The following is a 115343-nucleotide window of genomic DNA, read 5'->3' as shown; positions in this document are numbered from 1 at the left end:
AAGATATCTTTCTTTATATAATTTACGATGAATGTGATTGATGATTATAAGCAATTTAATTTAAATATAGCTTCAAAAACGCCCTTGAGACCAATTTCGAACCAGCGTTTATATCAATTATTTTTTTATTAAATTAAATAAATTAGATATTACATAATTAATTTATTCAAAGTAATAACTTTGTTAATTATCATTGACATCTTGTTCAGCCATGCTTAATTATCTGCTAAATTACTTAAACTTAATAGCATCAATGGTTACATAAAAAGTCCTTCAGGGAACCAGGGTTCCAACTACGGAGCGAACTATGAAATATTTAACGCAGAGCACGACACTGATGGGAACGGTGACGAGTGTTAACCCGGTAGAAGCGTCTTTCACCCTCCGTTGTCGCAGCGGGGACGGTTACCTGATCTATGTGAGTCCTCAGACTGTGTTCGGGGTTCTTACCAATTTAGACGAACTGAACCGCGACCGCGTGACTGCTCCTCCGAACTATAATCCAGACGCCGGTCCATCCGAGATGGTGCGCAAATACCTTCATGAAGATGCCCTCGTCGTCATCCAGGGAATTTATATGGAGCACGAGGATGAGAGGCGCTTTGACGCTCGCTTCATCACCTTGATGCATTCCGAACCGGGAAAATACCTCTTCGAGGAAACCCACTGGTGGATCAACCAGATCACCCGCCTGGGGGAGGAGTGGCTGGACGACCTGTTCGGCGACCGGCGCACCTATCAACTGGACGATTTCGCGGCACTGTACCGGACCAACCTAAACATCCTGGGCCTGCCCGTGGGCGACAACAATATCCAGGAGTGCGCCACCCTATCCCGCTTGATCTACGGATTGTCTTCCGCTTATCTCTTGACCGGCCAGGAGCGGTTTCGGTTGGCTGCTAAGGCAGGCATCAAGTATCAGCGGGAAACCTTCCGCAGTCTGAGTCATGATGGCCGACGCTGTTTCTGGAACTTCGGCAAGCGCAAGAAAGACATCGGAGCCAAGATCATCATGGCCTCGGAGAATGCTGACGACTACGGCACGATCCCGCTCTATGAACAGATTTACGCCCTGGCCGGTATGGCCCAGTACTATCGGATTACCCAGGATTGGGAAGTGTTGGAGGACATTGAGCGGACCGTGAACGTCTTCCAGACCCATTATCTGGATTCGCCCGAAAACGGTTACGGTGGATTAGGGGGGTATTTCTCTCATATCGACTACGCCACGTTGCGGCCGGATGTGGAGGCGCTGGGCGATAATCGGTTGCGGAAAAACTGGAACTCCATCGGGGACCACATTCCCGCCTATCTGGTCAACCTCGTTCTGGCCCTGGACCCGCCGCCTCACGAAATGGAGCAGCTTCTGCGCACCTGCCGCAAAATCCTGGACACCACTGCCAGGCTGATCCTGGAGAAGTTTCCAGACCCGGATTCGCACTATGTCAACGAGCGGTTCCATGCGGATTGGACCCCGGATCATCACTGGCGCTGGCAGCAGAACCGGGCCGTCGTGGGGCACAACCTGAAGATCGCCTGGAATCTGACCAGGGTCGCCAATTACTACCGCTACCTGGCAGTCGAGAACCGCCGCCAGGGCGAGAATAACAACGCCCAACAGCACGAACAGCTTGCCAACGATTTTCTGAGTCTGGCGAAAAAGCTGGCGGATAAGATGGCAATCTATGGTTTAGACCAGGTGCGGGGAGGCTGCTTCGACGTAGTCGAGCGCCGGACGCCGGATAAATTACCCCTTGAGTTCGTCTGGGGCAACACCAAGGATTTCTGGCAGCAGGAGCAGGGTATCTTGGCGTACCTGATCCTGCACGGGGCCACCAATGATGCCAGATACCTGACGCTGGCCCGGGAGATGGCGGCGTTCTGGAATATATTCTTCCTGGACCATGATAACCGCGGCATCTTCTTCCGGGTGACCGCTGAAGGCCAGCCGGTAGAGAGGGGACCCTATGCCCAAAAAGGCGGACATTCAGTAGCGGGTTATCATAGCTTTGAGTTGAACTATCTGGCACACATCTACATCCGCTCGTTCGTGAAAGGCAAGGATACGACCGACTCCAACTTCTGCCTGTATTTCTGTCCGGATGCGCAATGCGGCTGCACCTCGCTCAATGTGCTCCCCGACTTTTACGCCCCCGGTACTGTGCAAATATCCGGCATTACCGTGAACGGCATCCCGCGGACCAGTTTTTCCCCGGACAATTTCCGGGTGGAGTTGGCTGCCGATGAACTCGGGTCACAGGTCGTGGTGGAATTCCGGCCAATTTGGAGAGAGGCAACATGAACAGCAGGATGCTGGAAGGGAAAAAGATCGCGGTGCTGGTGGAGAGCGAATTCGTCCCGGGGGAGATCGAGGCCTATCGCTATGGCTTTGCCGCCCTGGGAGCGGAAGTCCATTTCATGTCTCGCCTCTGGAACCAGCCCAGTCAAACCTTTGTCAGCGACGTGGAGCACGCCGGCAACACCCCGGTCACATTGGAGGTGGACAAAGATTTTCAAAAAATCAACATGGATGAGTACGCCGCGGTCATCATGGCGGCCAACTACACCAGCGTGCGGTTGCGTTATTTCGAGCGGCCCGCAGGACAACCGTTCTCGGCCGATATGGTCCGGTCCGCCCCGGCGGTGCAGTTTTTTGCCCGGGCCATGGCTAACCCCAGAACTATCAAAGGGGCGCTGTGCCACGGGCTGTGGATTCTGACTCCCAACCCGGAGTTGCTTAAAGGGCGCAAGGTGATCTGCCATGAAGTGATGCTGGCGGATGTGTTGAATTGCGGGGCTCAATATATACCACCTGATGCGGAAAACGCGGGCGTAGTGGTAGACCGCGACCTGGTGACGGGGCACACCTGGCATGAGGTGCTGCCGTTTATCCTGGCGATTGCTCAACAGATTTTAAACTTGTCGGCGAGGGAGGGCTGATTCATATGAGTGGAAAGATCCTGATCGTGCTCTCGGAATGGGGATTTTGGGGCGAAGAACTAATTGGGCCCATGGAAACCTTCGACGCAGCCGGCTATGCGACGGTTTTTGCCACGCCCACCGGGAAGCGGCCCGTGGCCATCAGCGTCAGCAAAGACGCCAGTTACGTCGATCCGCCCTTGGGCCGGTCAGTCACAAGTCCGGAAATGGCGAAGAAGGTGCAAGCTATTGATGACCCGGGCAACCCCCGCCTGGATAACCCGGTTAACCTCTCTACCTGGTTCCCCATGCAGCCTTACTGGAGCGCGTCCGATGTCCTGCGCAAGTGGGAGGCTTACTACCGGGATGTGGCCAAGGCCCAGGAGCAAGTGCAGCAATACGACGCCCTGCTGATCGTGGGCGGGAGCGGACCTCTCGTGGACCTGGCCAACAACCACCGGGTGCATGATCTGATCTTCGGTTTCCTGAGATTCGACAAGCCGGTGGCGGCGGAGTGCTACGGCGTCACCTGTCTCGCCTTTGCCCGCAATCTCGATGACCGCAAGAGCATCATCTGGGGCAAGCACGTTACCGGACATTGTAAAGAGTATGACTACCTGGATGGCACCGGCTTTATGGTGGCCCGGGATAAGTTCTTGGACTTCAATATGGGACCGCCCCCATATCCTCTGGAATATATTTTGCGGGATGCCACCGGTCCGAACGGTGGTTACCATGGCAACGTTGGCCGGGAAACCTCGGTGATCGTTGACTATCCGTTCATTACCGGTCGCTCCACGCCTGACTCTTATCTCACCGGCGAGATGGTGGTGGCAGCCTTGGAACGGGGTCTGAGGCGCTACGGGTGGTGACCCAATTGCTGGATAGCAATGGTCCCAACCACCACCATCCCGGCCGACCAGGGGGAGGGTTGCTACGATGACTCGGAAAACCGGTCACGAAAAGCTTCTGGAGCAGCTGCGGGCTGACGGTATTCGATATATGTTCGGCAACCCCGGAAGCAGCGAAGAAGGTCTGATCGACGCCCTGACCCGCTTCCCCGACGTCCGGTACATTCTGGCGTTGCAGGAAACCATCGCGGTAGCCATGGCCGACGGATATTGCCGGGCCACCCAGCAACCCGCAATAGTCCAACTCCATGACGGCGTTGGCCTGGGTAATGCCATTGGCATGATCTACCAGGCCTTCCGGGGGCACGCGCCCCTGGTGGTGATAGCTGGGGAAGCCGGGATCGCTTATGACGCCATGAATGCCCAGATGTCGGCGAACCTGGTGGATATGGCGCGGCCGGTGACCAAGTATGCGGCCCGGGTTGTCCATGCTGGCAGTTTGCTCCGCCTATTGCGCCGAGCCATCAAAATGGCTGCCACCCCGCCGACGGGGCCGGTATTTTTGGCCGTCCCCCAAGACATTCTTGATGCACCGAATGACGAGCCGGTTATACCCACCGTAGTCCCGACGACCCGGGTGGTGCCCGAGCCCGCGGTCATTGCGGCCGCGGCCGAGATGCTTTGCCGGGCTGAGAACCCTTTAATACTGATGGGCGACGGTGTTTCCCGCTCGGGTGCGCAGGCTGAACTGGCGCAATTGGCCGAAGTCTTGGGCGCAGGGGTTTGGGGGGTGAACTCCTCGGAGGTCAACCTCCCCCAATCCCATCCCCTCTACTGCGGCCTCACCGGTCATATGTTCGGCTACGCCAGCGCGCGCCACGTCGCTGATGCCGACGTGGTTATCATCTGCGGCACTTATGTGTTTCCAGAGGTTTTTCCATCTCTGGCCAGCCCGTTCAAGCCAGGCGCCAAGCTGATCCACATCGACCTCGACGCCTATGAGATTGCCAAGAACCATCCCGTCACCATCGGTTTGGTCAGTGACCCCAAGTTGACCCTGAGGTTACTCGCTGACGCGGTAACCGATCTCACCACACCGGTGCAGCGGAACGCCGCGGCTGTCCGGGGGCGAGCCCTAAGCGATGCCAACCTCCGGGCTGCAGCAGATGCCAGAGCCAGAGACGCCAAGGTGCGGGATGCCGTCCCGCTGCACATGTCGGCCTTCGCCGAGGAACTGGGCCGTCGGCTGCCCAAGGATGCCATTATCTTTGATGAGGTGCTGACCCACTCACCTGAGCTCACCCGCTGGTTGACGCTCGATCTGCCCGGCCAATTCTTTCAGACCCGCGGCGGTTCTCTGGGGGTCGGCATTCCTGGGGCTCTGGGTATCAAACTGGCGCACCCCGAACGCACCGTCATCGGCTTAACCGGTGACGGGGGCTCGATGTACACCATCCAGGCCCTTTGGACTGCCGCCCATCACCGTATCAATGCCAAATTCGTCATTTGCAACAATCACAGCTACCGCTTACTCAAGATTAATCTGCAAGATTACTGGCAGGCGAAGGGGCTCAAACCGCAGGATTTGCCGGTGTCCTTTCCGGATTGTTTTGATTTACGCGACCCGGACCTGGGTTTCGTCGGTCTGGCCAAAGCCATGGGAGTGCCGGGGGTCCGTGTCGCGCAACCGGCTGAAATCGCCCCGGCGATTCAAGCCATGTTGGACCATGATGGACCCTTCCTGATCAACCTTGTGGTCGATGGCAGCGTGCCGCTGCCGGTAACGCAAAGCTAGCCGTAGCCGGCATTAAGAGGGAAACATGGCTAAGAGGCGAACATCAACTGCAATCTCGGGCGAGCCTTTATCCCAGGCGGAAATCGAGGCCTTTGTCGCAGCATGGTACCGCAAACTTGATATTCATGCCCCTTGGGAGGAGTTGCAGTCCATGGTGGCGGAACAGGGCCTGGAAATGCAGTTTCCTGAAGGCAGTATCAGCGGAGTTGCAGCTTTCCGGAACTGGTATGAAGGGGTTATCCGGATCTTCTTTGACGAGGTGCACATTGTCACCAGGGTCAGCACCACCTGGGAGGCAGGTAAGGCCGTGGTCGATGTGGTGGTCAATTGGCAGGCCCGCCGCTGGCGTCCGGCGGCGCCTCGCAGCGAATGGCTCGGCTTTGATGCTTACCAGCTATGGGACATGATCCGTTCGCCATCATCTGGCCAGCCGGTGATCCGGCGCTATGTCGTCCAAGAACTCCGGCCGATGCCGGGGTCGATACCCCTGTAGCGGTCGATGAGATCAATCACCAACCATCTGCGCATGGTTATGCGCCTTGAGAAACCGGAAGGAGGGAAGTATGGCAGACACGGTCAACCCTAATATGGCCCTGGTCCAAAGAATGTACGAGTGCTTCAACAGAAACGATATGGAGACCATCCGCCGGGAAATTTTTGCGCCGGATCTGGTCTGGAACCTGCCTGGCCGCCACCCCCTGTCGGGCACCAAGCACGGTGCTGACGAAGTTTTAGCCTTTTTCTCTCAGTTGGTGAAGGCAGGTATCCAGGTCACATTAGACCCAGCAGCCGACCCGAACACCGGTGTGGATACCTTCGGGGCAAGTACGGTGGTGGAAGTCCATCGCGGGCATGGCACAACGACGGTGCGGGATGCTTCCGGCAACGAAACTCAGGTCGCTCTTAACGCCTATAATTGCACCCATTATCAGATCCAAAACGGACGGATCGCCCGAGTGCAAGTTTACATCAGCGACCAGTACGCGGTTGACAACTTCTTTTGCGCTGTTTACCGCTATAAACCGATCCCAGACCGCCTGGCGGATTAGGAGGTCAGCTATCACCCAATCAGCTTTCAGCTTTCAGCAAAAACAGTATGAAAGCAATGAAAAGAGTAAGCATTGCAAGATTTCTAAATCGCTTACTACACCCGTGCTTTAGCTGACCGCTGATGGCTACTTAAATAAGGAGGACATATGGCACAGGTCACCCCGGAACTGGTTATACAGGCTTATGAGGCCCTGGCGTCTGGCGATAGGGAGAGAATTCGCCAGTACTGGGCAGACGATATGATCTGGCTCGTGCCCGGCCACAATCCCCTCTCGGGCTTAAAGCGCGGCCTGGATGGTTTTTTGGGCTTCATGGGGGAGGTCGGGCGGTTGTCCGGCAACAGCTTCTTTATGGAGCGGGAATCGATCATGACCAGCGAGAATGCCTCCGCCGACGTAACTCACAACGTGGGGAACCGGGCCGGAGACGTTAACCGGAAATTGGACATCAATGTAATTCATTATCTGCGCTGGCGGGACGGCAAAGTCATCGAAGGCCGAGGCGCCATTTTCGGCGACGGCACGGCCCAATACGATGCCTTTTGGTCTTGATAAGTAAGCAGTGAGCAGTAATTCATAATGGCTCACCTGGTGCTTCGGCTGACTTGCTGCTTAAAACTGAAAGTAGTGCAGGGTGCGCACCGCGCACCGTCTTTGGCTGCTTAGTTTATTTATAAGCTGAAAGCTGATCGCTGAAAGCTGATCATCACCAAAACGAGAGGTCGAAGCCATGCCAATCATCAATGTCAAAATTATCGAGAACTTCTTTCCTGAGGAACAGAAGAGGGCGCTGGTTAAAGCGCTGACTGATGCCTTTTGCACCGCGACCCTGGAAGCCGCCCGGCCTTACATCTATGTGGTGATCGAAGAGGTGAAGCAGGGATACTGGGGGCTTGCCGGCCACCCGCTGCCCGACCCCGACTTCCTGATTAACGACTTGGTACCCATCTTCGAAGATGCCGCGGATGCTTTCTCCGCTGCCTATAACGTGCCCCGGCGCAGGCCTCGAGGGCCCGCGGCGTAGTCGCATGGCTGACGGGATTGGCTATGGCCACCGGGACAGTGTGCGGTCATGGTTAGGAGGTTGAACCCCCAAGGAGATAACGATGACCACCAAAGAAGTGATCGAGAAATACTATGACTGCGTCAATCGCAGCGCTTGGAATGACTGGCTGACCCTGTTCACGGACGACGTCTCCGGCGATGAGCAGTTGGCCGGCCACTTCGAAGGGATCGACGTGCTCAAAGGGGCCATCGGCGCCATCAGTTACGGCTACAGCAAGTTTCAGATGATTCCCAAACACATCGTGGTTGAAGGCAATGAGGCGGCAGTCATCTGGCAGTGCCAGGCGGCCAACCGGGCCGGCACGCCCATAGCCTACAAGAATAACCCGGATCGCGAAGTGGTGGGGGCGAATTATTTTCGCGTGGAGGGCGGCAAGATCAAGTATATGCGGACCATCCACGATGAGACTGCTTTCGCTTCCTTCGCTGATCCCACCAACCCCAAGGCTCCGCCTGCGTGAGGGGTGAACCATGAGCACATACGACTTCATTGTGGTGGGGCTTGGTTCTGCCGGTTGCGTGTTGGCCAACCGGCTCAGTGAGAACCCCAAGGTAAAGGTGCTGCTGCTGGAAGCAGGCCCGTCCGAGATTTCCCCCGAGCTCGAAAACCGTATTGAAATCCCGGCCATGTGGCCTACCTTGCTCGGTTCGGAGGTGGATTGGGGCTATAAGAGCGTCGCCCAACCGGGGCTTTCGGGACGGGAAACCAACGAACCCCGCGGTAAGCTGACGGGAGGCTCCAGCAATCTGTATGTCTTGATGCACATCCGCGGCCATCCTTCGGACTATGATGACTGGGCGGCCCAGGGTTGTGCCGGTTGGGATTATCGCAGTGTGCTGCCTTACTTCCAAAAACTGGAAGATCAGGAGGACGACACCGGCCCCTGGGTAGGCAAAGGCGGTCCAATACCGCTGCTCAATGCCGGGTTGCACAATCCCAGCCCCACATCGGCGGCTTTCATCGAAGCCTGCAAAGAATTGGGTCACCCCTATACCGATGACTTCAACGGCCCCCACATGGAGGGGGCAGGCTGGCATCACGTCAATATCCGGGACGGTAAGCGCTGCAGCGCCCGGGAGGCCTACCTGTGGCCCGCGCTGCCAAGGCCCAATGTCACCCTGTCGGCAAACTCCCAGGCTACCCGCTTGATATTCGAGGGACGCCGCTGCGCCGGCGTCGAATACGTTCAGAATGGCATCAAGCAGACCGCCCGGGCCGAACATGAAACCATCGTCTGTGCGGGCGCCATCGAATCTCCCAAACTCCTGCTCCTCTCTGGGATCGGCAATCCGGTCTCGCTGGCCGAGTTTGGTATCCCCTTTCTGGTGGCTTTGCCCGGGGTTGGCGAGAACTTCCATAACCATGTTCTGACCGGAGTGATCCAGGGGACCTCGAAACCGGTACCCCCTGGCAATCTGAACCTGTCGGAGGCCGCACTGTTCTATAAGTCGGACCCGGCCATAAGCGGCCCTGACGTCCAAATCGCCTTTGTCCACGTACCCTTCGACGTCATCATCGGGCAAACCAACCCCAACGCCGTCAGCATTCTGCCCGGGGTGGTCCGTCCCACCTCGCGGGGCTGGGTTCGGCTAGCCGGCAGCGATCCTCTGGCCAAGCCTCTGGTGAATCCGAATTACCTGGCCACCGAGGCTGACCTGCAGCGATTGGTGGACGCGGTGAAGGTGGCCCGGTCAATCTTTGCCACCAAGGCCTTCTCCGCCTGGTCTGCCGCCGAGCTCCTGCCGGGGCCGGGGGTGGCCACCGATGAGCAATTGAACGCATTTGTGCGACAGCGGGCCGACTCTTACCATCATCAAGCCGGCTCCTGCAAAATGGGGGTGGATGATATGGCGGTCGTCGACCCCCACTTGAGGGTGCACAATCTGGATAGGCTGCGGGTGGCGGATGCCAGCGTGATGCCCGTGGTCCCGTCCGGAAATTGTAACGCCGGCATTTTGATGATCGCCGAAAAATGCGCCGACCTGCTCAAAGCCAGCTATGGGCTCTAGAACGATTTCCGCCGTGAGCTAAAGTCGCGCTGTGGACGTGATCTGGGGAGGAGGATAACTCTATGACTTTCCATCATATTTCGCTAAACTGCCGTGACCCTATCGCCCTGGAAAGGTTCTATACCAGGCACTTCGGCTTCAAGCGGGCCCGGGTCGTCCAGTTGCCGGACAACCGGCAGATTGTGTTTCTCAAAGGCCCCAATATCTATTTTGAGCTCTTTCCGGCCCAGGGTGAACGGCCCGCCTCGCCTGACATCGGCGCTGATGGCCCATTATATCCCGGAGTGCGCGGCATTTCGTTCCTGGTGGACAGCATCTCTGCCCAGCTCGCGGCCATGGGCCCGGATGCGCGCATCGCCTTTGGCCCTCTGGATTTCGGTGGTTTTATTCCCGGTTGGAAGAGTGTCTGGCTTGCCGATCCTGAGGGCAACGTTGTCCAGGTGACCCAGGGGTTTGTCGATCAGGAAAACCCCCCGCCGGTTTGAAAAGTTCAAGGTTCAAAGTTCAAGGTTTGGTGGGCGGCTACCTGATGCCGCCGAGGGCGGCGGCGCTACATTTCCAGGTGGGCGGTGTCCCACATTAGAGATTTCGGAGAGGATATCCCCATGGCGTTAATTCCGGTAAATTTCGAGTATTTGACAGGACTGCGTCAACCAATCCTGGTCAACGCCCGTTTGACCGGAAACTGGAACGTGCAGGGCCTCAGGTCCGAGCAGTGGACCGAGACGCCCATGATGGCCTTTACCGCAGAAGACGGTTGTCCGGCTTTCCGGGCCACAGTCAACCTGGACGATAGCCAAATCGGTCAGGAGTTCCGGTGGGGTCTGTCTGTGGATACCGCGTCGCAGCCCAACGTCTGGGGTATCCCAACCGAGGTTAATGACCCCGGAGTTACCGAGCGTTACCGCACCTTCAGCCTGCGCGGCGCAGGCCAGGTTGAGAGATATTTTTTTACTCATTGCCGGAGATTGGGAGCCAACAAGCTGTTGGTGAACCGCAATATAACGCCCGCAATCCAATTCTCGGTATGGGCTCCAAATGCGCGTAACGTTGAACTGGTGCGCGGTGAACCGGTGGGCGGCTATATTTACAACGATGGACGGCGCGTCACCGCCACCCTGCCCATGCAGCGCGGCGAAGCAGGTATCTGGACGACCACTCTAACCGGTTCGCCTGAACTGTCCCGTTTCAGGGATTTCGATCACACGCCTTACATGTTCCGCATTACCAAAGATGACGGCTCCGTCGCTTATCGTACGGATCTCTATTCCCGCTGCCAGATCGGCAGCGGCGGCGTCAACCCGGAAAGAGACCCCGCCTGGAGTGGCCGCCGCCAGGACCTGGACGGCTCCAAGAGCTGCTCGGTGGTGGTCGACCCTGAGCGGGTAACGGCGTTGTTCAACGAGGGTGTCTGGCCCGAGACCCAATGGCTGGCCGCGGATGAGTTCTGGCGGAATGAGTTCACTCCCAACCGCCCAATGCCCGCCCGCTTCGAGGATCTGGTAATTTACGAACTCCACGTCGACGGCCTGGGGTTGGACCGCGGCGCTCCCGACGGCACTCTTGAAGATGCCATGCGGCTGCTGGATTATCTGGTCGATCTGGGAGTCAACGCCATCGGATTGATGCCGATGGCGGAGTTTCAGGACTGGACGGGGTGGGGTTACAGCACCTCCCATTATTTTGCCGTCGAATATTCCGGCGGCGGCCGTGATCAATTCAAGCACTTTGTGCGGGAATGCCACCGCCGCGGTATCGCCGTCATCCTGGACGTGGTCTACAACCACTATACCTTTGATTCCGAACGGGCCGAATGGGCTTACGATTCCAACACCCCTGAGAATAACATTTACTATTGGTATGAGGGTCGGGCCGACGACTATGCCAACCCGGACGGCGGCTACATCGACAATGGCTCAAGCGGGTTTGCGCCCCGCTTCTGGGAGGAAATGGTGCGTAAGATGTTCACCAGCAGCGCCGCCGCCCTGGTCAGCGAATTCCATTTCGACGGCTTCCGGGTTGATCTCACCACAGCAATTCATCGCGATGCAGTAGTGCATGCGGATGGTCGTCCAGTCAACGATGCCTGTATGTTTGGTCAGAAGTTTCTGCGGGAATGGGCCCGCACTCTTAAGCTGATCAAGCCCAATGTCTTTCTAATCGCCGAAGACCATTCCGGCTGGAGCGCGGTAACTGAGCCTACCGATCGAAATGGCCTTGGTTTCGACGCCACCTGGTATGCCGATTTTTACCACCATCTGATCGGCGACGCGCAAAGGGACCCGAGCCGCGCCAGGCTCCTCAAGATGGCCGGGTATGGCGACGACCGGCCTCTTGCCATCACACGGTTTGCCGATACCCTGGAGCACAGCGTCAATGGCAAGGTCATCTACCACGAGTCCCATGACGAGGCCGGAAACTCTAATTATCAAGAAGGAGAGGAACAGGTCCCTTCAGGCCGAACTATAATGGTCGCAGTTAATGGTGCACCCCTGATAGACCAAACCCGGCGCTTCGCGGAGGCGCGGGTGCACTTTGCCGCAGGCATGACCTTGCTGGGACCCGGCATCCCCATGTTCTTCATGGGCGAAGAGGTGGGCGCCTCCCGGCCTTACCGGTATGCCGATTTCATCAATGCCCGGGAGGATTATTACGCCCTGCGCCGGGGGCCCGGCGCCAATCTGTTCCGGTTTTACCAGGACCTCATTCGCCTGCGTCTCGCCCAGCCTCACCTGCGGTCACCTAACCTCGACCTCCTTCACACCCACGATGCCAACCGCCTGCTCGCCTTCCGGCGCGGGGAAGGGAGTGAAGAACTTCTGATTGTGGCCAGCCTGAACAATAACGCCTTTGCCGACGGCTACGTCATTCAAAACGTTCGCATCGCCGATGGGCAGTGGCGGGAAATCTTCAACAGCGATGCTACGGCTTATGGTGGCAGTGGCTTGGCTAATCAGGGATTGATCCCTTCTGCCGGTGGCGTATTCACCGTGCGGGTGCCGGCTAACAGCGTGCTGGTTTTCCAGCGCCCGGGATGAGCCGAGCGTTGGCGCCGCATCCAGCCAGGTTGCAGGTGGGGAGGGTGGAGCTAAGAGGATCGATAGCTAGTCCCCTGACTCAAAAGGAGGAAGGATAATGAATCGAGAGAAAAGTGAAACGAAAGAAGGCGAGGAGTACCGCTTCCAGTACGCAGCGAAATTTCTCTGCACGGCAAATATTCCAGGAACCAGCCAGACTACCACCTCTGTCCTTCCTGGGACTTATCAGACAGCGGTCAACATCCATAACCCCAACGACCAGACGGTCAAGTGGCGAAAGAAGATCACCCAACCCGGACTCGGTATTTCCAAATTCATTGAAGATCGGTTGAAACCTGATGAAGCCGCGAGGGTGGATTGCGACCAAATACAGCGGGACTTCGGACCGTTCATCCACGGAACTGAGGGCTTTCTGGTCATTGAGAGCACCTTCAGTCTCGACGTGACCGCGGTTTACACCGCAGGAAGAAATGGTGGTGGAGTCGAAAGTATTGCGGTGGAGCAGATTCGCGAGCGGAAGATCCGCTAGCCATACCTCCGCTTGGAAAGAAGAGAGTCGTAGCGTATAAACCGACAACGACCTGCCAAGGAGGGTGTCATGGGCGTGAGAAAAAATGCGTCAACTTTAACCGCTGACGAAAAGGCCCGCTTTGTAGCCGCGCTTCTGCAAGTAAAAGCCAACGGCAGATATGACCAATATGTACTTCAACATCGAGACTTATTTCAGTTGGGAATCCATAACAATCCGATTTTTCTACCCTGGCATCGCGAGTTTCTGCTACAGCTTGAACTCGATTTGCAAAGTGTCGACCCAACTGTGAGCATCCCCTACTGGGACTGGACGGTGGATCGCTCCGTCGGGCCGCCCATCTGGAGCAATGACTTCATGGGAGGTGATGGCCAAGGACCGGACAGGCGCGTGACCACGGGCCCCTTTGCCTTTCCCGCCTGGGTCCTGAACGTTACTTCTCCGCCCTTTGACCCTGGTCCGGCGCTCAGGCGCGAGCTGGGAGGCGGCGGATCATTGCCCACCGCTTCCCAGGTTAATTCCGTCCTGGGAAGTAGTCTCACTTATTCAACTTTTAGACCCAGCTCCGAACAGTTTGCCCATAACACCGTACATGTCTTTATCGGAGGGTCGGCAGCCGCCGCTAGTTCACCCAACGACCCCGCCTTTTTCCTGCTGCACTGCAATTTGGATCGCCTGTGGGCGGAGTGGCAGAGATTGCATCCCACCGCCGCGCCCTATTCCGGGCCGGCCGGACCGATGCTGCCGGTGCTGCCGGGATCTGCAGGGGTGATACCGGGCAGCCTCGTCAATCATACGACTTTGGGATACACGTATGACACCGATCCGGCGGCGCCCTCGGGCATTATCGACCTCACAGTGGGCGCGCCGACCATGGCGGCCTCTATCGGTCAACCCAGTGAGATAGATGCGTATAGGTTTGCGGTAGCGACCGCGGGCAGTTTCATCATCGAGACAGAAGGACCCACCGACGTCCTGATGTCTCTCTTCGGCCCTAACAGCGAAACAGCCCTCGTCACCGAGGATGACGACAGCGGCCAGGACAGAAACGCCAGGATCGTGAGCAATCTCTCGGCCGGCACTTACTTTGTGCGCATCCGGCATTATGAGACGTCCGGGACCGGGACCTATGGCATTTCAGTGCGGGCGGATGCAGCCCAACCGGCTATTCCCGAAATCCAGGTCAACGGGCCGCCCGTCCAGGGGGATATCCAGGCGGCGAACGAAAGCGATATTTACCGGTTCGCAGCCACAGTTACGGGGCTTTACACGATAGAGACGGCCGGGAATACGGACACCTTCGTTACCCTGTTCGGTCCCAATAGCGAGACCGCCCTGATCGCGCAGGACGATGACAGTGGCCCGGGAGTTAATTCCCTTATCAACGCCGACCTGGCCGCGGGCATCTATTTCGCGCGGGTTCGGCACTATAGCCCTGCAGGCACGGGTGCTTACAGCATTTCGGTGAGACGCTGAGGCAGCTCAGAAATCGGGTGAGTCAGAAACGGCTCAAACACGGGTTGACGGTAATTAGGCGAGAAAAAACGGGGACAACATGAGAAAAGACCACCCTTGGTATCATCGCTCCTGGTATATGCTGGTAATCTCCCTCATTGCCGTCTTCCTGTTGTTGGCCACCCTACCGGCTCCGGCCCAGGAAGCCAAGCGGGCTGAAGTTACGGCTTCCGAGCCAGAGCGGGAAACCGAAGCCTTCAACCTGGGTACCGAGGCTTACATTTACGGGTACCCGCTGGTCATTATGGAAACAGTCCGGCGGGTGATGATCAACGTGGCCGCACCAGAGGGTTTTCACGCGCCCCTGGGCCAGTTCGCTCACCAGAGACAGTATCCGGACGCCTCATTTAAGGGCGTCCCCAATCCCAATACGGACACGCTCTTTTCGTTCGCCTGGCTGGACCTCTCGAAGGAGCCTTACATCCTGAGCCTCCCGGATGAAAAAGGCCGCTATTACTTGATGGAGATGCTGGACGCCTGGACCAACGTGTTCGCCGCCCCGGGCAAGCGCACGAGCGGGACCAAAGCCCAGAAATACGCCATCACCGGACCAGGCTGGCAGGGTAGGTTGCCCCGAGGCGTCAAGGAACTCAAGTCACCTACCAACATGGTGTGGATTATCGGCCACACGTATTGCACCGGGACCCCGGCGGACTACAAGGCGGTGCACGCCATCCAGGACCACTACAAACTCATACCGCGCAGCGCCTTAGGCAAATCCTACACCCCGCCCAAAGGCACGGTGGACCCGAACGTCGACATGAAGACGTCAGGGTGGGAACAGGTGCGGCGCATGGATGCGGCGAGCTACTTCAAGACCCTGGCTAAGGCTATTCAGGCCAACCCGCCCGCGGCCACGGATGGACCCATGGTCGCCAAGCTGGCGAAGATCGGTCTCATCCCGGAACAGGATTTTGACCTGAACAAACTGGACCCGGCCGTCGCTAAAGGGTTGGAACGAGGTCTTAAAGCCGCGCAAGAGAAAATCACGGCGCACGGGAAGGAAGCGGGCGTCCAGGTTAACGGTTGGACATTCACCTTGAAAACCGGGGTCTATGGCGCCGATTACCTCCAGCGCGCCTACATCACCTCGGTCAACCTCGGCGCCAACTTGCCCCAGGACAAAGTGGATATGATGACGCAGGTCGAAGGCGATGGCAAGCCCCTGAACGGCTCCCAGCGGTACGTGCTCCACTTCCCCCAAGCCCAAACCCCGCCGGCCCATGGTTTCTGGTCATTGACCATGTATAACGCCGAGCACTTCTTGGTGGCGAACCCATTGAACCGCTATAAGCTCAACTCCCGGTCCAAGGTCAGGTACAACCAGGACGGTTCACTTAACCTCTACCTTCAAAAGGACTCGCCGGGCAAGGACAAAGAATCCAACTGGCTGCCTGTTCCTGCCGATAAATTCGAACTGATGCTGCGGTTCTACTGGCCGAAGCAGTCGGTACTCAATGGTAGCTGGAAACCGCCGGCAGTGAAGCGGTTAGATTAGGCTATTGGAGTCCAGGATCTCTGAAAACAGCTTGTGCGGCCGGGGACTCAACTTTAGCCCAGGTCTGTTAAGAAAATTAAGCAAGTAAATCTCAATGGCCGGACTTATAAAATACAAGCCCTATCGGGAATTGCGCTTCCTGATACCACCTTTGCTGGTGTATCTGTTTTCCACCTTTTTATTTGAGATAAGCGTTGATCCCGCCATTTCCATTATTCAAAAGCTCGTGGCAGTGGTAAAGGCTGAAGCTGCCCCTGGTCTTCCACAATTGTTGACCGAACTAAAGGCCAGGTACGTGTGGCTCGCCTCGGCCCTCTTGAACCTTGTCATACCGGTCGTAGCAATATTCGTTGCCATTTCCACCATCAGATCGTATCTCAAAGGGTCGAACCTTGCATGGACGGTTATCATCGGCATGCTGCTCTGTATGGGAAACCTTGGTTACTTGGTTTATAGCGCTATAACACGAAACGCCTTGTACGAATTCATCTTCGGATTCACTTACAAGATGCTGGTGCGATCGGAGATGTTCAGTGACGTCTTCCTTCTACACGTTTATGCAATTATATCAGCCGTAAATATCCTCGCCGCGGTTACGCCAATTTTGTTGCTCCTGGCGATATGTGGAACGCTGCACTTACCGGTGACGACTGGTAATGTTGATCCGATGCAGATGATCTCACGGATGCAGAGGCTGAAAGAGATCATTAATGTCGCATCGGCATTCCTGGTCTTCGGTATCCTGCACATGAGTATGTGGCTCAATTGGACCGCAAGCCTGGTGAATGATCCGGCGCTCAGGTCCAAGATAGCCGGAGTCGCCTGGTCCATTTCCGCTTATTGGGGTGTCGCGTTCACCCTGGTCTTGACCCTGACGTATATACCTTCTTCAGTCCACTTGCAAAACCGGGTTCGTGAGTTGATCACCAAAGGCAAGATGGGCAAGATGGCCCTGGGAACTAAAGAAGCGGAGCAGTGGCTTAACGAAAATGGGTTTTCATTCACCCTCAGTAATCAACTGCTCCAGGTCGTTTCTATTCTGGCGCCCATTCTGGCGGCTCCCATTAGCAGTGCCTTAAAATTGTCGTAATGAATACCCCTTGCAAGTCATACTCTGCCATTGTACTTGTCTTGAGTCTCCTGTTTTCTTGTGTAGCCATTGATAAGAAGACGACCACCTGGCATGACTACATGGGGGGCGCCATTGCCCCGGAACCCTTGGTACTCCATTATGAAACCTACGGGCAAGGAGACCCTGTCATCTTTCTTCATGGCCTTGGAGGCAGCCTCTATACATGGAGGCACCTAATCGGACCGTTGTCGCCCCATTACCGGCTCATATTATTTGACCTTAAGGGCGCTGGAGAATCACCCAAACCTTATGACGATAAATACTCCATGTTTGATCAGGCAGAGCTGATCTACCAGTTTATCCTGCAAAATAATTTGCAGCATGTCACCTTGGTGGGACATTCCTTCGGCGGCGGGGTGGCTTTACTTCTGGCACTGAAATTTACTCAACGAGACCCTTCCAGGTTATCCCGGCTGATTCTTATTGACACCATCGCTTATCCCCAGAAGTTGCCGGGGGTGATACGAATGTTAAGAATGCCGGTGTTGGGATGGCTGGGCCTACATCTTATTCCAGACAAGACCAAAGTCCGCAACCTGATGGAAACGTTATATTATGACCACAGTAAGATTAATTGGGAAGACGTGGAGGCCTATGCCGCACCCTTGGCCTCCCCCGGTGCGAAGCATGCATTTCAGCAGACTGCCAGGCAGATAACTCCGGACCACCTGGATGAAATAATCAGAATGTATCCACAGATCGAAGTGCCCACCCTGATTATTTGGGGCCGGGAGGATAGAATAATTCCTTTGGAAAACGGGGTACGCCTGCATCAAGCCATGAAAAATTCCCAATTGATAGTCATTGAGCGCTGCGGTCACGATCCCCCTGAAGAAAAAGCTGAAAAAGTAATAGAGATAATGCAAAACTTTCTTGGAGATAATGTTCAACCGGAACTCAACGTTACGCATCACATGCCTTATCTCGGCCTAAACAAAAACCGCCGAAGTCCTATCTTTGCGACAGGATTTCGTCTCAGTCCAGGCCAGCCCAAAATGGCTGAAATGATCATCGAGAAATAATCGGTTTGATGATTAACAAGGGACGTGCGCTACGATTAAATAGCTTCAAAGGAGATAAACGCATGAAGCCTCCCTTCAGAGCAAGCCTCGAATCAAACCTGAGCAGGGTGGAGAGGGTTTTTGCAATCAAGAAGGCGGTCCAAGAAGGAAGCTATAAGGTTGATAGCACTGAAGTTGCCAATATATTGATCAATCACATATTAAACCATTCAGCGGGATTCCATCGATCCTCTCTGAAACGTCAATGCTCCTTAAACTAACTGACTAAGATACCCTGAGGGAGACTTGCTTTTTCCGCCGATAACCCCCCATTGTAATGCTCCCCTAAAGTCGAGACATTTTTAAGTCGATCTTTGTGTAGGCTTCAAGCGGCTTTTCCCAGTTTCTCTTCATGGTAAAGCCGTTCATATTCCTGAGGGCTCCGATACCCCAGGGCCGAGTGCAAGTAATGATTGTTGTAAAAGCCGATCCAGGCTGAGAGCCTTTTCTGGGCTTCGTTTAAGCTGCTAACCTCTTCCAGCCAAAGGCATTCTTCCTTCAAAGTCCGTATAAACCGCTCGGTTTCAGCGTTGCCCTTGAGACTATTAAAACTGGTGAAGATCTGCTCAATGTCCATGGTGGCGGTCAATTTTAAAGCTTTCAATAAAAGTTTAAATTGACATTAATAATCTATAATAATATATAAAATACAAGATAATATAATGCTCCCGGGAGAAGGGAGGCGTATGCAGGTAAAGTAACCACCGGATTGCTCTGTAAGGGTATTCCGGTTTTTTTTCCTCAAGTAGGGGTGCGGGGGCGCTATGGCGGATGTCTTCATTTCCTATGCCCGTGAGGATAAGGACTTTGTCATTCGGCTCAATGATGCCCTGAAGGTTCGCCAGCGGGAGGGCTGGGTGGACCTGGAGGATATCCCGCCCATATTCTGAGGATTATTCAGCTTGTGCTCGCCACGACGATTCCCGTGATTGCCCTGTCAGGGGCGGAATGGAGCAAGTGGGTTACCGCCATTTTTGGGGGGTTGATTGCCGTTTTGGAAGGAGTCCAGCAGCTTAACCAATTCTGACCTCAATGAGTTGAGTATCGGTCCACCGCAGAATACCTCAAGCATGAAAAATTTTTCTTCCTGTCCCCAAGCGGTCACTCTCGAGACGTAAATCCTCCCGAAGCCCTGCGACTTTTGGCTGAACGCGTGGAGGAAAATGTCTCCAAATAACATGCCCGCTGGACCGTCGTATCAAAACAAGCTTCGGAAGAGAAACATAATTAAGTCTGTAAAGTTTTTTACAGGGTTTTATTATTCAAGTGAATACAGGAGGCATACAGGTTGGCATTATAAGTTATTGCGGGTCGCGACCGCGCACCATTACCGCAGGACTAAGGCGGGCATCGAGGCCCGCCTCAGCGCAGCAGCTACCCGGCGCGGCCAGTCTGTCCCGGGCGTAACCTTTAGCCAGGCTTTGAGCCCGGTTTCCGGCCGCGCCGCAGAAGATCAATCACAGGGCGGCGCCGGCCATGGCAGATTCCAGGCGACCCAGCCGTTCGTCGATCTTGGTCAGCGAGGCCGCCAACTCATCGGGAGGGGCCTGGGGACTGAAGGCGGGGTTGGCCACCCACCAATCCATACCTAACTCTTTGGCTTTGTCTACCGAACAGATCACCAGGCGAATCTGCAGGGTGAGGAGTTCGACTTCAACCAGCCGAATCTTGATATCGCCAGCGATGACGATGCCCTTGTCCAGGATGCGTTCCAGAAGATCCGCCAGATTGGTGCTATGAATGGAACTCTGGATGCCTTGCGGTGGTCTCATGTGCGGTTCCTCCCTAGAGGAGTTGGCCCAGGGGGCCAAGGTCGATATTCAGGTCAGCTTCTTCCAGCCCAAACTCCCGGCGGAGCCGGTCGATCTCTTGGGACTGTTTCATCAGGGTCAAACCCAGGCGTTCGATCTGGGCGTCGGTGAGGCTCCCGGCTTCGATGCGTCGGATACCCTGGCGCTCCAGGAGTTCGTGGAGCAGTTTCACCAGGGTGAGGACCAGTTGCCCCAGGCTGTTCTTGATATTATCCTGGTCCAGGTTGATGCGGGGGACCTGACCCCCAGGGGCCTGGTCCGGGAACAGGCCGTCGCCCTGCATGATCTTACTGAAATCGCTTAAGGCCGGGGATTCAACCAGGACCGGTGGCGCGGGTTTCATCAGTAAACTCCTTTAGCAAAGATATTCGGTCCCGCCTGAGTTGTCCCCGTGGCGGGTTTTAGGTCCCGGGCGGTTTCCATGGAGGACAGGATGACCTGGAGGCCCAGGTAGACCAAGTCGATATCGGCGACGGAAATCATCACTTCGCCAAAGAGCACCGCGCCTTTATTGAGGACGCGGTCCAAGGCTTCGCATAAGGAGACGTCTTTGCTCTTGAAGCTGGGGGTTTCTGGCAGCATCGCCTTGGAGTGGGGCTCCACCACTTCCGGTTTGATGATTGCCGAAATCTCCGTATGTGTTTCCAGCACTTCCGGCTCCACGGTCTCAAGCGAGGGCTCGAGGATCAGCTCCGGAGCCGAGAGCGGTGTATCCTCAGGCCCGCTGATAAAATAACGGCGCGCTGTCGCGGGTAGGTTCCCCAGGTCGGCGCCGCAGCCGAAACAGGTTCGGCAGGCCAGGGATAGCTTAGTGTGACAATGTGGGCATATCAGTAGCAGCCCCATGGTGATTCTCCATATTCCTGGGCCGGAAAAGGGCCAGCCCCAATTCCCCCAGGCGTTCTAGGCCCCGGGGTTCGCTCTGGCGATAGATAACGGTTTGCCGGCCGGAGAAGGTGCGCCGGAATTTTTCTTGGATGAGCGCCTCCCGGCGATGCAGAGCGGTGCACAAGGGACAATCCCCAGCCGGGGTGGCCAGGTTGAGAAAGAGCACCGGCACGGCCATATCCAGGCGCTGGCATGCTGCCAACAGATCGCCGGTCTCCTGGAAGGCCATTTCCGTGGGGATGGACACGGCGTAGAGCGCAGCCCGAGCCGGGTCGCGCCACAAGCTGCGCAGGAGCTTCAGATCTCGGGAAATTTGCACCAATTGCTGGGAGAGATCGGGAAACCGGGAAGTCAACCTGTACTTCAGGAGCAACCCGAAAAAGGTTTTGAGCCACTGATCAATGAGTTCCGGTAATTCCAGGAGGCGGAGAAGATGGCCGGTGGGGGCAGAATCCAAGATGAAGACATCGTAGCGGCCGTGATCGAGGAATTCAATGACCCGCATCAGGGCCATGATCTCGTCGAGGCCGGGAGGGGAGAGGTCCAGCATCCGCTCCATCACCTGACGGTCAAAGGGAATATCGAAATTCTCGAAAGTGTTCTCCAGAAAACTCTCCAGTTCCCGCTGATACTGCTCCTTTAAGGAGGCAAATTCTCCCGGCGCGTCGATCTCCATGGCCGTAAGATATGGGGCCAGGCGCACCGGGTGGGGTCCGACGGGGACATCCAGACAATCCCCCAAAGAGTGGGCCGGATCGGTGGAAAAGAGCAGGATCTCTTTGCCGGGTAACTCACGGGCCAGGTGGACCGCGGTGGCGCAGGCCAGGGTGGTTTTGCCCACCCCGCCTTTGCCGGCGAAGATTAGGAAACTGAGTTCGGGAGCGGGGCAGGGGGGTGGGGCCGTAACCCGGGGCGACATTTTAAAGGGCGGAGAGGGCAGGGCCGTTGGAGTGGAACTGATGGGGTAGACCCCATCCCACAGGTTCTCAAGGAGCGCACCGCGTATTTCCTCGGCATACAAGGGCAGGCCCCAGAAGGCATAGCCGGTAAAGGCGTCATTGGTCAAGCACTCGGCTAAGAGGTGCTGTTGGCGCTGCCGGGCTTCGGAGCAGAGGGGACAGGAATTCTCCGGGAAAAGGCGGTTGACCACGAACTCGGTGACCGGAATATGGAGCCGCGCCAGTTCGCCCATGAGCTTAAGGGTTTCGCTGATGACCAGATCTTCGGCCAGCATCACCGGCACAAAGCGACAGGTGCGGGGGTCTTGGAGCAGGGCTTCCATTTTTTTTACCGAGGCGGTAAGTTCCAGGAGAAAATCATCCAGTTCATCGTGCTGATACGATCCCTTAAAACAGGCTTGCATGAAACGGTGCTTGGCCAGCAAGGTATCCAGGGCTTTGAGCCAGGTGCGGATCAAATCCGGCGTGCTCAACAGCCGCAACGTATGCCCGGTGGGCGCGGTATCCACGATGATAAGGTCATAGGTCCCAGCCTCGGCCCATCCGGCAATTTCCAGCAACGCCATGAGTTCGTCCAGGCCGGGGAGGGAGAGGTCCAGGACCCGGCGAATATCATCTTCATCCAGGAAGGTGCCCCGGGCCGCAATCTGGGCAAACTTGTCCCGGTGCCGGGTTTTAAAGGTCGCCAGGGAAATTTCGGCGTTGAACTCCAGAATCTGCAAATTTCTGGGGGGCTGGAAATCACCGAGGCTGTCAGCCAGGGAATGGGCCGGATCAGTGGAAACCAGGAGAACGGTGCGGTGAGGGGATCTGAGGGCATAGTAAAGCGCGGCCGCGGCAGCACAGGTGGTTTTGCCCACGCCGCCTTTGCCGCCGAAGAATAACAGTCTGAGATAGGGATGCTCGAAAAGAGGTAGCACGCCATTGGCCCTCGTTGGAGTAGTGGAAATAGGCATCATGTACATCCGGGCCAGCGTCTGCCGCCGGCAGGTAAGGTGTTGACCATATCATCAAACGTGCCCCATCTCCTCGCTGATGCCCTCATACCCCGCTCAGGCGTGCTTTGCGCGATCGTTCCTTTAGGCTTATTGCCAAAAGCTTTTCTTATCCGCTCCACCCCTGCCCCTCTCCCCTCAATGGCCGGAAAGGGGAGAGGGGATGGCCAGGAGGGTGCTTTTGGCAATGGCATGGCTTAAATTGCTGTTAACTGCCAGTCTTTAGGGACCTCAGACGAGCATGGCTGGTTTCGCCCCAGGCTTTTTCCGGGTCCCTTTGGCCTTGGCGCGGGGTTTCGCCGGCTTCTTCTCAGGCTCCGACTCGGCCTCGGCTTCAGCTTGCAGGCGATCCAGGCGGTCCAGGAGCTGCTTTTCCTGGGCGTCAAATTGTTCTTCAGTAATCTGCCCGGTATCCAGCTTCATGTAGAGCTCGCTCAAGGCCGCAGTGATGGCCTCACTCTCGCCGGCCAATTCTTGTTGGGCCGCGTCGTGGATCTCCTTAAAGACCCAGAGAACGCCTTTAATGGGAGACATCAGCAGATCGTCAACGAAAAACATCGCCTCTCCTTTAAGGGGCCCTGGATTAAAGCTCGAGATTCAGTTCCACAAAATTATGGGGCGCCCAGGGTCCGTTGTAGTCGAAGGTAAAGTTGTTGTCGAACAGCTTGGCTGCTTCAAAGACGCCCTCTTCGAACCGCTCCTGGCCGGTGCGCGGCACCAGGCAGGCTAGGTTCATGACCTCATTTTCACCGCGACATTTGTTCCGCTTGACCTCCTGAGCATACGTGGTCAGGATATCTTCTAGCTGCTCGGTATAGGCTTCCCGGTCTTCGTTGAGGTGGCGCTCAAACAGACGTCCCAGCTCGATCTTGTCTTCCTGAGAGGGATTCCGGTAAGGCCCCATAAAGCGGTCCCGGGCGGCCTGCAGATCCTCATGAGTATTGATGAAATACTCAAAAATATTGGGGACGTCCCAGGAGACCCGCAGCCCCATTTCCACCATCCCGGTCACCCGTTGCAGTTGCTTCAGAAAGGCCTCATGGTTGCGCGCCATAATCTTCTGGATGGCTTTGGGACCGTCGGCAATGATGCCGAAAGCCATGGGGAGCATGGCGCCGGTCTGAGACAGGAGGCCCTTGAGAACGGACTGCTGGGCAGCCAGATGGCGACGTTCCGGGCGAATCCTTTGGTTGGGCACGTCACTCACCACTGCGGCCATCCGCCCGTTGGGGATGGTGTATACGGGGGCCCCTTCAATACCGGCAAAGCCATAAGTCCGCGAACCTGCGTCGGGGACTATGGCGTATAAATACTTGCCTTTTGTGGCTTCTGGTTTCGCGGCCATATTCGTCTCTCACCTTCTTCAAGGACTCCGGGAAAATCTCCTCCGGTCTCCAGGTAATGTGGTTACTAAAATTTTTATTATTAGTGCGCCCGCACAAATTCAGTCATCGTGCCAAGGGGTCTCACCCATGCCACGCAGGCTAAAGCCTGCCCCTACCCAAATTCCTCTAGATCTCCCTTTTACGAAAAGGGGACTTTCCCTTAAGCGATACCGGCCGTTATGAAACGGATTTACGCGGTAGCACCTTCCAGACGTTTGGACTTAGTTGCCGGGCGGGGCAAGGATTCAGCCATTTTGATACCTTTGAGCATCCCCTCTTCCGTCCGGATGGTCAGCATGGCGCCGCACAGGCACTTGACCGGGCCCTCAAAGTCATCATAGGCGTCGTCAAGTTCCACTTTATGGCCGCAAGATAGACAGTTGATTCGCATAATAGTTCTCCGTGTCTGAAATCAGACGATCCCTTGCCCTTTACAGGCGTTACAATAAAAAATCCCCTCTTCGCCGCAGCCGCCACAGCGGGGACAAGTGTCGGCCTCTAACCGCACCGGCACCATCCCAACCCCCCGGCAAGTGAGGCAGATCAAATCACCGCTCACCCGGCCGGACCCGGCGCAGAGCCGGCAGGTAACCACCGGTGGGGTCACCTGAACGCGACCGGCGCCGTTACACACCGGGCAACCGGAAGCGCTGCTGTACTTGGGATCGGCCCCACGGCCGCCGCAGTAGGCGCACGTCACTTCATCCACGAAGTGCTTGCGGCGAGAGCTCTGGCCGGAAACCGGGGCGTATCGGTTGAGGACCTTCAGGGCGAATTCCATGATAACCGGTCTCCTCAGTACAAGTTTTAAAAATAGGGTATGAGGTTAAAAGCCCTCTTCACCCTAACCCTCTCCCCCCGAAGCGTGGGGAAAGGAAAAAGCCAATATGAACCTCTATACTTAGCGACAGCCGCAACGGTTGCGCCAGGATGCGGCCAACCAGCGCCGGCGGAACTCCCGGTTACACCGGGCCACTTCTTCCTGATACATCCGCCCCAGCTCTTGGCCCCACATGGGCAGGCCCGTGGACGTGGGGCAGGAGCGGTAACTTTTCACCTGACGCATGGTCCGCACCTGATTGGCATCTCTGATAGTATGCATCGGCATCCTCGGTAATTAAATAAAGCTTATTTTAATATTTAATTTTAAAGCCGCCGGTGCTCCGGGGCGGCCCGGTCCGCGGGAGGGAGCCGCTTCTTTCCCCCATAGACTGCAACAGAGCGGCTTTTTCCGCCTCGATTTCCTCAAGGCGGGCGGCAATATCCGCCATCAACTGCCGGGCCTTTTCGCTCTCCACGGTCTTTCTGGCCTTTTCCATTTCGATGTGGCTGATGCGCAGATAGGCCTCATGCGGGAGCGTAGCCTTTCTCACCCGCCCTGTTATGGTGCGGATATCTTGTACTCCTCTTAAAGGAACAGCCATAACTTTACTCCTTATTCACTGGCACCCTGGCCCAGTCTGAAAGGGGCCGGCTGGCGCGCCTCCAGGACCGTGTCAATCACTTCTTCCACTTTTTCGCCCATGACCGATTGACCGCCCCGGGTCACTTTGGCGGAGTCGGAATTGAGTACGTCCCGACAGGCCCAATGGAAGACCGGATCGCCCTTCTGGGCACGGGCGCCCTGATGGGCCAAAATCTTGGCAATGGCGATGCAGGCCCGGACTGTGGGCCGATGGTTATTGACCCCAACTCCCCGGAGTTCCCGCACCACATCCACCACGCTCTCGGCATCGGTTCGATCCAGACCGGATTTAGTCATGGCAATTTGGATTTCGGTTTCCCGGTCGAAATGGCCCAGGCTGACAGTAATGAGGCGATCCATGAGGGCGTCTTGGGTCTTGTGGACCCCGGCGTATTCCTCAGGATTGGAAGTGAAGATCGCCCGGAATTCGGGGTGCACCTCCAAGTAACCGTCGCCGCCCCGGGATAGCTTGGGAAGATTGAGGATTTTCTCCTCCAGGATGCTGAGCAGGGCGTTATTGGCTTCAGGCCGGGACCGGGTAAATTCGTCGTAAATGAGGGTATAGCCCTCTTTGCAGGCCAGGGTGAGGCGGTTGTCCATCCAGGTAACATTCATGGACTCTTCGGTTTTGAGGACGGAATGAATGTAGTTGTCGACGAGTCTCTGTTTGCGATAACCGGAGTGGCGCCCCACCAGGTCGGAACCGGCGAACTCATCGTCCCCGTGGATCAAGACCACGGGCCGGCCCCGCTGCGCCGCGACATGGAACGCCAGGGTGGTCTTCCCTGTGCCCGCCGGACCGGCGAAGTGGACCGGATAACCCACCCCCAGGTAGGCCAGGGCGCGTTTGGTCAGGTCCTGGACATAAGCCGTTTCCACGAATTCCGGGCTGGCTTCCGGCGCTACCTGGTCGTCCCGGCTTTCCACTTTCACTACGGCCACTGCGGCCCGCTTCCGATGTTCACCACTCATGTGCATGCTCCTCTATCTGGCTTTAGGAACTGCCCCTGGAAGCCAGGGGCAGGATGGATAGACTATTATCTATGACTCTCCCGGGGCACCGAGCCCCGCCCGCGGCAGGTCTGGCAAGCCAGGGTTGGGAAAGAGGCATCATCGCCTGTGCCGCGGCATTCCGGACAGACCTTTTGGGGTCCGGGGAACTCGGGCACATAGCCGGTGCCATGGCATACCGTACAGGTGAAGGTCTTGATGGCCCCGGTGCCCTGGCAGTGGGCACAGCGCCGGCGAGACACCGGCAACAGTACCACTCCCCGGCCACCGCAAACGACACAGTCGGAAAGCCAGGACATGATCCCAAAGGGATCTTTGCCTTTGCCGCCGCAGAAGGAGCAGGTCACTGGCTCGAAGCCTCCTTTGAGGCAGCCCGTCTGCGCTTCCTTGGTATGTGCTTGCTGAACGTGGGTCATTGCCGGTCCTCACCTGGAAGGAATTACCCCTTCTTTTTGCCGGGGCGTACTGCTTCTTCTTTTTGTGCCTGGGAAGCTTGATGCCGGACGGCCTCTTCCTTGGCCATGGCCAAAGCGGACAGGCGATCACGTTCAGCCGCTTCTCTGGCCCGCTGTTCCGACTCTGCCCTGGCCCGGCGCTCGGCCTCGGCCTTGGCCCGCAGTTCGGCGGGGGAAGGGCCACACCAGGCCCGACGCGCGCCAGCCAGATCCAAGGCAAATTCCCGGCGCATGCCGCCCACTGTCTTCTTCAAGCGGTTCACGGCAGCCCGACGCTCCGCCTTGGTCTGACGAGCCATGGCTTTGTGGGCCTGACGGAACCCGGCCCGCATGGTCGTCACCTCAAGGCCCAGATCCTTGACAAAGCCCTGACGTTCCGCCTTGGTCCGCCGCGCCATGTCGGTATGGGCCCGGCGGAATTCGGTCTTCATGGCGGCCACATCTTGGCCCAGGTCCCGGACGAAGGTCAGGCGTGCCCCACGTTGGGCCACGATCTCACCGCATAACCGGGTCATGCTTTCAGTTAATGGACCCATATGAAGTATCTCCTTTCTCTTGGACCTTGCCGGGGAACTTTCTTAAGCGTCTTGGTTGCGGCGGTTGTCCGCAACCGCAACCCTCTTTCGTTGAGGGGCCTTGCGGCCCCTCAGCGCAAGAGGACCCATTCCCCAGAATATTATCCTTATGCAGGAGCGGCCGCGCTGGCGGTGAGGCCGATAGCTTCGGCGTACTTCAAATAGGTTTCCACGGAGGCGATGACCACGCGAGCTTCAATGGACAGCAGTTCGATGCCTACCAACGCCACTTTGACCCAAGCGTCGATGACGATACCTTTATCCAGAATACGATCAACAACTTCCGCCAGGCTCGAGGAATCGGTTGACTTTTGGACTTTAGCCATGGTATTTCTCCTTTAATCGGATTGACTGTTAGCCAGTCGAGGTTAATGGTTGATTAAATGTGGATAAGAGTAAGTCGGCTTATTTGCCGGCCCAGGCGCGTCGGGCGCCGTCCAGATCCGCAGCGAAGGCATGACGCATATCGCCCACCGATTTCTTCAGGTGAGCCATAGCGGCCCGCCTTTCGGCCTTGGTCTTTCTGGCCATCTCGTTGTGGGCTCGGCGAAAGTTTGCCTTCATGGTGGCTACGTTGTGAGTCAGGTCCTTGACGAAGCCTTGGCGGGCCCCGCGTAAAGCCACGATTTCACCACACAGCCGGGTCATTTCTTCGGTTAATCGACCCATCGGTTTCTCCTCATCTCTTTAGCCTTGAGGCCTTGAGGGGTTAGTCGGCACTGCAATGCTCGCCCCAAAAGGTTGTTGAGGGGCCTCTTTCCGGGGGGGATCGTGTCGGATCCCTCCGGAAAGAGGACTGTCCCCCCAAATGGCCTTAGGCCGGAGCCGCCGCGCTGGCCGTCAGGCCGATAGCTTCAGCGTACTTCAGATAGGTCTCCACGGAAGCGATAACCACACGAGCTTCAATGGACAGCAGTTCGATACCCACCAACGCCACCTTAACCCAAGCGTCGATGACGATACCTTTGTCCAGGATGCGGTCGACCACTTCCGCCAAACTGGAGGAATCTGTTGACTTCTGTACTTTGGCCATGGGGAACCTCCTTCATAAAATTGGGGTTTTTTTGTTTCTGAAGGCGTGCCTTCAAAGCCTTATATATCAAGGTTCGTGCCAACTGCGGTAAACGTTTGATTTGTAATAAAATTGATAGGTTATGCCTAATGGAATGTGGGATCGGGGGGGAGGGGGAATCTATTCTATGGAATGAATTCTATACCTATGGCATAGACTCCCTGTTTTTCTGGTTTCCGCAACTCTTCAATGCCTTCAGGATCTCTTCCTGGAGAAAAGGCTTGTTGATGAAAACCTCGATCAAGCCCCGGGAGATGGCCGACTGAATGGAATCGTCATCCTGGTAATAATACCCGGACACCATCACAATGCAGATGTTTGGCGCAATTTCCTTGATACGCCGGGCCAGTTCCAGGCCGTCCATATCCGGCAGCTTGGCGTCCAGGAAGGCGTAGGAGAACCGTTGTTGACCCATCAGATTAAGGCCTTCTTGGGCACTCAAGCCTTTGTAGGTGGGAAATCCCTGTTTATTGAGCAGATGTTCCAGGGCCCAACACATATCCGGCTCATCATCAACGATGAGAATCAGTTTGCATGGATCGGTCATGGCGTCCTTGCCCCCTTACAACATGGGTAATTTTACGGTGAAGGTGGTGCCTTTGCCGGCTTCACTCTCAGCGGTAATATTGCCGACGTGCTGCTTGATGATGGAGTAGCAGATGGAGAGGCCCAATCCCGAGCCCTGGCCCACCGGTGCGGTGGTGTAAAAAGGGTCAAAAATATTTTCCAGGTCCCGGGGGGCAATCCCGTGACCGGTGTCACTGATACGTATCCAGGCTTCACTATTGGTTTTGCCCAGGTCGACCCCCAGCGCCCCCCCATCGGGCATGGCCTTGATGGCGTTGAGCAGCAGGTTCATGAAGGCCTGTTGCAATAGGCCGGCCATGCCGTTGAGCATAATGGGCTCCGTGCCCGCCGGCACCCGCAGCTCAATCTTTTGGATCCGGGCCTGGTTGGTGATCAGATCCAGAGTTTCACCCAGGAGGGTGGTCAGGTCGAATTCTTTAAAGTCGCGCTTGGCTGAAGGGCGCGCAAAACGCAGCAGGTTTTCGATGATCATGGAGGCCCGCTGAATGCCGGTATGGATCTTTTCGGCGCATTCCAGCCGAAACTCCAGGGAAATATCGGGCTCCTTGATGAACTGGGCCGCGGAGGCGCACACGGCCAGCGGGTTGCGGATCTCGTGGGCGATGCCGCCGGCCATTACCCCCAGGGCAGCCAGTTTCTGCGATTGGGAGAGTTGGGCCTCAAACTTGCGGCGTTCGGTTAAATCCCGCCCCACCGCCACGATGCCCGTGGTTTTGGCCAGGTGATCCTTCATGGCGGAAAAAATCCAGGAGACCGGGATTTGGTCGCCATCCTTGGTTTTCAGGTCCTGTTCCACCATTTGGGCATTTTTGCCGGCTTGCAGGTGGGCAAAGACGTTGCCCATTTCATCGTAATCGTCGCTGGCGCAAAAATCGAAAAAGTCGCGTCCCCGCACCTCGTTGAGACTGAAGCCTGAGAGCCGCTCCGCCGCAGTGTTCCAGGTCAGGATACGGCCTTCCATGTCCGTGGATAAGACGATATCCTGGGCGCTTTCCACCACCGAGGCCAGGTGGCGCTCCACCCGGCGGACCTCTTCGCTCAAGCGCACCTGCTCGGTGACATCCTCCATGAGGAGCATGGCCAGTTCAACTGCGCCGTGCCAGGAAAAAGGGAGGATACTGTAATAATAGATGCGGAGGGGAATTCCTGGGGCCCGGTAGGTCATCCGTTCCCCTTTAATGGAAAAGTTCTTCTCAAAGACCTGGCTGATGCGCCCGGGGAAATCCATCTGGTCAATGATAATCGCCGGAAATACTTGATCCAGGCGGTGTCCGATGGTGTCCCGGAGAGAGCGACGGTTTTTCTCCAGAAAATTCCGATTTACCGAGACGATGCGCAGATCCTGGTCAATGAGCAACACCGAGGAGGGAATGGCCTCCAGCAACATTTCGTAGAGGGTCCGGTAGCGCTCAAATTTTGGGCCACCGTTCTCTGATATGGCACTCTCACCCATAACCACTCCACTTTCTTAAAATCAAGGGGTTAAAAGAGACTTAGGGCTACTGGTCACAAAATTGTACGGTGGCCAGGGACCACTCAATAAGAGCCTGGCCGGCTCTGTGGCGCTTAGATCCCGGAAGGCCTGGCGAAAAGATTCCGCCGCTGAACCGGGGACCAGAAAATAGAGTGAAAGCAAGGGGAGGCGGGTGGAGGGAGCTTCGGTTTTACATTTGACAAAGAGTCCCTCGAAATGGGCCCGACAACGCTTTTCGGCCTGCCGATATTCGTTGGTCCAGCGGTCCTGGTTGGCATAATGGGCCTTGCGAGCCGTGAGGTAGGCCAAGCCGAGGCGCTCCGGCATGGCCGAGGGGTCGGGGGGCGGGCCGGCAAGCTCCCGGCAGCTCTCTGGACCGCCCGGGGTCACCGCGGCCCAGGGGCCTGACGGCAACAAGACCCTCAGACCCATCTCGACGCAGCCTTCCAGTTCCGAAAGGAGAGCCTCATAGTGGGGGCCGTGTTCGTCCAAATGCTGGGTGACCTGGGAGTCTTCCTCAACCACGCAGCCATAGCGCATGGGGATAACGGTGCCCTGCCGGTGACAGGAGAGCACCACCTGCTCATAGGTCTGGACTCGGGGGAGGTCGGGAGCCAGATCTCCCTGATTAATCCTGGAAACCGCGGCTCGCAAACTCCGGTGCGTCACCTGATAGACCGGACCACCCCCCACCCCCAGGAGGGGCGGGGCTATCTCCGGGCCGGGATAGCGCTGGATGCAATAAAACAGGCAGCTCATGTTTCAGGCTCCAAGTTCAGGGCCGGTGTGAAGCTGTAGGGCGGCCAGGGGCCGGTGCAGTCTATGGCCAAGCCGCGGTGGGCGTATTGGGCGCCCGCGTCCCGGACCCGCGCTAAAAAAGCCGGTACCGCAGTTTGAGGCACCATAAAGGCCCAATTCCAGACCATATCCTGGTCACTGCCGCTGGCTTCCCGGGAAAGCAACCGGCGTTCCCGGACATCCGCAGCATACTCCCGGAGGCTGACCCACAGTTCCTGGCAGACGTCTTTGAGCCAAAGCTGCAGTTCCTGGTCGCACTCAGCCCTAAGACGTTGCTCCTGAAAGTAGCGCAATCCTGGCGATAAGGCCGCTAGTCGGTCCCCCTCTTTGGCCAGCTTGAGGGAGAACAATTTCGCCTTGGCCCCAGCCTGGTCCAGCATCCCTTTAACCGCCCACTCCTCCTGGTCCGTGATACGGTCCAGGAATCCGGCGACGGTGTCATGGTGCCGCTTAAGTACCTCGTTCAAACTCTGGGGCGTGGAAAAGATGGTGCCGAATCGGGCCGGGAGGACCGGTGAATGCCGCATCACTTCGGCCACCACTTCCTGATGGCGGATAACCCGGGGGCCGATCCAGGTTAGGTCTTGCAACCGGGTTTCTGCGTCCGGTCCGCAGAAATCCTCCAGAGACACTGGACTTAAGACCGCGGCGAGATCTTGATAGCCGGCCACTTCAAGGGGGCTTTGGCCATCCAATCCCTTGGCTTTCAGAATCGATGGCAGCCGGTTGAGCCGGGCCAGGCAGAAAAGGTAGAGTCCTTGGGGCATTATTCTGATTTCCCCCTCACCCTAACCCCTCTCCCCCATTGGGGGAGAGGGGAGAGAGAAGGGATTCCTTTAAATACCGTGATGAATATTTCTGGACTTTAAAATATTGCTTTATGAGAAGGGCGAAAGGATACTTCAAGCCCGGCTGCGCCTCACTCTTATTTTCTTACAAGGTCAAGCAGTATCATCTTTGCCCAGCATTTCCTGGAGCGGTTCCTCCAGGTCGCTTAAGGTGATGAGCACTTTGGCTTCGCCTGCGCCAGACTGGGCGATTTCTGCGGCGACGGCGCGGCGGACCGCAGCGAGAGCGGCTTTGTCACAGACCGCAGCGATTTCGGCACCGCTCAGGCCCTCGGTGCGGGCCGCCAACTTGGCCGCGCTGATGCCCTTGGCCAGGGGTTTGTTCCGGAGATGGACGGCAAAGATCTCCCGGCGGTCGGCTTCGTCAGCGGGAGGGATCTGTACGATTTCATCGAAGCGTCCCGGCCGCAGCACCGCGGGGTCCATCATATCCAGGCGGTTGGTGGCTCCCAACACCAGTACTCCCTTCAATTCCTCTATACCGTCCAACTCGGCCAGGAACTGGCTGAGGACTCGTTCAGACACATGGGAGTCGGAGCTCCCCATGCCCCGGGCCGGAAGCAAGGCCTCGGTCTCATCCAGGAAAATGATGCAGGGCGCGGCCTGGCGGGCGGTCTTAAACATTTCCCGCACGCCCCGTTCGGATTCACCCACGTACTTGGACATCAGGGCCGGCCCTTTCACCGAGAGGAAATTTACTTGGGACTCAGTGGCGATGGCCTTGGCGATCAGGGTCTTGCCGCAGCCCGGCGCTCCAGCCAGGAGGATGCCTTTTGGTGGCTTGATGCCCGCTTTTTTAAAGAGATGGGCATACTTGAGCGGCCACTCCACCGCTTCCTTGAGGCGCTCTTTGACCGCCTTAAGGCCGCCCACGTCCTCCCAGCGCACATCCGGAACTTCGACGAACACCTCCCGGATGGCCGACGCGTCCACTTCCCGGAGTGCGGCCAGGAAGTCGTCCATGTGCACTTCCAATTGCGCCAGTTGTTCATAGGGGATGGTGGCGAGACCGTAATCAATGTCCGGCATCAAGCGGCGCAGGCAGAGCATGGCCGCCTCCCGGCATAGGGCTTCCAGATCGGCCCCCACAAACCCATGGGTGATCTCGGCCAGGTGCGTCATATCCACGTCTTCGGCCAGAGGCATGCCCCGGCTGTGGATCTCCAGGATGGCCTGGCGGCCAAAACGATCGGGGATGGGGATGGCAATCTCCCGGTCGAAGCGCCCCGGCCGCCGGAGCGCCGGGTCCAGGGCGTTGGGGATATTGGTAGCGGCAATGACAATGACGTTTTGGCGCTTATTAAGCCCGTCCATCAAGGCCAGAAGTTGGGCCACCACCCGTTTCTCTACGTCTCCCACTACCTGCTCGCGCCGGGGAGCGATGGCGTCGATTTCGTCCATGAAGATGATGCTGGGGCCTTTCCGGGACGCCTCTTCAAAGATCTTGCGCAGGTGGGCCTCGGATTCGCCATAGAATTTGTGGATCACTTCAGGGCCGCTCACGGTGAAAAAATTGGCCTCAGTTTCGTGGGCAATGGTGCGGGCGATGAGGGTTTTACCACAGCCGGGAGGGCCGTGGAGCAACACGCCCTTGGGCGCGTCGATCCCTAAGCGCTCAAACAGCTCGGGGTAGCGCAGAGGGAGTTCGATCATCTCCCGGATGCGGTGAAGCTGGGGCTTGAGGCCGCCGATGTCTTCATAGGAAACGGCGACCCGGCGAGCCTCTGGCGGGGCGCCGGCCTTGCCGATCACCAGGGACGTGGTGGGATTGATCAGCACCGGTCCTCTGGGAGTCAGGGCTTCCACCTTGAAGTCCGCGGTACGGCTGCCGAACAGAGTGGCCCGGATGCGGTCGCCCTCCATGACCGGCAAGCCGTCCAACAGGCTGCCGATATATTGGAGATCCCGGTCGGCAGGGGTAATGGTGATGGGGGTAAGGATGACATGTTCGGCCGGGCGGCAGGTGAGCTTGCGCACGTGCACGAAATCATCGATACCGGCGCCGGCGTTTTCCCGGCTAATGCCGTCCAACTGGACCCGGGACCGGCCCCGGAGGTCTTTATAGGCCGGCATGGCCTTACAGACCGTTTTGCGCTTGCCCGCGACCTCGATAATGTCACCTATGGCCACCTGGAGTTTCTCCAGGTCTTCCGGTCCCATGCGGGCATAGGCGCGGCCCACATCTTTGCTCAGGGCCTCGGTCACCTTCAGTTTGAGGGTTGAGTCTTCTGATTTGCTCATAATTTCTCTGTCATGTCCCAGCTTATTTTACAATTTTTTGCGGGCAAATTTGCTCCGCGAAGCCTTGGATAAGGCGGACACATGGGTCCGACCCTACAAAAGATACCACATTCTTTTTAAAGGGTTGGCTGTGCCACCCCTTTGGCCAAGACTACATGACGCACTTGATTTCCAAGATGCCGTTGTTACAAGATATTTTCATCTTTTCCTGGGGATAGCTCCGGGGCAGGAGGATCTCCTTGCGATACTTCTTGTCTTTTTTTTCGGCAATAATGGTGAGCAGGTCGTCTTTCACTTCCAGGCGCACGTCCTTGGTGCTGACGCCGGGCATCTCGGCCACCACCAGGGTATGGTCTTTTTCTTCAAAGACGTCCACCACGGGTTCCCGGATTTCCTGGACCACGGTTTCCCCGGTCTTGGTGTCCTTTCGAACGTTGCCGAAGGGCTCGACCTTGACCTCTTTACCCCCTTTATCCCCCAGACCTACTTTCACGGAGAAACCATAGACGCCTTTGACGTCCTGATGATGGATTTCTCCGCTTTCTTTGAGATGTTCGCCCTTTTCCGCCAGATCGCCCAGCTTTTCGATGAGGTCCGCCAGACCCTTGAAGACCCCTCCAAAACCAATGCCTTCACCACCGCCGCGCTTCTTAGTCATGACTGCCTCCAGATCGATTAATGCCAAACAGCTTCATCTTCGTATGTATCGTCTTATAATCTATCTGCAACAGTCGTGCCGCTTTGGCCTTGTTGCCTTTGGTATATTTCAGCACCTGGAGCAGGACTTCCCGCTCCACGGTGACGACGCTGCGGTGGACGATCTCTTTGAGGGAGAGTTCTTGCCAGGGGATGCCTTCAATCCGAGGCGTGAAGGCCAAGCCCGGCACCGGCGTCCGCTTGATGTCCAGATGCCGTTCCGTGATGATATCGTCGGCCAGGAGCACGGCCCGGCGGATGACGGATCTGAGCTGACGCACGTTTCCCGGCCAGTTGTAGGACAACAGGGCTTCGAGGCTGTATTCGGAGAAGCGCTGGACGTTTTTGCGCAGTTCTTTATTGGTGATATCCAGGAAGCGCTTGGCCAGGTAAGGGATGTCGTCTTTGCGGTCCCTTAAAGGAGGAATGGTGATGATAAACTCATTCAATCGAAAGAAGAGGTCCTCCCGCATCTGGCCCGATTCCGCCAGACCCTGGAGCGGCTGGTTGCTGGCGGTGAGCAGGCGTACATCGATTTTCACGGGCTGGGTGGCCCCCAAGCGCAGGACTGCCTTTTCCTGGATGACGCGCAGCAGTTTCGCCTGGGCCCCCAAGGGCAGGTTGGCAATTTCATCCAGGAAGAGGGTGCCGCCATGAGCGGCTTCGAATTTCCCGGCCTTGGGGGTGCTGGCTCCGGTGAAGGCTCCTTTTTGATAGCCGAAGAGCTCGCTTTCAATGAGGGTTTCGGGGATGGCGCCGCAATCTAACGGGATAAAAGGAGCGTTGCTGCGGGGGCTCAACTGGAAGATGGACCGCGCCACCAGTTCCTTGCCCGAGCCGGTTTCGCCCTGGATAATGACACTAAAGTTCGATTGGGCCACCCGGTTTACGTCCCGAATGATGTGGCTGACGGCATCGCTGGGGCCCATCATGACCCGGAGGCAATTATCGGCCGAGATGACCTCGGTGGCGGCCCGGAGCCGACTCTCACGGGCCGCCAAGGCGGTGCGCACCACCCGGATCACCTCGGTGTGGTCAAAAGGTTTGGGCAGGTAATCAAAGGCCCCGGCCCGCATGGCCGCCACCGAGGCGGGGATATCGGCATAGGCGGTGATGAGGACCACCGGCAGATGGGGCTCGATTTCTTTGACCCGCTTCAATACCTCCATACCGTCGATGCCGGGCATCTTGACATCTACCAGCATCATGCCGGGCATTACCGCAGGGACCAGCTTCAGGGCGGCTTCCCCGTCGTGGGCCACCATATGGGTCAAGCCATCTTTTTTCATGAGGGCAGCAAGCATCATGCTGATATCTTGATCATCATCGACGATAAGTACTTGGGTGCCGCGTGAATCCATGATTTCCTCCGGGGTTAACGAGGCCGGTGGAGCGGATAGACCACTTTAATATCCGGTTGCAGGTATCGTTCCAAGGCATGGAGCATTCCCAGAAAAAGAATGCCGGTCTCGCCTGGTTTGAGCGTGTCGTTAATGCGCTGGGCGATGAATTGATCCCGGCGCTTAAGCAGGCTTTCACTGGCCGCCCGTCGCTTTGCCGCCAGGCCGGCGGACCGGGGAGGGGGAACCGTCAGGGATTGTTTGGCCGCCTGATACTCCTGGACCAGCAAGTCAGCGGATTCGGTCCCCATGAGGCTGGCCCCTTGAGCCATCAAGCGCAACAGGAGTTGATGATTACGGCTGTCCGCCTGGGCCAGTTCCGTGACGATTTCGGTCTCCCGCCCACAGACGGGCAAGCCGTCCTGGTAGAGGCGCACCCGGTCAAAGGGCAGATTAAGTGCGGCAATGGCTGCCTCGATCTCCGTCCAGACCCGCTCGATGACGCCGGCTTTGCGGGCTAATCCGGCCCGGCCCAGCTTGGCTATGGTAGCGGCGGCTACGGATTCCTGGAGCGCCCCCATATCTGCCTGGGTATGGATGATGGGGAGGTAAATCAAGGTCCGGAAAAAGACGCCGGGGGATGCCTCCTGAGAGGCGGGACTATGAGGGTGGCGTTGGTCAGCAGACATGAAACCTGTCGTTTCCTCCGGTTTGCGCTCGGTTCCGTAAAATTAAAAGTTCAAGGTTCAAAGTTCAGAGTTAGCCATGATTGGTGCGTGGGACGCACCCTACGGCAGGCCTTGCCAACCGCCCCGTTCTATATTCTCTATCGGTTCTTGCTGCAATATTCTTAACAAGTTTCTCTTAGGGAGATTACTGGGAAGGACCTGCAGGCGCGTTTACCGGTTGCAGGCGAGGCAATCTCACGATAAAGCAGGTGCCTTGCCCCGGGTTGCTTTCCACCTCAATGGAGCCGAGATGTTGTTTGATAATGGACTGGCAGATGGAAAGGCCCAGGCCGGTTCCCTGGCCTACCTGGGAATTGCTGAAAAACGGATCAAAGATATAGGGCAGGTCTGAAGCCGCAATCCCGTGGCCGGTGTCGGTGATGACAACCATGGCCTCATGCTCGGAGGGCTCCAGGCGGACACTCAGGGTGCCTCCATCCGGCATGGCGTTCACGGCATTGAGGAACAGGTTCATGAAGGCCTGAGGCAACAAGCCGGCGAAGCCTTGAAAATAAATGGGCGCCACGGGGATAACTTTCTGCATGAAGACATTTTGTAACCTGGCCTGATTGGTCACCAGCGCCAGGGTATCGTTGACGACCGTGCCCAATTCCATCCTGGTGGCTTCGACTCTTTCGGGGGAACGGGCAAATTTCAAGAGATTTTCAATGATCGTGGAGGCCTTGGTGATACCAGCCAGCATCTTCTCCAGACATTGGCGCTTAAACTCCGGGGTCAGATCGTCGTCCAGGATAAACTGGGCGGCCGAGGAACAGACGGTCAAGGGAGAGCGGATTTCGTGGGCAATGCCCGCGGCCATGGTACCCAGAGCCTGCATTTTTTGAGCATATTGCACCTGTTGCCGGAGGCGCTCCCTTTCCGATATGTCCCGGATGACTACCTGGACCGCGGGGTTTTCTTGATAAGAGATGAGGGAGACGGCTACTTCGGCCAGCAAGGTGGCGCCGTCCCGACCACGCAAGCTGAAGATCTGGGGGAAAGCGGTCTGGTTTTCACCTTCGACATGAGCCTGGACCCAATGGTGAAAGCGGTCCTGCTCCGGCTCAACAATGAGGTCCCGGAAAGAAAGGCGCAGTCCTTCCTTCCGGCTGCACCCGTAAAGTTGGCACATCCGTTGGTTGAGGAAAAGAAATTTTCCGGCCGGGAACTTATAGATGATATAGCCGTCCAGGGTGTTCTCCACCAGGGAGCGGTACTGGATTTCGCTCTGCCGCAGGGCCGCTTCGGCCCGTTTCCTTTTGGAAATATTTATCAAGAACCCGACGATCTCCCTGGGGTTGTCATGGTCATCGCGCCCCAGGATCAGTTCATCCTGTATCCAGATATTGTCCCCGTCTTTGCGCCGGAAGCGGTATTCCATGGATATATGGCCGCATTCAAATAATATGGCGGTGGCGGCAGACACGCCAGGGACATCTTCGGGATGGATACTCTCCTGCCACAAGGCAGGATTATCCATCAACTCGCGCCGGTCATAACCCAAAAGGGAGACGACGTTTTCACTGAAGAAGGTGGCCCGATGCGGGGGAGTGATCTCGCAACTGTAAATCACTGCCGGGCTGGCGGTGAGGAGGTATTCCAGCTTGCCCTTGGCGGCCTTTAGAGCATCCTCCACCCGCTGGCGGTCGGTGATGTCCCGGGCGGCAGCCAGCCGAAGATGGCGTCCGCCAAAGAAAAATTTGGTGGTCCTGACCTCAACCGGATAGGTGGAGCCGTCCTTACGGCGGCGGCGGCCGACAAAGGTGGTTAAGTGCGGAGTGTCGCGCTCCCAAAGTTTGGTCAATTCCTCTGGGCCTAAGCCGACCTCGATGTCGGAAACATTTAATTGAAGCAATTCTGCCCGGGTGTGCCCCAGGTTCTGGCAGGCCTGCTGATTCACTTCGATAATAGTGCCCCGATCGTGTAGCCAGAGGGCGTCAGCCGCACTCTCGAACAATTGCCGGAAGCGAGCCTCGCTTTCTTTCAGGGTTTCTTCGGCCCGCTTGTGGCGCAGGGCGATGGCGGCAAAATCTGCGAACCTTTCGGCCAGGTAGGCGTCATGGCCGGTAAAACCGTCGGGCTTGTTGGCCAGACCCAGGAGCCCCGCGGCGCGGCCTCCTACTATGAGGGGAGCAAACAACACGTTGGCCAGGCGCATATGTCCAAGAGGTAAAAATTGCAGCCGGTCGCCGCGGTCGAAATCGTTGTCAAACATGGGTTGGCCCAGGCGGAAGGCCTCGTTCAAGAAGCCGCGAATGGGCATGGACCGCCCAGGGTCCACCGAACAAGGCACACCGCCGGCGTCCAAAAACAGTAATTCGGTTTCGGTGTTATCCGCACCTAAAAGGGCCACGAATCCGGCCGTGGCGCCAATTACGGTTTTACAGGTCTCAAAAATAGCTTTGGCCGCGTCTTCAAATGAGGGATGGCTCAAGACAGCCTGGGAGCCGGCCAGCAGGGCTTCGACCTCCTGCTGATGTTGGGCGCTATCGCTGGCAGTGTCGGAAAAGGAACGCGTCTTTTGCATAGAGGAACATTGCACCGGCCCGGTAATTCCGGGTTCGATGGCCTTCACCACTAGTTATCGGCAAATTGAGGATAGGACTTGAGTATATCCGGAAGATCTGCCGGTAATAATTTTTGCAGTTTTCAATTTTCGGTTAAAATTACGGAACGAGAAGCAGTTATCCATCCTAATAATTGACTGCGTTCGCAAGTGGACAAGGTGCCATGGGGCCATGTTGGGGGTGACGTCCACGATGCTGGTGGCCTGGCTGATAAAGGAGGTTTATGGGAGGCGCAGCAGCCTCCAAGTTTTTCAAAGGAGGGGTTTTTCTCCTGCCGCGATCAGAGCTGCGGCGGCCTCCTGATCCATCGGCCGGAAGAAATAAAAGCCCTGGCCATAGCCACAGCCCCATTTTTGCAGGAGGTGGAGTTCTCCGGCTGTTTCGATGCCTTCGGCAACCACCCGGAGCCCCAGGTTGCCGGCCAGTCCCAAGATGGCTTTGACAATGGTAGCGCTCTCCGGGCTCACTTTTAGCTTGCTTATGAAGGAATAGTCAATTTTCAGGCTATCCACCGGCAGGCGCTGCAAATAGCGGAGGGAGGCATGGCCGGTGCCAAAATCATCAATACTCAATCGGACCCCTAAATCTTTTAATGCGGTCAACATACGGATGGCGGCTTCGGGGTCGTACATTACCGCGGTCTCGGTGATTTCCAGTCTTAACTGAGTTCCCGGCAAGCCGGTCCCCTGCAGGGTTTGGGCTACCAATTCCACCAGGTCCGGCTGGGTGAACTGCCGTGCCGAGAGATTGACGCTGATGGTCAACGGCGGGTCTGGCTGGAACCGGGTCTGCCAGGCCTGCATCCGGGTGCAGGCCTCACGCAACACCCACTGGCCCAAGGGCAGGATCAGGCCGGTCTCTTCCGCCAGGGGGATGAACTCCCCGGGCATGACGAGACCGCGCTCGGGGTGGTTCCAGCGCACCAGGGCCTCAAAGCCGGTTAAGCGTCCCGAGGCCAATTCCACCAAGGGCTGGTAATGCAATAGCAACTCTTGTCGCTCCAAGGCCCAGCGCAAATCCCGTTCCAGAGAGAAAGCCTCCACTGATGGCCCTCGCATGGCCGGGTCGTACAGGAAAAAGCGATCCTTGCCCAGGTCCTTGGCGCGGTTCATGGCCAGGTCGGCGTCCCGCAAGATTTCATCGGGGGTCTCATAATCACCGGCGCCCATGGCAATGCCAAGGCTCACGGTGACAAATACTTCATGGCCGGCTAAATGGAAACAGGGGTGCAAGCACTGGCGTATCCTTCCTGCCACCACGATGGCCTGCCGGTCTTCCTTGACATTCGCCAGTAAGATGATGAAGTTGTCCGCACTGAACCGGGCCACGGTATCCTCCGGACGTACACATTCCTCCAAGCGGCGGGCAATGTCGATCAGCAATTGATCTCCCACTCCATGTCCCAAGGTGTCGTTGATCTTCTGGAAACGGTCCACGTTTATGAAGAGCACTGCGAAGGTATGGCCCGGGGAGCTTCGGCCCTTATTCAGGGTCATCTGGAGACGATCCCGCAATAAGGCGCTATTGGCCAAGCCCGTTAAGCCGTCATAAAGAGACAGGTGAAGCAGCTTATCTTCGGCGCGCCGGCGCTGGATGAACTGGCCCATCTGGTGGCCCAGGTCGTCCATCTGTTTGTTGAGGTGCTCATCCGGATGCCGCAGTTCTTTGGCGAAGAGGGCTATCACCCCGATCACTTCCCGGCCCAGGAGTATGGGGAAGGCGCAACCGCCGCGCAACCCTGCCTGGGCCATCAGGGATTTCCTAAGGAAACGGGGATCATCGGCCAGATTGTCGATCCAAACGGGCTGAATGCTGGCCCAGACCTCCCCTGGCAGGCCTTCTCCGGATGAAAAAGTCCGGACCTCAACCGGAAAGATAAAGTTAGATGGCAAACTGAATGGCTGGCTCCAGAGGGCCTGACGGCGCAGCAGGTTACTTTCATGGTCCACCAGCCACAATTCTCCCACGTCAAACTTTAGTTCTTCACAAACGGCTCGCAGGAACCGGGGGCCGGCCTCCAGCAGGGTGGACGACTCGGCCAGGGCCTTGCTAATCGCGAATTGGACGGCCTGGCGCTCTTGGGCCCGCTTGCGTTCGGTAATATCTTGACCGATGGCCAGTGCGGCCGCCGGCTGGCCGGCGGCATCCAGGAGGGGGTTGGCATCCCAGGACATGATATGCTCGCGGCCGTCATGCCCTCGGACCAGGTTGACGAATCCCCGGACGGGTTGCCCGGCCAGGACTTTTTTTATTTCCGAGGCAGTAGGCTTCCAAAGTTCCTGGGGCAGAAACAATTCAAAATAATTCTGACCCAAAGCCTCGGAGCTGCTCATACCGTATAATCGTTCAGCCTCCGGATTGAACTCGATAATGCGATGGTCAGGCGTCAGGCCGATAATGACGCTGGGAGCGGTTTCCACCAGGGTGCGGAAACGCTTTTCACTCAGCAGCAACGCATCCTCGGCGCGCCGCTGCTCGATAGCCAAAGCGACGCTATCCGCTACGTTCGCCATGGCCTTAAGGACAAATTCCGTCAGGGGATGCCGGGCAAAAAGGCCCATAACCCCTTTCAGCCGATCTTGAACTATCAGGGGATAGCCGGCAAAAGAGACCATACCTTCCCGCTTGACCCATTCCTGATCGCCAACCTGTGGGTCGCCCAAGACCTGATTAGTGAGGTGGGGTTGGCGGGTGCGGGCAATATTGGGAATCTTGATATCCCGGTTGAGGGGAATGCGGCCGTGGGGCCCATCCAGATGGGTGTACATGCCGGCGCTGGCCTGGAGGTCCAAGAAGTCGCCCGCATCGTTAATAGTCCAGATGCGGGCGAAGGCCGCGTCCAGGCTCTGCACCATGATCTCGGCGCACTTTTGCAACATCTCAGGCACAGGAGCGGCCGTGTTGAGATTCAGAAATATATTTGCGGTCAGGGAGGCCAACTTGAGACGTTCCTCCAGGGCCGACTCCCAGAGTTTGTGGTCGGTGACGTCGGTGACGATTTGGACCCCTCCGATGATCCGCCCGCTCTCCTCCGTCAGCGGGTCCACGATCACATTGAGCCAGCGACCGTTATGCTGTAGCAACAGACTTTCCCTCCGGTTAGTCTGGAGCATGCGCTGCAAGGGGAATCCATCGCTGGTGCAATAGATCGAATTGACCAGTTCCCAACACGGACCGGAAAGGGGCTCACCCACAGGCTTGCCCAACAAATCCTTCATGGCCCGATTGGCGCCCAAAATGTTGCCCTGGAGATCCACCAGCATTACTCCGTCATTAATGGCATCGAAGATTCTGACCCATTGCGAGCTCGGAATGTCCATGGCTGTCCTTTATGTTTAAAAATAAGTGGGCTTTAGTTACCTATATTTCGGCACCTTTCATGGATTTCTTAATCTAAATTCGAGGTTTTTTTAGAATAGTCAAACAGAAAGGGTAGCGTTAAGTTCACATTCAGTCGCAACAAACTCTCTTAGGATGGCGGCTTCGGAGGCCCACCCGCCAATAGGTCCGTTTCATGTGGAAATGAATTTGGACTGGGTTCCCGCCAGTTTCCAATCCTCCATAAAAAAAGCCGGCCCCAAACGGGACCGGCTTTACATTGCTGGTAGGGGCGGGTTTTAAACCCGCCCTTACATCTGAGGTCTTGTTTACTTCAGCAGCAGAGGCACGATGAGCAGGGCGACGATGTTGACGACCTTGATCATCGGGTTGATGGCGGGGCCGGCGGTGTCTTTGTAGGGGTCGCCTACGGTGTCACCGGTGACTGCCGCTTTGTGGGCATCAGAGCCCTTACCGCCGTAGAGGCCGTCTTCGATGGCCTTCTTGGCGTTATCCCAGGCGCCGCCGCCGGAGGTCATGGCAATAGCCAGGAACAGGCCGGTGACGATGGAGCCGATGAGCATGCCGCCCAGGGCAACGGGACCCAAGCCGGGCATGAAGCCGACGATCAGGGGCGCACATACCGGGATCAGAGCGGGGAGCATCATCTGGCGCAGAGCGCTCTTGGTGACGATGTCCACGCAGGTGCCGTATTCGGGTTTGCTGGTGCCTTCCATGATGCCGGGGATTTCCCGGAACTGGCGCCGCACTTCCTCAACCACGCCGCCGGCGGCCTTACCAACGGCCTCCATGCACAGGGCTGCGAAGAAGTAGGGCAGCAGGCCGCCGATGAACAGGCCGGCGATGACCCGAGGATCGGCCAGGTCAAAGGACATGACGCCGGGGAAGGACCGGGAGTACTCGGCGAAGAGCACCAGGGCGGCCAGACCGGCGGAACCGATGGCGTAACCCTTGGTGACGGCCTTGGTGGTGTTGCCCACCGCATCCAGAGGATCGGTAATGTTCCGGATCTCCTCTGGCAGTTCCGACATCTCGGCGATGCCGCCGGCGTTGTCGGTGATGGGACCGTACGAGTCAATGGCTACGACGATACCGGTCATGGAGAGCATGGCCACCGCGGTGAGGGCGATAGCATAAAGACCGGTGCCGGGGTGGGCCAAGCCGCCACCCAGGTGGAAGGCCGCCAGGATGGCCACGACGATGACGATAACCGGCGCCGCGGTGGACTTCATGGACATGGCCAGACCCTGGATGACGTTGGTGCCATGGCCGGTGGTGGAGGCCAGGGCGATGGACTTAACCGGGTTGAAGCTCTTGGAAGTGAAGTATTCGGTAATGCCCACGATCAGCCCGGTGAGCAATACACCGATCACCGCCAGCAGGAAGACGTTCATGGTTGGAATAGCAAAGCCTGCCGCGCTACCCACAGTCTTGGAGGCGACGCCGGCCATGAACTTGTTAACCAGGGGGTAGAAAGCGATGATCGCCAGAATGCCCGCCGCAGCCAGCCCCTTATACAGGGCGCCCATGACGTAGTCGCCTTTCCCCAAACGCACAAAGTAGGTGCCGATGACCGAGGCGATGATGGACACGCCGCCGATGACCATCGGGAAGACGATGGCCGGAGAACCGGCGCCGTAAACGGTGAAGGCCAGCAGCATGGCGGCCACCACGGTCACGACGTAAGTCTCGTAAAGGTCGGCGGCCATACCGGCGCAGTCACCCACGTTGTCGCCCACTTGGTCGGCGATAACCGCGGGGTTCCGGGGGTCGTCCTCGGGGATGCCGGCTTCGACCTTACCAACCAGGTCGGCGCCGACGTCAGCAGCCTTGGTGTAGATGCCTCCGCCCAACCGGGCAAACACGGACACCAAGGAGCAGCCGAAGCCGAGACCGATGAGGGCGTGCATGGCTTCATGGGGAGCAGCCGTCATCAAGAACTTGTAGTATCCGGCCACGCTCAACAGGGCCAGGCCTACTACCAGCATGCCGGTGACGGAGCCGCCCCGGAAGGATACTTTCAGGGCGTGGGCCATGCTGGTAAAGGCTGCCTGGGCGGTGCGCACATTAGCCCGCACCGACACATACATGCCGACGTAGCCGGCCAGGGCCGAACCCACGGCGCCGATGACGAAGCCGATAGCCGTGTATTTGCCCAGTGCGAACAGCAGCACGAAGACCACCGCGCCCACCATGGCTACGGTTTTATACTGACGGTTCAAGAAGGCATTGGCGCCTTCCCGGACCGCCGCAGAGATTTCCTGCATCCGGGGATTGCCAGCGTCCTGTTTCAGGACCCAGGTGGTGGTGAACAGGCCATAGGCCACGCCCACTGCGCCACAAATCAACGCGAAACTCATAATATCCATACTGTCCACTGCCCTCCTATAACGTAATGATTTCCTTAAAGGTTTAAGGTCGATACCCAAAACTGCGAGGTTAAATGCGCTGTACTTCCCCTAGCCGCTTCATAGTTCTGTGAGCAATCTATTAGCTGAATGTCAATTCATACCCTAGAATGGCACCGGCTGTAAAGGAAAAATTTCACAAGTCCGATTTATTAGGCCCGGGTTCTTCAGAAAAATCGGGAGCCGTCAGGAGAGTTATGGTTGGTGCGGCTAAATTTTTTTTCTCTTCAAGCTCCGCCGCCAGTTCCGGATGGAGTTTTGGGTCCACCACCACCACCCCGTGGCGCTCTGCCAGGGTTAGGAGGTATTGATACTCCATGGCTTTTTTCTGGAGGCGGTAGCGCAGCCAGAGACGCAGGGGGAGATAGAGCAGGGCCAAGGCCAAAAGGGCAATGAGGACATAGGAGCCCCCCAGGCCGATAAATTTGATGGCTGAAGCCAGCAGGGGAAAGACGATATTGCCCTTGAGGACGAGCACCAATACGGCCATGAAGGCCAGGAGCCCCAGGAGGTAGCGCAGCCGCCAGAAACGAGCCCCCCATTTTCCCGGCGGGGCACCGGGGGTGGCCGCCGGGGCCTCCCGGCACAGGAGATCGAAGCCCTGGATGACGACCCCGAAGAGAAACAGCAGGGCGATAGGGGCGACAAACGCGGCCAGCAGGTAATCCGTCCAGGGGAAGGGAATGATTTTAGGCTGGCCGGCGAAGATGCCCTCGTCCATCTGCCAGATGAGGGTTAAGACGAGAATAAGGATCTCCACCAGCGCCACTACCACCAGGAAGCTGTTGAAGACGTAGCGTTTTTCCAGCGGGTCGTAAAAATTGAAAAATTTGGCCATATATAAAGACGTTTTTCAGTTTTCGGTTTTCGGTGAAAAGCCCAAGGAGTTGTGTCCCGCGGTCAAACGCTCCCATTGATACAGCCCTGCGGCCCAGGCCAGTAGAAACAGGTCTTCTGCAATGGCCACGAGACCTACCTGCCGTTGGAAAAAAAGGCCGCAGCCGCAGTCGATTTTCAGGCCCCGGGCCAGGGTGACGAGGATGACGACCAGAAAGGCGGCCAACAGCCCGGACAGGATGAGCAGACAACTACGCCGTTTTACCCCCGCGGCCAGGCAGAGCCCCGCGGCGATCTCCACCCAGGGCAGCACGGCCACAACCACGCCCACCAGGGTTTCCGGAACCAACTGGTAGGCCAGGACCGCTTCGGCAAATTCATAGGGGTGTAGGAGTTTTTGCAACCCGGCATAAAAAAACAGGCCGCCTAAGATTATCTCCAGCGCCCGTCGGGCTATCAGATTTTTGGTAATCTGCAAGTCACGCTCCAAAAGAAGTCGGGGTAAAAGGCAAAGCGGTTTTTCCTATTACCGCCATCATTTACTCGTATCCGCGGGATAGCCGGCTTCGTCCCAGGCCCGGAATCCTCCCATGAAGGCCATGACCCGGGAAAACCCCAGAGCCTGCAGTTTCTCCGCCACCTGCAGGGCCAAATCGCAGTTGGCCTGGGAGCAATAAACCACAATCTCCCGGTCCTTGGCGATGGCGGCCACAGTCTCAGCGCCGCGGATCTCCAGCATAAACGGGGTGATATGTAGAGCTTTAGGGATGTGTAACTCGGCGTACTCGCCATCGGGCCGGGAGTCGATGAACAGGGCCTTGCCGTTTTGAAAGAGGGCGTAGGCCTGGGCCAGGTTAACGGTATTTATCCCCTGAAATTCTTTCTGGCGGCGCTGGTTGCGGGCCTTCTCAATACGGGTAGTCAGTTCCCCGCGCCAGGACTGGCGAACCAGGGACCATTCCTGCAAAAGACCCATGACAGCCGCCAGCACCAGAATAAATACGGCCCAGATCAGATTCTGGCGCCACGCGCGGCTCATCGGGGCTGGTTCTCCTCAGGTGCGGGGGCCGCCGGGTTTCCGGGAAGGCCTGCGGGCGGCTCGATCTCGGCAGCGGAGTAATGTTTTTTACCCGCATAATAAAAGGGGATGGGCAGGAAGCCTTCGTCTTCCCGGCTGAAGCCTTCTTCCTTGGTCTGGTGGAAATAACGCCAGACCCGCCCGCTTTTCAGGTCCACAATGAAGACTTGCTTGCCATCGGTCACCATCTGGAAGTGGGAGCCGGTAGCCTGAGAGGCCGATTTTTTCAGATGCAGGGCTCCCCCCTTCACCTCTGCGGTGAGCGACTGGGACTGCTGGGCCACCTGCTCATGGCCATACGGGCTGTATTGCCAGAAGGCCGTGGCAGCCGCGATCCCCACTAACAAACTGATAATGACAGTCCAGGTCCAACTCCTCGGACGAGCCATCCGGCACCTCCTGTGGCGGATTTGGGTAGCGGGGCGGCCGGGGCCAGAGGGCGGTGAAGTTTGCCCTTGGGCAACCCCGGCCACGCCCAGCCGGGATGTTCAGGTCAGCAGTTCAGCCGGCTGATTATGCCAATTAATATTATATTCTACTATAATACGGTTCGGGGGACTTGTCACGGTGGAGCGCGCAGGTAAAATAAACTGCATGGTTGCAGAGAGATTAACCCACGCCGGAGCACCTGTTCTTCGCCCAATCACCGCTATTACCTTCGACCTGGGCAACGTCCTGGTCAAGGTGGACCACCAGCGCTTCTGCCGGCGGGTGGCCGCGCTGGCGGGCTTGAGCCCCCAGGAGGTCTACGCCCAGGTATTTGAATCCAGCCTGGAGCCGGGCTATGATACCGGCCGCATCACTACCCGGGAGTTTTATGAGCGGGTCACGACCCACTTTGGGGTGACCCTGTCCTATGCCCGGTTCCGGGAACTCTGGTGCGACATCTTCGACCCCATGGAGGCCATGGCCGCGGTGGTGGCCCACCTGGCGCCCCGCTTTCCCTTGTTTTTACTGTCCAACACCAACTCCCTGCACTTTGATTATATCCGGGAACGGTTTGACGCCATTTTACAGCAGTTCCAGGCCTTTATCCTATCTTTTGAGGTGGGCAGCCGCAAGCCGGAGGCAGCCATCTATCAGGCCCTCATTCAACGGGTGAGCCGACCGCCGGAAGAAATTCTCTTCCTGGATGATAAGGCGGTATTTGTGGATGGAGCCCTGGCCCAGGGGCTAAAGGCCTGGCAGTTTCGCTCTCCTCAGGAGTTGCGGCAGGATTTGGAACGCCACGGCCTCTGGTAGAGGCAGGTTTCAGGTTTCAGGTGTCAGGTTTCAGGAGAAAAACCAGTGTCAACGGCGCTAAAACTGACCCAGTTTGCCACTAGTTAATCAACGGTCGCATCAAAGCCCCCACTGACACCCGACACCTGAAACCTGCCTAAAACGCCTTGCCGATGGCCTTGTCCAGTTGAGCTTCGTATACCCGGTAGTTATAGAGGGCCTGGACAAAATTCAAGTCGGCCTGGGAAAATTGCACCTGGGCGTCGGTAAATTCGATGATGGTGCCCACCCCTGCCTGATAGCGCCCCCAGGCCAGGCGCAGATTTTCCCGGGCGGCCTCAAGCGCTTTTTTGGTGGCCCGGATGAGTTCCCAGCCGGTCTTGACGTTCAGATAGGTCTGATTGACTTCTTTGGTGACGTTTTGCCGCAGCACTTCGTAATTTTCGACGCTGGCCCGCAATTGGGCCTTGTTTTGGCTGAGGGAATAGGCGGTGGAGAGGCCTTCGAAGATGGGGACCGTCAGCGCCGCACCCACATACCAGTTGTTGGGGAGGTCGGCGAAGGGCTGATCCACACTCTGCCAGCCGTAGGCCGCGGTAGAACTCAACGTGGGAAAATAGCCGGACCGGGCTACGGTGACCGCGGCTCGATTAAATTCCTGGACATGGCGGTTTTTCAAAATTTCCGGACGCCGTTCCAGGGCCTTGGCTTTCAGCTCCTCCAGGGATTGGGGCTGGGTCGTCACTTCCAGCACATCTTCTACCTTGGAAAAAGGCCAGGTCTTCAAACCCAGCGCAGTTGTCAGGGTGACTTGGGCTAATTGCACATTATTTTTGGCCTGAATGAGATTAGCTTCCGCCTGGTAAAGGTTGGCCTCAGCCTTGGTCACATCGATCTTGGCTTTTAAGCCCACTTTGTAGAAACCCTGGGCCTGTTTCAGCAGGTCCTGGTTCTGCTTCACCGTGTCTTCCTGGACCTTCTGAGCCCGCTGGGCCGCCAGATAACCGAAATAGGCGGTACGGACGTCCAGAACCACTTGTTGCCGGGTGCCGGCGTAATCTTGCTGGGTCTGGCCAAAGGAGGCCCGGGATTGGTTGATCAGACCGGGGGTTTTGCCAAAGTCGTAGAGCAATTGGCTCGCCTGAAACTGATAGATATAATAATTGGTCACCTCCACTGCGCCAACACTGCCGGTGGACCCGCTGGTTCCAGAGGTGCCGGGCCGGTTGGATGATGCGGGGAAGGCGTTGCCGTAATAATAATTGGCGATGAAATTGACCTGGGGCAGGTAGGCGGACCGGGCCACTCCGATGTTATACCGGGACGCGGCCACGTTCTCCCGGGACTGCTTGAGGGTGGGCTGTTCTTTCAAGGCGATGTCAATCGCCTGGTTCAGGCTGAGGCTGCCTCCCGGCTCTGCGGCACCCGTTACCCGGGCGCCTCCCAGGCTTACAGTCAGAAGGATAAACAGTAAGCAGAGGGCCTCGGTTATCCTGAATGCATGGGTCATGATGCACTCCGCACTATCTCATCAATCTTTGCCAAAATCATTTTCTCTCAATGCACCCGCACCGGCCCGCTCTCCGCAAAGAAGAGAGGATAACTTCGATAAGCTAGAAAGGGGGCTTGCGGCGGTGAAAATCGGTAGCCTGCTCGAAGGCGTAAGCCACCTGGAACAAATCCGCCTCGCCGAACACGGGTCCCAGGAGTTGCAGGCCGATGGGCAGGCCGCCGCTGGAAAAACCGCAAGGCACCGAAATGCCGGGGATGCCGCCCAGGTTGGCGGAAATGGTGAAGATGTCCGACAAGTACATGGTGAGGGGATCGTCCACCTTTTCCCCCAGGCGGAAGGCCGGGGTGGGAGCCACGGGGGTGGCGATCACCTGGCATTGTTGATACGCGGTCTCGAAGTCCCGGCGGATCAAGGCCCGCACCTGGGAAGCCTTTATATAATAGGCGTCATAATAGCCGGCGGATAAGGTATAGGTCCCCAGCATGATGCGGCGCCGGACCTCGGCTCCGAAGCCCTGGGACCGGGTTTGGGCGTACATGTCCAGAAGACTCTTGCCGTCGGCCCGGAAGCCGTACTTCACCCCGTCGTAGCGGGCCAGGTTGGAGGAGGCTTCGGCCACCGCCAGGACGTAGTAGGTGGCCACCGCGTACTCGGTGTGGGGCAGGCTCACCTCGATGAGGTCCGCGCCCAAGCCCGTGAGGGTCTGTAAGGCGGCTTTGACCGCGGCTTCGACCTCGGGATCGAGACCGGCGCCGAAGAATTCCTTGGGGACCCCGACCTTCAAACCTTTAATCTCCCGGCCCAAGCGTTCCTGATAGTCCGGCACCGGCTCGTTGACCGAAGTGGAGTCCTTGGGGTCGTGGCCGGCAATGGCCTGGAGCAGGATGGCCGCGTCCCGGACTTCTTTGGTGAGGGGGCCGATCTGGTCCAGGGAGGAGGCGTAGGCCACCAGCCCGTAGCGGGAGACCCGGCCATAGGTGGGTTTCAGCCCCACCACCCCGCACAGCGACGCGGGCTGCCTGATGGAGCCGCCGGTGTCGGAGCCCAGCGACGCGATGCACAGGTCCGCGGCCACCGCGGCGGCTGAGCCGCCGGAGGAGCCGCCGGGGATGTAATCCCGGTTCCAGGGGTTGCGGGAGGGGCCGAAGGCCGAGTTTTCCGTGGAGGAGCCCATGGCGAACTCGTCCATGTTGAGCTTGCCCAGGATAACCGCACCGGCCTGGCGCAGCCGGGCGCAGACAAAGGCGTCATAGGGCGGGACGAAGTTCTCCAGGATGCGGGAGCCGCAGGTGGTGCGCAGACCCCGGGTCACCATGACGTCCTTGAGCGCCAGGGGAATGCCGGTGAGGGGGGTGGCATCATTGCGCTTGAAGCGGGCCGCGGCCTCTTCGGCCATGGCCCGGGCGCCCGGCTCATCAACGGTGATAAAGGTGTTGAGCTCGCCGTCGCGCTCTTTGATGCGGGTGAGGCAGGCTTCGGTTACTTCCTGCGGCGAGACTTCGCCTGAAGCCAAAAGGGGCGCAAGCTTGCTTATACTCAGACTATAAATGGGTTCCCCCATGCTTTGACCTCTTATACTGCCGTTTCTCGTTTTTGGTTTCTCGTTAAAATCGGTAGCACAGGCTTTCCAGCCTGTGCAGAAGTTATGGCGGGCAGTGCCCGCTCTACATTTTCTCTTATTTCGGCCCTATTTTTTTAAACCCAGAACCCAGAACCAAAGCCCCGTTTTAGATGATTTTGGGCACCAGAAAAGCGCCATTTTCTTTGGCCGGGGCATTGTTAAGCGCGGCCTCCCGGTCAAGTCCCGGCGTGACGGCATCCGGCCTCAAGACATTAAAGACCGGGATGACGTGGGCCAGGGGCGCCACACCGGTGGTGTCCAATTCCTGCAACTTCTCCACATAGGCCAGGATGTCATTGAGTTGCCGGGTGAAAAGTTCGATCTCGGCAGGCTCCAGACTCAGGCGGGCCAGGGTGGCCACGTGGAGCACTTCGTCTCGGGTTAAGGCCATGGATTACTCCTCGGTATCGTCAAGCGAGGGCTGTCAGGAACTTCTAAGGTTAGAAAGACCTCTGCCGCCGTCGCCGCTCATCAGGTCTGCCAAAATTTTGCCATTTTCATTATACTGAAAGGAGGAGCCGGGAACCAAGAGAAATCAACTTTTCAAGGAACGCCCATTCTGGTTTCGTCGAACCTGGCTTATAAGGATGGCGGGCACAGAAGCCCGCCCCACCGCACGGAGGCCCGCAAGCGTGAGGAGAGGCCTGGGGGCTAGATTCGTAAAAACCTTATCCAGGCCATAACGAATCCCTTGAAAAACAATCTAAGTCAGTGATTACCGAAAGGTTTTTCCGATAGAGCATTTTGCCAAAATCTCCGCACCTGTCATTCTGAGGGAGCGAAGCGACCGAAGAATCTCATAGGTAGGCGTAACTACGAGATCCTTCGCTGCGCTCAGGATGACAAAACGGCCTTTTGCACTTTTTGCAAGGGGCTCGATAGATTATTGTCCCGATCGTTAAAGAACCGCGTGATGTGCCCTCATGACCAGCTCAGGGATACGTTACGCCGTTACCCTTATTTAAGTAAATAGTTTAACCAGTTAAGCGTTTGGCCAGGAAATGTTGGCATTCTAGTGGAAAAACCTTTGGCGTTTGGATATAGTTAATCATAAAATTAATAATTCGGGGGACCTAACCCCAGGCGCCATATTGCCGCACGGAAAAGGAGACGAAGGCCATTTCGGACCACAACCAACTTGAGGAGCTCGCACGCCAGGTCCGCATCGATATTATCGAGATGCTTTATCGGGCCGGTTCCGGTCACCTGGGCGGCTCGCTGTCGGCCACCGATATCCTGGTGGCTCTCTTTTTTGGCGAAATGAGCGCCAAGGCCGATGACCCCTGCTGGATCGACCGGGATCGGTTTATCCTGTCCAAGGGGCACGGGGCCCCGGCGTATTACGCGATTTTGGCCCGGCTGGGGTATTTCTCCCGGGACGAACTCATGACCCTGCGCCAGTTTGGCAGCATTCTGCAAGGCCATCCCGATTCCGGGTGCACGCCGGGGGTGGAGATTCCCACCGGCTCGCTGGGCCAGGGCCTGTCCATCGCCAACGGCCTGGCCATGTCGGCCCGCTTGAACGGCCACGGCAGCCGGGTGTTCGTCCTCATGGGAGACGGCGAAGTCCAGGAGGGGCAGATTTGGGAGGCGGCCATGAGCGCGGCCCACTATGGGCTGGACAACCTGGTGGGCATTTTGGATCGCAACCGCTTGCAGATTGACGGCCATACCGCGGAGGTCATGAGTATCGAGCCCATCGCCGACAAGTGGCGGGCCTTCGGCTGGCACACCCTGGAGGTGGACGGCCACAATATCGCCGAGCTTCAGGCGGCCTTTAAATCCTGCCGGGAGGTCAAGGGCCGGCCCAGCATGATTATCGCCCATACTATTAAAGGCAAAGGGGTGTCCATTTTTGAGGGCCAGAAGAAATATCACGGCACTACCCCCAACCCGGAAGAGTATCAGCAGGCGCTGAAGGAGTTGGGAGGGTAACCGCCCCGGAAGTGCTGAAGTGAACGGCATTGATTTTGCATAATAATTTTTAATGCTTTAAAGAGGGAAGATTTGGCCGCCAAAGAGAGCACCCGAGTAGAATACGGCAAGACCCTGGCGCAGTTGGGGGAGGAGAATCCCCAGATTGTGGTGCTGGACGCGGACCTGTCCGGTTCCACCCAGACGCATCATTTTGCCAAGGTCTTCAAGGACCGTTTTTTTAATATGGGGATTGCCGAACAGGACTTGATGGGCACCGCCGCGGGCTTTGCCCTGGGCGGGAAGATTCCCTTTGCCAGCACTTTCGCCATGTTTGCCACGGGCCGGGCCTGGGAGCAAATCCGCCAGACCATCGCCTATGGCAGCCTCAACGTCAAGATCGTGGCCTCCCACGGCGGGGTGACGGTGGGCGAAGACGGCGGCTCTCACCAGGCCATAGAAGATCTGGCTTTGATGCGGATTTTGCCCAACATGGTGGTGCTGGTGCCGGCGGACGGCCCGGAAACCCGGGCCATGACCCGCTGGGCCGCAGGCTATCAGGGCCCGGTCTACATGCGCACCGGGCGCATGGCAGTGCCGCTGATCTATGACGACAGCCATGTCTTTGAGTTGGGCCGGGGAACCATCTTGCGAGAAGGCCAGGACGTGACCCTGATGGGGATCGGGATCATGGTGCAAGCCTGTTTGGAAGCCGCCGACCTGCTGGCCGCGGAGGGCATCGAGGCCCGGGTGGTCAACCTCGGCTGCCTTAAACCCCTGGATTGGGAGTTGGTGGTGGATTCGGCTCAGAGCACCGGGGCCGTGGTCACCGCGGAGGAACACATGGTCATAGGCGGCTTGGGGAGCGCGGTGAGCGAAATTCTGGCAGAGCACTGCCCTACGCCTGTAAAACGCGTCGGTCTGAGAGACACCTTTGGGATGTCAGGCAAGCCCGCGGAGCTCTTGAAGCATTACGGCCTGACCGCTGAGGATATTAAAGAGGCCGCTCATCAGGTCATGGCCCGGAAGGCCAATCAGATGGCCGCGCCGCTTATGGGCCTTAAAGCCCCCAGCCTGGCAGGGAGGTAAGGTTCGCTTGTGAAGCACCTTAATGCATTGAAAACCCCTGGCTCGGGATTCCGGACTTACCGCCGGGCGGGACTGATCGTGTTGTTTTTCGGCCTGACCGCGTATTTTTTGCTGCCGGTTTGGGCTGCGCCCACCTCTAACTACGACTCCCTGCGCCTGTATACCGAGGCCCTGTTCGAGATCACCCAGAAATATGTCTGGCCCAAGAATGAAGAGACTCTGATTTACGGCTCTCTGCGGGGGATGATGAACTCTTTGGACCCGGACTCTTCGTTCCTTACGGCCAAGGAGTACCAGGCTTATCTCACCGGAGACAAGTCCAGTCCGGCCGAGGCGGGGATGGTGCTGATCGTCAAGGATAACCTGCTGACCGCGGTCAGTGTCATCGATGACAGTCCGGCCTCCCGGGCCGGTCTAAAGCCCGGCGACCACATTATTAAAATGGATGGGCATCAGGTGCGCAACCTGACCACCCAGGAGGCCTCCCGGCGCTTCCAGGGCGCGCCGAACACCGCCATCAAATTGCAGGTGTTGCGGAACGGCGAGGTCAAACCTTTAGATCTGACGGTTACTCTGGAACCCCTGGGGGTGAGCACCGTTACCAGCCGTTACCTTGAGCACAACGTCGCCTATGTGCGCATCCGTTACTTCAACAATGAGACCCCGGCGGAGTTGGCCACGGCGTTGAAGAGTATCAGCCAGCATCAACCTCCGGTCAAGGGGATTGTCCTGGACCTGCGCAACAATGCCCGGGGCACCATGGAGGAAGCAGTGCGCAGCACCTCCCTGCTGCTGGGTGACCAACAGATTTTGACCGCCAAGGGGCGCGCCGCGAAAAGCGAGGAAATCTTCAAGGGCAAAGAACGGGATCTGGTCTTCAAAAAACTGCCTTCCATCGTGGTGCTGGTGGACCAGGGAACGGCCCGGGCGGCTGAGATCATGGCCGGGGCCCTCCGGGATCAGGCCCGGGTCACCCTCGTGGGAGTCAAGACTCTGGGGCTGTGCGGCCTCACGAAGGCGTTTCCGCTGGAGGATGGCTCCGCCCTGGTAATGACCGTGTCCCAGTGCTATACCCCCAAGGGGGACAAAATTCAGGGCAAAGGTCTGGAACCTGGGGTCCCGGGGGTTACGGCCAAGGATGAAAAAGGCGAAAAGAAGAAGGCGCCCGCAAAAGAGATGACCCCGGAACAAGATCCCTGGGTCCAGCAGGCGGTGGACCTGTTAACTTCCGGGAACCCGCCGGCGGCACCGAAAGCAAAGGCTTCTTAGTAACATATTACGGGGACAGTCGGACTCGGGTGAGTGATCACCCATCAGGCCGGGCCCCAAGCATCAGGGTGATTTAAGCAAATGATGTCACGGAAATCATGGGTTTGGAGTGGCGTGGCCTTAATGTTGGGGCTGGCCCTGGGGTGGAATTTTGCCGGACCCGGAGTGGTCTTTGGCGAGAACCCTGATCTGATGGGTGCCACCAAAGCTTTGCAGCCGTCCCTCGCTCCTGCGCCGGTGAGTGACGCGAAGTTGAAGGTCTTGGCCCAAGCTCTGGCCCTCGTCGAACAGCAGTATCCCGAGCCCAAAACCACCAAGGACCTGATCTATGGCGCTATCCAGGGTGCGGTGGGAACCCTGGACCCCCATTCTTCCTTTATGACCCCGGACGAGTTCCGGGAATTGCAGATCGAAACCAAGGGAAAATTCAGCGGTATCGGCATAGAGATTACCCTAAAAGACCGCATTTTGACTGTGGTCTCCCCCATAGAAGGCACCCCGGCTTATCAGGCGGGCCTTAAAGCCGGCGACCAGATCCTCAAGATCAACGGCACTTCTACCAAGAATGTCACCCTCATGGAAGCGGTGAAACTGATTCGTGGCGCCAAGGGGAGCAAGGTGACCCTCAGCATCAACCGGGAAGGCTTTCAGCAGCCTAAGGATGTGGTGATCGTTCGGGAAATTATTCCTATCCGGAGTGTTAAGGCCCGCATCTTTGACGACGGCATCGGTTATGTCAGGCTGACAAATTTTCAGGATTCCACCGATCACGATCTGCAGGCCTACCTCAAGAAGATGAAGCAACGCCTGGTGCCCTTCAAAGGCTTGGTCCTGGACCTGCGCAACGATCCCGGCGGGCTGCTGGAACAGGCAGTGCGCGTCTCCGATGAATTTTTGAAAGGCGGGCTCATCGTTTATACCGAGGGACGCAGCCGCAACCAGAACATGCGGTTTTTCGCCCGCCCCACTGAAGAAGGCAAGTTAGCCACGACTCCCATCGTTGTGCTCATTAATGAGGGCAGCGCTTCGGCCTCCGAGATTGTCGCCGGAGCACTCAAAGACCAAAAGCGGGCCGTAATCGTGGGAACCAAGAGCTTCGGCAAGGGCTCAGTCCAAACCATCATTCCTCTGGATGACGGCTCGGCCCTGCGCCTGACCACCGCGCTCTACTTTACCCCGAGTGGGATCACCATTAACGAAAAGGGCATCCAGCCCGATGTGGTGGTGGAAGAGAAGAAGCCTCCCAAGGACGAGTCGTTGCAGAAACTTCGGGATGAGCTCCTCACCCAGCACATGCGGCGGGAAGGCCTGACCGATAAGCCCTGGAACCAACCCATCACCCCGGAGGAGTTGGATAAGGATCCCCAATTGAAGAAAGCCGTGGAGATACTGCGCAGTTGGCCTCCCAAGAATCTGGCGCAAAGCCCCGGCGCGCCCCAAAAATGACCATGATTCCGGCCGAACAACCGTTGGTGGCCATCGTCGGTCGAGCCAACGTGGGGAAGTCCACCCTCTTCAACCGCCTCACCCGCTCTTCCAAGGCGCTGGTAGCCGACATGCCAGGGGTTACCCGGGATCGTCATTACGCCACCTTCACTTTCGATGATCGCACGATCTTGCTGGTGGATACCGGTGGCTTGGTGGGCGGCGAAGAAGACCTTTCCGGATTGGTGCGGCGCGAAGCTGAAGCTGCAGTCTCGGAGGCCGACGCCATTCTGTTGGTGGTGGACGGCCGTCAAGGCCCCCAGGAAGGCGATGCCGAGGTAGTGGACTTCCTGAGGCGCACCGCCAAGCCCGTTCTCCTGGTGGTCAACAAGGTCGATCACCCAGGTCTGGAACTCCAGGTGCCCGAGTTTTACCGGTTCGGAATGGACCCGCTTTTCCCCGTGTCAGCCACCCATGGCCTGGGTATAGGGACACTGCTTGCGGCCCTGGGCGAAGTCTTGCCGCCTCCCCAGGAGCTTGCGTCCACAGCCCCGGGCATCCGGGTGGCCATCGTCGGCCGGCCCAACGTGGGGAAATCCTCCCTGGTCAACCACTTCTTAGGGGAGGAGCGCCTGCTGGTGAGCCCAATCCCCGGCACCACCCGGGACGCTATCGACTCCCCCTTTACTTCGGATGGGGTGGACTACGTCCTGGTGGACACCGCGGGCCTGCGCCGTCCCAGCCACGTGGAACGGGGCCTGGAGCGCCAGATGGTCTTGAAGACCATCAAGGCCTTGTCCCGGGCGGAAGTGGCGGTGCTCATGCTGGACGCCATGGAAGGCCTCACCGGCCAGGATCTGCGCATCATCGGGCTCATCGAGGACCAGGGTAAAGGCTGCCTGGTGCTGATGAACAAATGGGACTTAAAGCGCGATGAACCCAAGGAGGCGAAAAAGCTTCTGGAAAAAGCCACCTCGGGGCTGGAGTTTATGGCCTATGCCCCGGTTTTGCCGGTTTCCGTGAGCACCGGCTATAACCTGAGGCGAATCTTTCCCATCCTCCAGACGATTCATACTCAGAGCAGCACCCGGGTAGGCACCGGGGTCCTCAACCGGCTCCTTGCCGAGATCACTGACCGGACTCCGCCGCCTCGTTACCGGGATAGACCCCTTAAATTCTTTTATCTCACCCAGGCCGAAGTGCAGCCTCCCACCTTCATCGCCTTCGTCAACCAGCCCCAAGGGGTCCCGGAACACTACCGCCGCTATGTGGTGAAGCAGTTGCGGGAGAAGCTGGGCATCAACTACGCCCCTGTGCGCCTCATTCTCAAGGGGCGGCAGCGTCGGGCCATGATAGGCAGTAAACCAAAATAACCGGATGGGGGGGGGCAATGCGGCCCCTCGGCGAAGGCTGATACCTGGTCCGCTCCTTTTAATATCATTTCGCATTCAAATGGTGGCACAGGCGTCTCGCCTGTGCAGGCGCAGGCTAAAGCCTGCGGCTACCCAAACTAGCCATTGGACCGCAACTCGGTATAAGCTGCGACCCGACATGAGGTGGTAAGCCTCGGAGGAGCCAGGGCAAAGATAAAGGGCCGAAACATCCGCTCCGGCCCTTTCTATAAAGATTAGCCTGACTTTACGTCAAAACCCGGTTTATTCGGATTTTGTTTTTTTCTTGGTTTTGACGGGTTCTTTGGGTCCCGGGCAATCAATGATGGCTTCGCAAGTGGTCTTCCCCGGGGATTTGATAGGAGGGCAATCCAGGACGACCTTGCACGCTTCGGCGCCCGGAGTTGCAGGGCACAATTGTTGCCCCTGGGCCGGCTGCTCCACCGCTTTGCCCTTTTTGGGCTCGGCGGCGGCATGGCCCACGGTCACCGCAGCCATGAACAACAGCCCGGCGGTGCCCCCCACGCAGGCTCCCAGCCAGGTATTCACCCATTTCCGCATTTTCTGCATTAGTACTCTCCCTCTCAAGGCTTTCGTTCGGCGCCCTGGTCATGGACAATCAGGTTAAGGTTGTGAAACTATCAGACTGGCAAAGGCCACCGTATTCGAGCCTTCCGGTCCCGAGGCCGCTTTAAAGCCTATGAGCGAACCCCCTTCGGGCGGTTGGCCGTTGAGTGTGACGACCTCTTTCCCATTAATAAAAACGGTGGCCTGCTTGCCTTTGGTCACCACCTTGACCTGGTTCTCTGCACCATCGCCTTTCTTGATGGCGTCGGACTCCCGCCAAGCCACCGGCAACAAATAGCGTTTGGCCACATGACGTTGGACCCCGAACCACCCCTCGGCGTTAATCAGGACGGCATAATATTCGTCATAGTCCTTGGCCCAAAAGACCAGGCCGCTGCCCCAGGAGGGGGCCGGTGCCTTGACGAAGGTCAAGGAATAGCTGGCTTCCATATCATTGGGGAGTACGTTGGCCTGGTTGAGAATGGTCTGGGTGGTGTTTTTCTCGGGAGTGATCACGAGCTTGCCATCTTTGACATTCACGACGGCACTAGGAGAACCCCAGGCAGGGTCCAGGGAGGTAAACTTGTCTTCAAAGACCACCTTGGCGGCCCAACACAGGTTCATAGCCACCAAAAGCAGGGTCAGTGCCATTACCAAGACTGCCGCTTTCAATTTCATTACGAGACGTCCTCCTAGTTTAAGGAATATTTTAATTAAAGATAAGCAGAAGCCGCTTACCGTCAATGAGAAATTTTGACAAGTCAGAAAAGAAATTATTTTATGCAGATTGTGCCCCTTCTTAGCAGGCAGTTCAAACCGGGAAAATATCTAAGGGATCAATGCCTAACCCGGGAATCAGCATGGAACATCTGGCCTAGCCGGAGTTGAGGGTCGTAGTGATATCAACGCGGGCCAAGAGAATAAAACTTCACAAGGTAACAAAAAGTTTAAGAAAATTTTCCCGCTGACCGATAGATCAAAAAGAAGACAATTCCCAATCGCGGGCAGTGAGTTCCGGCTGAGATAGATCAATAGTGAAAGGCTATTACAAGAAAAAGGTTGATTGCGTGGCGTCATCTGGCATGAGGAGATTTTGGGCCCCTCTGCAGGAGGAGGAGTAGGCTTGCATGGCTGACTTTTTTAGGTCTCAAATGGACTATATTTTCTTTTTTTACGGCTTCAGTTTTATTCTCCTGGTGCCCCTCTGTCACTTCCTGAACCGAAGACCCCAACGACGTTTACCGTGGATGTGGCTAGGCCTTTTTGGGGTCACCCACGGACTGAGTGAGTGGCTGGACCTGCTGGCCCTGGGTCTCCCGAACAGGTTCCTCTTGGATATGGCCAGAGTTGGCCTGAAGATTATATCGTATGCATTTTTGATGGAATTTGGGCGGGCCGGCACCCTCACCCTGCGGGGCCGCGCTCCTGGCCGCTGGATCATCGCGGCGTTTCTGGGGGTTGCCGCCCTGGGCGGTATTGCAGGATTTTCCGGCCTCTGTGCGTCCAGTCGCTATGCCGTGGGGCTAACGGGGGGGTTATGGGCGGGCTGGGTCTTCTATCTGGCCTCCCAAAACCCTGGACCAGGAAGGCTGGCATTGTTGGGAACCAGTCTGGGAATGGCTGCTTACGCCCTGACTACCGGCTTGGTGCCTGGTCCTGCACCATTTTTCCCGGCCTCTTGGCTTAACTCAGCCACCTTCCTAAGTGCCACAGGCTTTCCCATCCAGATGGTGCGGGGTTTGCTGACCTTGGGGATCGGCGCCTGCCTCTGTCTCTTTGCCCAGGCTTCTTTGGCCCAGGAAGCTGAGAGCCGCGTCCGGGTCTGGGGGAGAACCCTGATGGCCGGGGCCGCAGTGGCAGTGATCGCTTTGTTGCTAATGGGATGGTTCACCACCCAGTTTTTCAGTGTTGAAGCTACCAAGGAAATAAGGTCTAATCAGGAGAGCTACGCCAAAGTCCTTGTCCGCATGATGGTGGATAAAATGGACGAAGCCGACCATTTAGTGAGCACGATGGCCGCATCCCCTTGGCTCGTTCCCGCCTTTGATAATAGAAACGCTCAAACCCTCGAGTTGGCCAACTCAGTTCTGGATCGCTACAGCAATGCGCTGACGGGGTCGGTCTGCTATCTGATGGACAAAAACGGCCTGACCATCGCCTCCTCCAACCGTCATCAGGCTGATAGCTTTGTGGACAAAAACTTTAAGTTCCGCCCCTATTTTAAGAAGGCCGTCGCAGGAACATTAGGACAATATTGGGCCCTGGGAGTGACTTCCAAAGAGCTGGGGTATTATGCCAGTTACCCCGTGCGAGATAAGGCCGGACGGCTAGTGGGGGTGGCGGTCCTGAAACGTCCCGTTGGGGATATGGAAACATTCTTTCCGGCGCAAAGCCTGGGTGTGGTTTCAGACTCCCATGGGATTGTGGTTATGGCCAATCGGCCTGAAATGGTCCTGAAAAGCCTGTGGCCCCTTTCCCCGAAAATTCGGGAGCATCTGGTGGCTTCCCGCCAGTTCGGGGTAGGTCCGTTTGCCCCGATTTTAGCTCAGGAACCGGTGGATGGGGGGAAATATCCGTTGGAGGGCAAGGGCCAGTTGGCCCTGCGTTGGCCTTTCCCCTGGGAAGATTGGTCCATATTTATCATGGTGCCCTTGCGTCCCATCATCCTGGGCCGGCTCATGGGCATCGGCGCCACTCTCCTGTTGTGCCTGGGGGTAATCGGGTTCCTGGCCATCATCGGTATGACCATTGATTCAACCGCTCGTATTCAGAGTTCAGAAAAACGCTATCGCATCCTCTATGACAACTTAAGAGATGGCTCCGTCACGGTGAACCTTAAAGGGTCCTTTGTTGAATTCAACCCTGCATTTCAGGAGATGCTAGGTTATCCTGCGGAGGAGATTTACCGCCTGACCTATAAGGATATCACCCCGGCCAAGTGGCATGCGCTGACAGAAAAGATTATTGAAGAACAGGTCTATACCAGAGGCTATTCCGATCTCTATGAAAAGGAGTATCGGCGCCAGGACGGCTCCGTATTCCCGGTAGAATTGCGCACCTACCTTATCCATGAAAGGGGTAAGCCTGCGGGCATGACGGCCATTGTGAGGGATATCACAGCCCGGAACCAAGTGGAACAAGCCCTGCGGGAGAGCGAGCAAAAATACCGGGCCTTGGTGACCACCGTTCCTGCCATGGTGTTTAGAGGATACGCGGATTGGAGCGTGGACTTCTTTGACGATAAGATCGAGGAACTTACCGGCTATCCACTTCAAGAGTTTAATTCCCGGAGAATGAAATGGTCAGAACTGCTGTGGGCCGAGGATATGGAAAAGGCCACGGAGATATTTAAGCATGCCTTAAAGACCGACAAATCCTATATGCGGGAGTACCGCATCCAGGGGAGATTAGGCACCGTTCATTGGATTCGGGAGCGGGGCCAGATAGTGTGCCATGCGGATGGCAAGATTAACTATGTCAGCGGGGTGTTTTCGGACATCACCAACTTACATGAGACCGAAGTGGCGTTGAGAAAGAGCGAAGAGAAATACCGGCTGGTGTTCGAGAATGCTCCCGTGGGCATCGGCCAGTTCGATAAAACGGGAATTGTTACAGATTGTAATGAGAAGCTTGCCAGAATCATTGGGGCGCCCAAGGAGAGAATCATTGGGTTCGGTTTGCCCGGGGGATTGCAGGATGAGAAGTTCCGGGAGGCAGTGATGGCCCCCTTGAAAGGTCAGTGCGGCTTCTATGAAGGAGACTATCTTTCAGTTCTGGGAAACAAGCTGACTCCAGTCCGGGCGATTTTCGAAGGGATATTGTCTCTGGAAGGCGAGTTGGTGGGGGGGGTGGGGATTTTCGAAGACATCACGGTGCGGCGGCGGGCGGAAGAGGAGTTGAATAAGTCTTTCTCGCTTCTCCATGCAACGTTAGAATCTACCGCCGACGGCATTCTGGTGGTGGACCTGGATGGCAGGATCGTGAGTTTTAACCGCAAATTTTTGGACTTATGGCATATCCCGGAAGCCATCGTGGCCACCGGAGATGACCAGCAGGTCCTGACCTCTGTGGTTGACCAGTTGAAACTGCCTGAGGCCTTTCTCAGCAAGATAAAGAAACTCTATGAGCACCCGGAGGAAGAGAGCTTTGATGTCCTGGAGTTCCAAGATGGGCGGTTTTTTGAGCGTTATTCAAAACCGCAACGGTTAGGAGAAAAGATAGTGGGCCGGGTGTGGAGCTTCCGAGACATCAGCGAACGCACCCAAGCCGAAACGGACCTTGAACGGTTGCGGCTGCAGCTTGAGATGATTTTGAACTCTGCCGGCGAAGGCGTGTTCGGACTGAATCTCAGCGGTAACGTCACATTTATCAATCCCGCGGCGCTAACCTTAAGTGGATACGAGAAAAATGAACTGTTTGGCCAAAACATTCATAAGCTCTTGCATTACCAGAGACCGGACGGTTCTCCTTACCCGGAGGAGGAATGTCCCATTTACCGCACTCTCATAGACGGAGAGGCCCGGCGGGTCAGTGATGATGTATTTTGGACCAAGGCAGGCAAGCCGTTGCCGGTGGAATTTGTGTGCAGCCCCTTAGGGGCGAACGGCCGGCTGGTGGGGGCCGTGGCGGTGTTCCGAGATATCACGGAGCGCAAGCAATGGGCAGAAGATCTCCAAACGGCCAATACTCAACTGCAACGGTTGGTCTCCGAAACGGAAGAGCGCAACCGCCACATGACCCTACTCCACGAGATGAGCGATGTGCTCCAAGCCTGCCAGACCTCGCAGGAAGCGCATAATACGACGGCTCACTTTGCCTCCAAATTTTTCCCCGGTTATGGGGGCGGACTGTATATGCTCAATAACTCCAAGAACCTTTTCGAGAAAGTGGCCTTCTGGGGAGAATCATTGTCCCTGGAACCGGTGTTTGTCCCGGATGAGTGTTGGGCCTTGCGGCTCGGCCGGGAACACCTGGTGGATGACCCCACTTCCGGATTGCTCTGCCGGCATGCGTCCAACCCCTTACCCGCCGCTTACCTCTGCATGCCCCTGATGGCCCAGGGTGAAGCCATCGGGATCTTGCATTTACAAAGTATTGCACCGGGAAATGGCGATTTGCTGGAAGCGACTGCCTCGTTAGCCTCGACGGTTGCAGAAGGGGTAGCCTTGGCCCTGGCCAATCTAAAGCTTCGGGAGACGTTGCGCAGCCAGGCCATCCGGGATGATCTCACCGCTTTGTTCAATCGCCGCTATATGGAGGAAACGCTCGAACGTGAGCTGCATCGGGTAACCCGGCTGGGACTCCCCCTGAGTCTGGCAATGTTGGATTTAGACCACTTTAAACAATACAACGATACTTTTGGTCATCACGCCGGGGACGAATTATTGAAATCCTTAGGCCGGTTATTCAGGAGCCAGATTCGCGAGGATGACATTGCCTGTCGATATGGCGGAGAGGAGTTCTTAATCATCATGCCCGGGGCATCGATTGAGGTTTCCTTAGAGCGAACCGAGCATTTGCGTCAATGCGTCAAGCGGCTCCACGAGTTGCGCCCGAGCCAGTTTTTGCATCCCATCACCATTTCTATCGGACTGGCCATCTTTCCTGATAACGGCTCCTCAGGCAGCGCTCTGATCCAGGCCGCGGATGCCGCTCTTTACCGAGCCAAGAAAGAAGGCCGTGACCGGGTGGTTGGGACCTAGTGTGGTGGCACACCCAAATATTATTAATGATCCCTTCACAGGCTGGAAACCTGCGCCGCTGACTCTAAAACAGGGTGGCCGGGTCGATATCCAGGGTGAGGCTGAGGGAGCGGGAAGTGGGGGTCCAGACCTGGCGCAGGTGTTGGAGCAGGCGCAGCAGGGGAGGGCGGCCGTAACTTTTGATAAGGATCTGCCAGCGGAACCGGCCCTGAAGGCGGGTTAACCCGGCCGGCGCCGGCCCCAAGATTCGCACCTGGGTGCGTAAGTCATGGTCCTGGGTCCTAAAAATCTCCAGGGCTGCGACCAGGCGCCGGGCTTCCTGGGCCACGAGTGGTTCTTGAGGGCCGCTTATACGCACCAGGGCCAGTCGAGTGAAGGGCGGGTAACCCAGTTGCCGCCGGGACTCCAGTTCCCGTTGGTAAAAACTGTCATAATCGTGGGTTTGCACCGTCTGAAAGACATAGTGCTCCGGCTGGTAGGTCTGGATTAGCACCTTACCTTTGGCAGCGCCCCGGCCGGCCCGGCCGGCCACCTGGGACAGGAGTTGGAAGGTGCGCTCGCCGGCATGATACTCAGGGAAGAAGAGACTGAGATCGGCGGCGATGACCCCCACAAGGGTTACCTGGGGGAAGTGATGGCCCTTGGCGATCATCTGGGTGCCCACCAAAAAATCCAACTCACCCGCGGCAAAGTCCTGCAAAACCGTCAGGGCTCGGCCGCTGTGGGGCGCGGTATCCCGGTCCAGGCGGGCTACCCGGACCCCGGGCAACTTTAGTTTAACCTCCGCTTCCACCTGTTCGGTGCCTACGCCGTAACGCTTGATTGCGGTGGACTGGCATAGGGGGCAGATTGAAGGCACCGCCTCGGCATAACCACAATAATGGCAGACCAGGCGGCCCTGGGCCTGGTGGTGGGTCAGGGCCACGCTGCAATTGCGGCACTGGAAGACGTGGCCGCAAAAGAGACAAAACATGGCCCGGGCATATCCCCGGCGATTGAGGAACAGCAGGGCTTGTTCGCCTCGGCGGAGCACGTCCTCCAGGGCCGTGAGCAGAGGCCGGGAAATGATCTTGAGACTCTTATCCCGCTGGGTTCGCAAGTCCACAAGCTGGATTTCGGGCAGGTCCTGGGGGGTGACCCGGTAGCCGAGATGGAGATAGCGATATTTTCCTGCCCGGGCATAATAACAGGTGGCCACCTGGGGAGTGGCGGAGACCAGGACTACCGCCGCTTCCGCCAGTTTCCCCCGATAGAGAGCCACATCCCGAGCCTGGTAGAGGAGGCCGCCTTCTTGTTTGTAAGAGGGGTCGTGTTCTTCATCCACAACCACCAATCCAAGGCGCGGTAAGGGGGCAAAGACCGCGGAGCGCGCCCCCACCACAATATCCACTTCTCCCACCATGATGCGGCGCCACTGGTCCACCCGGAAGGCCTCGGAAAGGCCGCTGTGGAGCAGGGTGACCCGGGGGCCGAAGCGGCGCTTAAAGGCCTGGGCCACGGGGTGGGTCAGGGCGATCTCGGGCAAAAGGACCAAAACCTGGCGCCCCCGGGCCAGAGCATGGCTGGCTGCATTCAGATAGACCTCGGTTTTGCCGCTGGCGGTGACGCCGTGCAGCAGAAAGGGAACAAACCCGCCTGCGTCAATTCCTTGGACAATGGCCGCCAGGGCCTGCTCCTGTTCAGGAACAAGGGTGAGGTGAGACTCTTCCGGGCTGAAAGGGGTCTCGTTTGGGAGGGTGCGCAGCCTGGTGCGATCTTCCAACAAAATTAAGTTTCGGGCGGCCAGTCTACGCAGGCTGTCGCGACAGGCGGGAAAACGGCGCTTAAGATCGGGCACCGCAGTGGGGCCGGCCTCTCGGAGATGCGCCAGGACGGCCCGGGACTTGGGACCCAGGCGCTTCTCTGAAAATTGGTCGCTCTCGGGTTGATCGATGGGACAGGCCCATAATTCCCGCCGCGCCTTTGTTGCCGGCGCACCTCCGGGAATGATGAAGTTTAAGGCTTCCCCCAGGGGATATTGATAGTAATCCGCCAGCCAGCGGAACAGGGGCACCAACTCCGGACCGAAACGGGGTATGGGGTCAAGCACTGCCTGGATGTCCCGGAGGGTTCCGGGGGGAGGAGAAAGAGTGGGGTTGAGGAGATATCCGGTTACCTGGCGGCGGCCCACCGGCACCCGGACCAGACTGCCCACCTGGGCCGCGGTCGCAAGGGCCTCAGGAAGGCGATATGTCAGGGAGTGGGCTAGGGGCACGGCCACGGCCACCTCCCACAAGGTGGGGGCTTCTGAGGTCGGGATCATTTTCGGACGGGATGTTGGATGCTGCGTTGCATGCTCCAAGGTTTTCTTTAATGTTTTGGCACGAATCTCTATTTGATTTATAATAATTATAATAAATTAACCGGAGCTAAGGGATAAGCGTTTAACTGCTATACTGAAATTAGCAAGTCAGGACATGCTATCAGGGGCTGGGATTCAAGGCAATGATTACAGCAGGCTTAAACCGAAAACAAATATCGTTTGATCTTCTATCTGGTTTATCCTCCAAGAGTATGGGTGGCTTGAAAGCTCCTTTATTTATTTTGATCAAATCAAGTAGCCTAGCCAATTTATGGCGCGCTTGCCAAAAGTTCTTTCCTTTTAGTCCCTTCTCCCCTTGTGGGAGAGGGTGAGGGGTGAGTTAGGAAAAAACTTTTGGCAACGAGTATGAGCGTTGCCCAAAAATGAAAACAGGCCTCGAGGGAGGCCTGCCTTTAAGAAATTTTAATTGAAGCTGACCGCTGATAACTAAAAAGTTATCAGTTGCTTTTAAGCGGGTTTTACGACCTTACCGGAGCGCAAACAACGCGTGCATACCTGGATATAGCGGACCGAACCCTTGCTCAAGGCCCGAACCTTCCGCAGATTGGGCTTCCAGCGGCGCTTGGTGTGGTTGTTGGCATGGCTGACGTTATTACCCACTTCAGGGTGTTTGCCGCAAATGTCACACATATAGGACATGACGCATCCTCCTTAAACTTTTTAAGTTTATAAAAATAACCAGAGGAAGCAAGGAAAAAAGGATGAAATTTTCCAGGGTGGCGAAATTAGGGAGCATGGCACTGGTGTTGATGCTGGCCTGGGGACTGTTGGGAGCGGCGGCCCAGGGGGGCAATCTTAACTCACGGGAAGAAGCAGCTCTGTTCTCCTTGGCCGACCTGGGAACGGTGGATCTCTCACCCAAGACCGTTACGGTGGAGCTCTACGTCTCTCCCGACCCGGGACTGGTTGACTGCCGCCGCATGTTGGCTCAGGTCTGGCAGCAGGTGCAGCAATTCTACGCCGGGATGGGAGTGAACCTGGTGGGAGTGTCCGGCCAGCCAGGGCCTCTGGCTCCGGGCAAACGCCTCCGCATCGAACTGCTGACGGACAAGCAATGGCTGAACCAGAGCTTCCATGCCTTCGAAGTGGCCCCGCCATTTCAGTTGCGCTTTCTCCAGGTATGCCTGGACAAGTGCGCCTTTGCCCACCTGAATTTATCCAGCATTCACATCTCCTTCAAGCGCTTCCGGAAGGCCGAATTTTCCGCCGACCCCAAAGATGCCAGCCTGAACCGGCATTGGCTGGCCAATTTGATGATCCACGAACTGGGCCATCTGTTCGGTCTCTACCACTCTTTTGAATTTACCAACGACCCCGTGTCCGTGGAGACCAAGGCCACCAAGGCCCCGAACTTCATGAGCCATGACATCGCGTTCAAGACCTCTTTAGGATTCGTGGACTTTCAAAAACGTCAGGTGCATAGCTACCTGGGCGGCGGCAAGGTCTTTCAGCAATACCAGCAGATCAACTTTGATCCCTTGCGCTACCTGGAACTGGTGAAGAGCTACAATGGCTATCAGGAGCCGCCTCCAGCCAAGGCCACCAAGGTGGCCCACCGCATAAAAAAATCCGGTAAAATCAAGACTTTTGACGATAATGACGATGAAGAGGACGACTGAAAAGCAGGTGTCAGGTGTCAGGGACCGGGGGTCAGTAAAAGCGGATGAGGAAAGGTAAGACGGGTGACGCGCCTTTCTACGCGGGAGATAACTATGTTGGGGAAAAAAATCCTGGCCAGCGTTTTCGCCGGACTCATCCTGATCAAGCTGGCATTCCTGCTGGCAAGTCCTGAGAAATGGCTGGGGGCGACACAGGCTTTTTTCGGGCATTCCGGCATCGTGATGGCTATTTACCTGGTGCTGTTGGTCATCACCGGCTATCTTATCTTCACCACTCTCGATCTCATCGATGTGGCAGTGGTGATGCTGTTTACTGCCGCTTTGGTGGGTATCAGCCTCATTCCCTATGCGGATTCGCTGCAAAAAATGGGGCAAGAAATCGGCAGCGTTGGCCTTGGAAAGGCCTGGTTGGCCTGGGTCATTTGGGTGGTTATCGCGGTGGCGGTGTTTTCGGGTGTTTGCGAAAAGGGGAAAATAGAGCGGGGGGCGGCCCAAGCTTTGCTTGGGCAACTCAGGTGTTAGTAAAGCCTAAAATCATCTCATCAGTTAAGCAAAGCAAAGCTTTGCACCTCTGAAGGAATTGAGTTATGCCTTGGCCAACGCTAAAATTTACAAAAAATCAGGTCAATAAAGCAGGAAATATTCTTTTAAGTGGAACCAAGGATTCCCAACAATTATTATGGGCAGTTGATGTTTTGGACAACTGGAGGTCGTGCCATGGCTACCCAATCAATACTTTCCAAGCAACCTTGAGGCAAAAACTAAAAGCTATTGACCACAAAGCGATCGTAGCGCAACGACTTAAAAGGTTCTTTTCAATATATCAAAAACTTAGACGTTTCAAGTCAATGCAGTTGGCGCGCATGCAGGATATTGGGGGCATTAGAGCAGTAGTATCTACACTCGATAACGTTCGTGCCTTAGAGGAGAACTATAGGAATACAAGATTCAATCATGAGCTTGTTGCCGAACGAGATTATATTACCAACCCAAAAAGTTCCGGTTATAGAAGCGTTCATCTTGTCTATCGATACAAGAACCCTCTCGAGCCCCAATATGATGGACTTTTTATTGAGCTACAAATTAGATCGCGATTGCAACACGCATGGGCTACTGCGGTTGAGACCATGGGTACATTCTTAGACCATGCTTTAAAATCAAGTGAAGGTCCTCAGATGTGGCTTAATTTCTTCTCCCTAACAGGGTCGGCTTTTGCCCATATTGAAAAAACTCCTCCTGTTCCGGGCTATGAAGATTTGACGAAGGAAGAGACATTTAAGGCTGTTATTGAAAGCGCCCAGTTATTAGATGTGCGCCCAAAGCTGGTAGCCTACAGTGTTGCTGCTGAAAGGGTATATGCCGACAGGAAAAGTGGAAGTTATCACCTTGTCATTCTTAATCCTAAAGAAAAGACCGTTAACATCCGTTCCTATAGCCAGAGTAACTTAGATGAGGCCAGCAAAGAATATAGTCAAGCAGAACAGAGAATAGCTAATGGTGAGGGAATTCAGGCGGTTCTAGTGTCTGCCGGTTCAATCAAAAACTTGCGTCGTGCATATCCGAACTACTTCCTTGATACACGTGAATTTATTCATGGATTGGGTCGCATAGAGAAACTATTGAAGAAGAGCGCTGATAACGGCCTTACGCCTGAGCAATAATAATTATTACTTAGCCTGCCTTTTTGTGTGGTGGGCGGGGCCCCAACCTACATTCTCTTATGGGGGTTGGGGGAGGGATTGGGGGGAGGGGGCAGGGGGCAGGGGCCGTCGGCCCATGGCCCCCTCCCCAAAATCCATCCTCAATGCTTAAAACACCTCTGCCCGGTGAAGACCATGGCTACGGGGGGGAAGGCTTCGTTGCAGGCTTCGATGACTTCGTAGTCCCGGACGGAGCCGCCGGCGTGGGCTACGGCAGTGATGCCTTGGTTGATGCCCACGTCCACCCCGTCCCTAAAGGGGAAGAAGGCGTCGGAGATCATCACCGCGCCGATGAGGCCGGCTTTGGCCTCCCGTGTGGCCAGGTCGATGACCGTCTGGTCCGAGGCGTCCCGTTTGGCCTGGAGGATTTCCATTTCAAGTTGTTTGTAGGGCATGCCGAACTGCTTGAAGCAGAGGGCGTCGGCGTATTTGGTGTAGGCCTTGAAGACCGCGATTTCGGCTACGCCCACCCGGTCCTGTTCGCCGGTGCCGATCCCTACGGTGCACCCGTTTTTGACGAAAATCACCGAGTTGGAGGTAATGCCCTGCTCCACCCACCAGCCGAACAGGAGGTCTTCATACTCTGCTTCGGTGGGCTGGCGCACGCAGCGGTATTCCTGGCCCTTATAGGTAGCTACCGCGGGCTTGAAATCCTCTTTTTTCTGAATGACGTTTAAGGGTGACTGCTGCACGATGATGCCGCCGTCGACCAGGCATTTGAAGTCCACGAAGCGGTTGTGGATCAGGTGTTGGAGGCGCCCGAAGTTGGGGACCTTGATGATCCTGAGGTCCTTGGCTTTCTTCAGAATATCCAGGGTGCCGGCCTCGAAATCGGGGGCGGCCAGTACTTCCAGGTAGTTCTGGGAGACCAGCTCGGCGGTGGCCTTGTCCAGGGGCCGGTTGAAGACTGCGGCGCCCCCGAACGCGGCGATGCGGTCGGCCAGGTTGGCCTTGTCATAGGCCTCGGCCAGGGAATTGGCCCAGGCCGCGCCGCAGGGGTTGTTGTGCTTGAGGATAACCGCGGCGGGTTTCTTTTGGAGCCACTTGATGATGTTTAAGCCGTTATCCAGGTCAGTGAGATTGGTCTTGCCCGGGTGCTTGCCGGCCTGGACCATAGCCGCTTCATCGATGGCGGAGGTCAAGCCGTTGTTGGGGTCGAGGAAGTGACACTCCCCCAAGGCCAGGTGCCCTCCCGCCAGTTCATAGAGCGCGGCTTCCTGGCCGGGGTTCTCCCCGTAGCGCAACCCCATTTCGATGACCTCGCCCTTGGCGTCGGGCAATTTCCAGGTGCGCTTGCGGTAGATGAGCTTTTGGTCGCCAAAGCTGATGGTCATCTCCGGGGGGAAATGGTCCGCCATCACGGTGCGGTACATGGCCTTGATATCGCTCATACACGACTCCTATGTAGATGGTTTTCAGTTTTCACTTTTAAGTTGTCGGCAAAAGCCGCTCAGCAGCCTTATTGTGGCACGAGTTACCCCGCCTTGACAAGCGGCTTTCGGATCCCGGTCCAAATTGACATAACCTTGTACTAATGCTAATATTTCAACAGTATTGGGGCAAGGACGCCACAACAAAAATTAATCTCGTTCACTGAAAACTGAAAACCGAAAACACCTTCTATATGGAGATCAAACCCCTGGACTTGTTGATCGGCTTGATCCTGGGGGGGGGCCTGGGAGTTGGAGGAACCCTCCTGGTTATCCGTATCCGCGGCTGGCTGGGGAAATCCGAGGTCGGCCGCTTGCGGTCGGAAAACCGCGTCCTTACGCGCCGCCTGGCCGAAAAGGACCGGCATATCGGGCGGATGCTGACCGAGACCCAACGCCTGGCGGAGCGGCTGGGGCAGAAGCAGGATGTGGCGCAGATGGATAAGACGGCCGGTTAAAAATTCATTGAATTGTGGGGTTGTAGGGGCGGGTTTAAAACCGCCCCTGCGCAGCCCCAGCAAGCAGTCGCTCATGAGCCAGTGGTTCACCCATATATCATGAAAAGTAGGTAGGGCGGGCGCCCCGACCGCCACTTTACTTTGAACCTTGAACCTTGAACTTTTTAGAACAGGAGGACATCATGGCCAAAAAAGACCTTTCCGTAACCGGCGCTTTGGTGGGCGGTGCAGCCGGCTGGGTGGCCGAAGTGGCGATCATGGAAGTCACCGGGCACCACGTCACCACGGGTCTTTTGGAGTTGGTGGGCGCGGCCGCGGGCATGTGGCGCCTGGACCAGCGCCTGTCCCGGTCGCTCGCGGACACCCTGGAGCGGGCCAAAACCGGCCAGGAGCGCGACTACCAGGAAGTGAAACGCCGTATCGAGGAGTTGACCGAGGACCTGCCGGAGTTGCGGGAGATTCTGGGCAACATGGTGGACGCGGGCATTTCGGCCCAGCAGGCCTAAATGTTTGGCCTGGGTCTGCTGGTGCGCCTGGGCCGTCAGGTGCTGGCCGGGCCGGTGGCGGACGCGGGGATTCTCCCCACCGGGTACTATCGCCACCTGGTCCTGGAGGCGCTTGAAGAGGAAGATTTCCCCGGAGCCCTGCACCACCTGAAGTGGGCCGACAATTCCCTCCTGGCCCAGATAATCGTCCTGCGCCTGCGGCTGCTGGCGGCCCGGCACCGGCGCCAGATGGCGGCCATTCAAGACCTCATGGGTCGGTCAGGTCTTACGGCCGCATACCGGGAGCGCTGCCAGGACTTGCTGGCCCAGGAAACTAAGGCGTTGGAACTGCTCCGGGGTTACGAGGTGCAAGCCTTGATATACCTCGAAAACCCGCGCTCGTTGTAATTCTCCTATCTTTTGGCGTCATATTTATAATATCAATAATGGAATCGGATACTTATTACATGGGGCTGGCCCTGGAGGCGGCTCGGGAGGGCCTGGCCGCGGGAGAGGTGCCCGTGGGCGCGGTGCTGGTAGGGGAGGGGGGCGAGTTTCTGGCCCGGACCTTTAACCGGCCCATCGGTTTATCTGACCCCACCGCGCACGCCGAGATTTTGGCCCTTCGGGCAGGGGCGCGGCTTTTGGGGAATTACCGGTTGCTGGGGTCAAGCCTTTATGTTACCATTGAGCCTTGTATCATGTGCCTGGGAGCGCTGCTGCACGCCCGCGTGCGGCGCCTGGTGTTCGGCGCTTCAGACCCCAAGGGCGGCGCCTGCGTGTCGCTCTACCGCTTGCCCGAAGATACCCGTTTCAACCACCGCCTGGAAGTTACCGGCGACGTCCGGGAGGCGGAGTGCCGGGAGCTGGTACAAGAGTTTTTTAAGGCCCGGCGCTGAAGGGCGGGGTCGGCTGCCAGCCGGTTGCTGGCAGGAAAGCAGCACAATAATACGGAAAACTGAAAACCGACTTTCCAGGAGGGGTACCGAAGAGGCCGTAACGGGGTCGACTCGAAATCGACTTGGGGGCTAATCACCCTCACGTGGGTTCGAATCCCACCCCCTCCGCCATTTTTTGGGGGCGAAAAGGGAAAAAGGCGAAAAGGGTAGGATCATGGGAGGTTTTTTCGCCGTAGCGGTCAGGAGGGCGGGCCCATGGGACTGACCTGTATCAGCAAGAATTGTGAGATATCCCTGGGGGCAGACAATTCCTGCCAGGAAGACCTGGAAAGCCCCTCCCCTTGATTGCATTATCACGGCAGAAGAGTATAATGCCTTGCCGGATGAAGAGAAGAAGAACGAGGTTTTGGTGGCCAAGCCTGAACGGTGAGCAGTAAGCTGTAAGGTGTCCAAGCAGAGCTTGGACCGAAAAGATGCGTCCCCAAGCAGAGCTTGGGAACGAGTAGAAAATGTAGAAAATATACCCACCGGAGAGATGCCCGAGAGGCTGAAGGGGCACGATTGGAAATCGTGTGAGGGCCTAATAAGTCCTCCGAGGGTTCGAATCCCTCTCTCTCCGCCACTTGCATTTGACGACAGCCGGACCTACTTTTTCTATTAAAGTTTACCAGAAAAGGGAGGCAAGGATATGTTCAAAGTCGTTCACTTTGAAATCCCCGCGGATGATGTCGGAAGGGCTCAAAAGTTCTATGGCGAGTTGTTCGGCTGGAAGATCGAGAAATTCACCGGTCCCAGCCCCATGGATTACTGGTCGATCATGACCGGTGACGAGAAACCCGAGATGGGTGGCCTTGGCGGGGGAATGATGCAGCGTCAAGACCCTCAGCAACAGATTACTATTTATATCGATGTGCCGACCGTCGATGAATATGTGGACAAGGTAGCGAGGCTTGGGGGCCAGGTAGTCGTTCCAAAAATGGCCATACCCGGAATGGGATACTTTGCGGTGTGTCTTGATCCGGAAAATAACGGCTTCGGTCTTTGGGAGGATAATCCTCAGGCCAAGTAGCTTTTCCCCTCTCAGCCCTTGGATGCCATTTCCTCTGTAAACCGAAGACCCAAAAACCAAAAGTAGTAAATCCCTTATGGCTTATCAGGTTCTGGCCCGGAAATGGCGCCCCCAAAACTTTGAGGAAGTGGTGGGTCAAGAACCCATCACCCGCACGTTGCAGAACGCCCTGGCCGCGGGTCGGGTGGCTCATGCCTTTCTGTTCAGCGGCCCCCGGGGCGTTGGCAAGACCTCGGTGGCCCGCATCCTGGCCAAGGCGCTCAACTGCGAAGCCGGCCCCACGCCCCACCCCGACAACACCTGCCAGATATGCCGGGAAATCACCAACGGCTCCTTCCTGGACGTGCTGGAAATCGACGGCGCCTCCAACCGGGGCATCGACGAAGTCCGGGATTTGCGGGAGAAGATCAAGTACCTGCCGGCCCAGGGCAAGTACAAGGTCTACATCATCGACGAAGTCCACATGCTCACCAAGGAGGCCTTCAACGCCCTGTTGAAGACCCTTGAAGAGCCCCCGGCCCACGCAGTTTTTGTCCTGGCCACCACCGAGCCCCATAAGGTGCCGGTGACCATCATGTCCCGTTGCCAGCGCTACGATTTCAGGCGGATTCCCACCGGGCTGATCCAGGCCCATCTGGCCAAGTTGGCTGAGCAAGAAGGCTGGCATATTGATCCCGAGGGGCTGGCCCTGGTGGCCCGGGCCGCGGAAGGCGGCTTGAGGGACGCACAGGGTTTTTTGGACCAGGTGGTGACTTTCGGGGGAGACGGCGTCAATGCCTCGGAGATTGCCCGCATCCTGGGAGTGACCGACCGGGGCTCTCTGTTAGGGGCTTTGCAGGCCATTATCAACCGCAATGGACCCGACCTCCTGAATCTGATTGAGGCGCTTTATACTCAGGGGCAGGACTTGGGCAGATTTTATCAGGACCTGATCCTCTATGCCCGGCATCTGCTGGTGGCGGGGCTTCATCCCGAGGCCCGGCACCTGGCCGCGGTGGCCGACACCGAGTGGGACGACCTGACCCGCCTGGCCCGCGCAGTCCCGCCGGTCCACCTGCACAACCTCCTGAGCGTGTTGCTCCAGGGGGAAGAGGAATTGAAACGGTCGCCGCAGCCCCGGCTGGCCCTGGAGGTCCTGCTTCTGAGGGTGATTCATTTGGAGCCGATTATGCCCCTGGCCGAATGGCTGGGGCGGCTTTCGGCCTTGGAACGGCGCCTGGAAACCGGGGCGCCGATTGCGTCAAAGTCTGTTCCCCCGGAGCGCAAGTCCTCGCCGGCCATTCAGAGCACTGCGGAACCGGTCGTCGCTCCGGCTGAACTCCCCGCGGACGCGAGCCCGACGGATCGCTGGCAGGCCTTCCTCCAGCATGTCGAGGAAACCGGAAACGCGCCATTATACGGTAAGCTGGCCGACTGCCGATTCTTGGGGATGAAAGACCATTGCTTGAAGATCGGCTTGAAGCGCACCTGGAATGCCAACGGGGCTAACCACGAAGCTCGCCTGCGGGAGTTGGCCCAGGGCTTTTTCGGCCCCGAGACCACTGTGGAATTTGAAGTGGACGCGCCCAAGACCCCGAAAAAGGCTCCCGCGGCCCCCAAAAAATCCTTGGACATGAAGAAGCTCCAGCAACAGGCCCTGGAAATCTTTGGGGGCGAATGGCTGGGCGCCCCGCCGGAGAAGGAGGAACCCAAGTGAAAGATATGAGCGGTATGATGAAGCAGGCCCAGAAGCTCCAGGCCAAGATGATGGCGATGCAGGAGGAACTGGGCAATCGTACGGTGAGCGCCCAGGCCGGCGGCGGCATGGTGGAAGCCGTGGTCAATGGCCGCCAGGAACTGTTGTCCCTGCGCATCGACCCGGAAGTGGTGGCGCCGGACGACGTGGATATGCTCCAAGACCTGATTCAGGCCGCCATCAACGAAGCCTTGAACCGCTCCCGGGAAATGATGGCCGCGGAGATGAGCAAACTCACCGGCGGCATGCAGATACCGGGATTGTTTTAAAAGCAGTGGCCAGTGGCCAGTAGTCAGTTGCCAGAAAAATAGGGCGGCCTGTGGCCGCCGGTCTGAAAAGTTCAGGGTTCAAAGTTTATGGCGCACACGGTGCGCCCTATAATAAGGAAATTAGATGGCAGGAAACGCCTACCCCGCGGCCTTGCGCCGGGTGATCATGGGTTTGAGTAAATGGCCCGGGATAGGGGAGAAAACCGCCTCCCGCCTGGCCCTGCACTTGCTCAGAGCCTCGGAGGCCGAGGTGCTGGAGTTGGCCAACGCCTTGATGGAGTTGAAGGAAAAGATTCAGCTCTGCCGCCGCTGCTACGCCTTTGCGGACCAGGAGTTCTGCCCCATCTGCGCCAACCCGGCGCGCCACCAGGGCCAGATCATGGTGGTGGCGGAGCCCGGGGACCTCTTGGCCATTGAAAAAGTGGGGTGGTACCAGGGCCTCTATCACGTCCTGGGCGGGCTGATCTCGCCTCTGGAGGGGGTCGGCCCCGACGATATCCGCATCATGGAACTGCTGGACCGGATCATGAAGGAGGAAGTCAAGGAAGTGATCTTGGGCCTCAACCCATCGCTCGAAGGTGAGACCACCACCACGTATCTCGCCCAGGAATTGCGACCGCTGGGGATCAAAGTCACCCGCATCGCCTACGGCCTACCCATGGGCGGCGAGATCAAGTACGCCGACCAGCAGACCTTGAGGGAGTCGTTGAATCATAGGGTGGAGACGTAGGAGAGTGATCAGTGGCCAGTGGTCAGTGATCAGTATGCCTTTGATCGGGTTCGAGCACAAAAATGAGAGTTACGCAACTAAAAGAAAATCCCAAAGGCAGTCAGAAATGGCTACAGGAAATCATTAACACCTATCCTGAGTGCCTCAATAGACTTATTCAGCAGAAAATAACATCTTTATCCGGCCGAGAAATTTGCTGGATATCTCCTCTGAAACTAGACGGATACGCCGAATATCGAGACATCGATTTCCTGAAGCAGATAGGACTTGCAGACCTATCCGAAAAATTGAATTATTTCTGGCCTAAGAATGGCCCTCAATGGGACGCCTTAGGGAAAACATCAGATGGCAAAGCCTATATATTAATCGAGGCAAAAGCTAATGTGCCTGAATTGGTGTCATTCTGCGGCGCCAAGGATAAAGATTCCTTAAAAACCATTTCTACAAGCCTGGCTGAAACCCAGCAGTGGCTAAGTTGCCGGGAATCCCGTATTGACTGGAAATTTGGCTTTTATCAATATGCTAACAGGCTGGCTCACCTTTATTTCCTCAGGGAAAAAGCACATATAGAAGCCTATTTGATCTTTCTATATTTCGTGGAAGACTCGACTCATATCCTCACTTCTCTCGAAGACTGGAAATGCGCTCTGAAACTTCAAAAGAAGTTGATGGGTCTGTCCGCAGGCAATCTAACAGATAAGGTCTTAGATTTATTTATAAATATCAACGAAATTAACAACTCGATCACTGATCACTGATCACTGGCCACTGATTATGTTCGATCGCCGATTAATCCAAAATTTTGACTGGGTGCTCTTGGGGCTGGTGCTGATTATCGTCGGCATGGGCATCGTCAATCTCTATAGCGCCGGGTTTAATCGGCAGGGCGGGGAGACGCCGCTCTACATTAAGCAGCTTTACTGGCTGGGCTTGGGGCTCGGAGTACTGTGCCTGATCCTGCTCGTGGATTACCGGCACCTGGAGAAGCTGAGTTACCCCCTCTATATCATTTGTATTTTATTGCTGGTGGCGGTGATGTTCGGGGGCAAGGTGGTTTACGGCTCCCGGCGCTGGCTGGCTCTTGGTCCCCTTTCCTTTCAGCCCTCGGAGTTGGCCAAGATCGCCATCATCCTGGCGCTGGCCACCTACTTCCACCGGCGGCCGATGCTGGAAGGCATGCGTCTCAAAGATTTGATCATTCCCGGCATCATGGTGATGATCCCGGCGGCGTTGATCATCAAACAGCCCGACCTGGGGTCGGGGCTGCTGGTGGTCCTGGTGGCCGTCAGCATCATCTTATTTGTGGGCGTGAACTGGCGGACCCTCATGGGCTGCGGTCTGACCCTGTTCTTACTGTCCCCGTTGATCTGGCATTTCCTCAAGGATTATCAGCGCCAGCGGGTACTGACCTTTCTCAACCCGGAAAAAGACCCTTTAGGCGCGGGGTACCACATCTTGCAGTCCATGATCGCGGTGGGCTCCGGCCAGTTCTGGGGCAAGGGTTTTTTGGAAGGCACGCAGAGCCAGCTTTATTTTTTACCGGAACAGCACACGGATTTCGTTTTTTCCGTATTCGCTGAAGAGTGGGGCTTTGTGGGCTCCGTGGTCTTGCTGTTGCTCTTCACGGGGCTCGCCCTCTGGGGCTTGAGCGTGGCCCGGGACTGCAAGGAGCGCTTCGGCCACCTGCTGGCCCTGGGGGTGACGGCCCTGATCTTCTGGCAGATTTTTATCAACCTCTGTATGGTCACCGGTTTCTTGCCAGTGGTGGGCATCCCGCTGCCTCTGTTCAGCTATGGGGGCTCCTCTCTGGTCACTACTCTTTTGGGGGTAGGTTTTCTCCTGAATATCCGCATGCGCCGCTACTTATTCGTGGGGTGATTTTTTTTTGCAAAAAGTTTTTGACAGGCAAGGGAAAATAGGCTAAAAAGGCATTCGTGAAAAGTTACACATGGCCTTAACCCCAGGCGACACTCGCTTATTACCGTTAAGTATTTGATTTTAGTAAATAAAATACGAGGTGGCAGCCAGGAATGATTGACATTGATTGGACATTGTACGCGCAGCTTATCAATTTCCTGCTCCTGGTCTTTCTCCTGAACGTGGTTTTGTTCCGTCCCATCCGCGCAATTATCAGGGATCGGCAGGCCAAATTGCTGGCCCAGGAGGCTGAGATTAACCTCCTGTCGGATCAGGGCCGCAGCCTGGAGGATGAGATCAAGGAGAAACTGGCCGAAGCCCGGCGCGCCGGCGCCGGAGCCCGGGAGAACTTGAAGCAGGAAGGGGCCCAGGCTGAAACAACCCTCCTGGAAGAAGTCAAGCGCCAGGTGGAAGTGGAATGGGCTACGGTTGAGAAGAAAATCAAAGCTGACATGGCCAAGGCCCGGATAGCCCTGCAGACGCAGGCCCAGAGCTTTGCCCAGCTGCTGGCCACCAAGATTCTGGGGAGGGAACTCTCATGAATGGCGGACGCAGAACCGGCTGGCGCAGGACTCTGGCAGTTTTCTGGGGCGTAGGGGCAGGCTTGCTTCTGGCTGGAGTAGCCGCGGCCTCGGAAGCGGCTCATGGTGGCGGACACGGAATTTCTCCGGAAAAGATCCAAGACCTCATTTGGCGCACCGTCAATTTCGTGGTGTTTGCTGCCATTCTGATCAAGTTGGTGGCCAAACCGGCGAAAAAATTCTTCGGTCAACGCTCCCAGGACGTGGCGACGAATCTGGAAGAATTGACCGCCCAGCAAGCCGCAGCCGAAGCGGCCGTCAAGCTTGCGGAGACCCGCCTGCACGAAGTCGCCAAAGAGCGGGAAAAGGTTATCCAGCAATTTATCGCTGAAGGTGAAATGGAAAAGGCGAAAATTCTGGATAAGGCTGAATTGGTGGCGGAGCGCATCAAAGAAATGGCGGCCTTCACCATTCGGCAGCAAACCAAAAAAGCCGCTCAAGACCTGAGAGAGGAAATTGTGGGCCTGGCCACCCAGATGGCCACGGATATGATTAAAGAGAAGGCTACCTACGCCGACCAGCAGGGTCTGGTGGAGGAATATTTAAAGAAGGTGGTGGAAACCCATTGATTGACATGACCGTTGCCCGACGTTATGCCAAGGCCTTGCTGACCATGGGCAAGGAAGATGATCATTACAAAGAGTATGGGGAAGGGCTCAGTGGGTTCGCCCATCTTTTAGCGCGGGAACCCGAGTTGAAGGATGCCTTGCTCAACCCCATCCACAGCCGGGAGGATCGTAGTAAATTACTCCTGCGCATGATCGAACTGTTGCAGCTGCCGCTCATGGTGTCCAATCTGCTGCAACTTCTCCTTGATAAACACCGCCTCAATACCGTGGACGGAGTCGCCATGGCTTACCAGGAGATGGTGGACGAGGTGGAAAACGTCAGCCGCGCCAAGGTAAAAACGGCGATTTTCCTGGATGAGGCTACCCAGGATCAACTCCGCCAGACACTGGAGAAGCTGACCGGCAGCACCGTGGTCATGGAGGTGGAGGAAGATCCCAGCATCATCGGCGGTGTAATCGCCAAGGTGGGGGACTTGGTGCTGGATGGCAGTGTCCGCACCCAGATCAATTATTTGAGAGAATCCTTAATAAAAGGTGAGGTCTTATAAATGGAAATTAGAGCCGAAGAAATCAGCCAAATTATTCGCTCTCAGATCCGGGATTACGAGAAGAAGGTAGAGGTGGCCGAAACCGGCACGGTTCTGTCCGTCGGTGATGGTATCGCCCGGGTCTATGGCGTGGAAAAATGCATGGCCATGGAGCTCCTGGAGTTCCCCGGGGGCATCTTTGGTCTCGCCCTGAACCTGGAAGAGGACAACGTCGGTGTTGCCATCCTGGGTGAAGATACCCACATCAAAGAGGGCGACATCGTTAAACGCACCGGTCGTATCGCTCAGGTGCCCGTCGGGGATGCGGTCCTCGGCCGGGTCATCGATCCCGTGGGTAATCCGATTGACGGTAAAGGTCCTATCGACACCAAGGAGTTCCGGCGCATCGAGGTTAAGGCCCCTGGCGTCATCGAACGTCAGCCGGTGAATGAGCCCATGTATACGGGCTACAAGGCTATCGACGCCATGACCCCCGTCGGCCGTGGCCAGCGGGAGTTGATCATCGGCGACCGTCAGATCGGCAAAACCGCCCTCTGCGTCGATGCCATCATCAATCAGAAGGACTCCGGCATCGTCTGCGTCTACGTAGCCATCGGTCAGAAGAAATCCACCGTGGCCCAGGTGGTGGACGCCCTGGAGCGCCACGGCGCCATGGGTCACACCATCGTGGTCAACGCCTCGGCTTCCGAGCCCGCCCCCTTGCAGTACGTCGCCGCCTTCGCCGGCTGCGCCATGGGCGAGTATTACCGGGACAAAGGCCGCCACGCGCTGATCATCTATGATGATCTGACCAAGCAGGCCCAGGCCTACCGGCAGATGTCCCTGCTGCTGCGCCGCCCGCCGGGACGTGAAGCTTATCCCGGTGACATCTTCTACAACCACTCCCGGTTGCTAGAGCGGGCCGCCAAGCTGAACGATACCCTGGGAGGCGGTTCTCTCACCGCCCTGCCCATCATCGAAACCCAGCAGGGTGACGTATCGGCCTTCATTCCCACCAACGTCATTTCCATCACCGACGGGCAGGTGTACCTGGAACCGAACCTGTTCTTCTCCGGTATCCGGCCCGCCATCAACGTCGGTCTCTCGGTCTCCCGGGTCGGCGGCGCCGCCCAGGTGAAGGCCATGAAGCAGGTGGCCGGCATGCTGCGGTTGGAAATGGCCCAGTACCGGGAACTGGCGGCCTTCGCCCAGTTCGGCTCCGAGCTGGACAAGTCCACCCAGCAGCAGCTCAACCGGGGCGCCCGGCTGGTGGAAGTCCTGAAGCAGCCCCAGTATCAGCCGCTGCCCATGGAGAAGATGGTGTCCATCATCTTTGCCGGCACCCGGGGCTTCCTGGACAAGTATCCCATCGATGTGCTGGGGTCTTACGAACAGCAGCTCTACAGTTTTATGGATTCGAAGTACGCTGGCGTGCTGGCCGATATCAAAGAGAAGAAAGAGTTTACTTCGGAAATCGATGCCAAGATGAAGGTTATCTTGGAAGAGTTTGATTCCGTATTTCAGCCTGTCGTCAGCGCGTCATAAGAGCGGGGTATAAGCATGGCGACCCTACAAGATATTAAACGCAAAATCGGGGCGGTCAAGAAGACCCAGCAGATCACCAAGGCCATGAACATGGTCTCGGCAGCGAAACTGCGGGGCGCCCAGCTGCGCATGGAAGGGTTCCGGCCTTATGCCGGGGCCTTCGCCATGATGCTGGGCAATATGGCCGGCCGGGTAGAACCGGAGATCCACCCCTTCTTCCAACCGGCTGCCGCGGTGGAACGGGTCGGTGTGGTGTTGATGACCGCTGACCGGGGTCTGTGCGGCAGCTTCAACGTCAACCTGATCAACACCGCGGTGAAGTTCATCCGGGAAAAAGAGGCCGCGGGTATCGAGGTTTCCCTCATCTGCGTAGGCCGCAAAGGCCGGGATTTCTTCCGGCGGCGCAAACGGGAGATGATGGCCCAATACGTGGATGTGTGGAATAAGTTCGACTTTTCCAATGCGGTGACGGTGGCCCGGGAGGTCATGAGCGCCTTTCTGACCGGAGGGGTGCAAGAGGTTCACCTGATCCATGCCAGGTTTATCAATATGGCGATCCAGCGTCCCAAAATGGTGCAGTTGCTGCCCATCAAGCCGGCCGAGGCCGAGGCGGTGGCGGAAGCCGGGGGCGGCACCGAGTATCTCTTCGAGCCGCCCATGGAGCAGTTCCTGGAGTACCTGCTGCCCAAGTATATCAACGTGCTGGTTTACCATGGCTTCCTGGAAAATTCCGCCAGCGAATACGCCGCCCGGATGACCGCCATGGATAACGCCCAGGCTAACTGTAAAGAAATGATCACCACCTTGAGTCTCATCATGAACAAGGCCCGGCAGGCGGCCATTACCAGAGAACTGATGGATATCGTGGGCGGGGCTGAGGCCCTTAAAGGCTAAGCCGCCCGTATGAGGAGGATTTACAGCATATGAATATCGGAAGAGTCGCCCGCGTTATCGGTCCGGTAGTGGACGTGGAATTCGAAGAAGGCAAACTGCCGGCCATTAAAAACGCCCTTTTCATTACCAACCCCGCCATCGACGACATTGAAGACAACCTGGTGGTGGAAGTCGCCCAGCATCTCGGGAACAACATGGTCCGCACCATCGCCATGGACACCACCGACGGTCTGGTACGGGGTATGCCCGTAAAAGACACCGGTAACCCCATCATGGTGCCGGTGGGACACGAGGCCCTGGGCCGGGTGCTCAACGTCGTGGGTCGCCCAGTGGACGGTATGGGTCCGGTGACTGCCAAGCATTATATGCCGATTCACCGTCTGGCGCCGGAGTTCGTGGAGCAGGACACCACAGTAAAGGTGCTGGAAACCGGGGTTAAGGTTATCGACCTGCTGGTTCCCTTCCCCCGTGGCGGCAAGATGGGCATGTTCGGCGGCGCCGGCGTGGGCAAGACCGTCGTCATGATGGAAATGGTCCACAACATCGCCATGCACCACGGTGGTATTTCGGTGTTCGCCGGCGTGGGTGAGCGTACCCGTGAGGGCAACGATCTCTACCTGGAAATGAAACACTCCGGCGTACTGCCAAAAGCGGCCTTGATCTACGGACAGATGACCGAGCCCCCCGGGGCCCGGGCCCGGGTAGCCTTGACCGCCCTGACCGCGGCGGAATACTTCCGGGATGAAGAAGGTCAGGACACCCTGCTCTTCATCGACAACATCTTCCGTTTCACCCAGGCGGGCTCCGAGGTATCGGCTCTCTTGGGCCGCATGCCCTCCGCCGTAGGTTACCAGCCCACCCTGGGCACCGACCTCGGTGAATTGCAGGAGCGCATTACCTCCACCAAGAAAGGTTCGGTCACCTCGGTACAATGCATTTACGTACCCGCTGATGACTTGACCGACCCGGCCCCGGCCACCACCTTTGCCCATCTGGACGGCACCGTGGTGCTCTCCCGGGCCCTGACGGAACTGGGCATCTACCCCTCGGTGGACCCCCTGGATTCCACCTCCCGGATCCTGGACCCGCAAGTTGTGGGCGAAGAGCATTACTACGTGGCCCGGAACGTCCAGCAGACCCTCCAGAAGTATAAGGACCTGCAGGACATCATCGCCATTCTGGGCATCGACGAACTCTCCGACGAAGACAAGCTCACCGTGGCCCGGGCCCGGAAGATTCAGCGCTTCCTGTCCCAGCCCTTCTTCGTCGCGTCCCAGTTCACCGGCCAGGAAGGCAAGTTCGTGTCCGTGCCGGACACCGTGCGGGGCTTTAAGGAAATCATCGAAGGCAAGCACGACGATCTGCCGGAGCAGGCCTTTTACATGGTGGGTGGCATCGAAGAAGCGGTGGCCAAGGCCGAACGGCTGGCAGCCGCCTAAAGGCCCACGGAGACCAAGCCTATGGCAGAAAAAGCACTCCAGTTGGAGGTGGTTACTCCCGATCGCCTGGTCTTGTCCACTGAGGCCGACGTGGTGGTGTGCCCCGGTGTGGAAGGCCAGTTCGGCGTCTTGCCGGGCCACATCCCCTTCCTGAGCGCCCTGGAAATCGGCGAGATGTACTACCGCAAAGGCGGCCAGATTGAATACCTGGCGGTGAGCGGCGGCTTTGCCGAAGTCACTGGCGAGAAGGTAACCATCGTAGCGGAATCGGCGGAAAAAGGCCGGGAGATTGATATAGAACGGGCCAAGCGGGCCCAGGAACGGGCCGAGAAGCGTGTCGCCGCGGGCAAGACTGCGGAGATCGACTGGGCCCGGGCCGAAGCCGCCATGCGCCGCTCCCTGGTGCGCATGAAGGTGGCTGGCCGCTAACCCATCATTCACGTTAATTAACCTGAACAATAAAAGGCAAGCCTGAACATACGGGCTTGCCTTTTCATTTTTAGAAATTAATAGTATTTTTACGGTTAGGGAATGTCAGAGTGAGAATTTTGACAGACCTCAGTGGGCCGGTTCATAGGCCTGGCTCAGAATTTTAGCTAATATTCCGTGGGTGCAGACTCTATCCTGCATTATCGGGACTATCTCTGGTGAAATATAAGCTTTCTCGACATGCCCGATTGGAAATGGAGAGACGGGGAATTTCCCCAGAACTTTTGGAATATGTTTTGCAAAACCCACAACAGATAGTCCCGGAGCCCCGCGGCAAAAAAGCCTATCAATCGATTATTGATTTCGCTGGGAAGAAATTCCTGTTGCGGGCTATTGTGGCTGAAGCCGCTGACTTACCAATCGTGGTAACAGTTTATCGCACCAGAAAAATCCATAAATATTGGAGGATGCCATGAAGGTTACTTATGACCCCGAAGTAGATGTGCTGCGGATTCTCTTTAGCAACGCTCCCATCGAAGAAAGCGATGAAGATAAACCCGGAGTGATCATTGACTACGATAAAGACGGCAATGTCGTAGGCATGGAAATTCTGGACGCTTCCAAACGCATGGATAATCCGAGAGCGGTGGATTATGCGGTGATGGGGTAAAGAGATCCCAGCTATTGCGGAGGCTCTTGAGATGAGGGAAAGTGAAAAAATCCTTTACCATTATACCTCTCTTGAAGGGGTTTTGGGAATTACCCTAAGTAAATCTATTTGGGCAACAAATATTCTCTATCTAAACGATGCAAGTGAGTTAAATTATTCATTAGATATGCTGAAAGAACAGGTTGATGAGTTTAAGAATGATATTCCTGTTGATAAGAACTGGTTATATAAACTCAATTTTTTCGACAAGTTGATTGATAAATTTAATAGGTTAATTACAAATACAAAGATATTGGGCTTTTTTGTCTGTTCGTTTTCAGAAGAGAAGGACCTGCTAAGCCAATGGCGGGGGTATTGCGCAAAAGGTATCGGCTTTAGTTTGGGATTTGAGTTAAGTAAGCTGAGGAAATGTGCCCGACAGAAAAATTGTTTAATAAGGCCGTGTAATTACGATAAGAAAAAGCAAATAAGCGCGATAAGAAAGCTGATTAGCGAGCTATCCTCTCAGTTTGACGCTGTAATTAGGAATTCATCAGCAGTAGATCAGGTTAACATAGATGCCAACGAGTTAGGATTACTTGCAGAATTTTTAATTAAATTCAATGAGATAGCTCCAACATTTAAGCACCCAAAATTTAAAGAAGAAAAGGAATGGAGAATAATTGTAAGACGAAATTTTCGATCCAAGGGGAGTATTGAATCAATAAAATTTCGCACTGGCCCATCAATGATTGTTCCTTATATTGAGTTTCCTTTACCAAGGGAAGAGGAAGATTTAATTATTAATAAGATCATTGTGGGACCAACGCATGATTCTATACTATCTAAGGCCTCCATTGAAATGTTACTGAAATCAAAAAATGTGAGGTTCAATGAAGTTCAGGAATCAACAATACCTTATAGAAATTGGTGATTGAGTAGCAGGTTAGGATAATTCTTGGCATAAAGAGTGCATAAATTAAGGAATGGAAATGATAAAAGATAACATCACCGCCGTCATCCTGGCCGCGGGCCAGGGGACCCGCATGAAGTCCAATAAGCCCAAAGTGCTGCATGAAATCCTGGGGAGGCCCATGTTGGCCTACCTGATCGACACCCTGAAGTCCGTGGGGGTGGAAGATATCGTTCTGGTGGTGGGCCACCAAGCCGAACGGGTACAGGAGGTTTATAAGGATTACGGGGTGCGTTTCGTGGTCCAGGAGCCGCAATTGGGCACCGGGCACGCAGTCCAGGTGGCCATGCCGGCGGTTCCCCCGGGGGCCGGAACGGTCATGGTCCTCTGCGGCGATGCGCCCCTGATTTCAGGCCAGAGCATTGCGGCTCTGAACCAACGGCATGAAGCTGCCAAGGCCGCAGTCACCGTCCAGACCATTATCCTGACAGATGGAGCCCATTATGGCCGGGTGGTGCGCGACGAGGCCGGACAGGTGGCCGCGGTGGTGCAGGCCAAGGATTCCAAGGACCGCCCCGATCTCCTGGCCATCCGGGAAATCAACACCGGCGCCTACTGTTTCGACGCGGCCTTTCTGAAACAGGGCCTTACAAAAATCCCCCAAAGCCCGGTTACCGGTGAAATCTATCTCACCGACCTCATCCATATCGCCAGGGGAGAGGGGAGGGGGGTCGAGGCCATGGTAGACCCGGACTGGGAGGCCCTGTTGGGGATCAACAGCCGTCAGGAGTTGGCCGAGGCGACGCGCACCATCAAACGGCGGATTAATGACCGGCATATGAGCCAGGGGGTCACCCTCATCGATCCGGAGGCCACTTATATCGAACCCCTGGTGACCATCGGCCAAGACACCATCATCTACCCAAACGTCTATCTCCAGGGCAAGACCGTCATCGGTGAGGACTGCCTGATCGAGGCTTCGGTAAAGATTGCCGATTCCAACCTGGAAAAGAACGTCCATGTTAAAATGGGCTGCGTCATCACCCAGAGCCGGATCGGAGCCGGGGTGGATATCGGACCCTATGCGCATCTCCGTCCCTTGAGCGACCTGCGGCAGGGGGTCCACGTCGGCAACTTCGTGGAAGTGAAGAAATCCGTCCTGCACGAGGGCGTTAAGGCCGGTCATCTGACCTATTTGGGAGATGCAGACGTCGGAGCCGGCACCAATGTGGGGGCCGGGACCATCACCTGCAACTACGACGGCGTGCATAAGCACCGCACCATCATCGGCGAGAAGGCCTTTATCGGCAGCAATACCGCCCTGGTAGCGCCGGTGACCGTCGGGGCCGGGGCCTACATCGGGGCCGGCTCTACCATTACCAAAGAGGTGCCCCCTGGGAAACTGGGGATTTCTCGGGCCCGCCAGGTGAATCTGGAGCGGCGGTTAGTCCTGAAGAAGAAAGAAGAGTAGCGGTTGGCGGGTGGCTTTTTCGGTTACTAATATTCTGTCCTTTGTTCATAAGGAGTCCAAGCAGAGCTTGGACAAAAAAATTGCATTCCCAAGCACAGCTTGGGAACGAAAAGCTAAAAGCTAAGGGCTAAAAGCTGACTGCTGACAGCTAAACGAGGTAACTATGTGCGGCATCATCGGATATCTGGGACCCCAGGAGGCCATGCCCATCATCCTGGATGGTTTAAAAAGGCTGGAGTACCGGGGCTATGATTCGGCGGGCATGGCGGTGATCGGCGGCGACCATCGCCTGGCCCTTCGCCGCAGCCTGGGCAAACTGAAGGAGTTGGAAAACCTGCTGCGGCTGGACCCGCTTCACGGTCAGGTGGGGATCGGGCACACCCGGTGGGCCACCCACGGGCGCCCCTCCGAAACCAACGCCCATCCCCACATGGTGGGCGACATCGCGGTGGTGCACAACGGCATTATCGAGAACTATCTGGAACTCAAGGAAGAATTGATTAAAGAAGGCCATCGGTTCGCGTCCGAAACGGATACGGAAATCGTCTCTCACCTTATCGTCAAGCACCTGGGCCAGGGGGCCCCGTATCTGGAAGCGGTGCAACGAACCTTGCGGGATATCCGGGGATCATATGCCCTGGCGATCGTCAACGCGAACGCGCCTCGCATGCTGCTGGCAGCGCGTAAGGAAAGCCCCTTGATCCTGGGACTGGGCGACCACGAATACTTCCTGGCCTCGGACATCCCGGCGATTTTACCCTATACCCGCCGAGTGATCTTCCTGGAAGACCACGATCTAGTGGTGGTGGAAGATGGGGAGTTTCGCCTGTTGAACCGGGAAGGCCAGCCGATTGAACGCCCGGAACATACCATCACCTGGAGCCCGGCCATGGCGGAAAAGGCGGGCTACAAACATTTCATGCAAAAGGAAATTTTTGAACAACCCCGGGCCTTGATTGACACCTTTAGGGGGCGCATCGACCCGGATGCGGGTGAAGTGATGCTCCAGGAAGTCCTGTTCTCAGATAGCGAGATCAAGGATATCCGCAAGATCTTCCTGGTAGCCTGCGGCACTTCGTTTCATGCCGCGATGGTGGGCAAGACCCTGATAGAAAGCCTCTGCCGTATCCCGGTGGAGGTGGAGTTGGGTTCCGAATTTCGCTATCGCGACCCCATGGTTGACCGCCATACCCTGCTCATCCCCATTTCCCAATCCGGAGAGACCGCGGACACCCGGGCGGGGCTGTCGGCCGGGAAGCTGTTAGGGGCCAAGAGCCTGGCCATCGTCAACGCGGTGGGCTCCAGCATAGCCCGGGACGCCGACGCGGTGTTGTATACCCACGCCGGGCCGGAGATCGGCGTCGCCTCCACCAAGGCGTTTACCACCCAGTTGGTGGCTCTATATCTCATCGCTTTGTTTCTGGCCCAGCGGCTGGGTCGGCTCAACCGGGAAAACACCCGGCACCGGCTCACGGAATTGCTCAAGCTGCCCATGTGGGTCCAGGAGACCCTGGACCTGGATCAGGAGATCCGGGAAACCGGCCGCCGTTACATGAATGCCCACAATTTCCTCTACCTGGGCCGGGGCATCCACTATCCCATCGCTTTAGAAGGGGCGCTAAAACTCAAGGAGATTTCCTATATCCATGCGGAAGGCTATGCCGCGGGGGAGATGAAGCACGGCCCCATCGCCCTGATCGACGAATCCATGCCGGTGGTGGTATTAGCATCCCGGAGCCCGGTGCTGGAGAAGGTTCAGGGCAATATCGAAGAGGTGGCGGCCCGGGGCGGGCGCATCATTGCCCTCACCGAGGTGGACAACTATCAGGTGAGAGACCGGGTGGAGAGCGTCATTTCCGTGCCCCAGGTCCCGCTGGAGTTGTCGCCCATTGTCCTGGTAACGCCATTGCAACTGCTGGCTTACCATATCGCCGACCTGCGCGGCACCGATGTAGACCAACCCCGCAACCTGGCCAAGAGCGTCACGGTGGAGTAAACTTGGCGCCTTAGCGTCTTGGCGTGAAAATATTTCTCACGCCAAGGCGCGAAGACGCCAAGGAGTTACTTTCTCACCACGGCAAAGCGCGGCCGGCTGATGGATTCGTGCTGGCAGATGGGGCAGCGGCTGGGACGGGTGAGGCGGTCGCGCTTTTTAAAGACAAAGCCACAATGCTTGCACACTGAGGGGATGATCTGGAAATGCAGGCCGGGGCCTATGGCCCGGGCGAGATGTGACAAATGCTCCACTACCTCTTTTTCTGAGAGGGACAGAAGTTGCGACAACTCCAGGCTGGAGTATGGCTGCTCCGCCAGAAGTTCTTTCATGGCCTGGCGCGGGGTGCTCACGGGAATTCCTCAACCCTGATTTCAGATTCGTTTTTATAACTATCTCATTCAACTGCTAATCGACCAACATTTTTATGCGCTACCTGATAGTAGGAGCCGGGGCTCTGGGCTCGGTGTTTGGCGGACTTTTACAATTTAGTGGCCATCCCGTAGCCTTTATCGGCCGGGGGCCGCATTTTGAGCACATCACCACCCATGGCCTGGCCATCGACGGAATCTGGGGGGAATTTCAGCCGGGGCCTGTAGCCCCCAACTCAGATTCTTCAAACCGGTACGAGGTCATTCTCCTCTGCGTCAAATCCTTTCACACGCAGGAGGCCTGCCGTCGCGTCAAAGGCCTGTTGGCCCCCCAGGGCCTTATCGTGTCTGTGCAAAACGGCCTGGGCAATCTGGAAATCATCGCTGCAGAGTTCGGGTCGGAGCGCACCATCGGGGCCCGGGTCATCTTTGGAGCTCAAGTCATTCGCCCCGGACTGGTCAGGGTTACCGTCTATGCCGAGCCGGTCCTGCTGGGCGCCATAGCCTCGGGCTACCCTCGACAAATCCTGGTCCAAATCGTAGAGGATCTGAATCGAGCCGGCATACCCACCCGTCAGGTGGATGACATCCTGACCCACCTCTGGGGAAAAGTTCTCTATAACTGCGCCTTGAATCCCCTGGGCGCGATCCTCGGAGTGCCTTACGGGGCCCTGGGGAACGACCCTCAAACCCGCAAACTCATGCGGTTGATTATCGAGGAGATTTACCAGGTAGCCGCGGCCCGGGGTGTTAGGCTCGGCCACACTGATGCCGACTCCTATTTCAAGTTTTTCATGGAGCACCTGGTTCCCGCCACCGCAGAGCACTGGCCATCCATGTGGCAGGATTTACACGCCGGCCGCCGCACCGAAATTGAAGCCTTGAATGGCGCCATCTGCCGCTATGGTGAGGCCGCGAAGATCCCAACCCCTTACAACGACGCGGTCAGTCGTTTGGTGCGGTTCCTGGAACAGAATCCCAAAGCGCGAGGGCAGGTAGAAGTTTCCCAAGAGGCGCCCCAGGATTAAGGTATTGCCTGGTTTGTGGCAGATGCCAGGGGAGGAGAGTCAAGCCCTCCCTCCCCTTAAGGTCATGTCGGTTTCTATTTGGTAATTGGCCCGCAGGCGATCCGGGGACCGGCATTACCCGCCGGATCTGTAACATTGTCATCCGGCGCGGCATGGATCACCAGAGAAGTCCCGTCCGGCTGGAATAAAGAATTCTTTTGCCCCTCCTTGAGGGTGACCTGCGAAGCCCATGCCTCGACCTTAGCCTTGCCATCGGGACCCACGGTGATATTGGGCAAATCCCCGGCGTGCGGACCGGCGGGGTTTTTCAAGCCGTGTTTCTTGTCAAAGGGATTAAAGTGTCCCCCGGCGCCCATGAAATCCGGCATGGTACACGTGCTTTTCGCATGGATGTGGAAAGCGTGCTCGCCGGGAGGCAGATTTTCCACGGTCATAACGATCTTCACCCCTTGGGGGGTCTCGGTCAGGGTGGCCTCCCCCACCTTCTGCCCCTGATTATTTACCAGAGTGGCCTTGGCCGTGGCCGAAGGACTCTCACCGCAGCCGAGAACCAGTGCCAGCCAAACCCCTAAAATTCCTGCGACCAGCTTTACTTTCATCCCGTCACTCCTTTGAGGCTGAATTTTCTGTCAGGGAGCGGCCCGGTCTACCGTGCCCAACAATTTTGTACTATTAGGTTAAGACTTGGTTACCTCATTTGCCATAATCCCCGATTAAAATTCTTTAAATTAACTTATCGCTATAACCTGGGGGATGGAGCAGACGCATGCAGCAAGATCTTGTTGGACCTGGTACGAAGACTCGTGCAAGTCCTGATGAAAATAGGGAACACGATGAGGAGGGAGGTTAAGCCTGGCGCCAGAACGAAGGTGGCGGTGGAAGGATGATTAAGAAATTATCGGATAATTGATGAAAACGGCGGCAAGCCGTGCCCTGCTGGGAGCAGTGATGGCCGCCAGGCAGGCCCGGAGGGCGCTTATCCTATAAGCTTTTCCGCATGGCTGCGACCATTTTGGTGACATTATTCTTGAACATGTCGATGTAGGTGGGAGCCGGCCCCTCCGGTTTTGACAAGGCGTCCGAATAGAGCTCTCCCCCTAATTTCACTCCACTTTCCTTGCTGATTTGCTCCACCAAGCGGGGATCGCTGACGTTTTCGATGAAGACCGCGGTGATCTTTTCTTTACGGATTTGCTTGATGAGCGTGGCGACACCGCCGGCAGAGGGTTCGCTCTCGGTGCTTAAGCCCATAGGGGAGAGAATGGTGACTCCGTAGGCCGCGGCGAGATAACCGAAAGCGTCATGGGAAGTGAGGACGCGCCGTTGCGGTTTAGGTATGCTGGAGAACTCCGTCTTTACCCACTTGTCCAGTTCGGCCAGCTTGGCTTTATAGGCCTCGGTCGTGGCCTTATAGATGGATGCGCCTGCCGGATCCACCACACTGAGCCCCTTGCCGATGTTATCCGCATATATCTGGCCGTTGGCCAAATTCTGCCAGGCATGAGGATCAATCTTATGCTCATGCTTGGCGCCAGGTTTGTGTCCCTCTTTTTCCTCTTCTGTCCCCTCTAAAGGCTTAATGCCCTGAGCCGCCACTACTACGGGGCCCTTATACCCTGAGGTCTTGATGAGGCGCTCCATCCAGCCTTCCATTCCCAAGCCGTTGACGATGACCAGGTCGGCTGAGGCTACGGCTTTGGCGTCGGCAGGGGTCGGTTCAAAGACATGGGCGTCGCCGTTGGGACCGACCAGGGTGATAACCTCGACCCTATCGCCGCCGACATTGTTGGTTATATCGCCGAGGATACTGAAGCTGGCGATCACTTTCAACTTTTTCTCGGCGCTTGCGGCCATCCCGGCCCCAACCATGAAAAGAGCCATGAAAAGAACGAAAATCCGGGTTATGACCAACATGATCTTTCCTCTTAGGTTTGGGGTTCAGCCTCCTAAATGAAGGCCCAATCTGCGCCGGCTGTAGATACTCCCGTGCGCGCCGAAGATGACGGAAAAAATATAGCAAAATCCGGCGGTAAGGATGATTGAAGGCCCGGAAGGCAGGTTGGCATGATAGGACAGGAGCAGCCCCACATAGCCGGACAGCATGGCGATGCCCACGGCCGCCAAAGCCATGGACCAGGCTTGGGTGGCCCAGAAGCGGGACGAGGCCGCGGGCAGCATCATCAGGCCCACGGCCATCAAGGTTCCCAGGGCTCGGAAGCCGGCCACCAGGTTGAGGACCACCAGGACCAAAAAGATAAAGTGCATCGCCGCGCCCCTGCCGCCCACGGACCTCAGGTAGCCGGGATCGAAGCACTCCACGATGAGGGCCCGGTAGATCAGCGCCAGGGTGAAAAGCGTGACGGAAGATATGGTTGCTACCAGGATCAAGTCGGCGTCATCCACCGCCAGTATGGTGCCGAACAGCACGTGGATGAGGTCAATGTTGCTGCCGCGCAAAGAGACGATGAGAACCCCCATGGCCAATGACATCAGGTACATCGCGGCAAAGCTCGCATCCTCTTTGAGCAGCGTGAAACGAGCCACTGTCCCTGCCACCAGGGCTACGGCCAGACCCGCGGCGATCCCTCCCAGGGTCATGGCGTAGAGGGAGAGTCCGGAAACCAGAAAACCGATCGCCACTCCCGGCAACACCGCATGTGACAGGGCATCCCCCACCAGGCTCATGCGCTTGAGGACCAGGAGCACGCCCACGGGGCCGCATCCCAGGGCCAGCGCCATGCAAGCGATCAAGGCGTGGCGCATAAAGATGAAGTCCTGGAAGGGAGCCAGGAAGAGGTCGAAGAGATAAGTCATAAGGGTCATAGCTCGCTTATACGGCAGACTTCCGCCTCCTCGTCCCAGGCTTCGGACATGCGCCGCGCGAGTTCAAGATTTTCGGAAGTGAGGATCTCAGCCGTATCGCCCCAACCGATGGGTTCCCGGGCGATCAGCAAAGTTTGTGGAAATGAAACCTTTACCTGGTCGAGGTCATGCAAGACCACGATAACCGTGCGGCTCTCGGCGTGCCAGCGGCGGATCAGATTCAGGAGATCGGCTGTCGTCCGGGCATCTATGGCGGTGAAGGGTTCATCCAGGAGAATGACGGGACGATCCTGGAGCAGCAGGCGGGCGAATAGAACCCGTTGGAACTGGCCGGCCGACAGATTGCCGATGGGCCGCTGCTCAAAACCTTCGAGGCCTACCGCGGCCAGGGCCTGCCGGGTTTGTTGCCATTGGTCGCGCTTGATGCCGCCGCACATGCCGACCCGATGCCACAGCCCCAGGGCCACGGTGTCCAGAACGGTAATCGGGAAACTCCGGTCGATTTCCGCTTGCTGGGGCAAGTAGGCGAACTGGGAAGTCCTCAGGCCGCCCCGGTCGATGCGGCCGCCCAGCGGATGCAGGAAGCCGGTAATTCCTTTCAACAGGGTGCTTTTGCCTGAGCCGTTGGGTCCGACCACCGCGGTCATCGATCCCGCTTCGAAAACTCCGTTCAGGTGGTGCACCGCGGGATGTCCGTCATAACCCAGGGTGAGATCGTGCAGGGCAATGGCATTCATAGGAAAATCGCCTAGAGCCAGCCTATGGCCCAGGCCACCGCAAGCCACAGGAGAGCTGAGGCAGCGGCCGCCCACAGCAGACGGCCGGCGATGCTCCACCCGAGTGGAGAGATCAAGACTTTCTTCGGGGCCGGGCAGGCCATTATGGTTTTCGGCATATGATCAGCTTTAATAAGGTGTTTTTTTCCATTTCTCATTCCCACCGGAAAGCATCTGGACCGGCAAGCGGTCGTCGCCTTTATGCCGGGGCAACCGAGTTGCCTTGAGCCGGGTGGAACAGGCGTCTCGTCTAGAGCGGATCAGGCTTAAAGCCCGCGGTTACCTTAAATGACGCCGACGCCGTCCCGTTCAGGGTGCTTCACGGCATTTGTGGCAGAGGCCTTCCACTTTGATGTCGATATGGTCGGCGCGGTTACCCACTGGGCCTCGCAACTCCGTCCACATCTTGTTTAAGGCCACCGGTTCCAGGCACTGGACTTCCCGGCAAGTATGGCACTGAAAATGGGGATGGGGCGGGTGATGCTCGCAGGCCAGCTCAAAATGGTTCACCCGGCCCTCCAGGGTGAGTTTCCGGACCACGCCACGGCGACAAAATTCCTCCAGGATGCGGTAGACGGTAACTTTATTAACCCGCCGGTGGGACCGAATGGACTCCATAATTTCCTGGGCCCTAAGGGCGCGGGGGGCATCCCCCAAAATCTCCAGGACCGCCAGGCGCACCGGCGTGATCCTCAGACCCTGCTGGGCCAGCCACCGGGGAAAATTGCAATGATCGCTCATGGCAATTTTGTACTCGAAACTCAACTGAGTTGCAAGTATAATGTTAACATTAGGAAAGGAGTTTAGATTTATGGAAGTGGATATAACCCAAGCGCTAAAAGACGCCGAAAATGCCCTCAGGGACTTTATTTCTAGCATTTTGGGTAAAAAATTAGGAGCTGATTGGATTGAAAAATGCGGAGTTTCAACTGAAAGAGTGCAGAGATGGAAAGAGCGCAAGGCCGAAGAGGAAAAACGCCAAGAATTTGGAACTATTGATGAAAGACTTATATACTATGCCGATTTTTACGATCTAAAAACTATTTTGAAAAAAAATTGGGAAGGTGATTTTTCTGACGCATTTGGCGATTGGAAAACCATCGAGGTTTGGTTAGAAGAACTTGGAAGACTAAGAGACCCTGATGCACATAGGAGGGAATTATTGCCTCATCAGAAGCACTTGGCATCAGGAATATCTGGCGAAATTAGAAATAGGATTGTACGTTATCGTAACAAATTGGAAACGAGTGAGGATTACTTTCCTAAGATTGAAAGTGTTATGGATAATTATGGAAACATTTGGACAAATGAATTATTTGGAACAGGAGGTATTATAACAAATACTATTCTAAGACCTGATGATGATATTAGTATTATTATTAAAGCAACCGACCCATTAGGGGAAGATATGGAATATTTTTTAAAGGTTAGTCAAGCTGGCTTACATCAATTATACGGTTGCCAGAAAAAAAATACGTTCTCTGTAAATATTATAGAGGAATTCGTAGGCAAAAAATGTATTATAAAAAGCTTTATTAAAAGTAATAGAAAGTATCATGCTTACGATGGTTACGATGACTCTATTGAGTTTCGTTATGAAGTTCTTCCGCCTAAGAAAATTTAATCTTTTTTAAATTATGCGCATAGGCATTAATGCCAGCGGCACTTTTACCGACTTTGTCTCCCAGGGTGCCTGGGAGGGCAGGATGCACGATGTCCCTTCAACCCCCCGAGGGACCTCTTGCAGGCCCGGTGTTGATGGCGCTACGGCGGTTGGCTGGGCCGGAGATAAGACTTAGGGTTGTGGTTTCAGGAGGCCGTCAAGGAGGATAGAGACCGCTTAACCCCCTTCTCTTCCTTGGTTAAAGGGGTCGAGGGTTCTGGAGAGATGCGCTGCAGTAGTTCAAGGCCGCAAAGAATCCGGGTCAGGCTGGCCTCGGGAGGCTCGGCGTGGGTCGCGATTTCGATTTCCGGCCGCACCGGGGTTTCAAAGACATCGCCAATTCCGGTAAAATTGAGAATTTCTCCGGAAAGGGCCTTCCGGTAAAGGCCTTTGGGATCGCGGCTGATGCAGACTTCTATGGGACAGTTAACGTAGACTTCGACAAATTCCCCGATGATGGACCGCACTTCTTCCCGAATGGCGTGATAGGGACAGATGGCTGCCACGATGGTCACTACCTGTTGGCGGACCAGGTTCTGAGCCATCCTGGCGATGCGCCGCATGTTGGTCTCCCGGTCCCCCTGGCTGAAGCCCAACCCTTTGCTCAGAGTAGTCCGGACAATGTCGCCGTCCAGGATTTCAATTTTGAAACCCCGCCGGGTCAGAGCCTCGCCCAACAGCCGGGCCAGGGTGGTTTTTCCCGACGCGCTTAAGCCCGTTAACCAAACGCAAAAGGCTCCATTCCCGGTAGCAGGTTTTTCAGGCGCTGCCCCCGATATATTAGGCAGGTCAGTGTTCCTCATTGCGGATATATAGCGCTTGTCAAAAGTTCTTTCCTTTTATTTTCCTCTCCCCTTGTGGGAGAGGGTAGGGAGAGGGGTGAGTAGGGAAAAACTTTTGGCAACGAGTATATATTCATGGCCGGTTTTTCTTACTGAGCCCTCACCCTGGCCGTTTCATACGGCTTTAGTATAACCGGCGCTGGTCCGGGAAGAAACTCCTAAACGTACTTGCCTTGCGGACCGCTGAACCCCTGGCCAGACTAGTTTGGCGATGCTTTGCCCGACCTCCAAGCTTATCGGCCTCCACCCAGACTAACTTAAACTTTCCGTTGCGGGGTAAGTAGTTCGAAGTCTTTGACCTCCGTAACCAGGGTTCCGCGGGAGAGGGAAGGCGGACGCTCCGGGTGTTTCGGAACAAAAAATTGAATTCACCGGTGGTTGTGGCATATTGCTGTAATTACAATAAGTTACCGATTTAGAAGCCTGCGCCGTTGCCACTTTGGTATAAATAATTGAACCGGCATCAGAATGGAAAAAAGGTAATTTATTGATATTACGTATGAATTAATGAGCATGAATGTCTGGCATGCTTTCTGCATGTATAAATAATGCGTATATGGACCCTATTAAGGTACCCACATCCCCCCCTTAATCAAAAGTTCATATACCATTTTCTCCTTTCACCGACTGGCCGGGTTCCTCCCCCACCTGGCCAGTTATTTTTTTGGGGTCCGCAAACCGGTGAGGACCGGGGTTGAAACCTACCTCCCGTATTTGCCATACCTGCCTGCCACCCACGAGAAATCCTGCAAGCCATTTCAAAACCGGTATTTTTTGTCATCCTGAACGAAGTGAAGGATCTCGTCTTTTGAGATTCTTTGGTCGCGACGCTCACTCAGAATGACAGGCGTGGGGACTTTTCATAAACCCGTTGGGTGAAAGAACCGGGCGCAGGGGATATATATGCAGAGTGGAGGGACTTGGGGGCGGGGTTACGTCAAACAGGCCGGTTGGCGGACGGTGGTGGCGCTCCCCCGGTGAGGGAGAGCAGGCCGGGCCGTCCTTAGCCCCGCCTGAAGGAGTTACATGGAGTTAATCCGGTTAGCAAGTGCCCTTGCGGAACCGCAGGGCGCCCAGGCCCAGGAGGCCGGAGCCCAGAAGCAGGACGCTGGGAGGCACGGGCACGGGGTCGACGCACTGGCCCACAAAGCAGACATCATCTACCGCGCCAGAAAATGATCCCCAGGCGCTGCAAGTACCCTGGAGGACGATGCCCACCGCCAGCCAATAAGGCTGTGTGTCCAATTTCCCAGAGTCATTATAGGTGTAGTTGCTAAAATTAATGTAGCCATCAGTCGGAGGGCCCGCGGTAAAGCTCGTGATTAGAGTCCAGCCGACCGGGTTGTAGGCGTTGAAAGCGGGGGCAGGGTCATCCGAGTCGCTACCGGCGTAATAGTAGAAGGAGGTGACCAAGGAACCAGAACCACCCCACGTACCGGCCTTGGTATCCATTTTGACCGAAGCGGTCCATTCTTTAGAGGTATTAGTTGCGATCCAATCGGGTTCGTAAAACACCTGGCCCAGGGCGGCATACTGGGAGTCACTGACCGAGGCATCGGCATAGTGGTTACCAGATCCATTGCGGTCAAAATCATCACCACCCGAAGATTGTGATTTTACCCATGTAAATGGGCTTGAGGTCTCGAAATTGCCGTTCACTACCTCGCAGCCGGGGAGACAATTGGCCATTGCCGGAGCCGTCATCAGGGCCAGAACCAGGATCGCCAGTAAGATTGTTGACTTCTTCATTGTGTTTCGCTCCTTTGGTTCAATCGAGTGAGAATTAAAGGTAGGCTGTTGTGCCTTAAGTATCTTCCCGGCACTGATGCCGGACGATACGCCGCCGCGCCGCAATGGTGTTGGTCTCACCCCCCTTTAAGCGGAAATAGAAGGAAAAAGGACGTCCTGTCGGGTAGCCAGGCGGTCTCAACGGGTGCGCATAAGACCCATGGCTCATTGATTCTCCGGCGTGAGGTTGGCGAGGCCGCCGGCAAATTCTTGCAGGCCTGACACCAGGGAGAGCACCTCGTTGCTTGAGAGCATCTTTGATTGAACCACGTAATGCAAGGACGGTGCCGATAGTGCAGAGTTAGACGGAGCGCGTCTCTGGGGCGGGTTGCGGCGGGGACCAGAGGATTACGGGATGTGCCAAGATCGAACCGTGTTTAACGAATTAAAATTAAACTTGTTGATTTATATAATAAAAATAATGTTTATTATTATTATCATTATTTATTATTTATGAACATATTATAAAATAAATTATTAATAATTTTAATAAAAATGTTCGCCAAATTGAACAAAAGAACTATGGATCTGATTTCTGCTCAACCACTCCTGGGATTAGCTTGAGGATTTTGACGTATTTTTCATTTTTGCAAAGGAACTAACTTTAACCTCCCTTAATTGCATAGACACCAGGAATGGCCCCTTCGCAGGCATAATAAATCAGGACTCCCCAATGAAAGCCGTTAACTAGTTACTGGTCAAGCAAAGGGGCAGGTCCGTGGTTCTTGGGGTGGACGACTTAAGGAGAGACCCACTGGGCCGTCAGGCGGACGGTGGTGACGCTTCCAGGGGGAGGGAGAAGTGGGGGGCCGTCCGTAGCCCCGCCTGGTAGAAGTTACAAGGTTAGTTTAGCTGCATGTCCCTTTGCGGAACCGTAGCAGACCCAGACCCAGGATACCGGAGCCCAACAGCAGGACGCTGGGGGGTACGGGAACTGGAGGCGGGCAGGGGGAGAAGACCCGGAGCGACATTTCAAAACTGCCGGAATTGTTAACAGAATAAAGGGTGGGAGTATGGGCAAAATCACCACCGCCGAGGTCTAACGCCTGCATGAATGGCAAGGTCAAGCCGCCACCCGAGACACCTGGCCCGCCGCCGAACGGACTGTAATTAGAGGAGCCCCATCGAAAAGTGTTTGTACCTACCTGATCGGCGATCAGGCCCATGGCGTAAGTATGTCCAGCAAGCAAGGTGAAGTTCCCGGTAATCTCGGGAGAGTCAAAACATTGAGCGTTAGCAGCAAAATCACCAGGGTGCCCCGATACCGCCTGCGCAGCCGAGAGGTATACAGGTGCGGCATGATTATTGTCGTCGAAGATCAACCACTTGATGTTTCCAGCGACCTGAGCTTGACCATAAACGCCGAAGCTGCCGATGGTCACGTCGCTGGAACCGACAACCACTTTGGCCAAAGATTCGTTCGTAGTGCCACTGGTCACGGCATAGAAGCCAGTCCCTTGGTATTGGACCAATAAATCTGCGCTGGCCAGTCCTGCGGTAGCGACGACGAGGCAGAGGGCAATTAACCATAATTTTATACACTTTACAGATTTCATTTGTATCCCACCCTTTCATTTATTTTCGGTCACGCCATCGGCGGGGCCTTGGCTTTCCAGCCCCGCGCGGGTTTGGCTGATGACCTCGATTAGAAGTTAGGTGCCAAGGGGCGCCGGAATGGGCTCCCATGGTCAAGAGATTTTCGCCAGACAGTAGTCGCTCTTATTCCAGCAAGCCGCATGACTTTCCTAGCCAATGCCGACGCCGGTGCCGGAAGTTCGTAGCCACGCCATAATTTTGATCTTCATCACCCCCTTATATTTGGAAATATAGAGAAAAGCCGGACGTCCTGTCGGATAGCCAGGCGGTCTCAACGGGTGCGCTTAAGACCCCTGGCTCATTGATCTCCGGCGTGAGGTTGGCGAGGCCTGTGGCAAATTCTTGCCGGGCCTGGCGCCAGGGAGAGCACCTCCCGCCTTAAGAGCATCTCTGATTGGAGCTGAGCAATGCAAGGATGGTGCCCATAGTGCAAAAGCAGACAGGGCGCATCTCTGAGGCAGGTGGCGGGGAGGACAAGCGGATTTCGTGATGTGCTAAACTCGAACCACGTTTCGCGAAATAATATAAAACATATTGATTTATATAATAAATATAATATCTATTATAATTAACATGATGTATTATTGCTGAACAAATTATAAAATATGTTATTAATAAATTTAATAAAAATGTTCGCCAAATTGAACAAAAGAACAATGGATCTGATTTCTGGTCAACCACTCCTGGGATTAGCGTGAGGATTTTGGAGTATTTTTTATTTTTGAAAAGGAACTACCTTTAAAATCCATTAATTGCATGGACGCCAGGAATGGCCCCTTCGCAGGCATAATAAATCACGACTCCCCAATGAAGGCTGTTAACTGGTTACTGGTCAAGCAAAGGGGAAGCTCCGTGGTTCACGGGGGAGATGACTTAAGATGAGAGAGATGGGTCCAACTGGGCGGTCAGACGGGCAGTGGTGACGCTTCCAGGGGGCGAGAGTGGGGGCCGTCCGTGGCCCCGCCTTGCAGTCAAGAGTTGCCCGCGGTTAGGCCTTGCGGAACCGCAGCACACCCAGGCCCAGGAGGCCGGAGCCCAGCAGCAGGACGCTGGGGGGGAGGGGAACTACAGCTGTGTCCGGGGTGCAAATGAAACCATCCCCAACGCCGGTAAGGCCGGTGTTATAAACAAATATATCGTCGTGAGGTGGTGGGCCAGTAGTACTCCCGTCTTTGGCGTAGAAGTTACCCTGGACAGGCAACCTATCGCTGTAGAAGTCGACAGTAAATTGTGCAGCCCCATCTGCATTAAATTTTAATCCAAAAATCCCCGGAGGAGTGGGCAATCCGGGATTGCTATTACCTTGGCTGGTATTGGTATAGGTATCCAGAATACCGGCAGAGAAATCCGCGGCAGTGGCGTCATCGCTCACCTGGATAATTATATGACTCAATTCTCTACTCAAGTCGCCGCCAGCGGCATTGGTGATGAAGTATTGATAGTGAACCGGTAGGCCAGGAAAAGGACTACCGTCCATAGTAACTAAGGAGTGGATTTTAAACCCATCACTGGAGTCAGCCCAGGCTCCCGGGTCAGGGTTGGAAACGAGGTCACCAGCAACCGCACTGCTTAAAGTTTGTTCGCAAAGAACAGTTATGGGGGAAGCAGCCGCCTGCCCGGGGAGCCAGCAAGCCACGGCCACCAGTGCTAAAAGTACCGATAAATAACGTTTCATATTACCTCCTATTTCCACCTCCTCAGGCTTCTTCACTAGCCTATGAAGGAGGCAGTCAATCCCAAATGATTAAATTCTTTTGGTAATTAAAGGAATATTTTAATTTTACTGTATCTTCCCGGTGCCCGGCCTTATATATTTATGGGATCGTGCCCTCTGTCATGGATTGCCGGCAACGGCGCCGAAAGATACGCCTCCACGCCATCAAGTTTGTTCGTCTCACCCCCTTTATTAAAAGAGATAAAAGAAACTGGACGTCCTGTCGGGCAGCCAGGTGGTCTTAACGGGTGCGCTCAAGACCCCTGGCTCATTGATGTCCTGCGTGAGGTTGGCGGAGGCCGGCGGCAAATCCTTGCCGGGCCTGACACCAGGGAAGGCACCTCTAGCCTGAGATCATCTCTGATTGCACCAGAGAAAGTGCAAGGAAGGTGCCGTTCGGGCGGGAAGTAGACGGGGCGCGCTTCTGGGGCAGGTGGCAAGGCTGAGAAGCGGGTTTCGTGATGTGCTAATGTCTAAACCAAATTTTGAGAATAATGATTAAACATATTGAATTTAATAATAAATTAAAATGTCAATCAAAGTAACCATAATTTAATATTATTTAACATTAATTAAAAAATAATAATATTAATTATAAGTAAAATGGTCTTCAAAATGGTAAATAATTGTTAGATTTATTTATAAATTGATTTAATGATTTTTATCTATGGTAGTTTCTCCGAACTCAGGTCGAGGACTGGTCGGGCAGGGCCATAATTTTTTCAGAGCACTCGTCGGCCGTGAGGCGCCCGGAAAAAAATTCTTTGAGTATGGTCAGGAAGGGGTGGGTGGCGAAGATCTCCTGGAGTCCCACCCGGTCGCCCAGATCGGGGAATTGCAGTGGGACCTTAAAGTGGGCCGCCAGTTCCCGAAAGATGTCCAGTTGTTGGAACTCCGCCTGGCGCATCTGGGCCTCGACCTGAAAGAGGTGCTTGCGGAGTTCGAACAGGTAGGCTTCTCGTTCCTGATATTCCCGGCCTTTGTGCTTAAGAAAGCTCACGTGTTGCTGACGGGCCAGGGTGGCGTAGGGGATGATCTTGCTCATAAGCGTAGATTCTCCTTATGGTGAAAGAACGACTTTCACTGCAATGATTCTTTGCACGAATTGGTGGGCAGTGCCACCCCACGTTTTATGCTTGTCAGGCTGTGCGCTCTGTCGATTCTCAACCTTTTTCAACCACATCCTCAAGAAAATGTATCATCTCACCTTGCGAAATTGAATCAAAAAGGATAATAATTTTAGGTTATGAATGAGATAGTCAACCTTGATTTCGACAAAATGGGAGGCCTCCTGCCGGCCATCGTCCAGGACGCGGGCACCGGCGAGGTGCTGATGCTGGCGTTTATGAACCGGGAAGCCTGGGAGCAGACTCTGGCCACCGGCGAGGCCCATTATTACAGCCGCACCCGCAATAAGATCTGGCACAAAGGCGACACCTCCGGGAATGTGCAGCGGGTCCGTGAAATTTACCTGGATTGCGACCAGGACACGGTGCTCCTAAAGATTGAGCAGGTGGGAGGGGCCGCCTGCCATACCGGGCATCGGAGCTGCTTCCACCGCCGCCGGCAGGGGTCGGGCTGGGAGAAAGTGGGCACCCCAATCTTTGATCCCAAGGAGGTATACGGGGGTGGATAAGCTGCGGTTAGGCATTCCCAAGGGCAGCCTGGAAAAAGCGACCATCGAACTCTTCCGGCGGTCCGGTTGGCATATTCAGGTCAATGGCCGGAGTTATTTTCCCGATATCGACGATCCCTTAATCACCTGCTCCATGTGCCGGGCCCAGGAGATGAGCCGTTACGTGGAAAACGGCACCCTGGACTGCGGCATCACGGGCAAAGACTGGATCATGGAGAACGACTCCCAGGTCACGGTGGTGGCGGACCTCATGTACTCCAAGGCCAGCCTCAACCCGGTGCGCTGGGTGCTGGCGGTGCCCGCGGACTCGGACATTAAAAGCCTCAGGGACCTGGGAGGCAAGAAGATCGCCACGGAACTGGTCAACTACACCCGGCGCTATTTCGAGCAGCGTCAGATACCGGTCAAGGTGGAATTTTCCTGGGGGGCCACGGAAGCCAAGGTGGCCGCGGGACTGGTCGACGCCATCGTGGAGGTCACGGAAACCGGCAGCACCATCAGGGCCCACGGCCTCAAGATCATCCACGAACTCTTTCAGAGCAACACCCAGTTCATCGCCAACAACCAGGTGTGGGAGTCCGACGCCGCCAAGCGGGAGAAGATGGAGAATCTCACCCTGCTCTTATTGGGGGCGCTTAGGGCCGAACGCATGGTGGGCCTGAAGATGAACATCCCGGAGAAGCAGTTGAAAGACATCATCACCCTGCTCCCCAGCCTGCTGGCCCCCACCATCGCCAGCCTGTACGAGACCGATTGGTACTCGGTCGAGGTAGTGGTGAACCAGGGAGAAGTGCGGACCCTGATCCCTCGCCTCATCCGGGCCGGAGCCCAGGGCATCGTGGAGTATCCGCTGCATAAAGTGATTTAATACCATTTCGCATTCAATTGGTGGCACAGGCGTCTCGCCTGTGCAAGCACAGGAAAAAGCTGCGGCTACCCAAAATAGCCATTTGACCGCAACTCGGTATAACAGCTTTGCTGTGGAAAAAAATGCGAAGGCACGGGCTCAAATGTCCGTGCCTTTTTTATTAGCAGATTCTGGTGACGCCAGGAATAGTAGTGGCCTGGTAGACCCCTACAAAAAATCATCGGCATTGCCAGGGCAGGGTTTCCCGCCCTGGCAGTCCTGATTTATTACTTCTCTGCAGCCTTGCGCTTCATCAGCTCGATGAAGTCCGGGTCCACTCCGTAGCCCAGCCTCTTGGCCTTTTCCAGGTCGGGGATGGCTTCTTTGAACTTTTCCTGGGCCTGGTAGACCATGCCCCGCTGGTAGTAGGCCCGGGCAAAATTGGGGTTCAGCTTGATGGCCTCTTCGAACAATTGCATGGCCTTGCCATTGTTCCCCCTGGCATAATAAACAATGCCTTTATAGGTGATGAGGGCCGGGTCATTGGGCTTTAGCTTTAAGGCCTGGTCAAAAGCCTGGAGGGCTTGGTCGTAAAGGCCCGACTGGCTATTTTTGATCCCCTGGTCGATGTAGCTTTGGACATCCTGGGCCGGACTTAAGCCCGGGAGCAGGAGCACAACAAGTAAGACTAAAGCTAAATAGGTAACTCGTTTCATTTGGTTAGGGTCCTCCTATCAAAGGTTAATGGCTATTATACAATAATTTTAGCTTTGCTCACACGGAACAGAGGCGGCATTCTTCGGCAAACTCATGGGCCAGGGTGAGGGCCGCGGTACCGGATGGCAGGCTGAGGACCTGACCCGGTTTGGAGCCGTAGCGGTAAACGGTGATGCCTTTCAGTCCCGAGGTATGCGCCAGCCGAAACGCGGCGGCCACGTCCGCCTGGGTGGCGGACGGTGCCAGGTTAATGGTCTTGGAGACCGCGTTTTCCACATGGCGTTGAAACGCGGCCTGCATTCCTACCTGATTCTCCACGCTCACTTCGAAGGTGGTGGGAAAGAGCCGGCGGATGTCCTCCGGTAGTCCGGACAGGGGGCGCACCCGCCCGGTGGCCAAGACCTTGGGCACCCACTCGTCTGCCGAAAGGCCGGCCTGGCGCAGTTTTTCCAGGAACAGCGGATGAACCTCTTCAAACTCCTCGCCTTCCAAGGCCCGGCGGCGGTAGGCCACCGCGAACAGGGGCTCGATGCCGCTGGAGGCCCCGGCAATGATGCTGATGGTGCCGGTTGGGGCAATGGTTGTGACGGTGGCGTGGCGCCGGGGCGGCTGGCCCTCACGATGCCAGCGGCTCTGGTAAAAATTCGGGAAAGGGCCGCGCTCTTTCGCCAGGGCCTGGGATTGGGCCACGGCCCGTTCTTGAATGCGGGACATAATCGCTTCGGCCAGTTGCACCGCTTCCGGGGAATCATAGGCTATTCCCAGCCTTATGAATAAATCCGCCAGCCCCATGACCCCCAGGCCGATCTTGCGGTTGGCGTGGACGATGGCCGTGATTTGCGGCAGGGGGTACTGGCTGCAGTCGATGACGTCGTCCAGGAACGCGACGCTCAGGGCCACCAGCCGGTCCAACGCGTCCCAATCCAGTTCCCCTTCCTTAACCAGGGCGGCCAGGTTGATGGAGCCCAGATTGCAGGCTTCATAGGGCAGAAGGGGCTGCTCGCCACAAGGGTTGGTGGCTTCAAGCTTACCGATCTCCGGGGTGGGGTTGGCGGCCTCGATAGCGTCCATAAAGACCAGGCCGGGGTCGCCGGTCTTAACCGCATAACGGCACATGAGATCGAAAACCTCCCGGGCCTTGAGCCGCCTTACTTCCTGGCCGGTCCGGGGGTTGATTAGGGGATAGCTGTCGTTTTGCTCAACCCGATGCATGAAGTCATCGGTAACGGCCACAGACAGATTGAAGTTGGTGAGCATCCCCTGGTCGCTCTTCGTGGTGATAAATTCCAGGATATCTGGGTGGTCCACCCGGAGGATGCCCATGTTGGCGCCGCGGCGGCGGCCGCCCTGTTTTACCACTTCCGTGGTAGTGTCAAAGATGCGCATGAAACCCACCGGGCCGGAGGCCACCCGGCCGGTGCTGCGAACCTGGTCGCCCCGGGGGCGCAGGTTGCTGAAATTAAAGCCGGTGCCGCCGCCGGTCTGATGGATCAATGCCATGTCCCGCACGCCTTCGAGGATGCTGCGCATGTCATCATAGATGGGGATGACGAAGCAGGCGGCCAACTGGCCCCGGGGCAAGCCGGCGTTCATCAGGGTCGGAGTGTTGGGGAGAAATTTCAGGGACGCCATGGCGGCATAAAAGGTCTCGGCCTGGCGGGCCGCAGCGTCAGGGCCGTTGTAGCGTTCTTCGGCCGCGGCCACGGCCTGAGCCACCCGGCGGAACAAGCCGTCGGGGGTCTCCATCACCTGGCCTTCGGGGTCCCGGCGCAGGTAGCGCTCCTTGAGGACCCTGAGGGCGATGGGGCGAAAAGGGGGCGCTGAAAAGGTCATGAGCCAGACCTTAATTGGTCAATTGAATGGATCAGCACAAGTCGTGGCATAACCTAGGTTTTGACCAGGTCCATTGCCAAAATGTTAATAACCAACGGAAACCGAAAACCGTCCTACAAAATTCCCCACTTTTTGGCCCGCTCTTCATAGGCCGGGGGAAAGCTGGGAGAGAAGTTCTGGTAAAAGGTAATGGGGTAACGGGCGCCAATCTTTTTGCCCGCGTCTTTTAGCCCCACCAGCAGGCCTTCCAGGAATTTCCCGGGAAAGGCCACCACCATCTCGTCGTCCTGGGTCATGGAAAAGATGCGGTCGCCCATCCCGGGGATGGCCACCCGGAATTCGCCGGTGCGGTAGGGGGCAATGAGGTATTCGCTGCATTCCACCTTACCGCCGAATTCACCGGTGACCCGTTCTCCCAGGCTGAAAGTGGCCGCCTGAATAAGGCGCATGAGCTGGGCCGGGTTGCCGAAGACCACTACGACATCCGGGTCCAGGTTGAGGCGCTCCAGGGGGCAGAGATAAATAGCGCCCACTTCCTGGGGTTCGAAGCGGGGCAGGGCTGCCACCTCTTTGAGGGCCGGACCCAGGTCTTGATGAAACCCCACCTCACAAAAGAGTTGTCCCAGTTCCATGATAGGGTCCGCGGCCGGGGTAAAGCCGAAGACCAACATGCCGGGCACGCAGAGGAGATCGTCTTGGGTCAGCCCCACGGGCCAGCCATACACCCGGGCCATGGTGACTCCCTGGCAGATGGTCACTTTCTTGCCGAAAACTTTGGATGGCTGCCGCGTCTTGGCCGGTAGATCGGCGGGGTCTTTGAAGAATGAAACGCCGAAGGGTTCGGTCTTGAGGCGCAGGCTTTCTTTCAGTTGGGCGGCGGCAGCTTTATAATCCATGGGCTCTCCTTGCATCACTTATTCTGGAGCATTAATTTGGTTTATGCCATAATGAATAAAAAGTAAGACCTGAAACATGCGGATGCAAGCGGAATCCTCTCTCCCTTTAATCTAAGGATGGCGGTGCGGGCACGGCCTGGCATCGGTATCCCGGCTTCATGCGAAATCGCTCTACAGGAATAATCCTATGGACCTGCTTGCCTGGACCCAGGAAACCCTGAATTGGGCCTTTTTCTTGGGCATTATCAATATCATCATCATTGACCTCATCCTGGCGGGGGATAATGCCGTGGTCATTGCCATGGCGGTCCGCTCTCTGCCCCGCCGGCAAAGGCGATGGGGGATCATGCTGGGCAGCGGCGCGGCGGTGCTGCTCCGGGTGGTCCTCACTTTTTTTGTGGCCCAGGTGCTGGAGATTCAGTTTATTAAGCTGGCGGGCGGCGTACTTATTACCTGGATAGCGATTAAATTATTCATTGAAGGTGCGCCGGAGCAAGCAGACAGGGAGGCCAAGACCTTGCTGCAAGCCATGTGGCTCATCGTGGTGGCCGACATCACCATGAGCACTGACAACGTCCTGGCCGTGGCCGGGGCGTCCCACGGCAATCTGTTTCTTCTCATCTTTGGACTGGCCCTGTCGATACCCTTCGTAGTCTTTACCAGCAACTTGCTGTCCATGCTCATGGACCGCTACCCCATCATCATTTATATCGGGGCCGCGGTGCTGGGCAAGGTGGCCGGGGAAATGATCTTCACCGACCCCGCCATGATCCGTTGGCTCGCACCTCCCAAATGGTTCTTATACTCCATGGAGGCGGTGTTCGCGGTGGGAGTGATCGTGGCAGGCAAGCTCTGGATCAGGTTGATGTTTCGCAGGGATCAGGAAATGGCAGTCCGCCCGGTGCGGTCGGATAAGGGGTAAGCAACCATGGCAATCTTGGCTATTTCCCGGGAATACGGCAGCGGCGGCCGGGAGATTGGTCGCAAGGTGGCGGATCGATTGGGATACCAGTTTGTGGACAAAGAGCGCTTGTTTCAGGATCTGGAACAGGCTGGGCCGCGCTGGGCGCGGATTGCCAAAGAAGTGGACGAAGTCTGTCCCACCCTGTGGGAACGCCATGACTGGCAATATCGGGGTTATGTGTCTCAGATTGAGCACCTGATTTTGGAATATGCTGTTGGCGATAATGTGGTGATTATTGGCCGAGGTGGCTCGTTTTTGCTCCAGGAGGTGCCCTTTTGTCTGAGGGTGCGGCTGATTGCTCCGCTAGAGGCGCGCCTACAAGAGATCATGGCTCGGGAGCGTTTGACCCGAGAAGCCGCAACCCGGCTCATTGCCCAGATAGACGGCGAGCGGGCCTGCTACATCAAGGCCAACTACGGCAGCGATTGGGATGCCGAGGATGTCTATGACCTGTCCTTGAACACGGCCAGTCTCACCCATGACCAGGTGGTGGACATCCTGGTGGAGAATTTGGCTGCCAAGGACCATTTGGCCACACCCGAGGCCAAGGCCAGACTGGCGCTGGCGACCCTGGGCTATCGTCTGAAAGCCCGTATCGCCACAGACCCACGGGTGCTGGTGCCCACTCTGCAAGTCTTCCCGGAAGAAGATGCCCTGGTGGTATCCGGAATCATTCACACTCCCAAAGAATTACACCTGTTGCAGGAGATAGCCCGGGAGGTTTGCGGCGACCGGCCGGTGCGGTTCGACCTGCACAGGAGAGCCTGAGAACCCCGGTAGCACAGGCTTTCCAGCCTGTGCTCATGTAGGCTAAAGTCTGCGACTACATAATGTCCGGCAATCTTGCAAGAAGCTCTTTTGACAAGCGCTATAATACCCCTAAAACTCAATACTGCCAAAGTCTCAGGTCAGGTTACGGTGGCAAGCAAAGCACCCGGCGAGTGTAGGCGTGGTCCGGTTCCTATGCAGGTGGAATCATGACGGAAGTTGTTGAAATGCCTTTCCATACCATGGTCCCAGAGCGGGCGCTGGAAGCTCTCGAGACTGGTCTCCCGGGATTGAGTGACCCTGCGGCCCAAGAACGCCTGGAACTTTATGGTCCCAACGAGCTGGCCGCGGGTAAGAAAATCTCTGCCTTCCGCATTTTCCTGCACCAGTTTGCCAACATTTTAATCCTCATCCTGCTTATAGCCGCGGCCATCTCTTTTGCGTTGGGGGAGCGCCTGGATGCCTGGGTAATTCTGGTCATTGTGCTGGCCTGCGTGGTGCTGGGTTTCTTCCAGGAATACCGGGCGGAAAAGGCCGCGGCGGCCCTGGCCAAATTGGCGGCGCCGGTAGCCGTCGTGATTCGGGAGGGCCGGGAGCGGCAAATCCACGCCCGGGAAGTGGTGCCCGGTGATGTGCTGGTTTTGCACACCGGTGATCGCGTGGCCGCGGATGCCCGCTTGCTGGAAGAAATCAACCTGAAGGCGGACGAGGCGCTTTTAACCGGAGAGTCCACCGCAGCGGGCAAGAATTTGGCTCCTGTGGCCGACCCCGAAGTTGCCTTAGCCGACCGGAAGTGTATGGTCTTCGGTGGCACGGTGATCACTTACGGCCGGGGCCGGGCTGTGGTTACCGCCACCGGCATGGCCACCGAGTTCGGCAAGATCGCCCGGATGCTGGAAGAAGTGGCCGAGAAGCACACCCCCTTGGAAGCCCGGATGGCCACCATAGGTCGGGTCTTGGGGATTATCTGCTTGGGGGTGGCGGTGGGCGCCTCTCTTTTGGGGGTCTTCCGGGGCCATGACTGGCTGGAGATGCTCATCTGGGGTATCAGCCTGGCGGTGGCCGCGGTGCCGGAGTCGCTGCCGGCAGTAGTTACCGGAGCCCTGGCCATCGGCACCACCCGCATGGCCCGGCGGAATGCCATTGTCAAGCGCCTGCCCGCCGTGGAGACCATGGGTTGCACCACCGTGATCTGCACCGATAAGACCGGCACCCTGACCAAGAACGAAATGACGGTCCGGCGTCTCTTTCTGGATGGCGAGACTATTGAGGTGACAGGCTCCGGGTATGAGCCGGCGGGGTCGTTTCAAGCCGGCGGCGCCGAGATTAATTCTGGGGATCATCCGGTGCTGGTCTGGGCGGGCCGGCTCGCCATACTGTGCAATGACGCGGCGCTTGAAGAGATTGACGGCAACTGGACGGTGCGGGGCGACCCCACTGAAGGGGCGCTCATAGTGTTTGGCCAAAAGGCAGGGATCACCCTCGAGGGGCTTCTTACGGAGCTTCCCCGGGTGGCGGAGATTCCCTTCACTTCGGAAGCCAAGTATATGTGCACCTTTCACCAGGAGGGGGGCCGGGTTCTGATGTGCGTCAAGGGGGCGCCGGAAAGATTGCTGCCACGGGCTTCAAAGCTGCTGACTGCCATAGGAGAGCAACCCCTTGACGCTACCCGCCGGGAGGCCGTTATGGAGCAGGCGGCCTCCATGGCCCACGAAGCCTTGCGGGTTTTGGGCCTGGCCTACCGGCGTTTTCCCGAGGTCCCCAACCTCGAAGCCGATGACGTTTCAGAGGAATTGGTCTGGGTGGGGCTGGTGGGGATGATCGACCCGGCCCGGCCGGAAGCCCGTCAGGCCGTGGCCCAGTGCCACCGGGCGGGCATCCGGGTCATTATGGTTACCGGGGACCACCCTGACACCGCCTTCGCCATTGCCCTTGAGGTTGGGCTGATTACTAAAAAAATGGGATCGCGAGCGGTTCTGACCGGACCTGAAATCAACAACATGAGCGACCCGGAGCTTAAAAAAGCCCTGAAAACGGTCCGAGTCTTCGCCCGGGTGGCCCCGGAACATAAGCTGCGCCTGGTGGATATCCTCAAGGAGCAGGGCGAAGTGGTGGCCATGACCGGGGACGGGGTCAACGACGCCCCGGCCTTAAAGCGCGCCGATATCGGCGTGGCCATGGGGATCACCGGCACCGAGGTCACCAAAGAGACCGCGGCCATGATTCTGGCGGACGACAACTTCGCCACCCTGGTAGCCGCAGTGGAGGAAGGCCGGGCCATCTTCGACAACATTAAAAAGTATTTGGTCTTTTTATTGAGTTGCAACATAGCTGAAATATTAATGCTCACCTGCGCCATTTTTATCGGCTTGCCTCTGCCCCTCCTGGCGTTACAAATTCTCTGGGTGAACCTCGACTCCGACGGACTCCCCGCTTTTGCCTTGGGGGTCGACCCCAAGGCCCCGGACATTATGTCACGGCCCCCGAGGCCGCCGGCAGAGGGCGTCTTCACCCGCCCCGTCATCGCACTTTTGGCGGTAATCTCGATCTATCTGACCCTGATTCTTCTCCCACTCTTTGCCTATTACGTACTCTATGATCCAAACCGGTTGGGGCAGCCAGACCAGATTTTGTCCCAGGCTCAGACCATGGTGTTCGTCACCCTGATCCTGGCGGAACAGGTGAACGCCTTCAATTGCCGTTCAGACTTTTACTCCCTTTTCACGGTGGGGGTTTTTACCAACCGCCTGCTGCTCATCAGCGTGATCCTCTCTTCCAGTATGCTGGCCGCGGTCGTCTACTGGCCCCCCCTGGCGACGCTCTTCCATACCTACCCCCTCAACCTGAGGGACTGGATCATCGCCGTGGGATTAGCCCTGACTATTCTTCCGATTGTGGAATTTACCAAGTGGATCATTCGTCTCAAGGGTCGGTATCGGCAGCACAGGGTCTCCGGAGAGTGAGGCGCCCGTTACCCGGCCGGATGGGAGTAGGGTAAACGAAAGGCTATGTGGCTATGGTACAAAAAGGTTACTGCAAACTGACCTATAGCGTTTGCCAAAAGTTTTTTCCTCTAATTCTCCTCTCCCCTTGTGGGAGAGGGTAGGGTGAGGGGTTAATAAGAAAAAACTTTTGAGCCTCTTGCAAAAGTCTCTTTACGGTCGAAACCGTATATATAGCGTTTGCCAAAAGTTTTTTCCTTTAAGGTACATCGTCTAAGAAGCTAAATCCCCCCTAACCCCCCTTTTCCAAAGGGGGGAACTTAGCGGAATTGCTTTAAAAGTCCCCCTTTGAAAAAGGGGGATTTAGGGGGATTTAGAAATCCAGCAATCAGAAAGAATTTTTAGCAACTGCTATATGACATAAGCACAGGCTGGAAAGCCTGTGCTACCGACGAATTTCTCAATACAAGGCTAAAGCTTGCGACCACATAAGGTCCGGTAATTTTGCAAGAAACTCTTTTGGCAATCACTATAAGAGCCTGCGCTTCGTTCATGATGACAGAGAAAAACGGTTTAAAAATGGCTTTTAGTCCCTCCAAACTACCTCAAAAATCGCTGAAAATGGCCGGGCGCGGGCCGAATGGACGGGCAAACCCGGCACATGTGCCGGGACATTGCCGAGGTACCCTCGCCATATACCCGGCCTAAACCCGCGTGCAAGCGC

General features: G+C 56.5%; 111 protein-coding genes, 2 tRNA genes and 1 pseudogene. 59 read left to right on the top strand and 55 right to left on the bottom strand.

The features are described from left to right. The first annotated feature begins 307 nt into the window (after positions 1–307). From WC600_06715 to WC600_06635, 17 genes are all read left to right on the top strand, one after another. Positions 308–2302: an AGE family epimerase/isomerase gene (locus WC600_06715; protein MFA4902422.1), complete on the top strand. Its 1995-nt coding sequence runs from the start codon at positions 308–310 to the stop codon at positions 2300–2302. Beyond that, a complete protein-coding gene (locus WC600_06710; protein MFA4902421.1) occupies positions 2299–2940 on the top strand; it encodes a DJ-1/PfpI family protein in 642 nt (213 codons plus the stop codon). Before WC600_06715 ends, WC600_06710 begins: the two co-directional genes overlap by 4 nt. Before the next feature lie 5 nt (positions 2941–2945). Next, a complete protein-coding gene (locus WC600_06705; protein MFA4902420.1) occupies positions 2946–3791 on the top strand; it encodes a type 1 glutamine amidotransferase domain-containing protein in 846 nt (281 codons plus the stop codon). 67 nt (positions 3792–3858) lie between these two features. Beyond that, positions 3859–5565, top strand: coding sequence for a thiamine pyrophosphate-binding protein (locus WC600_06700; protein MFA4902419.1), 1707 nt, complete (start codon positions 3859–3861; stop codon positions 5563–5565). Between the two features lie 25 nt (positions 5566–5590). Then, complete coding sequence (locus WC600_06695; GenBank protein MFA4902418.1) at positions 5591–6058, top strand: hypothetical protein; 468 nt, start codon at positions 5591–5593, stop codon at positions 6056–6058. Positions 6059–6128: 70 nt separating this feature from the next. Then, positions 6129–6614: a nuclear transport factor 2 family protein gene (locus WC600_06690; protein ID MFA4902417.1), complete on the top strand. Its 486-nt coding sequence runs from the start codon at positions 6129–6131 to the stop codon at positions 6612–6614. 147 nt (positions 6615–6761) lie between these two features. Beyond that, a complete protein-coding gene (locus WC600_06685; protein ID MFA4902416.1) occupies positions 6762–7166 on the top strand; it encodes a nuclear transport factor 2 family protein in 405 nt (134 codons plus the stop codon). Positions 7167–7344: 178 nt separating this feature from the next. Beyond that, positions 7345–7638, top strand: a complete 294-nt coding sequence (locus WC600_06680; protein MFA4902415.1) for a 4-oxalocrotonate tautomerase family protein — start codon at positions 7345–7347, stop codon at positions 7636–7638. A gap of 82 nt (positions 7639–7720) precedes the next feature. Then, a complete protein-coding gene (locus tag WC600_06675; GenBank protein MFA4902414.1) occupies positions 7721–8140 on the top strand; it encodes a nuclear transport factor 2 family protein in 420 nt (139 codons plus the stop codon). Positions 8141–8150: 10 nt separating this feature from the next. After that, positions 8151–9689 carry a GMC family oxidoreductase N-terminal domain-containing protein gene (locus WC600_06670; protein MFA4902413.1) on the top strand — a complete coding sequence of 513 codons (1539 nt, stop codon included), beginning with the start codon at positions 8151–8153 and terminating at the stop codon, positions 9687–9689. 62 nt (positions 9690–9751) lie between these two features. After that, complete coding sequence (locus WC600_06665) at positions 9752–10174, top strand: VOC family protein (GenBank protein MFA4902412.1); 423 nt, start codon at positions 9752–9754, stop codon at positions 10172–10174. 120 nt (positions 10175–10294) lie between these two features. Continuing rightward, a complete protein-coding gene (locus tag WC600_06660) occupies positions 10295–12727 on the top strand; it encodes an alpha-amylase family glycosyl hydrolase (GenBank protein MFA4902411.1) in 2433 nt (810 codons plus the stop codon). 97 nt (positions 12728–12824) lie between these two features. Next, the gene (locus WC600_06655; GenBank protein ID MFA4902410.1) at positions 12825–13256 is read left to right on the top strand and encodes a hypothetical protein; all 432 of its coding nucleotides are present in this window, start codon (positions 12825–12827) and stop codon (positions 13254–13256) included. Between the two features lie 69 nt (positions 13257–13325). After that, complete coding sequence (locus WC600_06650) at positions 13326–14732, top strand: tyrosinase family protein (protein ID MFA4902409.1); 1407 nt, start codon at positions 13326–13328, stop codon at positions 14730–14732. Between the two features lie 79 nt (positions 14733–14811). Beyond that, positions 14812–16269, top strand: coding sequence for a DUF1254 domain-containing protein (locus WC600_06645; protein MFA4902408.1), 1458 nt, complete (start codon positions 14812–14814; stop codon positions 16267–16269). Between the two features lie 94 nt (positions 16270–16363). Further along, positions 16364–17359 (top strand): hypothetical protein, encoded by a 996-nt coding sequence (locus WC600_06640; GenBank protein ID MFA4902407.1) that lies wholly within the window; start codon positions 16364–16366, stop codon positions 17357–17359. After that, on the top strand, positions 17359–18423 hold the full coding sequence (locus tag WC600_06635) for an alpha/beta hydrolase (GenBank protein ID MFA4902406.1): 1065 nt from the start codon (positions 17359–17361) through the stop codon (positions 18421–18423). Before WC600_06640 ends, WC600_06635 begins: the two co-directional genes overlap by 1 nt. 364 nt (positions 18424–18787) lie before the next feature. On the opposite strand, the gene WC600_06630 is transcribed toward WC600_06635, so the two are convergent. Then, complete coding sequence (locus tag WC600_06630; protein MFA4902405.1) at positions 18788–19039, bottom strand: integrase core domain-containing protein; 252 nt, start codon at positions 19037–19039, stop codon at positions 18788–18790. A 187-nt stretch (positions 19040–19226) separates the two neighbouring features. On the opposite strand from WC600_06630, the gene WC600_06625 reads away from it, so the two are divergent. Beyond that, positions 19227–19352, top strand: coding sequence for a TIR domain-containing protein (locus WC600_06625; protein MFA4902404.1), 126 nt, complete (start codon positions 19227–19229; stop codon positions 19350–19352). Positions 19353–19919: 567 nt separating this feature from the next. Here the strand turns inward: WC600_06625 and WC600_06620 are convergent. The 31 genes from WC600_06620 to WC600_06470 form a co-directional block, all read right to left on the bottom strand. Continuing rightward, positions 19920–20234, bottom strand: a complete 315-nt coding sequence (locus WC600_06620; GenBank protein ID MFA4902403.1) for a gas vesicle protein — start codon at positions 20232–20234, stop codon at positions 19920–19922. Positions 20235–20247: 13 nt separating this feature from the next. Then, positions 20248–20616 (bottom strand): gas vesicle protein K, encoded by a 369-nt coding sequence (locus WC600_06615; GenBank protein MFA4902402.1) that lies wholly within the window; start codon positions 20614–20616, stop codon positions 20248–20250. Further along, on the bottom strand, positions 20616–21119 hold the full coding sequence (locus tag WC600_06610) for a gas vesicle protein (protein MFA4902401.1): 504 nt from the start codon (positions 21117–21119) through the stop codon (positions 20616–20618). Before WC600_06610 ends, WC600_06615 begins: the two co-directional genes overlap by 1 nt. Further along, positions 21082–23040, bottom strand: coding sequence for an ArsA family ATPase (locus WC600_06605; GenBank protein MFA4902400.1), 1959 nt, complete (start codon positions 23038–23040; stop codon positions 21082–21084). Before WC600_06605 ends, WC600_06610 begins: the two co-directional genes overlap by 38 nt. A 306-nt stretch (positions 23041–23346) precedes the next feature. Continuing rightward, complete coding sequence (locus tag WC600_06600; GenBank protein ID MFA4902399.1) at positions 23347–23673, bottom strand: gas vesicle protein GvpG; 327 nt, start codon at positions 23671–23673, stop codon at positions 23347–23349. Positions 23674–23698: 25 nt separating this feature from the next. After that, complete coding sequence (locus tag WC600_06595; protein ID MFA4902398.1) at positions 23699–24460, bottom strand: GvpL/GvpF family gas vesicle protein; 762 nt, start codon at positions 24458–24460, stop codon at positions 23699–23701. A gap of 230 nt (positions 24461–24690) precedes the next feature. Further along, the gene (locus WC600_06590) at positions 24691–24891 is read right to left on the bottom strand and encodes a hypothetical protein (GenBank protein ID MFA4902397.1); all 201 of its coding nucleotides are present in this window, start codon (positions 24889–24891) and stop codon (positions 24691–24693) included. A 21-nt stretch (positions 24892–24912) separates the two neighbouring features. Beyond that, a complete protein-coding gene (locus WC600_06585) occupies positions 24913–25281 on the bottom strand; it encodes a hypothetical protein (protein ID MFA4902396.1) in 369 nt (122 codons plus the stop codon). A gap of 120 nt (positions 25282–25401) precedes the next feature. After that, positions 25402–25602, bottom strand: a complete 201-nt coding sequence (locus WC600_06580) for a hypothetical protein (protein MFA4902395.1) — start codon at positions 25600–25602, stop codon at positions 25402–25404. Between the two features lie 31 nt (positions 25603–25633). Beyond that, positions 25634–25924 carry a hypothetical protein gene (locus tag WC600_06575; protein ID MFA4902394.1) on the bottom strand — a complete coding sequence of 97 codons (291 nt, stop codon included), beginning with the start codon at positions 25922–25924 and terminating at the stop codon, positions 25634–25636. Positions 25925–25935: 11 nt separating this feature from the next. After that, positions 25936–26937 (bottom strand): gas vesicle protein GvpN, encoded by a 1002-nt coding sequence (gene gvpN / locus WC600_06570; protein ID MFA4902393.1) that lies wholly within the window; start codon positions 26935–26937, stop codon positions 25936–25938. Positions 26938–27002: 65 nt separating this feature from the next. Continuing rightward, positions 27003–27392: a hypothetical protein gene (locus WC600_06565; GenBank protein MFA4902392.1), complete on the bottom strand. Its 390-nt coding sequence runs from the start codon at positions 27390–27392 to the stop codon at positions 27003–27005. 23 nt (positions 27393–27415) lie between these two features. Beyond that, positions 27416–27967: a hypothetical protein gene (locus WC600_06560; GenBank protein MFA4902391.1), complete on the bottom strand. Its 552-nt coding sequence runs from the start codon at positions 27965–27967 to the stop codon at positions 27416–27418. Positions 27968–28113: 146 nt separating this feature from the next. Next, a complete protein-coding gene (gene gvpA, locus WC600_06555; GenBank protein ID MFA4902390.1) occupies positions 28114–28332 on the bottom strand; it encodes a gas vesicle structural protein GvpA in 219 nt (72 codons plus the stop codon). A 79-nt stretch (positions 28333–28411) separates the two neighbouring features. Further along, the gene (locus tag WC600_06550; protein ID MFA4902389.1) at positions 28412–28675 is read right to left on the bottom strand and encodes a hypothetical protein; all 264 of its coding nucleotides are present in this window, start codon (positions 28673–28675) and stop codon (positions 28412–28414) included. 145 nt (positions 28676–28820) lie between these two features. Next, the gene (gene gvpA / locus WC600_06545) at positions 28821–29039 is read right to left on the bottom strand and encodes a gas vesicle structural protein GvpA (GenBank protein ID MFA4902388.1); all 219 of its coding nucleotides are present in this window, start codon (positions 29037–29039) and stop codon (positions 28821–28823) included. A gap of 184 nt (positions 29040–29223) precedes the next feature. Continuing rightward, positions 29224–29625, bottom strand: a complete 402-nt coding sequence (locus tag WC600_06540) for a response regulator (protein MFA4902387.1) — start codon at positions 29623–29625, stop codon at positions 29224–29226. Positions 29626–29640: 15 nt separating this feature from the next. Then, positions 29641–31119, bottom strand: a complete 1479-nt coding sequence (locus tag WC600_06535; GenBank protein MFA4902386.1) for a PAS domain S-box protein — start codon at positions 31117–31119, stop codon at positions 29641–29643. 21 nt (positions 31120–31140) lie between these two features. Then, the gene (locus WC600_06530) at positions 31141–31899 is read right to left on the bottom strand and encodes a GvpL/GvpF family gas vesicle protein (GenBank protein ID MFA4902385.1); all 759 of its coding nucleotides are present in this window, start codon (positions 31897–31899) and stop codon (positions 31141–31143) included. Then, positions 31896–32705 carry a GvpL/GvpF family gas vesicle protein gene (locus tag WC600_06525; protein MFA4902384.1) on the bottom strand — a complete coding sequence of 270 codons (810 nt, stop codon included), beginning with the start codon at positions 32703–32705 and terminating at the stop codon, positions 31896–31898. The genes WC600_06530 and WC600_06525 overlap by 4 nt, the downstream gene beginning before the upstream one ends. 174 nt (positions 32706–32879) lie before the next feature. Next, a complete protein-coding gene (locus WC600_06520; GenBank protein MFA4902383.1) occupies positions 32880–35027 on the bottom strand; it encodes a CDC48 family AAA ATPase in 2148 nt (715 codons plus the stop codon). Between the two features lie 151 nt (positions 35028–35178). Continuing rightward, the gene (gvpH, locus tag WC600_06515; GenBank protein MFA4902382.1) at positions 35179–35685 is read right to left on the bottom strand and encodes a gas vesicle protein GvpH; all 507 of its coding nucleotides are present in this window, start codon (positions 35683–35685) and stop codon (positions 35179–35181) included. Further along, the gene (locus tag WC600_06510; GenBank protein ID MFA4902381.1) at positions 35678–37084 is read right to left on the bottom strand and encodes a sigma-54 dependent transcriptional regulator; all 1407 of its coding nucleotides are present in this window, start codon (positions 37082–37084) and stop codon (positions 35678–35680) included. The genes gvpH and WC600_06510 overlap by 8 nt, the downstream gene beginning before the upstream one ends. A 14-nt stretch (positions 37085–37098) precedes the next feature. Continuing rightward, the gene (locus WC600_06505) at positions 37099–37752 is read right to left on the bottom strand and encodes a hypothetical protein (GenBank protein ID MFA4902380.1); all 654 of its coding nucleotides are present in this window, start codon (positions 37750–37752) and stop codon (positions 37099–37101) included. 184 nt (positions 37753–37936) lie between these two features. Further along, complete coding sequence (locus tag WC600_06500) at positions 37937–40318, bottom strand: PAS domain S-box protein (GenBank protein ID MFA4902379.1); 2382 nt, start codon at positions 40316–40318, stop codon at positions 37937–37939. A gap of 291 nt (positions 40319–40609) precedes the next feature. Beyond that, a complete protein-coding gene (locus tag WC600_06495) occupies positions 40610–43678 on the bottom strand; it encodes an EAL domain-containing protein (protein ID MFA4902378.1) in 3069 nt (1022 codons plus the stop codon). Between the two features lie 327 nt (positions 43679–44005). Continuing rightward, a complete protein-coding gene (locus WC600_06490; protein MFA4902377.1) occupies positions 44006–46066 on the bottom strand; it encodes a sodium-translocating pyrophosphatase in 2061 nt (686 codons plus the stop codon). Positions 46067–46241: 175 nt separating this feature from the next. Further along, entirely contained in the window at positions 46242–46943 is a 702-nt protein-coding gene (locus tag WC600_06485) for a hypothetical protein (protein MFA4902376.1), read from the bottom strand. A gap of 15 nt (positions 46944–46958) precedes the next feature. Continuing rightward, entirely contained in the window at positions 46959–47420 is a 462-nt protein-coding gene (locus WC600_06480; GenBank protein MFA4902375.1) for a MauE/DoxX family redox-associated membrane protein, read from the bottom strand. Positions 47421–47477: 57 nt separating this feature from the next. Further along, positions 47478–47981 carry a rhodanese-like domain-containing protein gene (locus tag WC600_06475; GenBank protein ID MFA4902374.1) on the bottom strand — a complete coding sequence of 168 codons (504 nt, stop codon included), beginning with the start codon at positions 47979–47981 and terminating at the stop codon, positions 47478–47480. Then, positions 47978–48409, bottom strand: a complete 432-nt coding sequence (locus tag WC600_06470; protein MFA4902373.1) for a hypothetical protein — start codon at positions 48407–48409, stop codon at positions 47978–47980. The genes WC600_06475 and WC600_06470 overlap by 4 nt, the downstream gene beginning before the upstream one ends. 205 nt (positions 48410–48614) lie before the next feature. On the opposite strand from WC600_06470, the gene WC600_06465 reads away from it, so the two are divergent. Then, complete coding sequence (locus tag WC600_06465; GenBank protein MFA4902372.1) at positions 48615–49262, top strand: HAD family phosphatase; 648 nt, start codon at positions 48615–48617, stop codon at positions 49260–49262. 136 nt (positions 49263–49398) lie between these two features. Here the strand turns inward: WC600_06465 and WC600_06460 are convergent, their stop codons facing one another. The 3 genes from WC600_06460 to gatC form a co-directional block, all read right to left on the bottom strand. Next, the gene (locus tag WC600_06460) at positions 49399–50751 is read right to left on the bottom strand and encodes a TolC family protein (GenBank protein ID MFA4902371.1); all 1353 of its coding nucleotides are present in this window, start codon (positions 50749–50751) and stop codon (positions 49399–49401) included. A 103-nt stretch (positions 50752–50854) separates the two neighbouring features. Further along, positions 50855–52315, bottom strand: a complete 1461-nt coding sequence (gatA, locus tag WC600_06455; protein ID MFA4902370.1) for an Asp-tRNA(Asn)/Glu-tRNA(Gln) amidotransferase subunit GatA — start codon at positions 52313–52315, stop codon at positions 50855–50857. A 166-nt stretch (positions 52316–52481) separates the two neighbouring features. Then, positions 52482–52766, bottom strand: a complete 285-nt coding sequence (gatC, locus tag WC600_06450; protein ID MFA4902369.1) for an Asp-tRNA(Asn)/Glu-tRNA(Gln) amidotransferase subunit GatC — start codon at positions 52764–52766, stop codon at positions 52482–52484. 725 nt (positions 52767–53491) lie between these two features. Between gatC and WC600_06445 the strand changes: the two are divergent. The 5 genes and pseudogenes from WC600_06445 to der all read left to right on the top strand — a co-directional run bounded on the left by WC600_06445 (position 53492) and on the right by der (position 59445). Then, positions 53492–54310 (top strand): annotated as a pseudogene (locus tag WC600_06445) (transketolase). Positions 54311–54382: 72 nt separating this feature from the next. Continuing rightward, a complete protein-coding gene (locus WC600_06440) occupies positions 54383–55378 on the top strand; it encodes a transketolase family protein (protein MFA4902368.1) in 996 nt (331 codons plus the stop codon). Between the two features lie 9 nt (positions 55379–55387). Then, positions 55388–56647 carry a S41 family peptidase gene (locus WC600_06435; GenBank protein ID MFA4902367.1) on the top strand — a complete coding sequence of 420 codons (1260 nt, stop codon included), beginning with the start codon at positions 55388–55390 and terminating at the stop codon, positions 56645–56647. A gap of 81 nt (positions 56648–56728) precedes the next feature. Then, positions 56729–58093 (top strand): S41 family peptidase, encoded by a 1365-nt coding sequence (locus tag WC600_06430; protein ID MFA4902366.1) that lies wholly within the window; start codon positions 56729–56731, stop codon positions 58091–58093. After that, positions 58090–59445 carry a ribosome biogenesis GTPase Der gene (der, locus tag WC600_06425; protein ID MFA4902365.1) on the top strand — a complete coding sequence of 452 codons (1356 nt, stop codon included), beginning with the start codon at positions 58090–58092 and terminating at the stop codon, positions 59443–59445. Before WC600_06430 ends, der begins: the two co-directional genes overlap by 4 nt. Before the next feature lie 282 nt (positions 59446–59727). Here der and WC600_06420 read toward each other — a convergent pair whose 3' ends face one another. Together WC600_06420 and WC600_06415 are read right to left on the bottom strand one after the other, a co-directional pair. After that, the gene (locus tag WC600_06420) at positions 59728–60033 is read right to left on the bottom strand and encodes a hypothetical protein (GenBank protein MFA4902364.1); all 306 of its coding nucleotides are present in this window, start codon (positions 60031–60033) and stop codon (positions 59728–59730) included. A gap of 54 nt (positions 60034–60087) precedes the next feature. Then, positions 60088–60708 carry a hypothetical protein gene (locus WC600_06415; GenBank protein MFA4902363.1) on the bottom strand — a complete coding sequence of 207 codons (621 nt, stop codon included), beginning with the start codon at positions 60706–60708 and terminating at the stop codon, positions 60088–60090. Positions 60709–61157: 449 nt separating this feature from the next. Between WC600_06415 and WC600_06410 the strand changes: the two genes are divergently transcribed. Continuing rightward, positions 61158–65732 (top strand): PAS domain S-box protein, encoded by a 4575-nt coding sequence (locus WC600_06410; GenBank protein ID MFA4902362.1) that lies wholly within the window; start codon positions 61158–61160, stop codon positions 65730–65732. Positions 65733–65796: 64 nt separating this feature from the next. On the opposite strand, the gene priA is transcribed toward WC600_06410, so the two are convergent. Together priA and rpmB are read right to left on the bottom strand one after the other, a co-directional pair. Continuing rightward, positions 65797–67992 carry a primosomal protein N' gene (priA, locus tag WC600_06405; protein MFA4902361.1) on the bottom strand — a complete coding sequence of 732 codons (2196 nt, stop codon included), beginning with the start codon at positions 67990–67992 and terminating at the stop codon, positions 65797–65799. A 549-nt stretch (positions 67993–68541) separates the two neighbouring features. Continuing rightward, complete coding sequence (gene rpmB, locus WC600_06400) at positions 68542–68733, bottom strand: 50S ribosomal protein L28 (protein MFA4902360.1); 192 nt, start codon at positions 68731–68733, stop codon at positions 68542–68544. Between the two features lie 62 nt (positions 68734–68795). On the opposite strand from rpmB, the gene WC600_06395 reads away from it, so the two are divergent. The 3 genes from WC600_06395 (at position 68796) to WC600_06385 (ending at position 71374) form a co-directional block, all read left to right on the top strand. Beyond that, positions 68796–69713, top strand: a complete 918-nt coding sequence (locus tag WC600_06395) for a hypothetical protein (protein ID MFA4902359.1) — start codon at positions 68796–68798, stop codon at positions 69711–69713. 93 nt (positions 69714–69806) lie between these two features. Then, positions 69807–70235: a hypothetical protein gene (locus WC600_06390; GenBank protein ID MFA4902358.1), complete on the top strand. Its 429-nt coding sequence runs from the start codon at positions 69807–69809 to the stop codon at positions 70233–70235. 65 nt (positions 70236–70300) lie between these two features. Further along, entirely contained in the window at positions 70301–71374 is a 1074-nt protein-coding gene (locus tag WC600_06385; protein MFA4902357.1) for a RelA/SpoT domain-containing protein, read from the top strand. Positions 71375–71514: 140 nt separating this feature from the next. Here WC600_06385 and WC600_06380 read toward each other — a convergent pair whose 3' ends face one another. Further along, positions 71515–72804, bottom strand: coding sequence for an IMP cyclohydrolase (locus WC600_06380; GenBank protein MFA4902356.1), 1290 nt, complete (start codon positions 72802–72804; stop codon positions 71515–71517). A gap of 233 nt (positions 72805–73037) precedes the next feature. On the opposite strand from WC600_06380, the gene WC600_06375 reads away from it, so the two are divergent. The 24 genes from WC600_06375 to glmS all read left to right on the top strand — a co-directional run bounded on the left by WC600_06375 (position 73038) and on the right by glmS (position 91418). Continuing rightward, positions 73038–73301 carry a hypothetical protein gene (locus WC600_06375; protein ID MFA4902355.1) on the top strand — a complete coding sequence of 88 codons (264 nt, stop codon included), beginning with the start codon at positions 73038–73040 and terminating at the stop codon, positions 73299–73301. Between the two features lie 182 nt (positions 73302–73483). Then, the gene (locus WC600_06370; GenBank protein ID MFA4902354.1) at positions 73484–73807 is read left to right on the top strand and encodes a hypothetical protein; all 324 of its coding nucleotides are present in this window, start codon (positions 73484–73486) and stop codon (positions 73805–73807) included. Then, positions 73808–74194, top strand: coding sequence for a hypothetical protein (locus WC600_06365; GenBank protein ID MFA4902353.1), 387 nt, complete (start codon positions 73808–73810; stop codon positions 74192–74194). It begins immediately after the preceding gene. Positions 74195–74232: 38 nt separating this feature from the next. Then, positions 74233–74685, top strand: coding sequence for a tRNA adenosine(34) deaminase TadA (gene tadA, locus WC600_06360; protein MFA4902352.1), 453 nt, complete (start codon positions 74233–74235; stop codon positions 74683–74685). A 77-nt stretch (positions 74686–74762) separates the two neighbouring features. Further along, a tRNA-Ser gene (locus tag WC600_06355) sits at positions 74763–74856 on the top strand. A 358-nt stretch (positions 74857–75214) separates the two neighbouring features. Then, positions 75215–75307 (top strand) — tRNA-Ser (locus tag WC600_06350). Between the two features lie 66 nt (positions 75308–75373). After that, on the top strand, positions 75374–75754 hold the full coding sequence (locus tag WC600_06345) for a VOC family protein (protein MFA4902351.1): 381 nt from the start codon (positions 75374–75376) through the stop codon (positions 75752–75754). Between the two features lie 76 nt (positions 75755–75830). Next, positions 75831–77450: a DNA polymerase III subunit gamma/tau gene (dnaX, locus tag WC600_06340; protein MFA4902350.1), complete on the top strand. Its 1620-nt coding sequence runs from the start codon at positions 75831–75833 to the stop codon at positions 77448–77450. A gap of 5 nt (positions 77451–77455) precedes the next feature. Next, positions 77456–77758 carry a YbaB/EbfC family nucleoid-associated protein gene (locus WC600_06335; GenBank protein ID MFA4902349.1) on the top strand — a complete coding sequence of 101 codons (303 nt, stop codon included), beginning with the start codon at positions 77456–77458 and terminating at the stop codon, positions 77756–77758. Positions 77759–77882: 124 nt separating this feature from the next. After that, entirely contained in the window at positions 77883–78488 is a 606-nt protein-coding gene (gene recR, locus WC600_06330; protein ID MFA4902348.1) for a recombination mediator RecR, read from the top strand. A gap of 62 nt (positions 78489–78550) precedes the next feature. Then, the gene (locus WC600_06325) at positions 78551–79246 is read left to right on the top strand and encodes a hypothetical protein (protein ID MFA4902347.1); all 696 of its coding nucleotides are present in this window, start codon (positions 78551–78553) and stop codon (positions 79244–79246) included. Between the two features lie 16 nt (positions 79247–79262). Next, complete coding sequence (gene rodA, locus WC600_06320; protein ID MFA4902346.1) at positions 79263–80366, top strand: rod shape-determining protein RodA; 1104 nt, start codon at positions 79263–79265, stop codon at positions 80364–80366. A gap of 152 nt (positions 80367–80518) precedes the next feature. Beyond that, complete coding sequence (locus tag WC600_06315) at positions 80519–80947, top strand: hypothetical protein (GenBank protein ID MFA4902345.1); 429 nt, start codon at positions 80519–80521, stop codon at positions 80945–80947. Beyond that, entirely contained in the window at positions 80944–81555 is a 612-nt protein-coding gene (locus WC600_06310; GenBank protein ID MFA4902344.1) for a hypothetical protein, read from the top strand. Before WC600_06315 ends, WC600_06310 begins: the two co-directional genes overlap by 4 nt. A gap of 5 nt (positions 81556–81560) precedes the next feature. After that, a complete protein-coding gene (atpH, locus tag WC600_06305; GenBank protein ID MFA4902343.1) occupies positions 81561–82103 on the top strand; it encodes an ATP synthase F1 subunit delta in 543 nt (180 codons plus the stop codon). Continuing rightward, positions 82104–83627, top strand: coding sequence for a F0F1 ATP synthase subunit alpha (gene atpA / locus WC600_06300; GenBank protein MFA4902342.1), 1524 nt, complete (start codon positions 82104–82106; stop codon positions 83625–83627). 15 nt (positions 83628–83642) lie between these two features. Beyond that, complete coding sequence (gene atpG, locus WC600_06295) at positions 83643–84521, top strand: ATP synthase F1 subunit gamma (protein ID MFA4902341.1); 879 nt, start codon at positions 83643–83645, stop codon at positions 84519–84521. A gap of 29 nt (positions 84522–84550) precedes the next feature. After that, positions 84551–85960 carry a F0F1 ATP synthase subunit beta gene (gene atpD, locus WC600_06290; protein MFA4902340.1) on the top strand — a complete coding sequence of 470 codons (1410 nt, stop codon included), beginning with the start codon at positions 84551–84553 and terminating at the stop codon, positions 85958–85960. Positions 85961–85981: 21 nt separating this feature from the next. Beyond that, a complete protein-coding gene (locus WC600_06285; GenBank protein MFA4902339.1) occupies positions 85982–86389 on the top strand; it encodes a F0F1 ATP synthase subunit epsilon in 408 nt (135 codons plus the stop codon). Between the two features lie 218 nt (positions 86390–86607). Next, positions 86608–86865 carry a DUF4258 domain-containing protein gene (locus tag WC600_06280; GenBank protein MFA4902338.1) on the top strand — a complete coding sequence of 86 codons (258 nt, stop codon included), beginning with the start codon at positions 86608–86610 and terminating at the stop codon, positions 86863–86865. Then, positions 86862–87059, top strand: coding sequence for a DUF2283 domain-containing protein (locus WC600_06275; protein ID MFA4902337.1), 198 nt, complete (start codon positions 86862–86864; stop codon positions 87057–87059). Before WC600_06280 ends, WC600_06275 begins: the two co-directional genes overlap by 4 nt. 31 nt (positions 87060–87090) lie before the next feature. Then, on the top strand, positions 87091–87972 hold the full coding sequence (locus WC600_06270) for a DUF2971 domain-containing protein (GenBank protein MFA4902336.1): 882 nt from the start codon (positions 87091–87093) through the stop codon (positions 87970–87972). 58 nt (positions 87973–88030) lie between these two features. Further along, positions 88031–89422: a bifunctional UDP-N-acetylglucosamine diphosphorylase/glucosamine-1-phosphate N-acetyltransferase GlmU gene (glmU, locus tag WC600_06265; GenBank protein ID MFA4902335.1), complete on the top strand. Its 1392-nt coding sequence runs from the start codon at positions 88031–88033 to the stop codon at positions 89420–89422. Positions 89423–89585: 163 nt separating this feature from the next. After that, positions 89586–91418, top strand: a complete 1833-nt coding sequence (glmS, locus tag WC600_06260) for a glutamine--fructose-6-phosphate transaminase (isomerizing) (protein MFA4902334.1) — start codon at positions 89586–89588, stop codon at positions 91416–91418. Positions 91419–91483: 65 nt separating this feature from the next. Here glmS and WC600_06255 read toward each other — a convergent pair whose 3' ends face one another. Beyond that, the gene (locus WC600_06255) at positions 91484–91768 is read right to left on the bottom strand and encodes a hypothetical protein (protein MFA4902333.1); all 285 of its coding nucleotides are present in this window, start codon (positions 91766–91768) and stop codon (positions 91484–91486) included. A gap of 74 nt (positions 91769–91842) precedes the next feature. Between WC600_06255 and WC600_06250 the strand changes: the two genes are divergently transcribed. Then, positions 91843–92814 carry a ketopantoate reductase family protein gene (locus tag WC600_06250; protein MFA4902332.1) on the top strand — a complete coding sequence of 324 codons (972 nt, stop codon included), beginning with the start codon at positions 91843–91845 and terminating at the stop codon, positions 92812–92814. 74 nt (positions 92815–92888) lie between these two features. Here the strand turns inward: WC600_06250 and WC600_06245 are convergent, their stop codons facing one another. From WC600_06245 to WC600_06220, 6 genes are all read right to left on the bottom strand, one after another. After that, entirely contained in the window at positions 92889–93413 is a 525-nt protein-coding gene (locus WC600_06245) for a superoxide dismutase family protein (GenBank protein MFA4902331.1), read from the bottom strand. Between the two features lie 382 nt (positions 93414–93795). Continuing rightward, positions 93796–94728 carry a metal ABC transporter substrate-binding protein gene (locus WC600_06240; protein ID MFA4902330.1) on the bottom strand — a complete coding sequence of 311 codons (933 nt, stop codon included), beginning with the start codon at positions 94726–94728 and terminating at the stop codon, positions 93796–93798. Between the two features lie 24 nt (positions 94729–94752). After that, on the bottom strand, positions 94753–95637 hold the full coding sequence (locus tag WC600_06235) for a metal ABC transporter permease (protein MFA4902329.1): 885 nt from the start codon (positions 95635–95637) through the stop codon (positions 94753–94755). After that, positions 95634–96374 (bottom strand): ABC transporter ATP-binding protein, encoded by a 741-nt coding sequence (locus WC600_06230; GenBank protein MFA4902328.1) that lies wholly within the window; start codon positions 96372–96374, stop codon positions 95634–95636. Before WC600_06230 ends, WC600_06235 begins: the two co-directional genes overlap by 4 nt. 11 nt (positions 96375–96385) lie before the next feature. Continuing rightward, the gene (locus tag WC600_06225; GenBank protein ID MFA4902327.1) at positions 96386–96532 is read right to left on the bottom strand and encodes a hypothetical protein; all 147 of its coding nucleotides are present in this window, start codon (positions 96530–96532) and stop codon (positions 96386–96388) included. Positions 96533–96722: 190 nt separating this feature from the next. After that, positions 96723–97154 carry a transcriptional repressor gene (locus WC600_06220; protein ID MFA4902326.1) on the bottom strand — a complete coding sequence of 144 codons (432 nt, stop codon included), beginning with the start codon at positions 97152–97154 and terminating at the stop codon, positions 96723–96725. Between the two features lie 70 nt (positions 97155–97224). Between WC600_06220 and WC600_06215 the strand changes: the two genes are divergently transcribed. Next, positions 97225–98037 carry a Swt1 family HEPN domain-containing protein gene (locus tag WC600_06215; GenBank protein MFA4902325.1) on the top strand — a complete coding sequence of 271 codons (813 nt, stop codon included), beginning with the start codon at positions 97225–97227 and terminating at the stop codon, positions 98035–98037. Positions 98038–98222: 185 nt separating this feature from the next. Here the strand turns inward: WC600_06215 and cysC are convergent, their stop codons facing one another. The 5 genes from cysC to WC600_06190 form a co-directional block, all read right to left on the bottom strand. Next, positions 98223–98879: an adenylyl-sulfate kinase gene (gene cysC / locus WC600_06210; protein MFA4902324.1), complete on the bottom strand. Its 657-nt coding sequence runs from the start codon at positions 98877–98879 to the stop codon at positions 98223–98225. A gap of 1080 nt (positions 98880–99959) precedes the next feature. Further along, positions 99960–100667 (bottom strand): hypothetical protein, encoded by a 708-nt coding sequence (locus WC600_06205; protein ID MFA4902323.1) that lies wholly within the window; start codon positions 100665–100667, stop codon positions 99960–99962. A gap of 887 nt (positions 100668–101554) precedes the next feature. Next, positions 101555–102262 carry a hypothetical protein gene (locus WC600_06200; GenBank protein MFA4902322.1) on the bottom strand — a complete coding sequence of 236 codons (708 nt, stop codon included), beginning with the start codon at positions 102260–102262 and terminating at the stop codon, positions 101555–101557. A gap of 1028 nt (positions 102263–103290) precedes the next feature. Then, the gene (locus tag WC600_06195) at positions 103291–103977 is read right to left on the bottom strand and encodes a hypothetical protein (GenBank protein ID MFA4902321.1); all 687 of its coding nucleotides are present in this window, start codon (positions 103975–103977) and stop codon (positions 103291–103293) included. A gap of 724 nt (positions 103978–104701) precedes the next feature. Further along, a complete protein-coding gene (locus tag WC600_06190; protein MFA4902320.1) occupies positions 104702–105061 on the bottom strand; it encodes a hypothetical protein in 360 nt (119 codons plus the stop codon). Positions 105062–105262: 201 nt separating this feature from the next. Here WC600_06190 and hisI point away from each other — a divergent pair, with 201 nt between their 5' ends. After that, positions 105263–105652 carry a phosphoribosyl-AMP cyclohydrolase gene (hisI, locus tag WC600_06185; GenBank protein ID MFA4902319.1) on the top strand — a complete coding sequence of 130 codons (390 nt, stop codon included), beginning with the start codon at positions 105263–105265 and terminating at the stop codon, positions 105650–105652. Continuing rightward, the gene (gene hisG / locus WC600_06180; protein MFA4902318.1) at positions 105645–106520 is read left to right on the top strand and encodes an ATP phosphoribosyltransferase; all 876 of its coding nucleotides are present in this window, start codon (positions 105645–105647) and stop codon (positions 106518–106520) included. The genes hisI and hisG overlap by 8 nt, the downstream gene beginning before the upstream one ends. A gap of 266 nt (positions 106521–106786) precedes the next feature. Here the strand turns inward: hisG and WC600_06175 are convergent, their stop codons facing one another. From WC600_06175 to WC600_06165, 3 genes are all read right to left on the bottom strand, one after another. Next, the gene (locus tag WC600_06175) at positions 106787–107215 is read right to left on the bottom strand and encodes a tetratricopeptide repeat protein (protein MFA4902317.1); all 429 of its coding nucleotides are present in this window, start codon (positions 107213–107215) and stop codon (positions 106787–106789) included. Between the two features lie 58 nt (positions 107216–107273). Beyond that, positions 107274–109049: an adenosylcobalamin-dependent ribonucleoside-diphosphate reductase gene (locus tag WC600_06170; GenBank protein ID MFA4902316.1), complete on the bottom strand. Its 1776-nt coding sequence runs from the start codon at positions 109047–109049 to the stop codon at positions 107274–107276. Between the two features lie 113 nt (positions 109050–109162). Next, positions 109163–109945, bottom strand: a complete 783-nt coding sequence (locus WC600_06165) for a DUF169 domain-containing protein (GenBank protein MFA4902315.1) — start codon at positions 109943–109945, stop codon at positions 109163–109165. Positions 109946–110132: 187 nt separating this feature from the next. Here WC600_06165 and WC600_06160 point away from each other — a divergent pair, with 187 nt between their 5' ends. From WC600_06160 to WC600_06150, 3 genes are all read left to right on the top strand, one after another. Beyond that, the gene (locus WC600_06160) at positions 110133–110867 is read left to right on the top strand and encodes a TerC family protein (protein ID MFA4902314.1); all 735 of its coding nucleotides are present in this window, start codon (positions 110133–110135) and stop codon (positions 110865–110867) included. Positions 110868–110873: 6 nt separating this feature from the next. Next, on the top strand, positions 110874–111677 hold the full coding sequence (locus tag WC600_06155) for a cytidylate kinase-like family protein (protein ID MFA4902313.1): 804 nt from the start codon (positions 110874–110876) through the stop codon (positions 111675–111677). Positions 111678–111886: 209 nt separating this feature from the next. After that, positions 111887–114640, top strand: coding sequence for an HAD-IC family P-type ATPase (locus WC600_06150; GenBank protein ID MFA4902312.1), 2754 nt, complete (start codon positions 111887–111889; stop codon positions 114638–114640). The last annotated feature ends 703 nt before the right edge of the window (positions 114641–115343 follow it).

Source organism: Desulfobaccales bacterium (assembly GCA_041648175.1).
GTDB lineage: Bacteria > Desulfobacterota > Desulfobaccia > Desulfobaccales > 0-14-0-80-60-11 > 0-14-0-80-60-11.
Note: the sequence above shows the minus strand (reverse complement) of the source record. Positions and strands in the feature narration are given on the sequence as shown.

Bases quoted from the DNA above. Each gene is read 5' to 3' on its own strand.
- WC600_06715 (MFA4902422.1), top strand. From the start codon at position 308: ATGAAATATTTAACGCAGAGCACGACACTGATGGGAACGGTGACGAGT.
- WC600_06710 (MFA4902421.1), top strand. From the start codon at position 2,299: ATGAACAGCAGGATGCTGGAAGGGAAAAAGATCGCGGTGCTGGTGGAG.
- WC600_06705 (MFA4902420.1), top strand. From the start codon at position 2,946: ATGAGTGGAAAGATCCTGATCGTGCTCTCGGAATGGGGATTTTGGGGC.
- WC600_06700 (MFA4902419.1), top strand. From the start codon at position 3,859: ATGACTCGGAAAACCGGTCACGAAAAGCTTCTGGAGCAGCTGCGGGCT.
- WC600_06695 (MFA4902418.1), top strand. From the start codon at position 5,591: ATGGCTAAGAGGCGAACATCAACTGCAATCTCGGGCGAGCCTTTATCC.
- WC600_06690 (MFA4902417.1), top strand. From the start codon at position 6,129: ATGGCAGACACGGTCAACCCTAATATGGCCCTGGTCCAAAGAATGTAC.
- WC600_06685 (MFA4902416.1), top strand. From the start codon at position 6,762: ATGGCACAGGTCACCCCGGAACTGGTTATACAGGCTTATGAGGCCCTG.
- WC600_06680 (MFA4902415.1), top strand. From the start codon at position 7,345: ATGCCAATCATCAATGTCAAAATTATCGAGAACTTCTTTCCTGAGGAA.
- WC600_06675 (MFA4902414.1), top strand. From the start codon at position 7,721: ATGACCACCAAAGAAGTGATCGAGAAATACTATGACTGCGTCAATCGC.
- WC600_06670 (MFA4902413.1), top strand. From the start codon at position 8,151: ATGAGCACATACGACTTCATTGTGGTGGGGCTTGGTTCTGCCGGTTGC.
- WC600_06665 (MFA4902412.1), top strand. From the start codon at position 9,752: ATGACTTTCCATCATATTTCGCTAAACTGCCGTGACCCTATCGCCCTG.
- WC600_06660 (MFA4902411.1), top strand. From the start codon at position 10,295: ATGGCGTTAATTCCGGTAAATTTCGAGTATTTGACAGGACTGCGTCAA.
- WC600_06655 (MFA4902410.1), top strand. From the start codon at position 12,825: ATGAATCGAGAGAAAAGTGAAACGAAAGAAGGCGAGGAGTACCGCTTC.
- WC600_06650 (MFA4902409.1), top strand. From the start codon at position 13,326: ATGGGCGTGAGAAAAAATGCGTCAACTTTAACCGCTGACGAAAAGGCC.
- WC600_06645 (MFA4902408.1), top strand. From the start codon at position 14,812: ATGAGAAAAGACCACCCTTGGTATCATCGCTCCTGGTATATGCTGGTA.
- WC600_06640 (MFA4902407.1), top strand. From the start codon at position 16,364: ATGGCCGGACTTATAAAATACAAGCCCTATCGGGAATTGCGCTTCCTG.
- WC600_06635 (MFA4902406.1), top strand. From the start codon at position 17,359: ATGAATACCCCTTGCAAGTCATACTCTGCCATTGTACTTGTCTTGAGT.
- WC600_06630 (MFA4902405.1), bottom strand. From the start codon at position 19,039: ATGGACATTGAGCAGATCTTCACCAGTTTTAATAGTCTCAAGGGCAAC.
- WC600_06625 (MFA4902404.1), top strand. From the start codon at position 19,227: ATGGCGGATGTCTTCATTTCCTATGCCCGTGAGGATAAGGACTTTGTC.
- WC600_06620 (MFA4902403.1), bottom strand. From the start codon at position 20,234: ATGAGACCACCGCAAGGCATCCAGAGTTCCATTCATAGCACCAATCTG.
- WC600_06615 (MFA4902402.1), bottom strand. From the start codon at position 20,616: ATGAAACCCGCGCCACCGGTCCTGGTTGAATCCCCGGCCTTAAGCGAT.
- WC600_06610 (MFA4902401.1), bottom strand. From the start codon at position 21,119: ATGGGGCTGCTACTGATATGCCCACATTGTCACACTAAGCTATCCCTG.
- WC600_06600 (MFA4902399.1), bottom strand. From the start codon at position 23,673: ATGTTTTTCGTTGACGATCTGCTGATGTCTCCCATTAAAGGCGTTCTC.
- WC600_06595 (MFA4902398.1), bottom strand. From the start codon at position 24,460: ATGGCCGCGAAACCAGAAGCCACAAAAGGCAAGTATTTATACGCCATA.
- WC600_06590 (MFA4902397.1), bottom strand. From the start codon at position 24,891: ATGCGAATCAACTGTCTATCTTGCGGCCATAAAGTGGAACTTGACGAC.
- WC600_06585 (MFA4902396.1), bottom strand. From the start codon at position 25,281: ATGGAATTCGCCCTGAAGGTCCTCAACCGATACGCCCCGGTTTCCGGC.
- WC600_06580 (MFA4902395.1), bottom strand. From the start codon at position 25,602: ATGCATACTATCAGAGATGCCAATCAGGTGCGGACCATGCGTCAGGTG.
- WC600_06575 (MFA4902394.1), bottom strand. From the start codon at position 25,924: ATGGCTGTTCCTTTAAGAGGAGTACAAGATATCCGCACCATAACAGGG.
- gvpN (MFA4902393.1), bottom strand. From the start codon at position 26,937: ATGAGTGGTGAACATCGGAAGCGGGCCGCAGTGGCCGTAGTGAAAGTG.
- WC600_06565 (MFA4902392.1), bottom strand. From the start codon at position 27,392: ATGACCCACGTTCAGCAAGCACATACCAAGGAAGCGCAGACGGGCTGC.
- WC600_06560 (MFA4902391.1), bottom strand. From the start codon at position 27,967: ATGGGTCCATTAACTGAAAGCATGACCCGGTTATGCGGTGAGATCGTG.
- gvpA (MFA4902390.1), bottom strand. From the start codon at position 28,332: ATGGCTAAAGTCCAAAAGTCAACCGATTCCTCGAGCCTGGCGGAAGTT.
- WC600_06550 (MFA4902389.1), bottom strand. From the start codon at position 28,675: ATGGGTCGATTAACCGAAGAAATGACCCGGCTGTGTGGTGAAATCGTG.
- gvpA (MFA4902388.1), bottom strand. From the start codon at position 29,039: ATGGCCAAAGTACAGAAGTCAACAGATTCCTCCAGTTTGGCGGAAGTG.
- WC600_06540 (MFA4902387.1), bottom strand. From the start codon at position 29,625: ATGACCGATCCATGCAAACTGATTCTCATCGTTGATGATGAGCCGGAT.
- WC600_06535 (MFA4902386.1), bottom strand. From the start codon at position 31,119: ATGGGTGAGAGTGCCATATCAGAGAACGGTGGCCCAAAATTTGAGCGC.
- WC600_06530 (MFA4902385.1), bottom strand. From the start codon at position 31,899: ATGAGCTGCCTGTTTTATTGCATCCAGCGCTATCCCGGCCCGGAGATA.
- WC600_06525 (MFA4902384.1), bottom strand. From the start codon at position 32,705: ATGCCCCAAGGACTCTACCTTTTCTGCCTGGCCCGGCTCAACCGGCTG.
- WC600_06520 (MFA4902383.1), bottom strand. From the start codon at position 35,027: ATGAGCAAATCAGAAGACTCAACCCTCAAACTGAAGGTGACCGAGGCC.
- gvpH (MFA4902382.1), bottom strand. From the start codon at position 35,685: ATGACTAAGAAGCGCGGCGGTGGTGAAGGCATTGGTTTTGGAGGGGTC.
- WC600_06510 (MFA4902381.1), bottom strand. From the start codon at position 37,084: ATGGATTCACGCGGCACCCAAGTACTTATCGTCGATGATGATCAAGAT.
- WC600_06505 (MFA4902380.1), bottom strand. From the start codon at position 37,752: ATGTCTGCTGACCAACGCCACCCTCATAGTCCCGCCTCTCAGGAGGCA.
- WC600_06500 (MFA4902379.1), bottom strand. From the start codon at position 40,318: ATGCAAAAGACGCGTTCCTTTTCCGACACTGCCAGCGATAGCGCCCAA.
- WC600_06495 (MFA4902378.1), bottom strand. From the start codon at position 43,678: ATGGACATTCCGAGCTCGCAATGGGTCAGAATCTTCGATGCCATTAAT.
- WC600_06490 (MFA4902377.1), bottom strand. From the start codon at position 46,066: ATGGATATTATGAGTTTCGCGTTGATTTGTGGCGCAGTGGGCGTGGCC.
- WC600_06485 (MFA4902376.1), bottom strand. From the start codon at position 46,943: ATGGCCAAATTTTTCAATTTTTACGACCCGCTGGAAAAACGCTACGTC.
- WC600_06475 (MFA4902374.1), bottom strand. From the start codon at position 47,981: ATGAGCCGCGCGTGGCGCCAGAATCTGATCTGGGCCGTATTTATTCTG.
- WC600_06470 (MFA4902373.1), bottom strand. From the start codon at position 48,409: ATGGCTCGTCCGAGGAGTTGGACCTGGACTGTCATTATCAGTTTGTTA.
- WC600_06465 (MFA4902372.1), top strand. From the start codon at position 48,615: ATGGTTGCAGAGAGATTAACCCACGCCGGAGCACCTGTTCTTCGCCCA.
- WC600_06460 (MFA4902371.1), bottom strand. From the start codon at position 50,751: ATGACCCATGCATTCAGGATAACCGAGGCCCTCTGCTTACTGTTTATC.
- gatA (MFA4902370.1), bottom strand. From the start codon at position 52,315: ATGGGGGAACCCATTTATAGTCTGAGTATAAGCAAGCTTGCGCCCCTT.
- gatC (MFA4902369.1), bottom strand. From the start codon at position 52,766: ATGGCCTTAACCCGAGACGAAGTGCTCCACGTGGCCACCCTGGCCCGC.
- WC600_06430 (MFA4902366.1), top strand. From the start codon at position 56,729: ATGATGTCACGGAAATCATGGGTTTGGAGTGGCGTGGCCTTAATGTTG.
- der (MFA4902365.1), top strand. From the start codon at position 58,090: ATGACCATGATTCCGGCCGAACAACCGTTGGTGGCCATCGTCGGTCGA.
- WC600_06420 (MFA4902364.1), bottom strand. From the start codon at position 60,033: ATGCAGAAAATGCGGAAATGGGTGAATACCTGGCTGGGAGCCTGCGTG.
- WC600_06415 (MFA4902363.1), bottom strand. From the start codon at position 60,708: ATGAAATTGAAAGCGGCAGTCTTGGTAATGGCACTGACCCTGCTTTTG.
- WC600_06410 (MFA4902362.1), top strand. From the start codon at position 61,158: ATGGCTGACTTTTTTAGGTCTCAAATGGACTATATTTTCTTTTTTTAC.
- rpmB (MFA4902360.1), bottom strand. From the start codon at position 68,733: ATGTCCTATATGTGTGACATTTGCGGCAAACACCCTGAAGTGGGTAAT.
- WC600_06395 (MFA4902359.1), top strand. From the start codon at position 68,796: ATGAAATTTTCCAGGGTGGCGAAATTAGGGAGCATGGCACTGGTGTTG.
- WC600_06390 (MFA4902358.1), top strand. From the start codon at position 69,807: ATGTTGGGGAAAAAAATCCTGGCCAGCGTTTTCGCCGGACTCATCCTG.
- WC600_06385 (MFA4902357.1), top strand. From the start codon at position 70,301: ATGCCTTGGCCAACGCTAAAATTTACAAAAAATCAGGTCAATAAAGCA.
- WC600_06380 (MFA4902356.1), bottom strand. From the start codon at position 72,804: ATGAGCGATATCAAGGCCATGTACCGCACCGTGATGGCGGACCATTTC.
- WC600_06375 (MFA4902355.1), top strand. From the start codon at position 73,038: ATGGAGATCAAACCCCTGGACTTGTTGATCGGCTTGATCCTGGGGGGG.
- WC600_06370 (MFA4902354.1), top strand. From the start codon at position 73,484: ATGGCCAAAAAAGACCTTTCCGTAACCGGCGCTTTGGTGGGCGGTGCA.
- WC600_06365 (MFA4902353.1), top strand. From the start codon at position 73,808: ATGTTTGGCCTGGGTCTGCTGGTGCGCCTGGGCCGTCAGGTGCTGGCC.
- tadA (MFA4902352.1), top strand. From the start codon at position 74,233: ATGGAATCGGATACTTATTACATGGGGCTGGCCCTGGAGGCGGCTCGG.
- WC600_06345 (MFA4902351.1), top strand. From the start codon at position 75,374: ATGTTCAAAGTCGTTCACTTTGAAATCCCCGCGGATGATGTCGGAAGG.
- dnaX (MFA4902350.1), top strand. From the start codon at position 75,831: ATGGCTTATCAGGTTCTGGCCCGGAAATGGCGCCCCCAAAACTTTGAG.
- WC600_06335 (MFA4902349.1), top strand. From the start codon at position 77,456: ATGAGCGGTATGATGAAGCAGGCCCAGAAGCTCCAGGCCAAGATGATG.
- recR (MFA4902348.1), top strand. From the start codon at position 77,883: ATGGCAGGAAACGCCTACCCCGCGGCCTTGCGCCGGGTGATCATGGGT.
- WC600_06325 (MFA4902347.1), top strand. From the start codon at position 78,551: ATGAGAGTTACGCAACTAAAAGAAAATCCCAAAGGCAGTCAGAAATGG.
- rodA (MFA4902346.1), top strand. From the start codon at position 79,263: ATGTTCGATCGCCGATTAATCCAAAATTTTGACTGGGTGCTCTTGGGG.
- WC600_06315 (MFA4902345.1), top strand. From the start codon at position 80,519: ATGATTGACATTGATTGGACATTGTACGCGCAGCTTATCAATTTCCTG.
- WC600_06310 (MFA4902344.1), top strand. From the start codon at position 80,944: ATGAATGGCGGACGCAGAACCGGCTGGCGCAGGACTCTGGCAGTTTTC.
- atpH (MFA4902343.1), top strand. From the start codon at position 81,561: ATGACCGTTGCCCGACGTTATGCCAAGGCCTTGCTGACCATGGGCAAG.
- atpA (MFA4902342.1), top strand. From the start codon at position 82,104: ATGGAAATTAGAGCCGAAGAAATCAGCCAAATTATTCGCTCTCAGATC.
- atpG (MFA4902341.1), top strand. From the start codon at position 83,643: ATGGCGACCCTACAAGATATTAAACGCAAAATCGGGGCGGTCAAGAAG.
- atpD (MFA4902340.1), top strand. From the start codon at position 84,551: ATGAATATCGGAAGAGTCGCCCGCGTTATCGGTCCGGTAGTGGACGTG.
- WC600_06285 (MFA4902339.1), top strand. From the start codon at position 85,982: ATGGCAGAAAAAGCACTCCAGTTGGAGGTGGTTACTCCCGATCGCCTG.
- WC600_06275 (MFA4902337.1), top strand. From the start codon at position 86,862: ATGAAGGTTACTTATGACCCCGAAGTAGATGTGCTGCGGATTCTCTTT.
- WC600_06270 (MFA4902336.1), top strand. From the start codon at position 87,091: ATGAGGGAAAGTGAAAAAATCCTTTACCATTATACCTCTCTTGAAGGG.
- glmU (MFA4902335.1), top strand. From the start codon at position 88,031: ATGATAAAAGATAACATCACCGCCGTCATCCTGGCCGCGGGCCAGGGG.
- glmS (MFA4902334.1), top strand. From the start codon at position 89,586: ATGTGCGGCATCATCGGATATCTGGGACCCCAGGAGGCCATGCCCATC.
- WC600_06250 (MFA4902332.1), top strand. From the start codon at position 91,843: ATGCGCTACCTGATAGTAGGAGCCGGGGCTCTGGGCTCGGTGTTTGGC.
- WC600_06245 (MFA4902331.1), bottom strand. From the start codon at position 93,413: ATGAAAGTAAAGCTGGTCGCAGGAATTTTAGGGGTTTGGCTGGCACTG.
- WC600_06240 (MFA4902330.1), bottom strand. From the start codon at position 94,728: ATGTTGGTCATAACCCGGATTTTCGTTCTTTTCATGGCTCTTTTCATG.
- WC600_06235 (MFA4902329.1), bottom strand. From the start codon at position 95,637: ATGACCCTTATGACTTATCTCTTCGACCTCTTCCTGGCTCCCTTCCAG.
- WC600_06230 (MFA4902328.1), bottom strand. From the start codon at position 96,374: ATGAATGCCATTGCCCTGCACGATCTCACCCTGGGTTATGACGGACAT.
- WC600_06225 (MFA4902327.1), bottom strand. From the start codon at position 96,532: ATGCCGAAAACCATAATGGCCTGCCCGGCCCCGAAGAAAGTCTTGATC.
- WC600_06220 (MFA4902326.1), bottom strand. From the start codon at position 97,154: ATGAGCGATCATTGCAATTTTCCCCGGTGGCTGGCCCAGCAGGGTCTG.
- WC600_06215 (MFA4902325.1), top strand. From the start codon at position 97,225: ATGGAAGTGGATATAACCCAAGCGCTAAAAGACGCCGAAAATGCCCTC.
- cysC (MFA4902324.1), bottom strand. From the start codon at position 98,879: ATGAGGAACACTGACCTGCCTAATATATCGGGGGCAGCGCCTGAAAAA.
- WC600_06205 (MFA4902323.1), bottom strand. From the start codon at position 100,667: ATGAAGAAGTCAACAATCTTACTGGCGATCCTGGTTCTGGCCCTGATG.
- WC600_06200 (MFA4902322.1), bottom strand. From the start codon at position 102,262: ATGAAATCTGTAAAGTGTATAAAATTATGGTTAATTGCCCTCTGCCTC.
- WC600_06195 (MFA4902321.1), bottom strand. From the start codon at position 103,977: ATGAAACGTTATTTATCGGTACTTTTAGCACTGGTGGCCGTGGCTTGC.
- WC600_06190 (MFA4902320.1), bottom strand. From the start codon at position 105,061: ATGAGCAAGATCATCCCCTACGCCACCCTGGCCCGTCAGCAACACGTG.
- hisI (MFA4902319.1), top strand. From the start codon at position 105,263: ATGAATGAGATAGTCAACCTTGATTTCGACAAAATGGGAGGCCTCCTG.
- WC600_06175 (MFA4902317.1), bottom strand. From the start codon at position 107,215: ATGAAACGAGTTACCTATTTAGCTTTAGTCTTACTTGTTGTGCTCCTG.
- WC600_06170 (MFA4902316.1), bottom strand. From the start codon at position 109,049: ATGACCTTTTCAGCGCCCCCTTTTCGCCCCATCGCCCTCAGGGTCCTC.
- WC600_06165 (MFA4902315.1), bottom strand. From the start codon at position 109,945: ATGGATTATAAAGCTGCCGCCGCCCAACTGAAAGAAAGCCTGCGCCTC.
- WC600_06160 (MFA4902314.1), top strand. From the start codon at position 110,133: ATGGACCTGCTTGCCTGGACCCAGGAAACCCTGAATTGGGCCTTTTTC.
- WC600_06155 (MFA4902313.1), top strand. From the start codon at position 110,874: ATGGCAATCTTGGCTATTTCCCGGGAATACGGCAGCGGCGGCCGGGAG.
- WC600_06150 (MFA4902312.1), top strand. From the start codon at position 111,887: ATGACGGAAGTTGTTGAAATGCCTTTCCATACCATGGTCCCAGAGCGG.